The sequence below is a fragment of the Pirellulaceae bacterium genome (assembly GCA_029243025.1).
In the GTDB taxonomy this organism is placed as follows: Bacteria; Planctomycetota; Planctomycetia; order Pirellulales; family Pirellulaceae.
Genome location: JAQWSU010000042.1, coordinates 1 through 115,343, shown reverse-complemented (window position 1 = coordinate 115,343; position 115,343 = coordinate 1). Strand labels below are relative to the sequence as shown.

At 53.5% G+C, this 115,343-nt stretch carries 81 protein-coding genes and 1 tRNA gene (1 of these 82 running past the window's edge); 49 read left to right on the top strand and 33 right to left on the bottom strand.

Translation table 11 applies throughout. From position 1 onward, the window contains the following. Positions 1-632, top strand: partial view of a glycosyltransferase family 4 protein gene (locus P8N76_18465; GenBank protein MDG2383663.1) — the 3' portion only. It extends 484 nt beyond the left edge of the window; only the last 632 of its 1,116 coding nucleotides appear in the window; the start codon falls outside the window, past its left edge; the stop codon is at positions 630-632. A gap of 141 nt (positions 633-773) precedes the next feature. Then, positions 774-1,112, top strand: coding sequence for a hypothetical protein (locus P8N76_18460; protein MDG2383662.1), 339 nt, complete (start codon positions 774-776; stop codon positions 1,110-1,112). 90 nt (positions 1,113-1,202) lie between these two features. On the opposite strand, the gene mgtE is transcribed toward P8N76_18460, so the two are convergent. Both mgtE and P8N76_18450 read right to left on the bottom strand, forming a co-directional pair. After that, complete coding sequence (mgtE, locus tag P8N76_18455) at positions 1,203-2,546, bottom strand: magnesium transporter (protein MDG2383661.1); 1,344 nt, start codon at positions 2,544-2,546, stop codon at positions 1,203-1,205. 203 nt (positions 2,547-2,749) lie between these two features. After that, positions 2,750-4,054, bottom strand: coding sequence for a hypothetical protein (locus P8N76_18450; protein MDG2383660.1), 1,305 nt, complete (start codon positions 4,052-4,054; stop codon positions 2,750-2,752). A 329-nt stretch (positions 4,055-4,383) separates the two neighbouring features. Here P8N76_18450 and rnc point away from each other — a divergent pair, with 329 nt between their 5' ends. Further along, positions 4,384-5,118, top strand: coding sequence for a ribonuclease III (gene rnc / locus P8N76_18445; protein ID MDG2383659.1), 735 nt, complete (start codon positions 4,384-4,386; stop codon positions 5,116-5,118). Between the two features lie 48 nt (positions 5,119-5,166). Further along, entirely contained in the window at positions 5,167-6,174 is a 1,008-nt protein-coding gene (locus tag P8N76_18440) for a hypothetical protein (GenBank protein ID MDG2383658.1), read from the top strand. On the opposite strand, the gene senB is transcribed toward P8N76_18440, so the two are convergent. Both senB and P8N76_18430 read right to left on the bottom strand, forming a co-directional pair. After that, positions 6,171-7,118 (bottom strand): selenoneine biosynthesis selenosugar synthase SenB, encoded by a 948-nt coding sequence (gene senB / locus P8N76_18435; GenBank protein ID MDG2383657.1) that lies wholly within the window; start codon positions 7,116-7,118, stop codon positions 6,171-6,173. The two genes, P8N76_18440 and senB, sit on opposite strands and share 4 nt — an antisense overlap. A gap of 82 nt (positions 7,119-7,200) precedes the next feature. Next, positions 7,201-8,526 carry a Gfo/Idh/MocA family oxidoreductase gene (locus P8N76_18430; protein ID MDG2383656.1) on the bottom strand — a complete coding sequence of 442 codons (1,326 nt, stop codon included), beginning with the start codon at positions 8,524-8,526 and terminating at the stop codon, positions 7,201-7,203. A 420-nt stretch (positions 8,527-8,946) separates the two neighbouring features. Here P8N76_18430 and P8N76_18425 point away from each other — a divergent pair, with 420 nt between their 5' ends. Continuing rightward, positions 8,947-10,359, top strand: coding sequence for a PEP-CTERM sorting domain-containing protein (locus P8N76_18425; protein ID MDG2383655.1), 1,413 nt, complete (start codon positions 8,947-8,949; stop codon positions 10,357-10,359). Positions 10,360-10,443: 84 nt separating this feature from the next. Here P8N76_18425 and P8N76_18420 read toward each other — a convergent pair whose 3' ends face one another. Continuing rightward, entirely contained in the window at positions 10,444-13,566 is a 3,123-nt protein-coding gene (locus P8N76_18420; GenBank protein ID MDG2383654.1) for a c-type cytochrome, read from the bottom strand. Between the two features lie 134 nt (positions 13,567-13,700). Between P8N76_18420 and P8N76_18415 the strand changes: the two genes are divergently transcribed. From P8N76_18415 to P8N76_18390, 6 genes are all read left to right on the top strand, one after another. Beyond that, positions 13,701-14,990: a Gfo/Idh/MocA family oxidoreductase gene (locus P8N76_18415; GenBank protein MDG2383653.1), complete on the top strand. Its 1,290-nt coding sequence runs from the start codon at positions 13,701-13,703 to the stop codon at positions 14,988-14,990. A 23-nt stretch (positions 14,991-15,013) separates the two neighbouring features. Next, positions 15,014-15,790: an arginyltransferase gene (locus tag P8N76_18410; protein ID MDG2383652.1), complete on the top strand. Its 777-nt coding sequence runs from the start codon at positions 15,014-15,016 to the stop codon at positions 15,788-15,790. Positions 15,791-15,808: 18 nt separating this feature from the next. Then, on the top strand, positions 15,809-16,264 hold the full coding sequence (locus P8N76_18405) for an SRPBCC family protein (GenBank protein ID MDG2383651.1): 456 nt from the start codon (positions 15,809-15,811) through the stop codon (positions 16,262-16,264). A 48-nt stretch (positions 16,265-16,312) separates the two neighbouring features. Continuing rightward, a complete protein-coding gene (locus P8N76_18400) occupies positions 16,313-17,005 on the top strand; it encodes a uracil-DNA glycosylase (GenBank protein ID MDG2383650.1) in 693 nt (230 codons plus the stop codon). A 105-nt stretch (positions 17,006-17,110) separates the two neighbouring features. Further along, positions 17,111-19,567 carry a DUF87 domain-containing protein gene (locus P8N76_18395; protein MDG2383649.1) on the top strand — a complete coding sequence of 819 codons (2,457 nt, stop codon included), beginning with the start codon at positions 17,111-17,113 and terminating at the stop codon, positions 19,565-19,567. Positions 19,568-19,917: 350 nt separating this feature from the next. Further along, positions 19,918-21,819 carry a TolC family protein gene (locus P8N76_18390; protein ID MDG2383648.1) on the top strand — a complete coding sequence of 634 codons (1,902 nt, stop codon included), beginning with the start codon at positions 19,918-19,920 and terminating at the stop codon, positions 21,817-21,819. A 26-nt stretch (positions 21,820-21,845) separates the two neighbouring features. Here the strand turns inward: P8N76_18390 and P8N76_18385 are convergent, their stop codons facing one another. From P8N76_18385 to P8N76_18365, 5 genes are all read right to left on the bottom strand, one after another. Then, positions 21,846-22,934, bottom strand: coding sequence for a DUF2817 domain-containing protein (locus P8N76_18385; GenBank protein MDG2383647.1), 1,089 nt, complete (start codon positions 22,932-22,934; stop codon positions 21,846-21,848). Between the two features lie 334 nt (positions 22,935-23,268). Further along, positions 23,269-23,391: a hypothetical protein gene (locus P8N76_18380; protein MDG2383646.1), complete on the bottom strand. Its 123-nt coding sequence runs from the start codon at positions 23,389-23,391 to the stop codon at positions 23,269-23,271. A gap of 489 nt (positions 23,392-23,880) precedes the next feature. Next, entirely contained in the window at positions 23,881-26,034 is a 2,154-nt protein-coding gene (locus P8N76_18375) for a hypothetical protein (protein MDG2383645.1), read from the bottom strand. Next, positions 26,031-27,890 (bottom strand): efflux RND transporter periplasmic adaptor subunit, encoded by a 1,860-nt coding sequence (locus P8N76_18370; GenBank protein MDG2383644.1) that lies wholly within the window; start codon positions 27,888-27,890, stop codon positions 26,031-26,033. Before P8N76_18370 ends, P8N76_18375 begins: the two co-directional genes overlap by 4 nt. A 57-nt stretch (positions 27,891-27,947) precedes the next feature. Continuing rightward, entirely contained in the window at positions 27,948-28,784 is an 837-nt protein-coding gene (locus tag P8N76_18365) for an efflux RND transporter periplasmic adaptor subunit (protein MDG2383643.1), read from the bottom strand. Positions 28,785-29,301: 517 nt separating this feature from the next. Here P8N76_18365 and P8N76_18360 point away from each other — a divergent pair. From P8N76_18360 to P8N76_18350, 3 genes are all read left to right on the top strand, one after another. Continuing rightward, positions 29,302-30,525 (top strand): HD domain-containing protein, encoded by a 1,224-nt coding sequence (locus P8N76_18360; GenBank protein ID MDG2383642.1) that lies wholly within the window; start codon positions 29,302-29,304, stop codon positions 30,523-30,525. 211 nt (positions 30,526-30,736) lie between these two features. Further along, positions 30,737-31,483: a hypothetical protein gene (locus P8N76_18355; GenBank protein MDG2383641.1), complete on the top strand. Its 747-nt coding sequence runs from the start codon at positions 30,737-30,739 to the stop codon at positions 31,481-31,483. A 757-nt stretch (positions 31,484-32,240) separates the two neighbouring features. Further along, on the top strand, positions 32,241-33,077 hold the full coding sequence (locus tag P8N76_18350; protein ID MDG2383640.1) for a BBP7 family outer membrane beta-barrel protein: 837 nt from the start codon (positions 32,241-32,243) through the stop codon (positions 33,075-33,077). Between the two features lie 125 nt (positions 33,078-33,202). Here the strand turns inward: P8N76_18350 and P8N76_18345 are convergent, their stop codons facing one another. Beyond that, the gene (locus P8N76_18345; GenBank protein MDG2383639.1) at positions 33,203-34,093 is read right to left on the bottom strand and encodes an alpha/beta hydrolase; all 891 of its coding nucleotides are present in this window, start codon (positions 34,091-34,093) and stop codon (positions 33,203-33,205) included. 469 nt (positions 34,094-34,562) lie between these two features. Between P8N76_18345 and P8N76_18340 the strand changes: the two genes are divergently transcribed. After that, complete coding sequence (locus P8N76_18340; protein MDG2383638.1) at positions 34,563-35,864, top strand: Gfo/Idh/MocA family oxidoreductase; 1,302 nt, start codon at positions 34,563-34,565, stop codon at positions 35,862-35,864. Positions 35,865-35,927: 63 nt separating this feature from the next. On the opposite strand, the gene P8N76_18335 is transcribed toward P8N76_18340, so the two are convergent. Beyond that, entirely contained in the window at positions 35,928-36,821 is an 894-nt protein-coding gene (locus tag P8N76_18335) for a TIM barrel protein (protein MDG2383637.1), read from the bottom strand. A 254-nt stretch (positions 36,822-37,075) separates the two neighbouring features. Here P8N76_18335 and P8N76_18330 point away from each other — a divergent pair, with 254 nt between their 5' ends. The 4 genes from P8N76_18330 to P8N76_18315 all read left to right on the top strand — a co-directional run bounded on the left by P8N76_18330 (position 37,076) and on the right by P8N76_18315 (position 40,225). Further along, a complete protein-coding gene (locus P8N76_18330; GenBank protein ID MDG2383636.1) occupies positions 37,076-37,945 on the top strand; it encodes a phytanoyl-CoA dioxygenase family protein in 870 nt (289 codons plus the stop codon). A 72-nt stretch (positions 37,946-38,017) separates the two neighbouring features. Next, entirely contained in the window at positions 38,018-39,058 is a 1,041-nt protein-coding gene (locus P8N76_18325) for a DMT family transporter (GenBank protein ID MDG2383635.1), read from the top strand. Positions 39,059-39,067: 9 nt separating this feature from the next. Next, positions 39,068-39,757 carry a transglutaminase-like domain-containing protein gene (locus tag P8N76_18320; protein MDG2383634.1) on the top strand — a complete coding sequence of 230 codons (690 nt, stop codon included), beginning with the start codon at positions 39,068-39,070 and terminating at the stop codon, positions 39,755-39,757. 9 nt (positions 39,758-39,766) lie between these two features. After that, entirely contained in the window at positions 39,767-40,225 is a 459-nt protein-coding gene (locus P8N76_18315; GenBank protein ID MDG2383633.1) for a hypothetical protein, read from the top strand. 45 nt (positions 40,226-40,270) lie between these two features. Here the strand turns inward: P8N76_18315 and P8N76_18310 are convergent, their stop codons facing one another. Beyond that, positions 40,271-41,854: a ThuA domain-containing protein gene (locus P8N76_18310; protein ID MDG2383632.1), complete on the bottom strand. Its 1,584-nt coding sequence runs from the start codon at positions 41,852-41,854 to the stop codon at positions 40,271-40,273. Between the two features lie 204 nt (positions 41,855-42,058). Between P8N76_18310 and P8N76_18305 the strand changes: the two genes are divergently transcribed. The 6 genes from P8N76_18305 (at position 42,059) to P8N76_18280 (ending at position 50,892) form a co-directional block, all read left to right on the top strand. After that, the gene (locus P8N76_18305; protein MDG2383631.1) at positions 42,059-42,760 is read left to right on the top strand and encodes a hypothetical protein; all 702 of its coding nucleotides are present in this window, start codon (positions 42,059-42,061) and stop codon (positions 42,758-42,760) included. 148 nt (positions 42,761-42,908) lie between these two features. Further along, positions 42,909-44,270: an enolase C-terminal domain-like protein gene (locus tag P8N76_18300; GenBank protein MDG2383630.1), complete on the top strand. Its 1,362-nt coding sequence runs from the start codon at positions 42,909-42,911 to the stop codon at positions 44,268-44,270. Between the two features lie 117 nt (positions 44,271-44,387). Next, the gene (locus P8N76_18295; protein ID MDG2383629.1) at positions 44,388-44,999 is read left to right on the top strand and encodes an inorganic pyrophosphatase; all 612 of its coding nucleotides are present in this window, start codon (positions 44,388-44,390) and stop codon (positions 44,997-44,999) included. A 113-nt stretch (positions 45,000-45,112) separates the two neighbouring features. Further along, positions 45,113-45,751, top strand: a complete 639-nt coding sequence (locus P8N76_18290; GenBank protein MDG2383628.1) for a glycine zipper domain-containing protein — start codon at positions 45,113-45,115, stop codon at positions 45,749-45,751. 293 nt (positions 45,752-46,044) lie between these two features. Further along, positions 46,045-49,260, top strand: a complete 3,216-nt coding sequence (locus P8N76_18285) for a c-type cytochrome (protein MDG2383627.1) — start codon at positions 46,045-46,047, stop codon at positions 49,258-49,260. A 15-nt stretch (positions 49,261-49,275) separates the two neighbouring features. Continuing rightward, a complete protein-coding gene (locus P8N76_18280) occupies positions 49,276-50,892 on the top strand; it encodes a PQQ-like beta-propeller repeat protein (protein MDG2383626.1) in 1,617 nt (538 codons plus the stop codon). Positions 50,893-50,894: 2 nt separating this feature from the next. Here the strand turns inward: P8N76_18280 and P8N76_18275 are convergent, their stop codons facing one another. Continuing rightward, positions 50,895-52,082 carry a hypothetical protein gene (locus tag P8N76_18275; GenBank protein MDG2383625.1) on the bottom strand — a complete coding sequence of 396 codons (1,188 nt, stop codon included), beginning with the start codon at positions 52,080-52,082 and terminating at the stop codon, positions 50,895-50,897. Positions 52,083-52,546: 464 nt separating this feature from the next. On the opposite strand from P8N76_18275, the gene P8N76_18270 reads away from it, so the two are divergent. Then, a complete protein-coding gene (locus P8N76_18270) occupies positions 52,547-53,785 on the top strand; it encodes an aminotransferase class I/II-fold pyridoxal phosphate-dependent enzyme (protein MDG2383624.1) in 1,239 nt (412 codons plus the stop codon). Positions 53,786-53,895: 110 nt separating this feature from the next. Continuing rightward, the gene (locus tag P8N76_18265) at positions 53,896-55,044 is read left to right on the top strand and encodes a PLP-dependent aspartate aminotransferase family protein (GenBank protein ID MDG2383623.1); all 1,149 of its coding nucleotides are present in this window, start codon (positions 53,896-53,898) and stop codon (positions 55,042-55,044) included. A 106-nt stretch (positions 55,045-55,150) separates the two neighbouring features. On the opposite strand, the gene P8N76_18260 is transcribed toward P8N76_18265, so the two are convergent. Then, positions 55,151-55,996: a hypothetical protein gene (locus P8N76_18260; GenBank protein ID MDG2383622.1), complete on the bottom strand. Its 846-nt coding sequence runs from the start codon at positions 55,994-55,996 to the stop codon at positions 55,151-55,153. Between the two features lie 412 nt (positions 55,997-56,408). Here P8N76_18260 and P8N76_18255 point away from each other — a divergent pair, with 412 nt between their 5' ends. The 4 genes from P8N76_18255 to P8N76_18240 all read left to right on the top strand — a co-directional run bounded on the left by P8N76_18255 (position 56,409) and on the right by P8N76_18240 (position 62,402). Beyond that, a complete protein-coding gene (locus P8N76_18255) occupies positions 56,409-57,617 on the top strand; it encodes a hypothetical protein (GenBank protein MDG2383621.1) in 1,209 nt (402 codons plus the stop codon). Between the two features lie 449 nt (positions 57,618-58,066). Then, the gene (locus P8N76_18250) at positions 58,067-59,347 is read left to right on the top strand and encodes a PEP-CTERM sorting domain-containing protein (GenBank protein MDG2383620.1); all 1,281 of its coding nucleotides are present in this window, start codon (positions 58,067-58,069) and stop codon (positions 59,345-59,347) included. A gap of 637 nt (positions 59,348-59,984) precedes the next feature. After that, entirely contained in the window at positions 59,985-60,242 is a 258-nt protein-coding gene (locus P8N76_18245; protein MDG2383619.1) for a FeoA family protein, read from the top strand. Positions 60,243-60,245: 3 nt separating this feature from the next. Continuing rightward, positions 60,246-62,402, top strand: a complete 2,157-nt coding sequence (locus tag P8N76_18240; GenBank protein MDG2383618.1) for a ferrous iron transporter B — start codon at positions 60,246-60,248, stop codon at positions 62,400-62,402. A gap of 21 nt (positions 62,403-62,423) precedes the next feature. On the opposite strand, the gene P8N76_18235 is transcribed toward P8N76_18240, so the two are convergent. Both P8N76_18235 and P8N76_18230 read right to left on the bottom strand, forming a co-directional pair. Next, a complete protein-coding gene (locus tag P8N76_18235; protein MDG2383617.1) occupies positions 62,424-63,239 on the bottom strand; it encodes an arginine deiminase-related protein in 816 nt (271 codons plus the stop codon). A 5-nt stretch (positions 63,240-63,244) separates the two neighbouring features. After that, on the bottom strand, positions 63,245-64,492 hold the full coding sequence (locus P8N76_18230) for a TIGR00300 family protein (protein ID MDG2383616.1): 1,248 nt from the start codon (positions 64,490-64,492) through the stop codon (positions 63,245-63,247). A 450-nt stretch (positions 64,493-64,942) separates the two neighbouring features. Here P8N76_18230 and P8N76_18225 point away from each other — a divergent pair, with 450 nt between their 5' ends. Then, entirely contained in the window at positions 64,943-66,508 is a 1,566-nt protein-coding gene (locus P8N76_18225; protein ID MDG2383615.1) for a hypothetical protein, read from the top strand. Here P8N76_18225 and P8N76_18220 read toward each other — a convergent pair. Further along, positions 66,423-66,941: a hypothetical protein gene (locus P8N76_18220; GenBank protein ID MDG2383614.1), complete on the bottom strand. Its 519-nt coding sequence runs from the start codon at positions 66,939-66,941 to the stop codon at positions 66,423-66,425. The genes P8N76_18225 and P8N76_18220 overlap by 86 nt on opposite strands. Before the next feature lie 261 nt (positions 66,942-67,202). On the opposite strand from P8N76_18220, the gene P8N76_18215 reads away from it, so the two are divergent. After that, on the top strand, positions 67,203-67,538 hold the full coding sequence (locus tag P8N76_18215; GenBank protein MDG2383613.1) for a hypothetical protein: 336 nt from the start codon (positions 67,203-67,205) through the stop codon (positions 67,536-67,538). A 214-nt stretch (positions 67,539-67,752) separates the two neighbouring features. Here P8N76_18215 and P8N76_18210 read toward each other — a convergent pair whose 3' ends face one another. Continuing rightward, complete coding sequence (locus tag P8N76_18210; GenBank protein ID MDG2383612.1) at positions 67,753-68,823, bottom strand: metallophosphoesterase; 1,071 nt, start codon at positions 68,821-68,823, stop codon at positions 67,753-67,755. A gap of 361 nt (positions 68,824-69,184) precedes the next feature. Here P8N76_18210 and P8N76_18205 point away from each other — a divergent pair, with 361 nt between their 5' ends. The 5 genes from P8N76_18205 (at position 69,185) to P8N76_18185 (ending at position 77,135) form a co-directional block, all read left to right on the top strand. Next, positions 69,185-70,252 (top strand): DUF2183 domain-containing protein, encoded by a 1,068-nt coding sequence (locus P8N76_18205; protein MDG2383611.1) that lies wholly within the window; start codon positions 69,185-69,187, stop codon positions 70,250-70,252. Between the two features lie 234 nt (positions 70,253-70,486). After that, the gene (gene rpsD, locus P8N76_18200) at positions 70,487-71,095 is read left to right on the top strand and encodes a 30S ribosomal protein S4 (protein ID MDG2383610.1); all 609 of its coding nucleotides are present in this window, start codon (positions 70,487-70,489) and stop codon (positions 71,093-71,095) included. Between the two features lies 1 nt (position 71,096). After that, a complete protein-coding gene (gene lpdA / locus P8N76_18195; GenBank protein MDG2383609.1) occupies positions 71,097-72,527 on the top strand; it encodes a dihydrolipoyl dehydrogenase in 1,431 nt (476 codons plus the stop codon). Between the two features lie 428 nt (positions 72,528-72,955). Then, positions 72,956-75,676, top strand: a complete 2,721-nt coding sequence (gene aceE, locus P8N76_18190) for a pyruvate dehydrogenase (acetyl-transferring), homodimeric type (GenBank protein MDG2383608.1) — start codon at positions 72,956-72,958, stop codon at positions 75,674-75,676. Between the two features lie 67 nt (positions 75,677-75,743). Next, complete coding sequence (locus tag P8N76_18185) at positions 75,744-77,135, top strand: 2-oxo acid dehydrogenase subunit E2 (protein ID MDG2383607.1); 1,392 nt, start codon at positions 75,744-75,746, stop codon at positions 77,133-77,135. 78 nt (positions 77,136-77,213) lie between these two features. Here the strand turns inward: P8N76_18185 and P8N76_18180 are convergent, their stop codons facing one another. Beyond that, positions 77,214-77,903 carry a hypothetical protein gene (locus P8N76_18180; protein MDG2383606.1) on the bottom strand — a complete coding sequence of 230 codons (690 nt, stop codon included), beginning with the start codon at positions 77,901-77,903 and terminating at the stop codon, positions 77,214-77,216. Between the two features lie 379 nt (positions 77,904-78,282). Between P8N76_18180 and P8N76_18175 the strand changes: the two genes are divergently transcribed. Next, positions 78,283-79,602: a hypothetical protein gene (locus P8N76_18175; protein MDG2383605.1), complete on the top strand. Its 1,320-nt coding sequence runs from the start codon at positions 78,283-78,285 to the stop codon at positions 79,600-79,602. Positions 79,603-80,085: 483 nt separating this feature from the next. Here the strand turns inward: P8N76_18175 and P8N76_18170 are convergent, their stop codons facing one another. Both P8N76_18170 and P8N76_18165 read right to left on the bottom strand, forming a co-directional pair. Further along, on the bottom strand, positions 80,086-80,322 hold the full coding sequence (locus tag P8N76_18170) for a DUF2905 domain-containing protein (protein MDG2383604.1): 237 nt from the start codon (positions 80,320-80,322) through the stop codon (positions 80,086-80,088). A 24-nt stretch (positions 80,323-80,346) separates the two neighbouring features. Continuing rightward, positions 80,347-80,937, bottom strand: coding sequence for a Maf family protein (locus P8N76_18165; GenBank protein MDG2383603.1), 591 nt, complete (start codon positions 80,935-80,937; stop codon positions 80,347-80,349). Between the two features lie 75 nt (positions 80,938-81,012). Between P8N76_18165 and P8N76_18160 the strand changes: the two genes are divergently transcribed. Together P8N76_18160 and P8N76_18155 are read left to right on the top strand one after the other, a co-directional pair. Then, positions 81,013-81,702: an RNA pseudouridine synthase gene (locus P8N76_18160; GenBank protein ID MDG2383602.1), complete on the top strand. Its 690-nt coding sequence runs from the start codon at positions 81,013-81,015 to the stop codon at positions 81,700-81,702. A 144-nt stretch (positions 81,703-81,846) separates the two neighbouring features. Beyond that, complete coding sequence (locus P8N76_18155) at positions 81,847-83,247, top strand: serine/threonine-protein kinase (protein MDG2383601.1); 1,401 nt, start codon at positions 81,847-81,849, stop codon at positions 83,245-83,247. 31 nt (positions 83,248-83,278) lie between these two features. On the opposite strand, the gene P8N76_18150 is transcribed toward P8N76_18155, so the two are convergent. The 10 genes from P8N76_18150 to P8N76_18105 form a co-directional block, all read right to left on the bottom strand. Continuing rightward, positions 83,279-84,391, bottom strand: a complete 1,113-nt coding sequence (locus P8N76_18150) for a TVP38/TMEM64 family protein (GenBank protein MDG2383600.1) — start codon at positions 84,389-84,391, stop codon at positions 83,279-83,281. A gap of 125 nt (positions 84,392-84,516) precedes the next feature. Next, on the bottom strand, positions 84,517-85,599 hold the full coding sequence (locus tag P8N76_18145) for a hypothetical protein (GenBank protein MDG2383599.1): 1,083 nt from the start codon (positions 85,597-85,599) through the stop codon (positions 84,517-84,519). Between the two features lie 841 nt (positions 85,600-86,440). Further along, positions 86,441-87,925 (bottom strand): hypothetical protein, encoded by a 1,485-nt coding sequence (locus P8N76_18140; protein MDG2383598.1) that lies wholly within the window; start codon positions 87,923-87,925, stop codon positions 86,441-86,443. Between the two features lie 2 nt (positions 87,926-87,927). After that, entirely contained in the window at positions 87,928-90,276 is a 2,349-nt protein-coding gene (locus P8N76_18135) for an ABC transporter substrate-binding protein (GenBank protein ID MDG2383597.1), read from the bottom strand. 5 nt (positions 90,277-90,281) lie between these two features. Beyond that, on the bottom strand, positions 90,282-93,782 hold the full coding sequence (locus P8N76_18130; GenBank protein MDG2383596.1) for a PQQ-binding-like beta-propeller repeat protein: 3,501 nt from the start codon (positions 93,780-93,782) through the stop codon (positions 90,282-90,284). A 51-nt stretch (positions 93,783-93,833) separates the two neighbouring features. Next, on the bottom strand, positions 93,834-94,466 hold the full coding sequence (locus tag P8N76_18125) for a biopolymer transporter ExbD (protein MDG2383595.1): 633 nt from the start codon (positions 94,464-94,466) through the stop codon (positions 93,834-93,836). Further along, complete coding sequence (locus P8N76_18120) at positions 94,463-94,960, bottom strand: biopolymer transporter ExbD (GenBank protein ID MDG2383594.1); 498 nt, start codon at positions 94,958-94,960, stop codon at positions 94,463-94,465. Before P8N76_18120 ends, P8N76_18125 begins: the two co-directional genes overlap by 4 nt. A gap of 20 nt (positions 94,961-94,980) precedes the next feature. Next, the gene (locus P8N76_18115; GenBank protein MDG2383593.1) at positions 94,981-95,670 is read right to left on the bottom strand and encodes a MotA/TolQ/ExbB proton channel family protein; all 690 of its coding nucleotides are present in this window, start codon (positions 95,668-95,670) and stop codon (positions 94,981-94,983) included. Between the two features lie 45 nt (positions 95,671-95,715). Beyond that, positions 95,716-96,588, bottom strand: a complete 873-nt coding sequence (locus P8N76_18110; protein ID MDG2383592.1) for a hypothetical protein — start codon at positions 96,586-96,588, stop codon at positions 95,716-95,718. 30 nt (positions 96,589-96,618) lie between these two features. Further along, the gene (locus tag P8N76_18105; protein MDG2383591.1) at positions 96,619-98,268 is read right to left on the bottom strand and encodes a terpene cyclase/mutase family protein; all 1,650 of its coding nucleotides are present in this window, start codon (positions 98,266-98,268) and stop codon (positions 96,619-96,621) included. Between the two features lie 265 nt (positions 98,269-98,533). Here P8N76_18105 and P8N76_18100 point away from each other — a divergent pair. Continuing rightward, a tRNA-Phe gene (locus P8N76_18100) sits at positions 98,534-98,606 on the top strand. A 181-nt stretch (positions 98,607-98,787) separates the two neighbouring features. Here the strand turns inward: P8N76_18100 and P8N76_18095 are convergent. Continuing rightward, the gene (locus tag P8N76_18095) at positions 98,788-99,114 is read right to left on the bottom strand and encodes an HU family DNA-binding protein (GenBank protein MDG2383590.1); all 327 of its coding nucleotides are present in this window, start codon (positions 99,112-99,114) and stop codon (positions 98,788-98,790) included. Between the two features lie 425 nt (positions 99,115-99,539). Between P8N76_18095 and P8N76_18090 the strand changes: the two genes are divergently transcribed. From P8N76_18090 to P8N76_18060, 7 genes are all read left to right on the top strand, one after another. Further along, positions 99,540-104,363: a PQQ-binding-like beta-propeller repeat protein gene (locus P8N76_18090; protein MDG2383589.1), complete on the top strand. Its 4,824-nt coding sequence runs from the start codon at positions 99,540-99,542 to the stop codon at positions 104,361-104,363. Between the two features lie 334 nt (positions 104,364-104,697). Further along, positions 104,698-105,738, top strand: a complete 1,041-nt coding sequence (locus P8N76_18085; GenBank protein ID MDG2383588.1) for a MoxR family ATPase — start codon at positions 104,698-104,700, stop codon at positions 105,736-105,738. Continuing rightward, positions 105,707-106,609 carry a DUF58 domain-containing protein gene (locus P8N76_18080; GenBank protein MDG2383587.1) on the top strand — a complete coding sequence of 301 codons (903 nt, stop codon included), beginning with the start codon at positions 105,707-105,709 and terminating at the stop codon, positions 106,607-106,609. The genes P8N76_18085 and P8N76_18080 overlap by 32 nt, the downstream gene beginning before the upstream one ends. 38 nt (positions 106,610-106,647) lie before the next feature. Further along, the gene (locus tag P8N76_18075; GenBank protein MDG2383586.1) at positions 106,648-109,023 is read left to right on the top strand and encodes a BatA domain-containing protein; all 2,376 of its coding nucleotides are present in this window, start codon (positions 106,648-106,650) and stop codon (positions 109,021-109,023) included. Continuing rightward, entirely contained in the window at positions 109,020-111,788 is a 2,769-nt protein-coding gene (locus P8N76_18070; protein ID MDG2383585.1) for a hypothetical protein, read from the top strand. The genes P8N76_18075 and P8N76_18070 overlap by 4 nt, the downstream gene beginning before the upstream one ends. A 16-nt stretch (positions 111,789-111,804) precedes the next feature. Then, positions 111,805-114,045: a hypothetical protein gene (locus P8N76_18065; protein MDG2383584.1), complete on the top strand. Its 2,241-nt coding sequence runs from the start codon at positions 111,805-111,807 to the stop codon at positions 114,043-114,045. A 253-nt stretch (positions 114,046-114,298) separates the two neighbouring features. After that, a partial coding sequence (locus P8N76_18060; GenBank protein MDG2383583.1) for a hypothetical protein occupies positions 114,299-115,343 on the top strand: 1,045 nt, incomplete at its 3' end.

Below are 115,343 nucleotides of genomic sequence, written 5' to 3'. Positions count from 1 at the left end.
TTGATCTGATGAGATTCTATCCTCGCGAGCCCACCGGATTTTTGCACCAAGAATTGGGCTTAGCCGCATCAACCCCACTGATCGGTAGTATCGGACAAATTGGCATGCGGAAAGGAGTTGATCAACTTCTGGCGACAACAGCACAGATAAGTGAGCCGACGCCGCACCTTGTGCTCGTCGGTCAGCGCCACTCGGAAAAAGCGGAAGCAATTGAATATGAGCACCGGCTTCATCAGTCTGCCAACGAACAACTGTCCGGTCGTGTGCATTTTCTCGGACGCCGGGACGATGTCGAACAGTTGCTGCCAGAATTCACCATTCTCGCCCATTTCGCTCGTCAGGAACCCCTCGGACGCGTGCTGCTGGAGGCGGCTGCCAGTGGATGTTGCATTGTGGCAACCGATGTTGGTGGTACATCTGAAATCTTCCCCCCAGCAAGTGGCTCGGCCACCTTGCTCCGCCCGAGCAATCCGATCCATGCTGCTGAAATCCTGCAAGATTTGCTCAACTCCGCTCGAAAGCGAGAAATGATGGGGAAAATGGCGAGGAAAAGAGCGAACGATGTTTTCGGGAAACAACGAGCGGCCACCCATTTGATGCAACATTACCACGCACTCACCACAGAGCTTTAGACCAAATTTCCATGTCGATTTCATCGTCGTTTTCTTAAGCTAAAGTATCACATTGACGGAAGAAAATTCAGCGTGAACCGAGGGATCCGGAAACCACCAAGCATTCGTTCTGATGGCAACTTCACCCCGACTTAGCTAACGATGACTGACTGCCAAACACTCGCTCAAAAAATTGAACAACTCGAGCCCAACGCCGACACAACTCAAATAGCTCGACTCTGCCTCTTGCTATCAAACGCCAGTGATTGCGTCGACGATTTAGCTGATCCCGACACGGTCGCAGCGGCCTGGCGTGAAATGAGCCTGCGGTTACAAGCAGCAACGGACCAACATGCGGCCATGACCGCAGAACTCGAGGAGCTGGCTCAATCAGATCCCAGCAAATTCAGTAACGAACAGATTTGGGTTTTGATCCGAGCCATCAAGGTTCAGAGCCAAATTCTTGAGCTCTATCTGGGCGAACCTGCGCTCGATATTTGATGAGCTAATCAAAAGCTGATTCTAACTTCAGCTCGGGTTGCCCCCAACTCGACGCCACTCTTCTCGGCAAAACTCGTCAAGGCAGAGCAACTAGCTCAAGATCATAATCGCCACGTTGACGTAGATAATGATCCCCACGATATCAACAATTCCGGCAACAAACGGATTGCTCATCAGAGCCGGGTCTTGCCCTAACCTTTGAAAAATCAACGGCAAGGCAGAGCCTACCAGCGTACCGCAAACAACAACCAGCAATAATGTCAGCGGGACCACCAGGACAGCATCGGGGGCGACAGTAAACCCGACAGGAAGAAAAACCATTGCCAGTGCGCCCCCCAGTAGCAAGCCCATCGTGAACTCTCGCGCGATCACCATGAACCAATCTCCCAAACGAACATTCCCATTCGTCAAGGCAGTAATCACGAGAGTTGCCGACTGGTTTCCAGAATTCCCTCCGGATGAAATCACCAGCGGAAGAAACCAAATCAGAAAGCTCCACTTATCGAGCTGGACTTCATAGTTGTGAATCGCCCCGGCCGTCAGCAAAGCGGCAAAAAAAAGCGGTAACAGCCAGATGCCTCGATTCCAAAACAATCTCCAAATGGGCGTCTGCAAATATCCGGCTTCCAGCGGAGCCACACCACCGATGCGTTGAGCATCTTCGGTCGCTTCTTCACGAACCACATCGATCACATCATCATGCGTGATAATACCGAGCATTCGGTGCTGCTCGTCTACCACCGGGATCGCCAACAGGTCATATTGAGCAACCTTTCGAGCCACATCTTCTTGATCATCATAGGCATCAACCGTAATGGGCTCCGTTTCCATGATGTCATGAAGTAAGCGATTCGGAGTCGACAGCGAGGAGATAAGGTCTCTGGCTGAAAGCACGCCCCGTAAATGGTCCGATTCATCCACCACATAGACGTAGTAGATTGTTTCCGCTTCTTTCGCTAACTTCCGCAGCTCATCGAGCGCTTCGCTGACCGTGAGGTTTTCCGACAGTTTGACCAATTCCGTGGTCATCACGGCACCCGCCGTATCCTCGGGATAGGCACTGAGCCGAAGCGTTTCCCGTCGCTCGTCAGCGGGTAGTAGAGCAACGAGTTCATGGGCAAGACTGTCATCCACTTCATTCAGCAGATCGACTCGATCATCGGGCGCCATCATCGTCAGTAACTCAACGATTTGCCCTCGATCCTGCTTTTTGAGAATCCGGATTTGGCGGTCGGGTTCAAAATAGTGAAAGATTTCGGCCCGCGTTTCCGACGATGCATGCTGCAAGACTTGCCAAGCCTCGGTGGCGCTCAGCCCTGACATGAAATCGGCCGTTGCTGCCGGATGAATCGCTTCGCAGAATTCGCTTAAATCGGCCGCATTATGAGAGCTCAGCATCTCACGGAGTTCGGGCAAAAAAAGCGTGTTAATCATGAGTGAAATCCAGTGAAAAAGCGGCGCAACGCGATAAATGCCGTGTCTCGATCCGTCCGATAGGTATCCGCAACTTTAAGATGCGTCACCCAAAGGGAAAAGGCCAGTGCAAAAACGTTTTTGGTTCCGGTGAACGAAAGCCTTCAGCATACTCAGGCGAATCGGTTGTTCGAGCCGAAATTGGACGCAAGACCGACAATCGTCTAACAATCCACCGTTTTACCCGAATGGAGAAGATTTCTCAGCATGCTCGGCTGGGAAGCAAAATGAAGATGGAGACGGCTCCCGATCACGCCACGGCAACCGACCACTTGCAGACGACCATCGCTGTAATCTCTCAACCCTTGATTTGCCAACAGTTGCCAACAAGGATTTTCATATCCCCGTACGATTGTCTCGGCGGGAGCAAGCCAATTGGTACGAGCCATGCGAAACTCAACCGGGGCCGAATCACGGTGACATTGCCGAACAACAGCCGGAAGAAGACCGGCCATCTCGTATCGACCATGCCGACACTTCAACACTCGACAAACGTAGGATAGACCGCCCCCTTCCGCATAAACACGCCCCCCCGCTCTGACGTGCTGGTGCAGCGCCTGTTTCATACAGTGGTTCCGCGACAATCGAGGTGCAAAACGTTCTGGGTGACCACATCCAAATAACACTGTTTCGCACCCTCGCGGTAATTTATCTCCTCGCAGCGGCGAAAAGTCGCAGATTTTGGCGCCTTGCCTCTCCAACGCATCAAGCGTGTCCGGGAAGTAGCAGTTGAAAGCTTCATCGTAAGCGATTGCAACTCCGGAATGAAACCGACCAAACGTCGGAGTGATCGCGAGCTCGTCGGTCCAACTCGGCACCGATTGTCGGGAAAGTTCAGATAATCGATCCCAGCGGAAAGAGCGGGACAGTTGGTCCGCCAGCAGATCGATCAACTCCTTGGGACAGCCCCCCGCGAGGGACCGATTATGCCACTGATGACGTAGGATCTCCGAATCCATCGTCGCCCCCAGAAATTGGAGATCGGAGTGGGATTCCAGATAGGTTTGCCAGCGATAGAGGTCGTCCATCGACCCCACTCCGGTCAAGAATAGGCCACGGGCCTCGGAGGGCAGTTGTGGCAAACGGCAGTGGCCAAGTTGAGACACATCAAGCAGAATTGCCTGGGGCAATTCGAGCCAATTGCAGAGGGCGCCCAGTGTGCCACCACGGTAGTCACGCTGGCTTACATCCGAGTACGGACCGACGACGATCGACAAATCCGCTCCCTGACTGCCATAACTGAAGGCTCGTCGACACGCGTCAGGCGACATCAGCCAGCTGTCCAGATGTCGCTGACCTTTACCCGTTACAATGCGACCCGCATCAACGGCGACAAAACGCGACTGCGACCGGAAGACTTGGGCGTCGACGACTGTTTGACGCAAGACCTGCAACAAAGCGCCCAAGAACGGTTCAATCTCTGTATTCTGCTGAATCGAGCCGATGGCGATCCGGGGAAGCTGAATCATGAACCACAACCCCTGCGTTGATGTTTTTCAACTAAGCGTATCACCACGACAGACGAGCCACCTTGAAATGCGATTTTCTCGTCTCCCACGGCTGACGTGACGTAGCATTGTTGGTCTCGTCCCCATCAAGGTCAAGTTCATCGTCTCACGGAGTCGGATCCAGCCTCCAATTCAGGCTAAGCGTCCGGAACATCTTCGACAGCTCGAATTGACATAGTATTGGTCCCAGACTAGGGTGGGGACTAAATCAGCGTGCGAATTCAATTTTTTGGCGGCCCGCCACCTCCCTCCGCTGCACCCCTCATCCGCTACATCTATCGAGCTAGTTCATGGATTCTGACGCCGAGTTTTCTTCCGACATCTCCGAGCATTTGAAGCTTTGTGAAGAGAGACTCGGCTACACATTTCAGAACAAATCGCTGCTGCATGCAGCCTTAACACATGCCTCCGGCGCGCAACATCGTCTTGCATCGAACGAACGTCTCGAATTCCTGGGCGACGCGATTCTGGGCTATGTGGTCTGCGAAATGTTGTTTCAACAATTTCCCGAGCTACTCGAAGGACAGCTAACACGTATCAAGTCAGTGGTCGTGAGCCGCCAAACTTGTGCCAAATTAAGTCACCGCATGGATCTCGAACCCATGCTGATCGTTGGCAAGGGTATCTCGACCGAACAACCTGTGCCTCGGTCGTTGTTGGCAGACGTCTTTGAGTCGGTGGTGGCAGCGATCTACCTCGATGGCGGCAATGAAGCCTCGCGTTCATTTGTGCGACGTACCATGCAGGAAGAAATTGATCTAGCTGCCTCCGGTGAAACCGATGACAACTACAAGTCGATGTTGCAGCAACTGGTTCAGCGGGACTTTGGTGCAACCCCAACCTATCATCTGATCGACGAACGGGGTCCGGATCACGAAAAAAGATTTTGCGTGGCTGCCCAATTCAACAATCGCACATTTCCTCCAGCCTGGGGCGAAAATAAAAAGGCGGCGGAACAGCGAGCTGCGGGCAATGCACTCGCCAATCTAAACGGAAATCAACCTCCTTTCCTTGCTGACGCTTGACACGTCGGGAAGCAGCACCACAACCAATCTAAAGATTACCCCACAGGCATGCCTGGCTGTCTTGCTTTACTCTCTGGTGCACTCGACAGCCTGCTTGCAATCCGCTTAATGCAGCTCCAAGAGATTGACGTCGAAGCGTTGCACTTTCAAACAATTTACACCAATTGCCATCATGAAGCGGCCCAAGCAGCCCACACACTTGGCATCAAGCTGACGATCATAAAACCGGACGCAGACTACTTCGAGCTAATCGAAAGCCCACGTTTTGGTTATGGCCGCGGTGCCAATCCTTGCCTCGATTGCCGCATCTACATGTTTCGCAAAGCGGCGGAATGCATGCGTCAAAGTGAAGCTGACTTTCTGATTAGCGGCGAAATCATTGGTCAGCGAGCCAAAGACCAAAAGCGACGGGATCTCGAAATCATTTCGTTCCATTCCCAGCTTGACGACCAGCTGCTGCGTCCCTTATCCGCCTTGTGCTTACCACCCACCTTGCCGGAGCGATCCGGACTGGTTGATCGGAATCAACTCTATGGCTTCACCGGTAGCAGTCGAAAAGGGTTAATCGAACTCGCGAGAGAATTGGGCGTCAAACAAATCCCTCAGATCGCCTCCGGATGCGCACTTACCGAACCTGCGTTCGGTCGCAAGGTCTTCGACCTACTTCAATACAACCAGATGAATGCCGTTTGGGATTTCGAATCACTCAAGCATGGTCGCCATTTCCGACTCGATGCCAAGACCAAGATCATCGTCGGGAGAAATGCGTCTGACAATGATGCTTTGCGCTCCCTCCACAAAACAACTCCTCCTATTTCCACGGTACTTATTTCGCCGCAAAATTTTCCGGGCCCCATCGTTTTGGTGTCGGGACAAATATCGCCCAAGGCGGTGGAATGCGCCGGCGCCTTACTGTTACGTTTCAGCCGCATCGGAAAAACCGATCCACAAACGGCTGAAATCGACAACGGGAAATCGAGGCGAGAAATAATCATTCAGGCAAATCCAGCGGTCGATCGAATGAAAACATTGACACAAACTCCCCATACGAATTAGCTCAGTTCGCTAATTAGTTTTCGCCAACTACGCTGCTCGGTCATCGGTGAGTGATTGGGGAGCCGCGCCGTTACCCGTCGTCGCAGTTCATTTCGGAAACTCACGTCCTGCTCAACTTTCCACAACATGGATCGCAATTCAAGTGTATTACCGCAAGCGAATAATCCGGGATAGTCAGCTCCCAACATGCCTCGATTCCCCGAAATGTCGGAGGCAATCACGGGCGTACGATTAACAATGGACTCAGCAATCACACTCGCGCCGCCTTCCATTCTTGAACTCAGAACTAAAGCTCGGCCGCGGGCAATTAACTGCCGGGAACGCCAGTGAGGCACATTCCCCCACCATCGATAACGTGTATTGCGCAGCATTTCTAAGTCGGCGCGCCGCCTCATTTCCGCACTCAGCGCTGCACCAAGATGGGTAATACAAAGCCGCGAATCGATGGGCAGATGCCGCACCGCATAGGCCGCTCGGAACGGATCTTTCACTGGCCGCAAATGCCCCGATATGACCACCTCAAAAGATCGCTTGAGCGGGCGGCGAGGAGACGAAGCAATCGCCGATTGATAAATCACCCGACATTTGGCACGCAGCCTCTCGGGAATCGGCTCGATGCCAGCAGGCTGAAGCAAGATGACATAGTCGGCCAGGTCGATGCTCTTTCGCGCAGCGGGCGATCGCCCCAAGTCACCATACAAATCGGTACCGGTCAACGCGACAATCAGGGGAACAGAATTCAACGCCTGCCGAAATCGACAAATCGTCCCCGCACTCTTCCGAGCATGAAGCGCGATCAAAAGATCGCAGGCTTGCTTTTCATAACTTGACGCGATCGCGACCGAATGGCGTAAACCGCGCAGGATCCGCGCCCATCGCAAAGCCGTAATTTGATTTCCGGTTCGCGAACCGCGAACACCCGGTGTCACAATCAATATTCGCATCAACGAGTCCCTTCGCTGAATTCAACAAGACAACGGTCCCTTCTCGAACGTCGCCTGCATCAAGCCAACGAGCCCTCAGTGGCTAGAGGCTCCAAGGTTCTCGCATCCTCGGCGCAAGCAGTGCATTCGCTTCTTCATCGTCGATGATCACCTCATTGACCGGGTCCCAACGGATGGGACGACCTAGCTTCATCGAGATATTGTTGAGATGGCAGATAGATCCTGTTCGATGCCCAATTTCCGCCGTCGCTAAGGGCTCTTGGCGACTTTTCATACAATCAATAAAGTTACGATGGTGCCCAGGACTGCGACCCAGCTGGATGTCTCGCCTGCCAATTTTAGATTCTAAAATCCGTGGGTCACTGGCCTCCACGAGAGGATCATGAACGTGAATGAAAATCCAGCCCTCGTCCCCTTCGAATTTCACACCACGGGGTCCCTTGGTGGAGCCAATCATTTTCAAACCATCGTCGTAAACATTGACAAAAACATAATCCATGTAGGCATCGAAAATGCCAGATGGATTTTGGGTCCCGTTCGCGATGCACTCCACAGGTCCCGTATCATCCTTGCCGGCACCCAATTGAGCAAGATCAATCACGTGGGCTCCTCGATCAGTCATCTCTCCACCGCCATACGCCAAGATAAATCGCCACCAGAAATGGCAACGCTTTTCGGTGAAGGGCACATCGGGTGTATGACCTAACCACATCTGCCAATCGAGCCCGTCCGGGGCGGGTCCTTCGGGTTGTTCGCCAAGCCACTTTTTGACATTCAGATGGTGAGCATCGGTTGTCGGCAAGTTAATGCGAATGGTATGGAGCTTTCCAATTCGTCCATTGCGAACCAACTCACAGGCGTGACGTCGACTTTCCCCCGATCGTTCGTGACTACCGGTCTGGACAATCCGGTCGTTGAGGGCAGCAGCGCGACAGATCGCGCGTCCCTCCGCAACTGAGTTTGCGAGTGGCTTTTCGCAGTAAACATCCTTCCCGCCGTTCAGAGCCGCAATTGTCGCCAACGCATGCCAGTGATCGGGCGTGGAAACGCAGATCGCATCTAAATCATCACGACTCGCTAACTCACGAAAATCATCTACCGCCAGGCAATCATTGTTTCCATATCGCTTATCAATCTGAGCCTTCGCGGTCTGCAGATGGCCCGAGTCAACGTCACAAACCGCCGCAACTTGGCAGTCGTCGAAACCCAAGAACTGCCCCATGTTATGACGTCCCTTGCCACCCGTACCGATGAACCCCAGAGCAATTCGGTTGCTCGGGGCTACATGGGGGCCCAGCCCCAATGCAGAAGCCGGAACGATCGATGGCATACCGACCGTCGACGCGACCACGGCTGATCTCTTGAGAAAACTTCTTCGGGATGCGCCTAGCGAACGATGCTCAGTCATAACACCTAGTCCTTGTACAAAACTTAAACACGAGTTGTGTCCGTCATTTTAGTTGAAAGAAAACCATCGTTGGAACATCGAACGCCCTAAATCTCGTTTTTTTTCGGCCGATTTTTTTGGCAGTGAACTTGTTCGGGGCCAAATCACTTGGGGGATTCCACCAATCGTTCATCATGACGCCCGCAATCGCAGACAAAGTGGAATGGCTCCCTCCAGCCCAACGAATCACAGAAACGCCGTCATTCTGACTCCACACCGAAACGACTCCAAGTTACCCCCACCCAATTAGTCAGAAACAAGTTGTTTTTTCCTATCGAAAAGTTGGATTTCCCTTGTCATCTCGTTAAACTGGGCACCGGATAGGCAGCTCTGGATGAATCAGTTTGTAAACGCAAACATGGCAGCGAAAGGGACGAAACGATGAAGTGCTTGTTATGGACCACTTTGGTAGCTTCAACTTTGCTGATTAGCGGCAAAACGACCTGGGCCGGATTGGCCTACGGCGACCCAGCAAGCGGATGGAGCTATCAATACAACGGAGATTCGAGGTTGGACGATCCCGGCGAAGCGCTCGATGGCGGATGGACTTTCGGCGGCGGTTCGGACTCATGGGATGGGAGTGACATCGGCGAAGACGCACCTGGCGGTGTCTCCGCGCTAAAGGAAGGCGACACAACTTTTATTCGCATCCAGGACACGGGGGATCCGCGTGACTATGTGGATGAAACAGGAATCGGTGGAGATCCGAGCAATCGCAAAATCTTTTTCGACCGAGACATTGTTGATTTGGATGGGATCGGTGAAGAGTTCCTAGAAGATGGCTTCACTTTTTCATTTCGCGGTCGAATCTCGACTGCCGCCACGGGTCCCATCGACCCCTGGTATCCGGACGGGGGCGGCGCCGATGACGAATGGCCCACTGACGGCCTTGGCGAACACATCATCGAATTCGATTCGACGGCCCACATCAGCCTCTTTCAACCGTTCAACTTGGGATCGGTTGGGTTCGCTTTGACCACAGAGGAAGGCGATGGAGTAGGCCAGAACGGTTTGCTATTGAATGATTTGAGTGAAGACATAGCCTGCAAAGGATGTGGTGACACGGGTGCCGGCGATGAGAATTTCTTGGAGATCGAAAACATTTCAGAATGGCAGGAATTCTGGATCACGATTCAGGGCACACCCGATGGCCCTGGTTCCCATCGAATTAACGTTTACACAAATGGAAGTACAGAAGCGAGTGAATTTGACGTGACAGCCGGCATTCGCAGCGACGGCGGTGGCATGGGGCCACTTTCCATTGGTATCCCAGGAACGTCTCGCGCCAGTGCATGGGATCTCGATTTCATCTCGATTGCCGAAGGCGTCATTGAACCTGTAACCGGCGGACCACGGGGTGACTACAACGGAAATGGTGCCTTAGACGCCGGCGACTTGGATCTCCAAGCTGCCGCCATCAATTCGCAAGATTTGGCTTTTGATGAGAACGCCGACGGTGTTGTCGATACCAATGATCGCGTCCTGTGGGTCAATGAACTAAAAAATACCTGGATGGGTGACGCCGATTTGAATGGCCGTTTCGACAGTGGCGACTTTGTGGTCGTCTTTACTGCAGCGAAATATGAGCAAGATGCCGACGCCACCTGGAACCAGGGCGATTGGGACGGCGATGGCCGTTTCAATTCAGGCGACTTCGTCGCAGCTTTCAACAACGGCGGATACGATGCCGGATTGCGACCTGGCGGACCGAATCCAGCTGCTGCAGCTGTCCCGGAACCGTCCAGCCTGGTACTTCTTGCAACCGGGCTCCTACTCTTCTGGCGACGTCGCTAGAGCATTGACCTCTTGACCATTTCGCTCGGCAGCGGGTTTGAACCGTTGCCGAGTTTTTTTTGCGCCGTACTGCTCACGCCAGCACTATTTTGCGGACTGCAAAAAGGCAAGTAAGTCAGCGAGTTCACCCGGCGTTAACTGCTGATCGAGGCCACTTGGCATCACCGATAACTTTCCCGGCAACGTCTGATCGATTTCATCCCGAGCAATGTACCGCGTTTGCCGCTGCGTATCGATCAGCGTGATCCCGGCTCGACTATCCTCCCGAACAACACCGCTAACCACACGACCATCCAGGGTCGTCACATTCAGGGGCTCGTAACTTCGAACAAAACTGGCACTCGGAAACACAATCGCCTCCAGGAGATCGCGACGGGAACGAATTTTCCCAATGCGTGTCAGATCAGGACCGATTTGACCCCCCAGATAGCCCATGGCATGACATGCGGCACAGGCGGCCTTGGCGGAATGAAAAACGCGTTGCCCACGACGAATATCACCTCCGGGTAACTCCCCCAGTAATTGCTCAAGCCGTTCGCGGTCCGCGGCTAAATCTAGCTGATTCAGCTGCAGCCAATCTTTCAATCGTGCTTGGATGTCCGATCCAAAATCTTTCATGCTCGTCAGAATCACCGAGGAGGGCAGGGCGTCCGAAAACTCAGATTCCGAAAGGGCCACGAGCAAGGCGGTTCCAATCGCGTCGTCGTTATTTTTTTGAAATGCCTGTAGAAGCGATCCCAGCTCCATCGGTCCGACGACCTCCAGGGAGCCGGCCAAATCGAGCAACTGTTGCCGCGAAAGTTTCGCTTGAATCAGCGCCGCGACGGCTAGCCGTCGATTTTCCAGCTCGTCTTCATCTAACGTAAACCGACACAACAGCGTAAATAGTTCGCCTGAAATCCGAATCCGACCAGGCCCCAAAGCGGCAGCAGCTTTCAGTCTTAGCGGATCAGGCCTTGCCCTATCTTCTGCCAACTCGATTAGGGCAGTCTTCAGGATAGACTGCTGCGACGGAGCCTCTCCGAACGCCATCAGGGCCTCGACCGCTTGCCGCGACAAATCCGGATCGTTAACCGCGTCCCGTAAGGGTTCAAGCCAAGTTTTTGGCAGAGTCGATCGAGGTCGCTTGGCAATCGCCCCAAGCAACTGACGTCGCTTGACCACATCAAGCTTCGAATCTGCGAGCAAGTGCCCCACGACACCCTGAACCTCTTTGTTATCAAAAAGTAACGGAACAAGGTCCAACAGCAGACGTCGCACCTCATCGTGCTCGTCGTCCGCTTGAATCTGCGTTTGCAAAACTTCCGCAACTTGCTTTCCCCATTCCGGATGCTGCTCCACAATCCAGCCAGCCACTTGACGCGTTTCCGCATTAAGACTCAGCAGACGGGGAACGATGTCATCGGCTTGCGATTGACTCGGTTGCATCTGATCGAGTGCCGTAGCGGCAGCACGAAACACCTTGGGTCCACGGGCAAAGAGTTGTTCTTGCACGCGTTTCGCCTGATTGATTTCAATCAAGGCATAGGTCAAAGAATGGGTCAAGGCACGCCCTTCGGCTGTTTCCAATGATTTCAAAATCGGATCAATGGCAAGCGGTTGCCTCAATCGTCCGAGTGCCTCGGCCGCCACGCGACGGTTGTGAACCGATTCGTTATTCAGCAGGCGTTCCAAACTCCCTATCGCTAGATGGTCGCGCCAAAGACTCACACCGTGTGCCGCCGCCTGGCGGACGGTGGCATCGTGATCGTCCAGTGCTAACCGCACGATCGCTCGTGCTTCGTCGCCGGACAACTGAATGGCAGTCCATACCAACTGCAGCCGCGCAGCTGCATCCTCATTCGATCGAAGCTCGCTGGCAATCTCTTGGAGAAACAAATCCGGCTGGTTTACGACCCGCGATTGGGCCCGACGCCGGACAACCGGGCGAGAATCGCCCAGCAAGGCAACGACTTCCCCTGGCATTAACCGTTGCCAATCAAGCTGTTCTCCTCGAGCATCGAAATGCGCTGCTTGCCCCGTACGGGTCACCCGATAGATGGCTCCAAGCACATCGGGTTTTTCGAGTTGAGACGTGGGACAACACAGTTTGTACCACCCGCCCGTGTCAACCACGATCAGGCTTCCGTCTGCATCCTCCAGCACGTCCGTCGGATGAAAGTCGAGATCATCGCACTCTAAGAAGTCATGATCAACCGTTTGAAACGTCGCCCCCCGTTTGTGAAGCACATGTCGGGTGACCTTGTGCATGTTGAACGAACAGGCGAATACATTTCCCTTCAGCTTTGCCCCCAGGCCGTTCGACTCAGTAAGGCACAAACCGCAGGGAGCCGCTGCCCCCAGATGAGTCATGACCGGCATCACTTCACCCGTACGAGGGTGTCCGTCGATCACGCTGTGAACCTTCCCGTACACCCCCCCATAGATGGCGTGGATTATTCCATCTCGCAAACCATTGGCCGGATGCTGGAGAAATGTTGTAGTAAACAGACGTTCTCCGCCGGGCGTAAACACGACTTCAACGGGGTTGTCCATTCCGCCCGTCATGACGGCTTCAATCGGGCCACCCTCTGGGCGTCGCCGAAAAACATGGGCGGCTCGCGTCACCCAGGGTGCTTGTCCCGGACGTTCGAAGGACTGTTCGGCAAATGCCCCCTTACACCAATAGATCCATCCATCTCGGCCCAGATAAGGTCCATGCAAATCGTTCGCACAACCGGTCAACGTCTTGCCGTCGTACCATTCGATTCGTTCATCAGCAACGCCATCCCCATCCGTATCGGTCAATTTCCAGATACTCGGCGGCGCTGCAACATAGAGTGACCCTTGGTGAAACAACGTTCCCTCCGGGAACATCATGCGATCGGCGAATACCGTCGACTTGTCGTAAACACCGTCCCGATCGGAATCGGTGAGACGGACGATTCGATGTGGCTTATTTTGCAACTGGTCCTGAACGTTCGCGTTCGATCCGCTCGAATCGGCAACATAAAGATGGCCCTCGAAGTCCAGATCAGCACAAATCGGGCGCAAAACGAGAGGAGGACCGGCCACCTGTCGCAACTCCATTCCAGTCGGAATTTGAAAACGATGCCCCCCCAGCACCACCGATTTCCTTTGCGGAAAGTCGGCCAGAAGCGTTCCATTTAGTAAAAGCAAGCCTAGGGCTACTCGAAACCCCAGTTTCACCGTGTAGCCGATCGACATCGCTTCAAGCCTTTCTTTTAACCGTTGATCCGTTCACCCAATCGTGTCATCATCTTTTTGATAGAATCAGGGCAGAGACATTTTTTGATTAAATCGTCTTATTCTCAATCCAACCCCCTTAGCAGGCGTTCAGTATGTCGGATATCATCGGTCGTCGAAAGTTTTTTCGCAACACGGCTTTGGTAAGCGCTGCGGGAATAGCGCTGCCCCAGACATTGCGAGCTGCTACCGCGGGGGACGGCGACCGGGTGAGCATCGGAATCATGGGGCTCAATCGGGGCTTGGCTTTGGCAAAACGTTTTGGCAAGCGCAAAGATGTCGAAATACGTTATGTCAGTGATGTTGACGAGACAAGATTGCAGAAATGCCTGAAACAACTGGCAGCCCAAGGCCACGACCAGGTCAAGGGCGTGACCGACTTTCGGAAAATCCTGGACGATCCATCTATTGACGCCTTCGTCTGTGCGGCACCGAATCACTGGCATGCGACGGCCACGATCCTTGCTTGCCAAGCAGGAAAACATGTCTACGTGGAAAAACCGTGCAGCCATACTCCCGAAGAAGGGGAGCGGATGATTCAAGCCGCTCGCAAACACCAGCGGGCCGTTCAAGTCGGCACTCAGCGACGCAGTAGTGCGGGTACGATCCGGGCAATTGAACAGCTGCGAAATGGTTTGTTGGGTCGCGTGTATCTTGCTCGATGCTGGTACGACAATGCCCGAGTCTCGATCGGAACCCAATCCGCGACAACAGCTCCCGATACGCTGGACTATGAATTATGGCAAGGTCCCGCCCCTCGACGACCTTTTTTTGAAAATGTCGTGCACTACAACTGGCATTGGCGATGGCATTGGGGAAACGGCGAGCTCGGGAACAATGGAGTTCACACGCTGGATCTTTGCCGATGGGGATTGGCGGCCGACTATCCAATCCGAGTAACCTCCAGTGGAGGTCGTTACGCCTATGACGATGACCAAGAAACTCCCGACACACAAACGGTGTGCTTTGATTTCGTAGACGATCGTTCAATCAGCTGGCAAGGGCTCAGCTGCAACAAACACGGGCAAGGTTTTGTCACCTTCTACGGCACGAACGGCACCCTTGAATTAGAGGCCAACGGCAACTTTCGATTTTTTGACCGAGGAAACCAAGTCAAACTAGCAGTGACCGATTCGAATAGCGGTGACGAAGAACACATCGATAACTTCATTCAAGCAATTCAAAATGACGACCCTCATTCGTTGAATGCGGAAATTGCTGATGGCCACAAGAGCGCGTTGCTATGTCATCTGGGCAACATCGCGCACCGCATCAACCGGTCATTGGACTGCGATGGATCTAACGGCCAAATCAAGAATGACGACCTTGCCGCGAGTCACTGGACTCGTCGCTACGAGCCCGGCTGGGAACCGAAAGTCCTTTAGAATCCTGTTGCCTTCACACCCTCATGCGAAATCCCCACGGCTCATCCACTCCGGCTCCCATCCTTTCAATTGTCTCCCCTAGTGAGCCATGCGCTTATCGACCGACCGCGGAAGCCAGTTACGAAATAAAAGTCATTGCAAAACTCGACAATCAGAGCTACGACGCGATGTTGAGCCGTGGCTGGCGTCGACAGGGGGCCTATTTCTTCCGGCCTGCCTGCAAATCATGCTATCAATGCAGAAGTCTGCGGGTCGATGTCGCGGCGTTCCGAGCGACGAAAAGCCAACGGCGATGCTGGAGACGCAATCGTGAAATCCGTATCGAAGTATCCGCTCCGTCGCCTTGCACGGAAGCGGTCGCTCTCTTCAATGCCTACCATGCCGACATGTCAAAACGTCGCGGTTGGCGAGAAAATCAGGTAGACCTAGAAACGTTTACCACCCATTTCCTCATCGGTAATTTTCCATTCGCACGTGAATTCCGATACTACCAGGGGACTCAACTCGTTGGCGTGGGACTCGTGGACATCACCAAGCAATCCGCATCCAGCATTTACTTTTTTCACGATCCAGCCTGGCGTTCCCAAGGGCCAGGAGTCTTTTCTATGCTGGCCGAAATCGAGCACGCTACGAAACATCAGATCGCTCACCACTATTTGGGATACTGGATTTCAGATTGCCCTTCGATGAGTTACAAGGATCGTTACCATCCCCATCAGATCCTTGAGGCTTATGTCACGGACGAGATCCAGCCGGTCTGGATCCCCCACCAGGCCACCAACCTCCCGCAAAACCGTTAAACACCCGCACCATCAAAAATGGCAAAGTCTTACCAACAGCAGCAAGCGCAACTGATTCCTCGAAACCTCCGCGACACGTTTGCGTTTTTTGCGGATGCGGGTAATCTCGAACAAATCACCCCTCCCACACTTCAATTTCAGATACTTACCCCTTTGCCGATTCGGATGCAAAGCGGCGCGTTGATCGATTACCAACTCAAGTTGCTCGGCATGCCCTTTCATTGGCAAACGGAAATCACCGACTCTTCGCCTCCGCACCATTTCGTCGATCAACAGATTCGAGGATCCTATCAGCAATGGGGCCATCGTCATGACTTCCGTGCAACCGAACAAAGTACTCAAATGGTGGATCACATCGACGATGGCATTGACTGGGGCCCACTAGGAAGCGTCGTCCACCCATGGTTTGCAAAGCGAATCCCAAAGACTATTTCCACCTACCGACGCGCACAAATCGAACGATTGCTATCCTAGGTTTTCTGCGTTTCCCCTTACCTATCGCTCGAAATGGACGAATCCCACATGTCACGGTCGCCATGGAACGCCCTGAACCAACGGATTGTCGATTGCCAAGCTTGCGACCGATTACGTACCCATTGCCAATCGATCGGATTGACCAAGCGCAAAGCTTATCTCGACTGGGACTACTGGGCTGGGCCCGTGCCCAATTTTGGTGACCCCAGTGCTCAACTGCTGATCGTCGGCTTGGCTCCTGGAGCTCACGGCGCCAATCGAACTGGACGGATGTTTACCGGAGATCGTAGTGGCGACTGGTTATACCGGGCATTAGCCCGAGCCGGTTTTTCAAACCAAGCATCTTCAGTAGCGAGAAATGATGGCCTAACCCTGCAAAACTGTGCCATCACAGCCGTATGCCATTGCGCTCCCCCCGATAACAAACCAACTCGGACTGAGATTGAACAGTGCCACCCATTTCTCAATGAGATCGTTGATCTATTGCAACCGGCCGTCTTCCTTGCCCTGGGACAGATTGCCTGGAAGGCGAGCATCGACCATCTGACCCAACGCGGGTGGCTATCGACGACTCGGCCGAAATTTGGCCACGGCGCACAATACATTTTGACAAACGGTAGCTTGTTAATCGGCAGTTACCACCCGAGCCAACAAAACACTTTCACGGGGCGTTTGACCGAACCGATGCTCGACAATGTTTTTCAGACAATCAACCATTGGATTGAGGAAACGTCAGCCTGAGCGAAAGTCACCATGAAATAAACCGAGTCGTATAGCAAACGCCCGTTTTGTTGTAGACTTGGTTTCCCAAATTCACTGAGCCCGCTCATCACGGAGGATCCCATCGTGTCTGCAGATCAGCCCTCATACGAATCCCTCGGTTCTTTCTATTTGGGCAAATCATTCAACCTGGATTCGAACCGACGTGAAGAAGAGCTAGTATTGTATGATTCCAAAGATTTGGTAACGCATGCCGTAATTGTGGGGATGACAGGCAGTGGAAAAACAGGTCTGGGAGTTGGCCTGTTAGAAGAAGCTGCGATCGATCGCATTCCGGCATTGATCATTGATCCCAAAGGAGACCTTTCGAATTTACTTCTCAATTTCCCGGAATTACGCCCAGAAGATTTTTTACCATGGATTCATGCGGACGACGCTCAACGCGAGCAAATGACCGTCGAAGATTACGCAGCAATGCAGGCTTCGCGTTGGCGCGAGGGATTGGCTGATTGGGATCAGACGCCCGAACGGATAAGTCGCCTGGGCGATGCGGTCGAATTCAATGTTTACACACCAGGTAGCGACGCCGGCCTGCCAATTTCCATCCTTTCGTCTTTCGCGGCGCCTCCTCCCTCTGTAGTTGAAAATGCGGATTTGCTGCGGGACCGCGTCACGACGACGGCCAACAGCCTGCTAGGTTTATTAGGCATTAATGCCGACCCGCTCCGTTCTCGCGAACACATTCTGATCACTCGGCTCCTCGATGAGTCATGGCGCAGTGGCAAGGACTTGGATTTAGGCCAACTGATTCAACAAGTTCAGCAACCACCCTTTCAGCAAGTCGGAGTCATGGACTTAGAATCGTTCTTTCCACCGAAAGATCGGTTTGAATTAGCCATGGCATTGAACAATCTATTGGCTGCGCCTAGCTTCGCGGCCTGGCTGAAGGGTCAACCCCTCAATGTCGACCAACTGCTCTACTCGCCATCCGGCAAACCGAGACATTCGATTTTTTCGATCGCGCACTTGTCCGAGTCAGAGCGAATGTTCTTTGTGTCACTGTTGCTCAACGAGACATTAGGCTGGATGCGCAGTCGTTCAGGCACCAATAGCTTACGCGCTTTGCTCTACATCGATGAAATCTTTGGCTACATGCCACCCGTCGCAGAACCTCCCTCTAAGAAACCGCTTCTCACCCTGCTAAAGCAGGCCCGAGCATTCGGACTTGGCGTCGTCCTTTCCACACAAAACCCGGTCGATCTTGATTACAAAGGGCTGTCGAATGCCGGCACTTGGTTCCTAGGCCGCTTACAAACGGAACGAGACAAAGACCGCGTGCTCGACGGACTTGAGGGCGCGACGACCGAATCTGGGGAAGCGTTTGATCGCTCAACCGCTGCGGAAATCCTCTCCAATGTCGGCAAACGCGTATTCTTGATGCACAACGTCCATGACAGTGCGCCCGAAGTGTTCCAGACACGGTGGGCACTTTCGTACTTAGCCGGCCCCATGACTCGCAATCAGATTCGCAGTCTGATGAAATCCAAACAAGAGACCGCTGAAAAGGTCGAGCCTTCTTCCGCCGGAACAACTGACAAAACGCCACCAGATCGCCCTACGAATCCAATCGAGCATGCATCCGGCAGGAGTGCCGCGAGTCCGCACGCTCCCGTCGTCCCGCGCAATGTCGAATCGTTTTTTCTTCCGTCCGACGAACCGAACCATGACACTTTTCATTATTCACCTCAAATTTTGGCCTTCATAAAAGTGCACTTTGTCGATACGCGTCGAGGCCTTGCCGCCGACGACGAGTATCAGTGGTCACTTCAAGTGCCCGTGAATGCAGTTCATCCGGATTGGGATACCGCGAGCGTTCTGCAAATGAATCGCACGGACCTACGACAAGCACCGCTTTCGCCTTGCACTTTTGAACCCTTGCCCAATTTACTCAGCAAATCGAGTACGTTTTCCGAATGCAAAAAGTCGCTTCGCGATTTCTTGTATCGGCAGCAGCGCTATGACCTTTTCAAATGTGCAACTCTCAAAGAATATTCCCGACCAGGCGAATCCGAACGCGACTTCCGTATCCGACTAACCGATCTCGCGCGAGAAGCTCGTGACGGACGGGTCGATAAGTTGCGGCACAAATACGCATCCCGATTACAAACGGCAGAAGACCGAATCAACCGTGCCGAAGAGGCGATCGAACGCGAAGCGAGTCAAGCCAAAGAGGCCAATATGCGATCCATGATCTCACTGGGGAGCAATCTACTCAGCGCGATGCTTGGCAAAAAGAAATTCAGTTCCACCAACATCGGACGCGCATCTCGCACGGCCCAAGGATTCGGTCGCGCTTCCAAACAGGCTGAAGATGTCCGTCGTGCAGAAAGAAAGGCCGAGGAGTATCGCAATCGACTCGCGGATCTAGAAGCAGATTTCCGCGCGGAAGCTGCTGAAATACGTGAACAGATGGATCCGCTCAAGCTGGAACTTGAAACAATCCAGTTAAAACCCCGGAAGTCAGATATCGACATCCGACTCTTCGCAATCGTTTGGATTCCAACCCCCAAGCCAGGAAACTGAAGCCACCGGCCGGCCATATTCGATCCACTCAGACCGTAACTGGCTTTGCCATTCCTCTCGGATCGCGGGCCCATCTGGCTCCATGCGCCACTCCCGATTCATTGCTCTGGTTGGTTCCGGTGCCCCCGTCCTGTTTTCGACAAACGGCGAAGATTATCGATTGGGCAAAGTTGTCGAGTTTCGCCAACTCCAGGATCACTAACGATTACATCGACTCGAGAGTCGAAGCTGTTCCCGCGTCGCAAATTTGGTCGAATCCACCTACGATGGGATCAGCCTACCGCGTCAAACCTTGAGGTTTGGAGATTATTTGCGGCGTCGGCCGCCCTTGCGATCTCGGACGTACTCCTATGCGACGACAACGAAGCCCGCAGATTATGGCAGGTCGCCGGATAGTGCTGATCCGATGCACGCTCGCCTGGATGTCTGTCTGCTTGATCAATGCAAACAGCGGTCCATTGTGGAGTCAGGTCCCAACCCGACAAGCAGCGAATCCACCAGGGAACGAAATGGTGCGGCTGCCTTCTCCATCTCTGCCCGATCAGCATCCGAGTCCTGCTCGATTGCCCAGGCCGAAAGTCGAGCAGAGGCTGACCAACTGGTGGGATACCGCCGTTCGCGAACCGTTTGTCCAAGGTACAACGCCAATTCCTATCAGCCTAGATGAATTGTTGGTAAGTGCTCTTGCATACTCCGCTCAAATCCGCGTAATCCAAGAGGCACCCTTGATTCGGGAAACGGCAATTATCGAAGCCAATGCCGAATTTGACTGGTCGGCTTTTGTCGAATCTCAATTCGTTGACACGAGTAATCCGGTGGGAAACCAACTTGAGACCGGGGGCCCCCTGCGGTTCCGTGAACACGACTTTGCGACCAGCGCCGGTTTAAGGAGAAAAAACACATTGGGCGGCCGATTCGATATCGCACAAGAGATCGGTTACCGTGACAACAACTCCATCTTTTTTACACCGCCAAATCAGGGGAATTCACGGCTCACGATCAGCTACACCCAACCGCTTCTCAAGGGAGCTGGTCGCGTTTACAACACGAGTCTTACCGTGTTGGCCCAGATCGACACTGCGACCGCACAGGACGATTTCTCGAGTCAACTACAATCGCATCTCCTCAAAATCACTCGTGCTTATTGGGAACTGTATTTGCAACGAGCAAATTTGCTCCAAAAACAACGTCTCCGCAATGCGGCCCGTGAGATTCTCACCGAGATGGAACGGCGGCGAACCATTGATGCTCTGCAGAGCCAAATCATGCGTGCACGTGCGGCCGTTGCCAGCCGACGTGCCGAGGTCTATCGCGCCGAAATGGCAATACGAAACTCCGAAAGTCGTATTCGCGCGCTGGTCAACGATCCGGCTCTAGGCAACAGCGTCGATAATGAATTACTGCCCGAGTCGCTACCGCTGAAATACTCCGCTCCCATGGATGTTCAACAGTCGGTTGAAATCGCTTTCCACAATCGCCCCGAGTTGGCCGCGTCGATTAAACAGATACGAGCCGCGGGTGTTCGTTTGAATATGTCACGCAACGAATTACTGCCGCTGCTCAATCTCGTCGTGGACACTTATGTGAGTGGATTACGAGGCAATGCCAACATTGGAGGCTCAATTCTCGACCAGTACAGCCGCGGCGAACCCAGTTATAGCGTGGGACTGCAATACGAAATGCCGATCAACAACCGTCGCGCAAAAGCCCGTTATGATCGACGACGACTAGAGCTTCGCCAGCTAGAGTCACAACTGCAGGTCACCATGGAAGCATTGCGTTTCGAAGTCGAAGCGGCTGTGCGCGAAGTCAGCACATCTTATCGGGAAATGCTGGCAAACTTTCAAGCCGTTTCCGGTGAAGAGGCCGAAGTCCGGTATCTCTACGACCGTTGGAGGCTCCTGCCAGGTAATGATCTATCAGCCAGCGTCCTACTCGAGGATCTCCTTGACGCCCAGGAACGGCTCAACCTGGCCGAATTCGCATTCCTCAATTCCCAATTAGATTACAACACTTCCCACATGGCCTATCAACGAGCGTTGGGTACCATGCTACAAACCGAACAGATCACGATGGAGCGTTATATCAAAAACTGCTTACCCCAGGTTGAACTCCGCCGCAACCTGCCGATCTCATCGGAAGTTTCCGATAAAAACAGGCAACACCCCTCGAACGCATCGTCCTCAGATCGGGGCTCAACCGTTTCGACACACGTCCAATCGCGGACTCCACCGCACAAGCAACGCCGTTAACCCGTTCCGGCGACAAGCCTCACGTCTTACAAGTCAGACAGGCCAGTCTCCGCTTGAGCAACGATTGCCAGGCTCTGCCTTAACACCGTCCGTCGCCAAGCTAATGCTTCCGGGCAAAACAGTTCCTTCAATCGTCGCTGGGCCCGCCCGTATGCGGGCTGATTGCTGTCTAGAAAGTGATAAGCCTGATTCTCGGCGCGCAAACCCTCGATGACTGCCATCGGCCCGTAAGTCCCAAATTCAGCACAGACATAAAGGTAGTTGGGCACGATTTCCCGCGAAACACACCAGGGTCCGATGCCCCCTCGGGTTTTGTAGGCGATACCATTCGAATCACTCTCTTCAAATGTCCCGCTACCAAACCACTCCAACATTCGCTTTTGATCTAAAGGTCGCAAAGGTGGATCCAGTAGCAACTTGTATTGGCCATGGGGTCCCAATCCCGTGTGGAAATCTAAATGCATAACGTTGTCGTTGTCCACCAACCATTCATCTAGGATATCGCCTAACCATTGCTGAATCGAAGCAGCTCTATGCCCTCCAAAAAACAGTCCCCGGGGAAAGTCATACTGCCCACCGGCAACCGCCTGACGTAAAGCAGGCATACCATGCCGGACGATCAACAGCAGTGCCTGGACTCGGAACATATCAAGACGATTTGGCGCGCATTGTGGATTCAGCAACCCATCCAGGGTCGAATAGGAGGCGGGCGAACCTTGATAGGACTCACCTTCCAACAGGAAATTTCGATTGAGATCCACATTCTGCTTGTCGAATCGTCTCAGCCAAGCAAATCCATACGGATTCAGAGCATGAAGCACCACCACATTCACTCGCGGTCTTGCCTTAGTTGCCCAAACACGCAACGCTTCAAGCTGAACCGCAGATCCCAAAAAGCCTTCCACACCATGTAGTCCGGACGAGATCACGAGCGTTTGCCGCGAGCCTTTCACACAATAGCGAGCCACATCAACCGAAAGCGTTTCACCATCAGGTCCCTCTTCCTGCAGTAAATGCTCCTCGAAGATCCAACCGGGCCGAGCGACCGCGCTGCGAAACTTCCGCCGTGCTGTTGCATAGTCGGGTGAAAACGCGTCAAGCTGACCAACCATCATCTCAAACACCCCCGGACGATACGCGTTGTTTTTCTATTGCGAGCCGCCACGCCGGGCGCGGCAAAGCTCGAAACCAAAATCGGCGATCACCGTCCGTTTACCAAACAAGCGGCGGCTCAACCAGGTGCCGGCAACTCGTTCAAGCCCTCCCAAACAGGAGAAGCCTCGGCACAAACATGATGCACACCAGTTCGACCAACTTGTATCTCACCAATCCAGCCTTTGGCAAGTGCGAATCGACCTCCGCTGCTTTCCCAAATCTATTCCGCCCGATTCCGGGTGAATTCAACTTCAAACGTTTTCAGTAAGGACTCTGCGCCCACAAAACGCAAACCTACCCATCGCTTTCAACCCGGCGTTGCGTGTGAGATTCAGCATAAACATCGGAAAACAGGACCAGCGGGTCACCATTGACCGTGGTAGAGCCTTCCTTTTCCGGAACCGCTTGTCGTTTCACGACATCCCTCAACATCTCCGGTCGAAATCATAATCATGGGGAGGAATGCCGTCCGCAAATACCACCGTCGACACTCGTCCAAACTCTTTTCAACGGCCATTCGGTCCACCATCCGGCGTTTGAAACACGATAAAAGCCTAGCAATTAGATCCCCTCGCGCCCGTGGATGGTGCAGGGAATTTGCCCGGTAGATTTAGAGAATCGATCAAACAATCGACCGCATGAATCAGCTCTGTCAACCTTTTGGCATTGCGACCCGTTTCCCCGATCCAGAAAACTTTTTTGCGCAACTTCGCACCAGGAATTCAGTCTTAATCCGAGTGTGTGTGTCAAATGTCGAGACAAACAATCCCCCGTCGCGTCGCCAACCAGGCCATCGGAATGGCTTCGGGCAATCTCCGACTGAGGAAGCAAAGTGTTGGGAGTAATTTCATGGTCAGCGATCGGCCGCGCGCTGCCTATGATTTCAGGTAGCGCAACCGTTGCTCGCTAGCCTTTGTCTTCCAGTCGAGTCCGGATCCATCGACTCACGACACCATAGAAATGGCTTCCAACGGTGTCGCCCACTGTTTCGATCCGCGTTTGAGCTAACTGGCCGGCGTGCAAGGATTCTGCTTCGGAAGTTGGAATCTGCACTCTCACCAAAAAATGGGGTTCCACGAGCTGAAACGGTTCGTCTTCCGTTGTTTGCTCTGCGGAGTGATGCATCACAACTGCCAACGGTCCACCATTCGGTGCCGCCAAGCCCGGATTGGGAAGGCGACGCGTGGCTCGCGGATCCACGCGAGTCAACACTCCGTTGGTGATGGCGGTGGAGCGGCCCTTGATTCGAATGACCGGATGCCGGTCCAACTGCTTCAGAAAAAAAGTAACGTTCTTTTGGGAGACTGACAGTCGAACTTCTTTCTGTTTTTCATCTCCGATGGCAATCAACGGTGCGCCCGTATGCATGTATTGACCCACGAGCGATTGCAAATCGTGTCCGATTACATTTCCGCGGGTAGTAGCGACTATTTCCAACTTACGAACCCGCTGTTCTAATTCGTCTCGTTGCTCGTATAAACTGATCAGCTTGCGTCCTTCAACCTGATAATTCACCACATCAGCATCCCCGCGTAACACACGGCTACGGATCAGAGACTCCTCAATTTCAATTTCGATCTCTGCAAGTTGCAAAGCCCATTCGGAATTCTCGAGCGTCACCAGCAGCTGCCCCGGCTCCACCAGTTCACCCGGGGCGACATGAACCTGCCGCACAAAGCCCGGACTGTCAACCCGATGCATCGTTAAGGGATCGTAGTCAACAATGCCGGGTGCCGACACGCCTCCCGGCCAAGGTAAAGCGAGCGACGATCCAACCAGCAGCATCAAGCCGCCCAAAATCAACGCAAATCGAACAAGATTCGGCTGCTCAGTCGAGGTACCACGAATCAGATAGCGTCCAAGCTTCACGGCGGGAATCACCAACCACAAAGTTGCTGCCGAAACCGCGAGTGCGATTCCAGCGCCTCGAAACATCACCGAAGCAGCGAGCACAATTCCCACACAAAAAAGCCAGCGCCATAACAGAGCCGCAAAAGCATAGGCACGAATCAATATTGCATGAGAGCTTCGTGCTAATGGGTTTTCGATATCGACACCCAGCAAATATCGACGTCCGAAGTATCTTAGGTATTGCTGCCCTTTTGAATACAGATTCTGGATTTCCAACAAGTCCGCGACAATGTAATAACCATCAAATCGCATCAAAAAATTTGCGTTACAAAGCAGCGTAGAAACACTCGCCATCACAATAATGTTTCGGCAGAGCTGCTCAATCAACGGCTGTTCTGTTCGTGCCCAAATTAAGACCGCGATACTGGCAACAAAGAATTCAATGTACATTCCTCCCGCGGCCGTAAAAATCCGTTGCCACTTCGAACGAAATCGCCAAGAGGAAGTAACGTCCACGAACGCAATCGGCGAAAACAGAATCAGTACCAATCCACAACGAGGAACTTGTCCTCCATACTTTTTGCAGATCAGCCCATGATAGAACTCATGAACGGCCTTCAGCATCACCCAAACGACCAACAACCAAAACCAATTCGCTGGGGTCAAAATCGTGGTGAGTGACAAACGAAACCGGTCCCAATGTGTTAGCACCTGCCCTAGAGCCAGCAAACACAATCCCAGCCACACCACAAAAGCAATCGGGCTAATCGTCCAAGCACACCACGGCAAACATCGTTTTAACAAGTGATCCGGATCAAACAAAGGGATACGGAGAAACAAGGGGTTCAAGCTCCCCTGAAAACGGTCAAGGCTCGCTTTCGGAAGCTCATAAATGGGATGTACAACGTTCGCTTCGATGGAAGCTAGTTGATTTTGCGTCAACCATCTGACAAGCATGACCGCTTCTCTGGCTGACAAAGATGCTTGCTGAGCGATCACTTCCCGGAGCAACTGTTTGCCATCGAGCAGTTTAACCAATTCCCATTCTCGAGTGCCGAGTCGATAAAACTTTGCCTTGAGTTGATCTTCGAGTTGATAGTAAGGTTCGTTATTAGAATGCTGTAACGTGCAGCGAACATCTTCACGAAGCCGCACACGCACCAGTGTTGGATCATCGACCAGAGATTTGCGTTTGGCGGACAAATTCACCACCCCATTCTGAAAAAGACGTTTTCCCAGGCTCGGTGAAAAAGCACCCAGGCCAGTGATCGGTTGGCCGCCATAATTTTGGCTCGACCACGCATCCCGGGTCGGAGCATTTCAGTCTCGCCATGGATCGTAACCTCTGCCAAAAACACGTTCGCAGAGTCCTGTTGCACCGATCGTGGCTGAAGACTGGCGATCACCCCTCCAAAGTCGGAATAGGGCAGAGCTTCCAATCGAAAAGCGACTTCTTGTCCTACTTTGACATGAGAGATGTCTTCATCGGGGATGGCGACTTCCAAAACATTCTTCCCCAGGGGACTAACCTCCACCAGCGTCTGGCCGATCCTCAGACGCGAGCCTTCCAATTTCCTCGGATCTCCACTGATTACCATCCCATCCGTAGGACTCTTGACCTCCAAGTGATCCATCCGTTCTTGCAGCAATTGGAGCTTAAGCCGTAAACGGTCCCCTTCAAACTCGGCCATTTGAGTTCCTACTGCATCACCATTCGCCATCGATGTGTCGCGCTGCTTCATCGAACGAACGAGATCCGCCTCCACCGCGGCCCGTTCAAGACGAATTTCACGAGCATCCATTCGTGCAACGGTTTGGCCTTTTTCAACCACGTCCCCTGGCTCAACGAATGCGGCCTCTAACCGACCTTCGTACGGAGCTGCAACGAATCGCCGAGCGACAGGTTGAATCTCAGAACGGCCAATAATTCGGTGGGGAACGGGCATGACAAACAACAACAACATGGCCAGAATGCCAAGTGTGATGATGCCCCGTTTCGAGGCACTCGAGAGGCGATGAAGGCGATTTCTGGCCCCGGCGAAAACGCCAGGCCTGGATCGATTCAACAAATCCACTTCGTGCCCCAATAATCGCTCGATAAGTTCTGCACCTTGCTGATCCTCCCCGGCAATCGGCTCGTCACGCGCGACGACAAAAGCCCCGACCAGATCGCCTTGACCATTTCTGAGCGTGGCGCGATAGATTGAGCGAACATTCAGACTCTTTTCCAATTCTTCTAACGCATGGGTTTTACGCCCCACCGCCTCACCTGCCACAGTTCGATCACCGTTCATCACCAGGACCTCTGCCATGACCGCTTCCAATCGTTTGGTCAGCTCGGAGGACCTGTCAAACTGCAATCCATTCGAGATCGCCAGGAGCTTCACAAGTCCACCTGACCGCCGCAATCCGACAGCAACGCATGAGGCTTGATAGAATTCCTGCACACCATCGGCCAGCTTGCTGACGGCCGAGTCAAATCGTTCAACCTCCCCAGCAGCAACCATTGCCCGACTGAAGCGACTCCATTGACTCTGTTCATGGCCTGACTTCAAAGCGACAAAACGACCCCGCCATTGCCCGGCAAAGGCCGCCACCAATTGTGCCACTTGCACAAGCTCCGTGAGTCGTTGTTGCAGGTCGCCACTACTGTCGATAACCACCAACATGACTTCCTTGATCTGATCTGAACGGAAGACCGGCACCGCTACCGCGATCACTTCTCCTGCCTGTTCAACGCGAGCAATTTGCACCGTTGCCGTTTCCTGTGTCATCACGGCAAGCGAGTAGAGTTGATTCAGCAGAGGCTCGGCAACAACTGCTGGAAATTGGCCAGTTGGATAACTGGACAGCTGGCCCGTTGAATCCGCGTCGAAGTAGAGCACCATGTTCGCGCGCATGAGTTGCAAGGCTAACTGCAGCAACGATTCAATCGCCTCTACCTCGGATGTGGCTGAGCCCAGCACTTCCTCAAGGTGAAGTCCCAACTGGCGCACGTCAAAGGAAGACTCACCCGCTGAGGCAACCCTTCGCTTCGGAATGGTTTTAACCGAGCTTTGGCTCATCCGCGCTCCTTCATCCCTCAATCCACTTGTCGACACTGAGTTGTGCACCGCCAGTGCTTAATTCCCCGTGTACCTTGTTTTCCCACCGTTACGATTAATTTTCATGAAACACCGATCGCCACTTCTAACTTTTCGCTGCGAGTTATCTATCACCATTGAGATAATTCGAGTTCCGCTTTTTGCATCAACCACAGGATAGACCGCCTCCACTCTGGCGATTACCTCTCGTGTCGGTTGGGTCACCCGCAGGGAAATCTGATCGCCGACCTTGATGCCCGCCGACTCCCCTGGTGTCAGCGAAAACTTCGCACGCAACTTCCCCAATTGAACGATCGTCATTAGGTGCGGGTCCGTCGGGGAAAAGAATTCACCCACCTGCTTGGCAACGTCGCTGACAATGCCATTAATTGGACTGCGGATTCTTCGACGTTCAATCTGAGCTTCGATACGTTTGCACTCTAATCGATGTAAAAACAATTCCTCTCGAGCCATCGCCACCCGTGCTTTGGAGATCTGATAATCGGTCTGGGCTCGTTCCAACTCGCGTTCGGTCGCATGACCTCGACCGTAAAGATTGTCAAGCTGGCGAAACTGTTTTTCACGCAGATCTCGTTCAGCCACCGCCGCATCAAGAGCCCCAACGAACCTGGATTTTGCTTGCGAGATCTCCAAGGATGCGGCCAATACACTGCTATCCAATTTCGCTAGAACTTGCCCCGCCTTGACGGGCTCACCGGCGCACACATTCACCTCCGTAAGCACGCCTGCATCGCTCACAGCCAATTCGAGTTCCTGAAAGGGTTCGGTAAAGGCATCCGCCTCGGACTGGCCTTTCCCTTCAACGGAAAAAGCAACAACGAGAAGCAAAGAGGGAAGTACAAAGCGAATCAACATAAGGCCGGCACCTGACAACAGCGACAGAGATCAACGATTCACGCGTTGGAAACAACGACAAAGCACTAAAAAACTTAGGTCATGTAGCCTTTTGACAGCGACTGACCTCAAGGACGGTGCGGATCGTAACGACTGCATCGAAGAAGCCGTCACAGTTCCGCCTCGGCTGAAAAGCAAAGTAAACTAGCCTTAACCTGACAAGTATTGTTCCGCCTTATCCTGAGATAAAACGAGAGGCAAGTCGTCATCCGGGCCCAAGGATTATCGGCAGTTTGCCCGTACACTCTGTCGTTTGAAATAGCATCCCACTCAGATCATGGATCCTGAACTTAATTGACAACCAAACGGCAACCCACTCCCGGAGGCCGCACAATCGACACGTCTGTCGTATCCGTCCGAAATTATTGCTTCCGGCCTAAAGTTTGTCCCGAAAAAATGAATACCATCGAAAGAGGGCAAACGAGCCTCAGCTTCATACAGCCATTCCCCATTTCCCTGATCACTCTCGAGTTTCGAGATGCCTTCTAAGTCCGTAAAAGAATCGGTCGACTATCAAGCCGAGGAATCACGCGAAAGTTCGACCACCGAACTTCCGTTGAAGTCCCTGATATTGCTCGGTTTTGACCACGGGGAAGAGGACCGAATCCTCCAAATCCTCGGCGCTGTAAGATCGGTTGCAACGCTGCGAAAGTTGAGCGAGCCATCCGCTATTGAAATACCGTCCGAGGACGAAACCCCTGATTTACTTATCTTGAATGTGAGACAAGCGAAAGAAACTTCCGAAGAACTTGCTTTCCTTGATGACATCTGCCCGCATGAACTTCCCGTGCTCTTGGTCTTCGACTCGCTCGACACGGACTCGAAACAACAAGCTCTTCGACTGGGATTCAATCACTTCATCGACCGCCCGTTTCATGACATCGACCTCATCGCTCGAGTCCAGGCGATCTCGAACCCTCGCTTGCGATGGAGCAGGACCTTGGCTTCCACGCCATCCGATTCAATTACCCAGGATCAAATCGAACATTTAATGGCATCCCGACAGGATCTATTATTTTGTCTTGCCCGAGCAGGAGAACATTCAAACGCCGAATCGCATCTCCACCTACTCCGAGTTGGTCTATATGTGGGAGCAATCAGTGAACAACTCGGCTTCGATCCGAATCAAGTTCAACTGCTCGAACAAGCCGCCCTCCTGCACGATGTGGGTAAAATCCAAATTCCAGATCTCATTCTCCTGAAGCCGAGCGAACTCACGGAGAAGGAGTATTTACACATGATGCGTCATTGTGAATTCGGAAGGGATATCATTCACTCTGCGATGGATTCAAAATGGCGAACTCTCGGTCATTACCGAACTGTCGCAGCGAATCGAAACTCGCCGGACACAACCCTGTTGAGAATTGCCGCTCAAATAGCTCTCTGTCATCACGAGCGATGGGATGGAACGGGATACCCAAGAGGACTCGCAGGCGAAGCCATTCCTATCGAAGCTCGAATCACCGCGGTAGCCGATGTATTCGATGCTCTGAGTAGCAGTCGACCCTACAAATCTGCTTTCATGCCCGACGCATGTCTCAAAATGATGTTGCAGGAAAAAGGAAAACATTTTGATCCGCGGATCATGAATGCGTTTGTCTCCTGCCGAGATCGACTCTGGTCCATTCGACAACAGGTGGAACGCAGTGAGGGGGAACGCAGTGAGGGGGAACGCCATGCTGCAGCTCGAACATTGAACTAACCACCGAATTCAGACTGTGAACCGACATCAAAATCACTTGTCTGTCAAACCATCTTGATACAACGCTACGAACCGTTGACAAGCAGTGATTCAAGATACGTACACGGTACAACAATGCACGTTTTTAGGATTGCGATCCCAATGTTTGGATTTACTATGGGGTTCGAAGTCGACGTTGATCAATATCCTAAGCCTGTCGGGAACCCTCTCGATGAAATATCGTTTACCACTCGCTGCCATCCTCGCACTCCTGCTCATTAACCTTCCAGCTTGGTCCGCAGTCTCCACTGGTTCACTGGGCGATTGCGACCAGTATACAGACGTCGTTTTCGACAAAATCGGCGTTATCAATCCTCAATACACGGTATCCGGCGCGCCGATCTACGAGAGCGTCACGGTGAGTATGGGAAGCGTGCTCGCAGGACAAACGGTTGGCAGCACAAACAACACACTCAACAACAACATCCCTACGGGGCCCTTACAACTCGCAGCCAATGCACCGAATGTCGAAACACTCTTCGATCTCTCGCTGCCGACCAATATCGTCGTAGGCGGTTCAGTCGAAGGGAAATACTTCACGACTCCATTGGCGATCCTATTCGACAAACCGGTCAGCCATGTTTGTTTTTATCTCGGTGACCTTGATGTTAACACACCCACGGTCATAGAAGCTTACGCGGCCGACGGATCGACAGTCGAACGCATGAACAATCTCTCACCCGGTACGCATCAGTACAGTGTGGGTGAAAACACCGGAGCGAATCTTATCTCCGGAATTTCGATCTACATTCCGGAAGAGTCAGGCGGAATGGACTGGGAAGGATTTGCCGTGAGCGATCTTTCCTTCAGCGTGGGCGTTGTGCCAGAACCGACCACAGTCGCCATCTGGACTCTCCTGGGTATTGTGGCGTTCTCAGCAGCCTACGGATCTTCACGATCCCGCGAAGCCAAGAATTAGACACGCAACCCGCTGAGAATCAATTTGATGGCCCGATGCGGTGCGGACCCCCGCGGACAACAACGCTAGCTGACAGCCGCGCCCCCCCGCTGCGAAACTTTAACGGTTGATTGACTTCATCCGAAATTATCGATTGTTTTGGCGGTAGTGAAAATCATCGCCTTGCGGACCGCGACGGTCGATTCAATTCTACAGATAACACCACTTCCCCAAATCCCACCATACCGGTCGTCGGCCACCCGCGAGCTCTTTTCCTTTTGCTCTTAGCCCCACTCGTCGGGCTTTTGGGTCCGTCAATTCACGTCACGCCCCTGACGGCGCGACCGGCAGACTCTCTCTGACAGGAGCCAAATCCATGAGAAAGTCATCAATCCCACTCATTCTCGGGCTCTTCTGTTGGTTGACCGCAAGCGCCAGTGCACTGGACTTTCACTTACGGTCGATCAACGAAATGACTCAAGGTGACTCGCACCAACGTCCCTGCGGACATCAATCAGGTTGCGAACTCGAACCAAACTGCGGATGCGAATCTGACTGTGGTACCGAAGCTAGTTGTGCCTGTGCCCCGAGTGTAAACGATTGCTGTGCAGGAAACCCGTGCAATCTGAATCTGGAATGCTGTTCGACCCTCGGCTTGTGCGAAGCGCCCGGATGCGGAAGTTGCCTAACCGGCTGTGACAGCTGTTCGTTTTCGTCACCATGCGATCCATGCCTGTGCTGCTGCTCCGGATGGACCGTTTGGGCCGAGTCAATGTTCTTGCGTCGTTCAACCGCAGATTCGTTTACCTTAATGACCGACCAGAACACGGGCCAAGAGATTGTCAATGTCGACAACTTAGAGTTTGATCATCGAGCGGTACCTCGCCTGAATTTAATCTACGAGACTGCCTGTTGTTGGGGCATCGGAATTGGCTTCTTTGGAATTGATTCGTGGAACACATCCAAGCCGGGCGGAAACATTGTTTCTCCAGTTCTCATCGGCCCCGGTATTAATTTCCCCAACACTGCACCGGGCACGATCTTTCGCGCCGACTATGGATCCGAACTCTACAGCTTAGAAGTCAATTTTCGCCGTCGAGTCACCTCATGCGTCACCGTCCTGGCCGGTTTTCGTTGGGTAGAATTTGGCGATGACTTGGCCACCTCTACCATTGCTCCCATTGTCGAACCCATCTATTCGATTGACACCAATAACCACATGTATGGTTTTCAGATTGGCGGAGACGCCCAGCTTGTCACCCTGGGATCGTTTCACATCGACAGTATCATCCGAGCGGGTATTCTCTTTAACTCAGCAGACCAAAACACCTACGCACCGGCTCTGTCGCAAATCGGTCCGAGCGTCGTAGATCGGATCAGCGCGAGCGCAGACCACACTAGCTTTATAGGCGAATTGGGATTGCGTGGTGTCTACGACCTGGGTGCAGGATTCTCTGTCATTGGTGGTTACCAGGTAATGTTTCTGGACGGTATCGCACTCGCCCCCGATCAAATCCCAGTAACCGATCTGATCGCCCCTGGCTCCGCCGTCTTAGACACCGGTGGAACACTTTATTTCCACGGAGCAACGGTCGGCTTGCAAGCGACCTTTTAAGCTGCCAACACACGCCCCGAAAAAGCGATGCTGCCGCAAAGAAAACGTGGGAACAGGCGGTGTTTAAGTCCCCGATTCGTCCCCCCGAACGCCAAGAGTCGTTCGGGGGTTTAAACCGGGTAAGCTTAGTGATTCCCCAGGAAGCCCGCTGCAGACATCCACTCTTCACAACGTTTCGACCAGGTTGACGTTCCGGGAATATCTCGGGCCAGCCCAACGCCATGTCTTCCGTTCGCGTAGACATGGAGTTCAGCAGGCACTTTCGCCTTTCGCAAGGCGGCGTAAAAGGCGGTGCTATTTTCGGCAGGAACGGCTCGATCTGCGTCCGTATGAAACATGAATGTCGGTGGAGTCTTCTCATTCACCTGTTTCTCATTCGAGAATTGTAGAACCAGATCAGCCGCTGGATTTTCACCCAATAGATTCTTCTGAGAACCTCGATGCGTAAAAGGTTCGTCAAAGGCAATCACGGGATAACAAAGCACCATAAAATCGGGCCGACACGACAATCGATCCACTGGATCCTTCGCGTCAGCGTGCCCGGCATCAAAATGCGTCCCAGCCGTCGACGCCAAGTGACCTCCGGCAGAGAACCCAAGCACTCCAATACGATTTGCGTCGACATTCCATCGACCTGCGTTGGTACGAACCTGGCGGATCGCTCGTTGCACATCAAGCATGGGAGCTGGATGTCCGTAACCTTTTCCGCGATGCCGGTAATCGAGCACAAAAGCCGCGACACCCATTCCATTTAGCCATTCGGCAATTTCACGCCCTTCATGCCCCATCGCCAAGCCACCATAGCCTCCACCAGGGCAGACGACGATTCCAGCTCCGTTTGCCTCCGTCTTTGCAGGCAAATAAGCCGACAGTTTTGGCCGATCTTTTTCCGCGGTGCCCAGCGCACCGGGAGCCGAATCCGTCCAAAGCAGCAGGGTTTCCTGAGGCTCATTTGCCCCTGATTGAATTCCACTCATCGAGATAACACAGGCCATCAAAAGATATTTTCTGATCATAAAATCTGCTCGGAAGAGGGGGAAATCAATTTCATTTTCCCGGGGATTCGATTGTTCGAACTGAACGAATCGTATCGCCTAGATTTCAGGACGTCAATTACTTTCAACAACGAATCAGAACGGAAACCACAACCACAACCACAAAATGCGATCCGCTTGATGGCTCCTACCTTTCCAGAGAAGACACGTGTCCTCAACCCGCGGTTGCCGGTTACCGTTGGATAATCCACAACCCAAGCCTTCCACCTTCGCCATAAGCGAATTCGCTTACCAGCCACAAACTCCAGCCACAAACCCCAGCCGACTTTTGTTGACTCCACTCTTATCCACCGGCATGAAACTGTGACGATCTCAACAGAATAACAGGCCACCGTCTCTGCCGGAAAGGGAAACAATGCGAGCAAATAGTTTTCGGGTTAGAATGCGGCCTCAGCCCAAAGAGAGCAAACCTCAAACTCAGGAGAGAAAAATGAAGGGCCAAAGCAATCAAACTCGGCGCAATTTCATGATCGGGTCTGCAACAGCTGCTTCTTTGGCGACGTGGTTGCCGACCACAAGTTTGTCCGCTCGCCCAAACACGGGCCCTAACGATCAGATCGGCTTAGGTGTCATCGGCATTGGCCCGCGTTGCACTTACGATCTCCAAGCGATGCTCGGATTCGATGACATTCGTTGTCTGGCAATCGCCGACGTCCAAGCGAGTCGGCGCGCCGCGGGAAAAAAATTAGTCGACGAGCGTTATAGCAACCAGAATTGCGTCATCTATCGCGATTTCCGCAGCTTATTAGACCGCAATGACATTGATGCGGTTTTGATCGCAACCGGTGATCGTTGGCATGCGGCAGCCTCAATTCTCGCCGCAAAAGCGGGCAAGGATGTTTACAGCGAAAAACCATGTGGGATCACAATCGCGGATTGCCAACAGCTTGCCGACACCATGCATCGTGAGCGACGCGTATTTCAAGCGGGGACCCAACGCCGCAGCGTACCAAACTTCCAGAGCGCAGTTCAGATGGCACAGAGCGGAAAGCTCGGCAAGCTCAAAACCCTACATGCGTCGGTCTACCTACCGACCCTTGGTAATGAATGGCTCCCCGCACAGCCAACCCCCGCGCGCGAAGTTGTCGATTGGAATCTTTGGCTCGGGCCCGCACCTTGGCGACCGTTCAATCAAAACTACGTCAACGGTCGCTGGCGTGGCCAGTGGGACTTCGACTCGGGAGCGAGGCTACTGGATTGGGGAGCCCACACCGTCGATCTCTGCCAGTGGGCGAATCAAGCCGACGAAACGATGCCTCTGGACTATTACCCCTCCGATAAGAATGTCATTTGCCACTATGCAAATGGCGTGAAGTTGAGCATCGACTTTTTGCCGGAACCATTTGGCGATCGATCGCCTGATTACATCACTCGGCTTGGCACCTGTCCGGTGCGGTTCGTCGGCGAAGCGGGTTGGGTGGAGACGGGAGATGCAGGCGAAATCGTGGTTGAGCCTGAGTCTCTGCAAAGCAAGCCGGTCCGACCTGGCAAACGCATCCGTGGTCTGGAGGTTCGTGATCACGCAAGAAACTTCTTCGACTGCATCCGCTCCCGTGAACAAACGGCTGCTAACCCTGACGTGATGCGGCATTCCCACATCACCTGTCACGCGGCTGCGATTGCCTGGATTTTGGGACGAAAACTCACGCTCGACCCTGCCAAAGAAGAGTTCGTGAATGACGACGAAGCGAACCAACTTCGTTCGCGCGGTTCACGCAACTGGATGTCCTAAGGAATCTGTCCCGAGTCCTTCTACGAGCATGGGACGGCGTAGAACCGACGGCTGACCAATTGGTTAGCCGTTGCCATACTGGCGAATGAGAGCCGCCGTTCGATCAATGCCAATCACCGGCTGATCTCCCAAGTATTCGATCGCGACGCAGCCGCGAAACTTCGACTGCTTTATTACCTTCATCATTCGCTCATAATGAATCTTGGTTTCTTGCCCTGCGTCGTTGAACTCCCAAGATTTGGCACATATCGACTTGGTGTGCGGCAGAATCGTCTTCATTCCTTCATAGGGATTCCCGTCAAAATTGCCAAAATCAGCGACCAACCCCACTCGGTCCTCCCCAATTCTTTTAACAAGCTGGACAAGCCAATCGGGGTTACTTGACCAGGCCGCGATGTTTTCGACCAGCACAGAGACTTTTGACGACTTGAGCGCGTCACAAAGGCCACCAACCCCCGCCGCTGCATTTTCGAGCTGCTGTTGGCGATCACCTTCTGTGGAAGCTCGCACTCGCAAGTATTGACAGCCAAGATGTTCCGCGACTTTTGCCCACCGCAGATGCTCTGTGATCGCCATCGCTCGCTGCTTTGCATTTGCCGCGTCCAACGCAGTGCTATCTCCGCACAACACCATTCGATTCGTGACACCTACTTGCTTCGATTGCCTCCGAATCGCTTCTGCCTGCCGGGGCGAATCCAGCAATCCTGAACAGAATTCGGCGGCAAATTCAAGATTAGAAATCTGCAAGCGATTTTTCACAAAGCGAGGGTAACTCAGCAGATCCAGTCGCCCGTCATCAAACAAGTTTTTCAGGGAAAATTGATGCAGACTTAGTGGAAAACGCTGCTTCTGCGACTCACCATTCGCGGCGTTCCCGCAAGAATAGGTGCCAAGTGTTGCCAAGCCGGCCGCGGTTCGATTGATGAACGCACGCCGGGAAGTGAGGTGAGTATTCATGGAAAATCTCCAGCGTTGGGACAGCGAGATCTGCATTCTAGGATGATTCGTTGCCGATACCAGCAGTTTTGGGCGTTGAAATCGATATCTCGGACCGCTCGCCTGAAACGGCATTACATCCCATCTCCGCCTATTGTACGATCCCAAGCCAGCTTGCCGTCTTCCGAAATTTCACTCATTCTATCTACCACATTGACAATCCATCCAAGTGGCACTGACAGTGGTACTGACAGTGGTACTGAGAAGGCAAAAACATGACTCCCGATCTGTCAAAATCACACAAGCCGATTACCGAATTATTTGCCCACTCGGCAGATCCCGGCGAATTCCGTCTGGAGCAGGAACAAATCGAACAATTCGAAGAGCAAGGTTTCTTGGCCGGCGTCCCAATGCTGACTGCCAATCAGGTCGAAGCATTGCGAAGGGAACTTGCTGAATTTCAAAGCGACTCTCATGCGGGGCGAGAGCACTGGTACGAATATAATGCCGACGAATCAACCGACCCGGATACAGTGCTGTTCCACGCACTTGGTGCTTGGCGAATCGGTCCCGGATTCCACGACCTACTCTGGAATCCAGCCTTCACCGTTCCAGCCAGTCAACTGCTACAAGGGGCGGTTCGGTTTTGGCACGATCAACTCTTTTACAAACCGGCTCATCACGGCGGTATCGTTGCCTGGCATCAGGATTACTCTTACTGGACTCGGACCCAACCCATCGCTCACTTGACCTGCTGGATCGCATTAGACGATGCCTCGGTCGACAACGGATGCGTTCAGTACATTCCCGGTAGCCATCGATGGGACCTCTTACCGATTACTGGGTTGGCTGGCGACATGGCCGCCATCAGCGAGGTGCTATCAGCCGATCAATTAGAAAAATTTGAACAGCCCGTAGCTGCCGAAATGAAAGCAGGCGAGTGCGCGTTTCACCATTCGCTCATGGTGCACGGATCGCACGAAAACCGAACAGCACGGCCGCGAAGGGCGGCGGTAATTAACGCAGTTCGTGACGGCGTGTACTCGTCGAGCAACGAATCCCTCCTCGAAGGCGTGCCCATCATCCGAGAGGGCAGTCCGCTGTCAGGTCAATTCTTTCCGCTGCTCTATTCCCCCTCATCTTAATGGCCGTTGAGATGCGCCCCTCCAACCGTGCCCTGCGTGCAGCTGGAATTTCTGAAAGCATAAGCTGCTCCCATGGCTGAACCACAAGAACGGTTAGCACCAAACGGCCCCCATTCACTCCGGCACGAGATAACATTCCTGGCGACGGCCTGCGGTCTGCTGGCGGCAGTCGGCTACACGTCTGCCAACGTGTTCCTACGCTCCTTGACTCACCTCGATCCCAGCTGGGTCACCTGCGTGAAAGCCATACCCACGGTGATTGCGTTCGGCCCCTTGGTGATCCGCAGGCTGATACGTCAAGAGCGTCTTTTCGAATCTTCGGCCGATTTGAGACGAACCGTTCTGGTCGCAATTATCAGTCAGATCACTGGAAACATTTTCTTTCAGTGGTCTCTCGGTGTGGTAGGTTTGGCAATTAGCGTCCCACTGACGCTCGGCGCCTTGATCGCGAGCGGCGCCTTACTGGGCAGATGGTTATTGAACGATGCAATCACGGTTCGCATGGCCATCGCATCCTGTATTTTGATCTTCGCCTTCTGTATTCTCAGCGTGGGTGCTCCCGCCGCAAATGCGGCCATCGCGACCATCGATGCTCAAGCGTCGTTGCCCCCCATCTGGATCACGATGGGCGTGGCCGCCGCATGCATCTCTGGCATTTCTTATACCTTACTGAACATCTCGATCCGATTTTCTTCCAATCGTGGAACCCCTCAATCATCACTTCTTTTCACGGTGGGGGTGGTTGGTGTATTTTTTCTCGGCATCATAACGTTTGCACGTCACGGATTATCGCCGCTCCAAGAAACCAGTTCGGCAGATTGGATGCGATTGTTCGGAGCCGGCATTTGCAATGTAGCCGCTTTTTGGGCACTCACAAAAGCGTTGCACTTGGCATCCGTCGTCTTCGTCAACGCACTGAATGCTTCACAAACCGCGATGGCAGCCGTTGCCGGCGTTATCATATTTAACGAACCCTTAACGGCAGCGATGATCGCTGGAACCGCATTAACGGCCGTTGGCCTATTGTTAATGACGAAAAGCACGTCGTTTCCGAAAAGTCGCCCAGAACCACAACCGGTGAAGCTGGCGAAAAACCGATCAAACAACTCCTGAAACCGTGCCATGACACAAAACCACCCACGTTTCTGCAAACCGGCTGCTTATCAGGCTTTCCAAGAGGCAACGCTGTCGATCCATCAGACGGACTCCTTGATCCAAGCGGCCGTGGCAATTTCGCAGCACCTGATGCTGGATGCCTCACTCCCCGACGTCAAACGGGAAATTGAACAATTATCATCACAAGTGCGAACTCGCATTCCCAACGGCAGTCAAACCGGCGTTTTGGCTCACTTGCATCAAGTACTCTTCGAAGAACAAGCGTTCCAAGGAATTTCAGCGGATTATTACAACCCTCGCAACAGCTGTTTACCTTACGTCATGCAGTCACATCGAGGAATTCCCATCACGCTCGTCCTAATTTATAAAGCTGTCGGGGAGCAACTGGGACTGAACGTCAATGGGCTCAATTGCCCGGGGCACTTTTTAGCGGAGGTCACCATCGCAAACGATCGAATGATCATCGATCCATTTCGACGAGGCCTCATGTTGACGCAAGAGGAGGCGGTCCAATACCTTGAACAGATCGTCAACCAACCCATTGACCCAGCCCAACTAACACAGGTAACCACGCATACTGCTTGGCTCAGGCGAATCTTACGAAACTTACAAAGCATTTTCTCCATGCAAGAAAACTCATCGAATTTACAAGCGATGTGCGAACTGGAACAACTAGTTAGCTTGGATACGGAGTGACTTGATCCGATGGCAACCAACGACATCCTTCGCCAACTTCGCTGTCCAATCTGCAACCAGCGAAAACTTTGCGGCCCCGAGGAGATGCTGCAAATACTCCGCGATGCAGGGATGCTCCGTCGCGAGGCCAAGCCAGATTGGCCCATCATGCTTGAGCTCTTCAGTCATCATTGCCAGAATCTTCGCTGTCGGGATTGCGGTCACAACGAACTTCTGCTGGAAGAAGCTCGCGACGACTTTGACTTCGACGACTCGCGTGCGTGTGAAGTCTGCCGAAAATTGATCCCCCCCGAACGAATCGAGATCTTCCCGAACGCACAACGCTGTGCGACCTGTCAAGACAAGCCGTCTACGCAAGCCGATGACTTCTGCTCACGCTGCGGTGGACTCGTTTCAGTCCGTACCCAGGGAGGTGCAGGAGTATCTCGCTATGTGGCCGTCTGCGCCGATTGTGGACTTCGCCAATAAATCGTAGGCGGGCGAATGGCTTCACCCTATCTTTCCCTCAGAGTGTCAACGCGTGGCAATTGATTCATCCTGATCGGCCGCCCAATAAATGGCATTCGCCAGCAAACGTTGAAACGCAGGGAGTCGGAAGTCCTGCGGATGTCCGAGCGAAGTGTAAAAAACACGAGCCCCACCCATCGGCTCGTTAATCCAGGCCACAGGCTCATGGGGCTCACGACCCTCGACGCGGCCCGTCATGAGGGGCGTGGTCGTATCTGCCAACGGGCTGACTTTATAAAGCCAGGACGCAACCGGCAACTCATCCTGACGCACTCCCTCAAGAATCGGATGTTGGCCGGCCGAGACGACTCGCACGAAGGTTGTGGGATCGGTGATGAGCTTATTGTTGTGATGCCCTTGGTAGTTGCCGCCCAAAACCTCGTGGTCGAATTCAGGCCACACATCCGTGTCATTGCTTTTTGTTTCGAGCCGCGGCGCAAAAGCATGGCTGCTTGTGCGGATGGCCACCAAGGGCTTGCCCGCTTCCACGTGGTCACGCAGGTAAGTTAATTGCTGTTTGGATAACCCTCGACGACGAACACTCAAGAGGACGACGTCTGCATCCGCTACCGTCTCGATACCAGGAAAATGGTTGCCGTTTTCCTGTTCTGCAAACACATATTGCAAACGAAAATCACTCGCCAACATTCGATTGCAGAAGTCAGGGATCGTTCGTTGCGTCTGATATTCGCGTTCGCCAATCACGGCGACGAACGTACCACGTTGATCAGACGGAAATCGAAACTCTTTCCCGCCAATCAATTGATCCGAGGTGGTGGTCGGACACCAATGCCTCTCAATATGCTGAACCACCAAATCGGTGCCCGTGTGATGGTTCACAAAAGGACTCATCCGCGAATTGTACATGGTGTCCGTCATATCTCGCATAAGTACGACATTCATCCCTTGGTAAACCAACTGGCGAATCGAAAATGGGCGTCCCAGAACACACATGTTCGTGTGTACCCCCATCACCAACACATTCTTGATCCCTCGTTTTTGCATCAAGTAGTAGGCTTCACCACTGTCAGTGATGGCATCATCAGGTCCGATCTCTAAGGTTTCGATCTGACGCGTCCAGGGCGATCCGCCTGCACAGGTCGGCTGACAGTCGCAACCGCCGTCCGAATCATCAATTGGCAGGCCAGCCTCACGAGACAGATCCAAACTACACCAGTTTTGCAACGGGATACTGACCGCTACCTGGGGCGCTTGCTTGGCCAGCCTTCGCTGAGGTGAGTCGCGATAGTGATCAAGACAAGAACTGGGACAGTGGATGACGAGCGCTCCCTGCTTGCGAGCTGCCCGTACGACCTTGTTCATTCGCGGCGCCATTTCTGCAACTCGTTTGGTCGCACCCTGACACCAATGCTGATCCCACATGTCGCAGATCACAATCGCTGTTTGCTTCGGATCCCAAGTCGCCGTCTCAAAAACGGAATGATGCTGCGACGCGCCTTGAGCCACCGGCACTTGTCTTCTTGTTTTGAATTCAAGCGAATTAGCCGAACTGGCCGCGGTCGCCCCGACCATACTGACGACAAAAGCCAAAGTCCCCAGAACGCTTATTCTTCCCACGTAAACAACCACGGTGAGCCTCCTTCGCATAACGAATTCTGAACTGCTCTTGCCTCCGACAGCGAGTTCCAATGATAGCAAGCAAAAGCTCAAATTGATACGAAGACTAGCTGCCCAATGTATCTTTCTTCGGGATGCCGGATCGGGTAAGACTTGCTCAAAGAGTGAAGTTGCTATTGGAATGGATCCCGCGACATCTCCAGGATGAGGCTACTCATGTTTGAGAATCGGAAATCTTGGTTGTTTATCCGAGCGGTCGTTCAGCATCTCGCGAAGACTCTCCCGATCTTGATCATGATGAATTGGTACCCGATCCCACCGGCACATGGTCAGGATTTCCAGGCAGGCCCGCGACTTATTCGCACGTACGGAGGCGATCTCTACGTTCGCTTTCCAAATTACGATATTCATTTTCAAGGTGTCGCCAGCAATCAGTATGGCGTGAACCCCTATCGTACACTCGGCGCACCCGTCGTATTTCGCAACAACCAGGGCATGTTTTGGAACGGAGCGGCCGGATTCATCAGCCCGAATTACCCCTGTTATCTCGTGACAAAAAATCGTTATGCATTGTTGTCAGTTGGTTCGCCAGAGACGACTCTGCGGCCCAAACCAAAAACTTATCCGAAGATGGATAGCGTACCGACCACCGGGTCGATTCACCTACCCGACACCCCTTATCGGCCACCTTCCGAAGGGGACGTTGTGCTGAAGATGTCCGAGCGAAAACTGCCGGGGATGCTACGAATGTCGCGGCTGGAAACGAATTCCCCGACCAGCCTGCAGGCGAGCTCCGCCCTCAAGCGTTCGGCCAGTGGCCAAACTCGAGCGAGCTCCACGATCATCGTTCAACCACTCAGCCCCCCTCAAAATGCCCCCCCATCACACAATACGCTTGGCCTATTTCTTCGCAGGTAATTTCTCCACAGGCAGCCGAACCGTGTGTCCTGCTGGCGTTCGCGAAGGCGCGCGATCGAGTTTTCATCCGTCCTCTTGGCTTGCCGCTGCCAAAGTCCAGGATTAGCATATCCGCCTTGAGATTTTCGACAATCGGAGCTGATGACGCATGGGAAAGCCGACAGATCTACGGATCAAAGACGTAAACACCGACACGCAGCGCATCGAATATCGCGCGCCAATGAAGTTCGGTGGACGTGTCGTAACGGACGTTGTCATCTTCAACGTTACAGTTGCGGTGGAAACGAACGATGGCAGGCGGGGGATCGGACGAGGGTCAATGCCAATGGGCAACGTCTGGGGCTGGCCTTCCGATCAAGTCTCCAACGAAAACACCCTGGCTGCGATGGTGGAATTAGCAGAACGAATTGCCGCACACGGCAGCCAAACGGAAATCGTTGGTCACCCGCTCGAAATCACGACTGCTTTGGCAAACGATTATCATCGTTTTGCAGAAGAAACAATCCAACGGCTGGAGCTTTGCGAAGCGATGCCCCGACTTGCGCAGCTGGTCGCCGGCAGCCCCTGGGACGCCGCTCTCTTTGACGCGCAAGGACAGGCACTCGAACAGAACGTTTACAATTTACTTGGCTCCGAATACCTTAACGCCGATCTAGGACACTGGCTCGGTAAGGACTTCGAAGGAGAATATCTCGACCAATACACTCTGCGAGAACCTAAGTCTCAAATGCCGTTGTATCATCTCGTCGGAGCACTCGATCCTCTCACCGATGGGGATCTCCCATCAAGATTAAATGATGGCACTCCGGAAACACTCCCTGAATGGATCCAATCCGACGGCTTGACGCATCTGAAGATCAAACTGAACGGTAACGATCTCGATTGGGATGTGGATCGCGTGCTGTCGGTGGATCGCGTTGCGAGTGAAGCCCAACAAGCTCGAAACTGCGATCGCTGGTTTTATTCATTAGACTTCAACGAAAAGTGCCAAAACGTTGAATACGTGCTCGAATTCCTCCAACGAATCCAAACCCAAGCAATGGGGGCGTTTGACCGCGTTCAATATATTGAACAACCCACGAGCCGCTACTTGAGTCAAGATCCGGAGAATCAGATGGATGAGGCCGCGAAAATCAAACCCGTGGTAATCGATGAATCCTTAGTCGACCTCGAATCGTTACTGCTAAGTCGGGAATTGGGTTACTCCGGTGTTGCCCTCAAGGGCTGCAAAGGACACAGCGAAGCGCTGCTGATGGGCGCAGCGGCTCAGAAGTACCAAATGTTTCTCTGCGTGCAAGATCTAACCTGCCCGGGTGCGTCGTTTCTGCACTCGGCTTCACTTGCGGCGAGAATTCCAACCGTGGCCGCGATTGAAGGCAACGGTCGTCAATACTGCCCTGCGGGCAACGAGGGCTGGCGAAAACGCTATCCCTCGATGTTCGAGATTAACGACGGAACGGTTGGGACCTTCGCTCTTAATCAAACCGGACTGGGTTTTCACTGGGAATGAAATTGGCCGTATGCTTTACTGCCTAACAATCCGCGGCACCTTGTCGAGAAGCTCACCGCTTGCGATAACAGACGGCATGGCATTCCTACGCTGACAAAAACCATTTCGGATCACTTCATGGCCTTTACACAACCTTTCTATCGATGGCGCCCTCATCCCTGGCACGGGCTGGAACCCGGTTCTGCCGCGCCTTCCGTTGTGCGGGCTTACATCGAAATCACGCCTTTCGACCTCGTCAAATACGAAATCGATAAGACCACGGGTTATCTCCGAGTGGATCGCCCTCAACGCGGATCGTCACAACCCCCCACGTTGTATGGATTCGTGCCCCGCACCTGCTGTGCAAATCGTGTCAGTGCACTTTCACCGAACGCCATTCGCGGCGACATGGATCCAATCGACATTTGCGTTTTGAGCGAACGTCCAATCGCTCGCTCGGAAGTCATCGTGAACGCACGGGTTGTCGGAGGATTGCAACTCATCGACAACCAGGAAGCGGATGACAAAATCCTTGCCGTACTCGCCAACGACAATTTCTGGTCGAAGGCTCAGGACGTCAAGGATCTACCCGAAGCTTTAGTCGAACGACTGATCCACTATTTCTCCACCTACAAAATGGTACCCGATGAGGCCTCCCAGACTTCGATCGACAGTGTCTACGGAGCCGAGCACGCCTACAAAGTGATTACGGCATCGATGGAGGACTACGAGGATGAATTCGGAACCTAGCCAGCGGCGACCCATTTACAGCAAACCACCCAGCCTAACTTGACGGAGAAACGCTGGGCGGAGATGCTCTCCGACACGTTTTGCAGCTTTTCTCAAACGGTCGGAGTGAGCAGATGCCAACTCATCAATCGATATCCCTTCGCTCAGTCTGGCAATTCTTCGTCACAACAGCAGCGTTCCTGCCTCTGGTGGCCTGCCAATCGACGAACTTTACGGAGCAAGGCGCGTTGCTGGGCGGACTAACCGGTGCCGGAGTGGGAGCTGCGATTGGCGACTCCCAAGGTAATACGGCGGCCGGCGCGGCCGTCGGCACCGCCTTTGGAGCTCTCACTGGTGCCACCATCGGTAACGGTCTGGACACGGTCGAAGCCAACAACCAAGCCTTGATTGAGCGGAACTTGTCAGCACGGCAAACAAGCCACACGGCCATGAACGATGCGATCACGATGACCCGCGCTGGACTCAGCGACCAAGTCATCATTCAACAGATCAATTCCCAAGGCATTGTTGGAGGCTTATCCACCGCCGACTTAATCGGATTGAAAAACGAGGGAGTCAGCGATTCAGTCATCCGAACAATGCAGGCTGCCTCGACGACGCCCGGCTCGCTTCCGAATCCGAGTCCGCGACGTGTCTATCTTGAAGAGTATTATGCTTACCCGTGCCTGCCACCCTATCGACCACGCTGGCATCATTGGCATGCACCTCATCGCCGCCCCCGTGTCAGCTGGGGAGTATCATTGGGTCATTAAATTGAGCTCCTGGGTAGAGTTTTGCCAGAACAACGTTTCCTCGACAAGCGTTCCTGAACGGCCCTTGTCAGTGGGCAAACGCAAAACGACAATAAGGTGTACCCCAAAAAAGGATCGCAGAAGTTGCCTCGGCATTCGACTTTCGCGATAGAAATATCAAAGCCAAAAGAGATCAGGCTGGGTATGATGAGACAAGTTCCCGCGTTCTTTTCATTGACCCGTTCATTCACTCCTGATCTTTGATCGTGCACTCATTACATCGAAACTTCAATAAAGATCCATTGCATCCTCTCATGGGCGCTCGTTATTTGCTGCTAATCTTTGCTTTTGCTACGGCCTCAATCGCGGGGGAGCCGACCGGCTTGCAGGTGCCGGATGGTTTTGTGGTAAGTCGATATGCCACCGATGAATTAGCTCACGATGTTTACAGCATGACGATCAATGCTAAAGGCCAAGTGGTTGTGTCGGGGCCAGGCTATGTTCGCACTCTGCTTGATCAAAATAACGACGGCGTTGCAGATTCGTTTCGTCAGTTTTCATCGGTGCCAAATCGAGGCGCACACGGCATGGTGTTTGACGGCGCGGATTTGATTTGCACGGGTGACAATTCTTTAATGAGAATTCGCGATCTCGACGGTGACGGAGTCGGTGATGCGTCCCCAAAAATCTGGGCTCGACTCCGAAATCCCGAACATGGTGCAAACGGTCTTATCCAAGGCCCAGACGGTTGGTTCTATTTAATCTGCGGCAATGATGCAGGTATCGATGCTAGCTACGCACAGACTCCGAATTCGCCAATTCACAAGCCGCGCTCGGGTGCACTGCTGAGGTTTTCTCCAGACGGAGCAATCAGTGAAGTCGTCGCTGAAGGATTTCGCAATCCATACGACCTATCCATCAACCGCTTTGGTCACTGCTTCACGGTCGACGCCGATGGTGAACGCGATCATCATCTGCCGTGGTACACCCCCACACGACTCTTCGACATCGCCGAAGGCGAGCACCATGGTTGGGTCAACAATGGCTGGAAACTCAGTTGGTCGCGTCCCGTCAGCTTTTTCGACAATGTGGATCGGGTCGCCGAATTAGGTCGCGGCTCCCCCACCGGTCTCACCGTCTACAGTCACCGTCAATTTCCCGACCATTACCAAAATGGCGTCTTCAGCTGCTGCTGGACGTTGGGAAGAGTCTATTTCATCCCGCTCGAAGTCGTCGGTACCACCTATCGCGGCACACCTGAACTCTTTCTAGCGACAGTTGGGGATGTGGGTTTCGCCCCCGTCGATTTGGCCGTTGGTCCGTCCGGTGATTTGTTCGTTGCCATCGGGGGTCGCGGCACCCAAGGCGGTGTCTTTCGAATTCACAGCCAATCAGAAATGCAGCCGTCAACCGTCACTTCAAAGGTGGCTAGCATTTTGAGCGCCGATCAGCCACTCGCCGCTTGGTCGAGGGCAGAGTGGAAACCCGGCGCCGAACAGTTAGGACCAAGGCCATTTGAATCGGCAGCCGTTGACACGAAATACACCGTCGAACAACGAATTCGCGCAATCGAAATTCTCGTCGAACTCTTCGACGGACTCCCATCAGAAGTTGCTCTCAAATTGCTTGCTTCCTCCAATCCGCCTGAAATCACCGCACGGGCAGCCTGGGCCATCGGGCGTCGCCTCGACGCCGAGGCCAGCGCCAGCGCGTTAACAAGCCTCGCAGAGTCTGATCACCCTCGCATCGTGCGAGCCGCCTTGAATCCCCTCGCAAGTCAAGCAACGAATGATCTTGCGGCACGACAGCCAGTGATTTCCAACAAGTTATTGTCTACTGATCGCCGCGTGCGCAACCTGTGGATTCGCTGGTTAGCAACGAATGTCCGCACACCAAGACTCCTCGACAAACAGATCGCTGCACGCGTTTTAGAAAGAAGAAATGAAGCAACACCCTTCTCGATTTCTGACCTATTGCGTAATAGCTCAATGGAAAATCCTCGGTTGCTCCGTCTTGAACTGCTTCGCCTCCTGCAGTTGCAGCTGGGCGATATTAACGTTTCCGAGAATTCAAAAACCGGCATGGTCGGTTACAGCCGAGCAGCGCAAGAAAAAATTGACGAAACTGATCGAAAGGCGTGCGACCTTTTCCTCTTGCGTTCGTTTCCAACGAACGATCAGTTAATCGACCAGGAAATCGCACGTCTCGCTTCCATGCTTGCGGCGTCGGACCCCCGTTGGCCGTCATTATTGGTCGACCAATGTAACGCCCATACCGAAGTTGAAACCGATATTCACTATTTGATGGCGCTCGCCCACATTTCGGGCGAGCGGTCACCATCGATCACCGAAAAGACATCTGAAATCCTCTTGAATCTTTCACGAAAAATGGCGGCGGGCAAGAAACTTTCGAGTCGCAACTGGCCATTGAGAATTGCGGAGACCTATCAGCGCCTTTGTCAACAGGATTCTCGACTAGCCACCCAATTGATTAATCACGCCAACTTTCGCGACGCCGCACACAGCCTGTTCGTGCTCAATTCTCCTCCAACAATTCGGCAACAAGCTGCCGAAAATTTATTACGGGGGATCGAGGATTTTGACGACGACCAATGGGATCCTGAGCTCATCCGCGTGGTCAGTCTTTTGCCAGATGAGCAATCTTTTCGCATCTTGCGCGAACAGTGGTCCGCCTACCACCTACGTGACTCGATCGTTGAAATTATTTCTCGAGCTCCTCAGGATATCGACCGCGACCGATTTATTGAAGCTTTGCAATCAGCTCGCCCAACAACGGTTGTCCGTGCGGCTATCGCACTCAGGTCGCTTACATCCAACCCCTCGCCTGACGATTTAGCGACTGCGATGAGCAGCTTGCAACGGCATTGTTCGGCGAATCGATACACCGCCGCTCGGAAAGCCTTACGAGCCCTACTTCTCCATTGGACCGATCAACAATTTCAAGTTAACGACCACGGACTCCAAGACGAAAAAGTACTTGAAGTTCATGCGCCCTTCTTTGACTGGTTCAGCGATCACTACCCCCAACAAGCCGCAAAACTACGTGAATATCCTGACCAAGCGATGTGGCAGCAACGTCTCGACGGCTTAAACTGGGCGAGCGGCGATCCATCACGAGGGCAACAGGTATATCAACGGCTGCAATGTGCTGCCTGTCATTCCGGCCAGCGACGGCTGGGCCCCGAACTTCACCCTGTCGCCAAACGTTTTTCGCGAGACGATTTGTTCGCAGCCATTCTCAATCCCAACCAAAATGTCTCTCCCCTTTATCAAACCAAACGCTTTGAAACGCGCGGTGGTCGGGTTTACTCGGGAATGGTTGTTTACGAATCTCCGAACGGCACGCTGCTACAATTGGGGCCTGACGAAGTGGTTCGTATCGCTGATGACGAAGTGATCGCCATCTCCGACAGTCCAACCTCGTTAATGCCGAGCGGACTGTTGCGTGCTACAACAGATCAAGATTTAGTCGACCTCTACTCATTTCTGCAACAAATGACGCCCCGATGAGCGCCATCACTTTTTATGAACACGAAATCTGAAAGCCGCGTTGCAATTCCTTTACGACGTCGAATACCTTTCCTGCCGATCATCCTCTGGTCGCTCGCCGTCGGATTTATCATTTGGACTCAAACGAACGAATTAATGGGGGCGGGAACTCGAGTGGCCTTGGCTGGCGTCTCCATCTTCGTCGCCTCCATCGGCAGCCTGATTTGGTTCACTTTCTGCTCCCGCTACTCACGCACGCTTCGCTATTCGGTATTTGGAATTTGCTTGGCCAGTTCCGTGATCGCCTTTTACTGCTTTCGAATCGAAGAAGTTACCGGAGGCTTAATGCCGCGACTCGCATTCCGTTGGTCACCGGTTCATGATGCCACCATGAACCAAATCAACACACACGACAAGACGGACACGGTCGCCCACCTCGACATCACGACACCGGACGATTTTCCTCAATTCCTCGGTCCTGATCGTAATTTAATAGTCGACGACCCAGGCTTTGATTTCCGCTGGTCCGAGTCGCCACCACCTTCCGTCTGGTCGATACCCATTGGTGCTGGGTGGTCGGCTTTTTCGGCCGTAAATGGGTACGCCATCACCATGGAACAGCGCGGTTCGGAAGAGATAACCGCTTGCTATGACATCGCCAGCGGTGCGCTTGTTTGGGCCAATCCGGTAACAACTCGTCACGCGACTGTGATTGGAGGTGCGGGTCCTCGATCAACACCCACGATTCATCAGGGCCGTGTCTACGCACTCGGTGCCACAGGCATCTTACGATGCTTGCAAGGAGACAATGGATTAGAACTGTGGCGAAAAAATCTACTGGAAGAATCTGGAGTCACTTACGACCAGGCTTCTATCGCCTGGGGTCGTTCAGCGTCTCCCTTAGTAGTCGACAACGCGATTGTCGTCCCGCTTGGTGGCCCATCCGACGGAGCTAAGTCTTCCCTCATCGCTTACGATCTGAAAACGGGCGAGGAAATTTGGCGGGGCGGAAATCGGCAAATTAGTTACGCTTCACCGTCCCTTGTGCAACTTGATGACGAGCGACAGATTTTGATTGTTGTTCAAAACTATGTTTGCGGACATGACCCCGCCAATGGAGAAAAGCTTTGGGAATTCGTTTGGCCCGGTAACTCAACGGCCGATGCAAATAACTCTCAAGCAATTCCGATCGACAAGCAACGCGTATTCATCTCGAAAGGGTATGGGCAGGGAGCGGCGGTATTCGAGGTCCACCGAGAAGACGATGGGAGTTGGTCGGCCGTTGAGAGCTGGAGTCGATCGAACGTAATGAAGACCAAGTACACCAATGTCGTCGTTCACGAAAATCATATCTACGGTCTGGACGACACCTTCCTCGAGTGCATCGACGTGGAATCAGGACGAAAACGCTGGAAAGTACGCTATGACTACGGCCAGATTTTGCTGGTGGGAAAAACACTGCTCGTGCTGGACGAGAATGGCATGCTATTCGCTGTTGAGGCCCGTCCTGATCAACATGTCCAGTTGGGCAAGTTCCAAGCAATTGAGGGTTTAACCTGGAACAACCTCTGCCTTTATGGGCGCTATCTCCTGGTGCGGAACGGACAACAGGCGACCTGTTACGAACTTGGTCTGAAAACAAAGGACGAATGACGTTACGGCAGCCCGATAGCTGGGGACTCAATTTCTAATCCCTCGTCGCCCGATTCAGGTGTCGTAGTCTCCGCGTCTTGCTTCCATTTCGCAATCGCTTTCACTCTCGCCTCTTCGGTCGCAAAGCCGACCGTCGAGTGATTCAACATTCGAGTGGGATGCTCTCCCACAGCCGGCATGCCGTAATCCGCAAATGAGGCCCCCGACAACTGGATCAAAGAGGCGAGGGCAATGTCACGCACCTGCGTGGTGATTCGCACGTTGTTAATACGATGATGCGAGGCAACGACCCCCGAGTCATCGAGCATCGAGTCAATTAACGCGGAATCACTTTTCTGCCCAAGCTTGGCAAGGGTCAGGATCGAATACTGCCGATCGTGGGGTGCTCCGAGCCGATCACGAAGAACCGTCCGTGCCGGCGTCAATCCTTGCTTCAAACCGTATTTAAGTGAAAAATTGAGCCTCTGGACCAGGGTACTGTCGTAAGTCTCTTTTCCGACCATCGCCCCCATGATGGCTCTTAACGATTCACGGTAAGTCCCAGCTCGCATCGCACGATCCAGGTCGGGGTTACTGTACAACAATCGCATCAAGAAGGATTGGTCAGCGATATCCACATCCTCTCGAGCCGAGACAAAGACGAGCGCGGCGATGTTCCCAATCGTCACCGGTCGGCGACCCTGCATCATCTTGACGGTTTGACAACGGTTGGCGAGCAAGGATCCGGCCAGCGTGGGGTCATTCTGGTAGACCGCATCCAGGAAGGCCCACTCTGACTCGAGCATTTGCACGAACAAGGCTTTCGAGTTTGAAGTTTGACCGACCATCGTTTGGAAGTCGGTCCAGCCCGGCAATTCGTCTGCCGTCTCGACCTCCAAACCTGCGATGAACGCATTGATCAATCTCTCGCGTTCTAAATGGCGAATCACCCGCAAGATGGCTCGGGAGCGGAAGCGAATCTCCGGATCCTTACTTTCGATACCCGCTCGAACGGCGTCGATTGCGGCCACCCCTCTTTGAGTCAGTGCCTCCGTCGCAATTTGCCGTTGGCTAAAACGCGCATCCCCCAACTGCTGCACAAGTTGTTCGGGTGTCAACTTCCCCTCACTGGCCACGGCAAGCAAACCGAGAGGACACAGCGTCAAGAGACTGATGAGTGTCATCAAAGACCAGCGCAGAATCGAAGGCATACGAAGTACTCCTAATTGGGATTCGTCGTCTCGCAACACCCAGTTTATGCTGAAATGGCCAGAAACGTCCAGAAAAAGAGTACCTATCAAGCACGTTCCGTCCGTTTCTGTTCAGCTTTGACATCACAATCGGAAACGGCCTTTCCGTGCACTTTATGTGAGTGGCCCAAGCCCGAGAACCCCTAGATTTCAACATAAAATTTTGGTTGAAAGGCGTTAAACTTGTTGTCCCCTTGAGCAAGAACTTGAAACCAAACCGGAGGATGGTTAGAATGTCCGAACCTCAGGGATTTGCGGCCGCTTGCAGCCTGTTCTGCTAAAGAGCCATCGCTGACCAACCAAAGGGTGGGACGCGGTCCAATTTAGTAAGACTGTAAACGCCGCGGCTTTTTGTCCGCGGTTTTTTTTTGCACGCACGCAAACCCGGTAAATCTGTTTCCATTCCTGCGTGTGAAGACCAATCCATGACGACTTCCTCTCCGTCCTCTTCCGCCGATGCCCGAGACAAAGATTTGACACCAAAGAACAAAAACGAGCCGGGTGTCTCCACACAATCAGTCCACTCGGGCGAAGCAAGACAAAAGCCTGGAGATTCGATTACCGATCCGATCTTCTGTGCGTCAACCTTCACATTCCCCGACACCCAGTCAGTCATTGACTACATCGAGCAAGAGCAGCCGCGCGAAGAATACGGACGTTATGGAAATCCGGGTGAACGCGTCGTTGAACGCAAACTGGCAGCACTCGACGGCGGCGAAGATGCCGTCCTTTTTTCGAGTGGCATGTCGGCAATTGTCGGCGTCTTCATGGCTCGATTAAACGCCGGCGATGAAGTAATTTTCTTCAACGAGTGTTATCATCGAAGCCGAGAATTCTGCTCAAAACACCTATCGCGGTTTGGCGTGGTCACGCGGCAAGTCGAAGCCTGCAATTACGAGGCGATGGAGGCTGCGATCAATGACCGAACTCGAATGCTAGTCAGCGAATCGCCCACCAACCCACATTTGAGCGTCGTCGACTTAGAACAGTTTGCAGCTCTGGGACGACAGTACCAAGTCGACACACTAATTGATGCCACACTGGCAACTCCCTTCAATGTGCGTCCCATCGATTACGGCGTCGACTTTGTCCTCCATTCGGCAACAAAATATTTGGGCGGGCATAACGACTTGTTGGCAGGTGTCATTGTCGGCGGGCAAGACAAAATGGCCCCCGTCCGCCACCTGCGCGGCATCATGGGTGGCATCAATTCGCCCCACAACATCTACCTCTTGGAACGAGGCCTGAAGACTTTTGCCTTGCGAGTGGAACGACACAACCAAAATGGCATGGCCGTTGCCAAATTCCTAGAAGCGCACCCTCGGGTCGAACGTGTCTACTATCCGGGTCTCGAGTCACATCCCTACTACAACGTGGCGAAACGCACCATGAAGGGATTTGGTGGGCTCGTCACGTTTCTTGTGAAGGACGCTGACTGGCGGGCCACAGCGAATGTGGTCGACGCTGCCAAGATCCCCCGCATCGCTCCCAGCCTCGGAGGCGTGGAGAGCCTGATCGAGCAACCGCTGGTCATGAGTTATTATCAAGCGACGCCGGAAGAACGTCAGGAATGGGGCATCCATGACAACATGATTCGCATGGCGTGTGGTATCGAAGACCCGGACGATTTGATCGCCGACTTGGCGCAAGCGCTCGATAGTTAAGAGGGGTCGAGCCCGAGGCCACAGCAAGTCGGATTACCCTCCGCAACCTGAGTTCTGACACCCTTCGCCCCAGGCAGGCGCAAGTCTGTATCTGCCGGAGTCTCTAAACGATGAAGTTTCGCACGCGCGCCATCCATGTGGGCAATGAACGAGATCCGGAAACGGGTGCGGTGGTGCCCCCCATTCACGTCGCATCGACCTACGTACAACCGGGTGCGGGCGAATGGGGCAAGTTCGACTACGGCCGGAGCGGCAACCCGACTCGAAATCGGGCTGAGCAAACTCTCGCATCACTGGAATCTGGCGAACACGCATTGCTGTTTGCCTCCGGGATGGCTGCCATCCACGCCGCCACGATCCTCCTCAAACCTGGCGATCACATTGTGGCCGGTACCGACATTTACGGTGGAACCTATCGGCTGCTGCATAAAATCGCTAACCGTTCTGGGATCACCGTCAGCTTGGCAAACTCACAAGACCCTCAAAGCCTGGCGAAGGCATTCACCGATCAAACTCGCCTGTTATGGCTCGAATCTCCGGGAAATCCGTTGATGTCCATCACCGACCTCGAAAGCTGTTGCCAGCTCGCCCACCAACGAGATGCGATGGTGGCGGTCGACAACACTTTCGCCACGCCGGTACTCACACGCCCCCTGGAATTAGGCGTTGACATCGTAATGCACTCCGCCACTAAGTATCTTGGCGGCCATAGCGATCTAATCGGAGGCGCGTTGGTCGTCCGTGAGCAAAAGCTTTTCGATGACCTGTATTACATTCAAAATGCGACCGGCGCCGTCTTGTCACCTTTTGAATCCTTTCTATTGGCCCGCGGCATGAAAACCCTCGCACTTCGAGTCAAAGCACACTGCGAGAGCGCGGCAACCCTCGCCGAATTCCTCCAGGCGGATTCACGAGTAACGCGAGTTCTCTATCCCGGGCTCGAACATCACCCCGGACACCAGATCGCAAAACGCCAAATGCAGGGCGGTTTTGGAGGCATGCTAAGCTTTGAAATCAACGGTGACTTCGCTGCAACCAAATCCTTTGTCGAATCCACACAACTCTTTCAACTCGCCGTTAGTCTCGGCGCAGTGGAATCGCTAATTGAACAACCCGCTTCGATGTCCCACGCGAGTTACGATCCGGCCGATCGCGCCGCCAATGGAATTGTCGACAGCCTAGTTCGGCTCTCAGTGGGCCTGGAAGACGTGGATGACTTGCAGGAAGATATCTGCCAAGCCTTGTCGGCCTGCAGCTGACCGATTAGCGGTGAATTGCACGGTGAGAAACAAAAAAAAACGCCCGAACAAAATAAGTTGCTCAGGCGCTCCAGAGAATGAGTTTCTTGCTACGCGGTTAAATCAATCACTCGCCGCGAAAACGTAAGGCAGGATCGCTGTTGGTTTGCTGGTAACCAACTTGTCGCAACTGAGGTCGCGTCGTTCTCTTGGATGGGGCAGGGCGAACCGTGCGTCTCGAAGCTGCTGAACGCCCCCGTGTACGAGACTTTCCGCTGGCGGTCGGCTGCCGATAGCTGGTTTTCCCCCGTACACGCGGGGGTGACGATTGCTCGTTGGAAACCGGACGCACGGCTCGACGCTTCGTTGCTGGCCCTAACGCTCTGGCAGACGGCATGATTGAACGCATGCTGGAGCGGGCTTTCGCTGCACCCTGAGGCTGGGGATCGTCACCAAAGGGATCGCCTTTCTCGCTATTCATCTCGGCCGGGACCGGTTGCATTTCGCTTTCGACAACCACGCCATCTTCGTAGTGCTCTACGTAACCCTCATCACATTGACAATTGTCGGACCCGCACGTACTACAATGCCCACAGTGAAAAACGCAATGAAACGCGTTGTTCAAACCCGTGTCAACAGCGTGCTTAACACCCAGTACCACTTCGCCCAACAAGGTCGTGCGACAAGAATTCGGGCAGGGCGGAAACAGCTTGTGACGAGGATTGCAATCAAAGCACTGATTCCCCCAAACAAGACCTCCATGACTTCCACGGTGCCCACCGTAATGCGCCCCATAGGAGCGTCCTCCATGGCCACCTGAACATTCATTGCACTCACCGCAACCGTGGCACGCAGGCTCAACGGCCGAGGCATTCAATGACACTCTGCCCAATTTCCTGACTTGAGCATCAGCATCCGTACAAAATCCAAATGCCAACATCAACATCATCGTGACTGATCGACGAGAGATCATTCCTATCGTCTCCTCTTCCCTGAGTAACTACTTGGGTCATTCTCACTGACGTCGCCCATCCGCTCCCCGTTCAGACGACATCGGCGTTAGCGTTTGCCTTCGCTACACCTCATCGAACCGTCGACACTGTTACGAACAGAACTTCCGTTTCGAGTCATACAACCCCATTAACCGGCAGGCTTCCAGCAATCGACAAGCTGATTCCAAACCTCCCATCCTCCCACCATTTCGCGTTCTCCCGCCTCGATCAGCCGCTCCACCTGTAAATCCAGGATATTTGGAAGTTTTGGAGCAATCCAAGCGACTTTTCGGATTATGTCAGGTTTAACGAAAGTTGTGACTTTACGGCTGCCGATATGAATGCTGAGTCACAGACCAATCCAGGAAACACCCCGGCTACGGAATGGAACAAATGTTGTCAGCACATCCGGTTGAACGACTACTGCTAAGCTTCCTCATTTCGCTAGCGTTCAGCATCTCGCCAGCAGCTGCCCAACAGTCAATTGGGACGTCGAAAGAGAGAGGCTACGTTCAGCACAGCTTTGCACCTCGACACGTCAAGATTGCGGCCGAAGCTCGTCGTGTTCACACCCAACGAGCGAAACCCGTTTCCCTGCAAAGCTCGCAGCGTACTCGCGCTGGATTCGTGCGTCCCGCTTCGGGGAGCGTGATTTCAACTCACGAAGAGATGCCATACGCAGACGATGAACTGACCGAATATTCCGACGGCGAAATCGTTGATCTGGGTGAGATGGTCGACGATGGAGGTCCGTCCTGTGAACAATGCCTCAATTCGAGCGGCTGGGGCCCGGAAATTTTGCCCGGGTTATGGGTCGATCATCTGTCCGTCTTTGGTGGGGTCCACGCCGCCAAGAATGAAGGTAACCTCGGTCGTGATGCCAGTTTTGGCTTTCACTACGGCTTGAACTTTGGAACCGCCGCCAAGAACATTATTCTCCCACCATCCGTTGGCTGGCAGATCGGCTTCCAAGGTGCGAATAGCAACTTGAACGGCTCATCCTTTTCGACAGACGAGCGAAGCCAAGCGTTTGTCACCTTCGGACTCTTTCGTCGCGGTGACTACGGACTGCAGGGCGGAATTGTGATGGATTACATGCGAGACGAATGGTACTACGATGCCAGTCTGGCCCAAGCCAGAGGCGAATTGAGCATGGCAATCACCCCGGCCAAAAGTCTTGGCTTCCGCTTTGCCACGTCCGTCACCCAAGACACGGTCCTCGCGGAAACTTTCGGAGGGAGTGAACTGATTACCTGGGGCACAAAAGACCAATACAAATTTTTCTATCGCACCAGACTCATGGCCGGCGGTCGCGGTGAAGCCCAGGTGTTTGCTGGCTTCACGGGTGATTCGGAAGGCCTTATCGGCGGCATCTCGCGTCTGCCACTCCACAACGGATGGGCACTCGAAACGGACTATACCTATGTGATACCGTCAGAATCAAAGCAACACGGGGCAAATGAACACGAAGCCTGGAACGTCCAAATCAATCTGGTTTGGTACCCCGGCTCGCTCGCTTGCGGCAGTTGCTTCCGATACCATCGTCCGATGTTCGATGTGGCCAACAACGGATCGATGATTGTTCGGCGTGAGACAAACTAACGGCAAAAGCTTGCCATGCGAGCCGATTCGCCTCAAATCGCCCCTTCATCCAAGGTTCAGTCCGGGATGACGAGGCGTTTTTGATTGCGCCCGCCTCCCTGTTGCGAAGCCTGATTTCCCAGCTGTTGCCGAAGTGTTCAACTCTCTAAACATTTCCGCACACACAGCCAGCGACTGAATTCCCCCCTGATTCACCAATCAGACTATTTCTATTTATTCCACCAGTTTTACCTTGCCCCCCGAGGCCCTCCTGATAGACTCAGGCGCTGAGTCCGGCTTCGGCAACAGCTGGATCGACGCCTTCAAAATCGACGCTGAGAAACGCTAACGCAATTACCTCTCAAAAACGATGATGCCCGCTTCGGAAAATGAATCTGGAGCGGACACCATCGTTTTTTTTATGGGTTTTCAACTTTTCCTTCAGCAAATGTATTCGAGGGCGACACCCAATGAAGACTTTTCTTTCAGCAGTGCTTGTGGCAACTTTGGCTTGCCTTTCAAGTCCTGCTACCAGTTTCGGTGAGACAATCGCCGATTCGGTAGCCGACTGGTCAACGAGCGGAGCTCAAGGCGAAAACAACTGGACGTACGGACTGTACGACCAAGCAACCGATGACAATGGCGTCTACGACGGCACCGATTTTCAAGCATTTGCTGAGCCGACCTGGGTCTGGAACGGCAGTGCGTGGGATGAGGCGAATTTAGACGGAGACAACGTTCCGTGGACCGTCGTCAACCAGAACGGTGGACATCCGAACGGCGACAACAACGGTGGAGTGCAGTATGCAATTCGTCGATGGGAATCAACAGCCAGCGGTCCGGCGACCATCAATTACAGCATTGCCAAACAGAACGTCAACTGCGGCAATGGTACGACCGCCATCGTCTTCCAGAATGGAGTCGAAATTGGCTCCCAAACCATCGCCGGTGGCGATGGCACGGGCGTCAGTAATTCGATCTCGGCCAACCTTACAGCCGGTGACTACATCGACCTTGCCCTCTCGCCACTCGGCGACGATGCCACTTTCGCGGATGGTTGCGACGGTTCCCTCTTCTCCATGAACGTCAACGTTGCTACTCCCAAGACGATTTCGATCAACTTTGGTGCGAATGAGCCCAATGCAGATGGTTCGGCTGTTACCGGCGCTGCAGGCGTTTTGGGTACCAGTAATTGGAATAATGTTGAGGGTCAAAACGGATCCGCTTCCGACCTAATTGATTCGAACGGCGCCGCCACATCAGCCAGTGTTGAATGGACATCCAACAACACCTGGGCGAGCCAGGGCAAAGGCGAGGATAACAATACTGCCCCCGCAGGTAACGATCGAAACCTCATGACAGGTTACCTGGACACTAATGAGTCCGTTCCGAATTCGGTAACGGTCAACGGTATCGGCATTGAGGGCGAGTATAACGTCTATGTCTACACCAAAGGTGGTGTAATCGGACGTGGTGGTGACTACTCCATCGGAGACCAAGTTCAGTCTCACCTGGATGTGGGCCCCTTCGACGGAGATTACACGTTCGGTTGGGAAGGCGATGTGCTGGTATTTAGCGGCGTTTCGGGTGACAGCTTTACCCTGAATGGCACGCCGGTCGTCGGCAGCCCTCCTCGAGCTCCAATCAATGGAATCGAAATCTCGACAAGTCTCGTTCCTGAGCCTTCGAGTGGCCTCCTGTTGTTGGCAGGTCTCTTGGGCTTGTTGGCCCAAGCTCGACGTCGCAGCTAAACGACTTCCATCATCAACATGCAAAACGGAAGTGCCAATCGGGCGCTTCCGTTTTTTTTTGCAAGCTTGACGCCAAGTGTCGGGAATTATCCCAGGCACCCCAAAAGAAAGTAGCGGAGGGACGCTCGGCACAAATGGCATGCGTCTTGCCGATCCGATAGGCCTGACAAGCGTTCGCTTCCGACAACTGGTGCGCCGAGACCTCAAACGCCAGCTCGCCTCTCGAAACGGCGAACCGGCCGTGACCCCAGTCTTCACCCTTGATCTTCGCTAAACAACCGACTATCTTCACTGCAATCGACATCGTGTCTCAATAAAATTGCGGTTCAATAATGGCTGGGCCACAAAAGGCGTTGGAAAACACCATCAGTGAAAAGGAGTGCCCCGTCGGGGTACGACTGCAGGGCGGAACCGCAGGGCAACCCGCGCCCAGGGTTAGATCCGCACACCTCAATCTCGAGTGGCCCTAAGCTGAGACGGATACGGTTTTCACGATGGACAAGTGTGCACGCCTTGAAGAATCACGCCTTTCGTTAGTGACTCGCTCTGCCACCAACGATGAATGGACTCCTTGGAACGAGACGCCTCGCTCCTGAAATTTGAAGTTACAACCAGAATCAACAATCGAGTTATGGAAATGGCGACCAACGTAATTCCTCCTACGGATGCCGCACCATTGATTGATCAATTTGCAAACAATGAATGCAAAGTTTTCCAGATCAATACAAACGAAGAGGACGCCGTCAGACTGAAGCGAATGGGAATTTGCGTTGGCCGCAGAGTTCGCTTGATTCAAGCCGGAGATCCATTGATCGTCCGCGTTGTAGGCTGCCGTGTAGGCATTTCACGACGACTCGCCGCGAGCATTCTCGTAACACCAGAAGAACGGTGTTGATCGATGAATTCAAGCTCCGCATCGGTTCACCGGCAGGACACCATTTCGAAGCAAACAAAACGAATTGCGTTGGTGGGAAATCCCAATGCGGGCAAAACAACGTTGTTTAACGCTCTCACGGGACTCCGAGCCAAAACGGCCAACTACCCGGGCATCACCGTCGATGTCCGCAGAGGCACGATCAAGATCGGGCAGACCCGAGTGGAATTGATTGACCTTCCTGGCCTTTACAGCTTGGACTCTTTAACCCCGGAAGAAGAAGTGGCCTCTGCCGTTCTATCGGGAACTGCGAGCAACGAACCCCAACCAGACGCGATCCTGCTGGTCGTCGACTCGACAAACATCGAACGCAATCTGTTTCTGGCGAGCGAAGTCCTAGAATTGGCTCATCCAACGGTCGTCGCGCTGAGCCTGCATGACGCGGCAACTTCCGCAGGAATTTCGATCGACATAGACTCTCTTGCTGAGCGTCTGAATTGCCCGGTTGTCCCCGTCAGCTCCCGAACCGGCGAAGGCTTGGACCAGCTTCGGATGCTACTCACTTCTTTGGTTGGCGATCTCAACGATTTAACCATCCAAGATCAAACTTCGTGCACCGAAGGCTGTTCGGGCTGTACCTTTGCTGCCCGCTACGACTGGGCGGAAACAATCGCCACCCAGACGGTTCAGACGCCCGAAACGCACGGACAACTTACCGAGAGAATTGATCGTTGGCTGACACGACCGATCGTGGGCGTCTGCGCTTTTCTGGCAGTAATGCTCAGTGTCTTCTATCTCATTTTTTCTTTGGCCGATGTTCCCATGACATTGATCGAAGAAGGCTTCGGGCAAATCGCCCAACTGATCGACCGAATTCTCCCCACCACGCCGAACGTTAGCCTGCAGAGAAAAGCGATCATCTTTTCCATTGCGGCCGCCATCTTGGGGCTTGCCTTGCGATTATCGCGACGTCGACTGAATTGGCTGACTGGCGGCAGTATCGCCATTGGAGCCGGGCTGGTCTCCTTGCTGTCAACCGAAGATTTCCGCAGTCTGATCATTGACGGGATCGTCGGAGGCGTTGGCGGTGTCTTGGTATTTCTACCGCAGATTTGCATCCTATTTTTCTTCATCGCGTTGCTGGAAGACAGTGGCTACATGGCCCGGGCAGCATTTGTGATGGAGCGAATCATGCGATTCGCTGGATTACCCGGCAAAGCTTTTGTGCCGATGCTTTCAGCCCATGCTTGTGCCATTCCGGGCATAATGGCGGCTCGTGTGATCGACAACTGGCGAGACCGATTAGTTACGATACTCGTCTTGCCATTGCTTACCTGCTCCGCCCGCTTACCGGTTTACGGGATGGTCGCATCGTTACTATTTGCGGAATCAACGGCGAAGGCGGCGGCTGTTTTTCTAGGTGCCTACTTATTAGGTCTCGCGGCCGCCCTTTTGACCGCCTTCTGCTTGAAACAAACAATCCTACGGGGCGAGACCGCACCGCTGGTCTTGGAATTACCTCCCTACCGCCGACCGAGCTTTCGCAACGCTTTAACAACCGTGCTTGATCGATCAATGATTTTTATTCGGCGAGCCGGCACCATCATCCTGCTCATTTCGGTCATTCTTTGGGTCCTAGTGACCTACCCAAAATTACCGACAGCGGTTCCGGCATCGAGTTCAGAAATCAATGAACCGGGGCAGGGGATGACGCGATTTGCCAATCTTTCTTCAGAAGAATCGGAGCAACAGTTAGCTCAACAACAACTGGCATATTCCTGGGCAGGTCGAATCGGACAGGGCGTCGAACCCATTTTCCGACCTCTGGGCTTCGACTGGAAAATCAATGTGGGAGTGGTTAGTTCCTTTGCCGCCCGTGAAGTGATTGTTTCAACGCTGGCGATCATCTACGGCATCGGTGAAGATAACGCCGAAGACGAAGATCGCTTAACGGAAACGCTTCGCGAGCAGAAACATTCAGATGGCACACCCGTTTATTCTCAAGCAACCTGCCTCAGTTTACTGGTCTTTTACGTTTTGGCCATGCAGTGCCTACCCACTCAAGTTGTCACTCGACGCGAAACGGGTTCCTGGTCTTGGGCACTATTTCAGTTCGGCTACATGACGACGCTCGCCTATGTGGCAGCCTTGGCAACCTATCAGATCGCGATTCGCTGTTGAGCAAGAGGCTCGTTCCGTGCTTTATTCCCACGTCGCCGCCTCCTCTCCATCGAGTCGCAAGGTCAGACACTTCGCGCTACCACCAGCTTTGACAAACTCGCTGAGCGGTGTATCGACTGGCGAAAAACCCGTCTGTTTCAGCGAAAGGTGCAAACTGGGGCAGCCAACATTCGTCACGACGGTGTTGCCCACCACCACGGCATTTGCCGCAAAATGGCGCGCTTCCTGCTCCTCAATTTCGATCAAATGATCAATAGACTGACGCAGCACGCGTCGGCCGTAGTCATCGAAGGCAGCCGGGTAGTACATGGCCGTGTCCGGCGAGAGCGGACAAAAGCAGGTATCCAAGTGATAGTAATAAGGGTCAACGAGCTCAAGCGGAATCACTTGCACACCCAACGCTTTTCCGATCGCTTGTTGGGCCAACGCGTCGCTCCGCATGCGGTAACCGGCCCAAAGAGTATCTCCGCAGAACAGCGCATCGCCGGCTCCTTCGAAACAGAACGGTTCGACCATCTCCTGGACTTCGAAACCATTCGTCGCGAACCAACTGGCATCATGAAGTTGCTCCGGCTGCCGCTCAATGGGACGAAACCTAGAAATGAGAGCCATTTTATGGAAGATCAAGGCCGCGTTTGCAGTGAAAACCAAATCCGGTAGTCCGGCAACTGGAGTCATCTCCTGAATCGTAGCCCCGGCCGCCACCAACGTACATTTCAGCTGCTCCCATTGTGAAACGGCCAGATCACGATCGGCACTCCGATCGCAATCCATCCAAGGATTGATTTCGTACTCGATCCCGAAATAGTCCGGTGGACACATGAGAATCTCAGCCATGAATGTCACCTTTCATTCGATTCCAACTGCTTTAGCTCATCAATCAACTGTCGCATGAAGGGAGCAACATCGGTGACCAACCCGATCGTCTGAAAAGAGCCACGATCTTTCAGTTTGATCACGGTGGAGGGGTTAATATCGACACACACGACCGGCACTTCAGCCGCCAACAAATTACCCACCGCAATCGAATGCAAGGTGGTCGCAACCATCAGACAAAAATCCACATCGGTGACCCGCCGACGCATTTCATCCTGTGCAAACACCATGTCCGTCATCACATCCGGCAGTGGCCCATCGTCCCGAATGCTTCCCGCCAGCAAAAAATCCACCCCATGCTTCACGCAGTCGTGCATGATGCCCTGGTTCAGCACTCCCTGTTCAACGGCAGGAACAATGCCTCCGGCAATCCGAATACGATTAATCGCTCGCAGATGATGTTCGTGACCTGCCTCAACAATCGCTCCATCGTTTAATTGAACGCCAAGACTCGTGCCAAACATTGCTTGTTCGATGTCATGAGTCGCCAAAGCATTGCCTGCGAATAGCTTGTTAACATATCCATCGCAGACCAATTGACAGAGAGAGTCACTGCTGCCTGTGTGCACGATCGCCGGCCCGCCAACAAACAGAGACTTGCCACCTCGCCGTCGAACATCGAACAACTGCCGTGCGATTTTCCGAATCGCAACCCCTTTTGGCTTTTCCGTCGAGACTTCGCTATTCATGAATTCAAAGCCGGCCGACTCTGCCGCTCGAATCACCGGAAAAACACGGACGCCCGCATGACCAACGACGATCGAATCCCCGCGACACACCTTCACCATCGGAACACATCTTGCCATCCCCTTTTCACGATCAACCACCAACCCACAATCCATCTCCGGATATTGCACGGCAAACCATTCACCACCAACCCGCACCTCTGTCCGTTGATTCGTGGTGCAATAGAAGCCCTCTGGAAAAGCACCATCGACCTCGGCCATCACCTGCCGACAGTCCGATAAGGATGTTCGCACCGCACCATGATCGGAAATCGTGTCGAGCACTCGTTCTAATGCGTGCTGTGTATCGGCCTGCACTTCGATCAGGGCCTGGCTGGCGTCCTTGCGACGCTGGCCAACGTTCATTTCACGAATCCGAAATTGAGCTCCCGATGCGGTGATCAAGTCGAGAATCTTGGGCAAAATCAGACTATCGATGATGTGACCTTCGACAGCGACATCTTCGACAAAATCACAGGAAGAAATCATGTCAACCTTACTCCTCTACCAAATGGCCGTCGCGAACCGTCGCCGCAAAACAGGGCCGGAAACGGTCAGCGGGGATGCAGTGGATCCACTCAAATGAATCGGTCGCCGCTCGTTCGGCAAGAATACCTAGAACTCGCCAAAATACCGAAGGGCCGTGAGCCGCCGTCGCCCGACCCACCATCGGTGACAAAATCGGCCCAGCAGTCCTGAGAAATCTTACGCAGGAGCCGAAAAGGGGGGAAATCACACGTTCTGACTGAGATTGGCAGTGATTCTTCGTAAATCACTGGCTCCGTTCGACTTCACGCGATGCTATCGGATCAGTATACTGTTGCAAATTGATCCTGGACTTCGATCCGCCATTGGTGTCCTCTTCTTCCACCTCGCGAGGGAGTGACCCGGCGACAGACTCATTCGTCATCGATCACAGCATGGAAACCGTAAGAAAACATGAGCGAATCTGAAAAAGGCAGCCATTGGCAGTTTCTTGCAAATCTCTTGGGCGCCAAGCCAACCGAGAATCAAAGCAAGCCGAAGGAGGAAAGCCCTGCCGAAGCGGTTGAATCGCCCGCTGAACCCGCTTCCCCCGTCGTCGAGCAATCGCCGGCCGCCGAAACCAAGGAAAAAACGAGCGCCAAACCGCCCGCCAAACCCCAGGAATCCGAACCCAGCGGTTCTGAGCAGCAACACTGGGGCAGCGTCGCCGAATCGCTCGGCCTCAGTGCACCGCCGATCGAAGAGTCAGCCACCGAAACTGCGAATGACCGTTCGGAGACCCCAGCTCCCAAAAGCTCGCCCGCTCCCGTGGCCAAGAAAAGGGAGGAGCCGAAAGAGGGTGGGAACGACATTTTGGCCGAAATCCAGCAGACGATCCAAAGTTGGTCAACCAAGACCAAAGCTGAACCACCGACCGAAGACACGGCAACAGAGAGCGAAGCCGAAGCACAAAAACCAGAAAAAACTCGGGAACGAGGACGACGTCGAGAACGTTCTCGACGCCGCGATTCCTCCACAGCGCGAGAGCCTCAAGCGGACACCGCTGAGCAGAGTTCGTCAGCCCGCTCAACGGAAACCAAGTCGGAGCCATCAAAGGATTCTGGCTCAGAAGGTGGTCGCTCAGAAGGTGGTCGCTCAGAACGCTCACGAGGCGGTCGTTCCGAACGCTCCAGGGGAAATCGGTCGGAACGTTCTCAGGGCAACCGCTCCGAACCCTCCCGTGGTGACCGTTCTGGCGAGTCGGACGAAGTCCGGTCGGAAAATGCCGAGGAACGGTCACAATCCGACAGCGAGAACTCAGGCGAATCAGAACAGCCCGCTTCTGGCAGAGGACGAGGCCGCTCTCGTGGCTCCCGAAGAGATCGCTCTCGGACCGAACGCCAGCCGGTCGAGGACGCCCAAACCGAATCCGTCGCACCCGCTGAGGAGCCATCCACCCAATCGGAGGATTCCGAGCGAGAAGGTGGCCGAAGACGAAGGCGTGGCCGGCGTCGAAGACGAGGGAGTTCCGATGAGCCGCGGTCATCCGAGGCAGCAGCCGAATCGGTAGAGTCACCTGAAACGGCGCCAGAAACCGAATCAGAATCAGACGTTGACTTTGGCGATTCAGAAGCAGATACGTCTCAAGAAAAAACCGAATCCTCCCGATCGCGTGGATCTCGCCGACGACCACGCAGACGAGGCGGTCGCGATCGAAATTCCGAACAAAACACCGATCGTGACGAAAAACAGCAACGCGAACCCCGTGGTCGAAGACGTGGCCCTGAACCTCGGGATACAGCTCCGGTAGATAATGATGACGATCTGGATGACGAAGTCGACGAAGTCGACGAAGTCGAAGACGTTGATAACCACGACGATGGCTCGGATACCGATCAACACGGACGTAAAACGCGCCGAAATATTCCGTCGTGGAACGAAGCCATCGAAGACATTATCGCGAAGAATACGGCAAGTCGACAAAAGAGTCGGCGTCCCCGCTCCCGAGGACGACGATCGGGTAGCCGGAACGATCGTTGACGACCGCTTTCTCCGATTTCATTTGACCCTCCACCGACGATTGAATCGTCGGCTGGAGCCGGTTGAATTGCCGAATCAAATCATGCCAAAAATCTTTCTCCCGCAGTTGGAGTCGCTCTACCCGATCTCCTAGCAAGAGCCGTTTCATCTGATTCCGCAGGCTGTGAACCGGCCCGACAAACCGATTGCTGATCCGAATCATGTCAACAATCGCAATCGGCAGTACGATCAACGACCCACCGATGCCCACCAGCGTACTAACGGGCATCCCCAAGATCGTCGTATGAGCGGCTGCCGGCTGCCATACGGCCCAAGAACTGGCAAATAACAGCGTGAAACACATACTCAGCGCCCAGTAAACCGCGACGCGCGCCGTCAGTGCCCCTTGAACGGATTGATCGATCATAATTTGGCGACGGGAGTGACGCTTCATATGGCAGTCTTCTGGTGAAAAGGAGGAAACGGACCAGAAAACAGTACCATGTGGTGAACGTTAATGGCGCCAGATTCCAAATCGCTGCGGGTCTTGTCAACTGTACCGATCATCCGACACGCGGCCCATTCGTATACTTTCAAGCGGTTGTCAGATATCCTGTGCATTGCGCGATACGCTTGTTTTACAACCAAGCAATCCTGTAACCCCTTCTATCGTACCGACCACATTCGGCAACACCTTTTTGAGCGGAACCAATACGTGGCTAGATTACATCAGCAGATTCTCCGTTTGTTCTTGTTACTTTTGATCTTTGGACCAATCACCTTCGGATGCGGCAAAGGAGACTATGAGGCACGTCTTCGACAACGAGCCGCAGAATTGAAGTCTCAGCCGGCCGCAAAAAGCGACGACGAAGATGGCGAAAACGAGGATGCCGACGACAGGCGAAACGAGGACGATGAATACGAGGACGATGAATACGAGGACGATGAATACGAGGACGATGAATACGAGGACGATGAATCCGAGGACGATGAATCCGAGGACGATGAATCGGAGGACGACAATCCTTTCGAAGGAGAAGACGAAAAGTAGCCGCGTTGGCTACTCTAAAAGCTTCGAATGCACCTTTTCCAGCGTATTCACTGGAGCTGCAACGGTCATCACAAGGCTTGGTGAAACACCGCCCCAAGTTTCCCAGCAAACACGCCATGCTCCTCGATCGCTCTACGAGCCAATTGATTGGCGACAGGCGGCCATTTGCCGGCCCGAGTCGTCCGGGCCCGAACTGCTGCAACCAAAAGCCTGACTAGCGAGCTTCGTCTGCCCCAGCTTGACTCGGAATCAAATCGAGAAGCATGAGCTGAGGACGACAAAGAAAACGAAGTCGTGGCGCGTTGCCACGCTCCATTCCAATCCCACGTGAAACGGCCAACATTCCGCCATGGGGTATTTTGGTCAAGCCAGTCGCCCAAGACCGCGGGACTGCCGACATCGTCATGATCGGTCCCAAAAAGGGAATTCGTACTTGACCACCATGCGTGTGTCCGGCAATGAGCAAATCGGCAGACACCTCCCCCAAAGCAAAGTCAGGTGCATGGCCAAGCACAATGTGATAGAGATCACTTCCAGCAACCCGAAGTTGAGTATCGAAGGAATCGGCGACAGAAAGCTGCGTAATCTGACAGTCTGAACTCCTGGTGGCTTGGGTTTTGGCACTGGCAGTTGCTGAAACTCGGGAAAAAATCTCCCGCCACCGGGGATGATCCGTGTTGCCGCCAACCGCAAATACCCCTAACGGTGCGGAAAGATCGATTTCCTCAAAGAAAGATTCGTACTGCTTGGCGAGACCGAACCAACTATCTTGCCCTGCCTGCAAATAGTCACCGGCAAACAGAATCATATCCGGTGATTCCGCCGCCAACTTCTGAAACACGTTTCGCTCATAGGCGCCCAACCGGTCAGTCTGTAGATCAGCGACAACTGCGATTCGAATCGGTGCATCGAGTTTGGGCGACTTGACTTTCTGATGAGTGATCTCCAACCACTGTGGTTCAATCAAAAAAGCATCGACTCCGATTCCGACGACCAGCAAACCGGCACAGCAAGTGAAGCCCGACAAAAATCGATTGCGTGAAAAAAATATCATCGATGCGCCGATCCATACCAGCGGCAAGTGCAAGAAAAGTCCGTAACTGACCAGATTTAGTCCGGCAAAAGATGGGCCCACCATAAAAACAGCCAGAGCCAAGAGAGCCAGCAAGTGACCGGCTAGAGTGCAGAAACAGCCGATCCAGGAACGTTGTTTGGCGATCAGCAGCAGGGCGATGAAGTCCAATCCGATCAGCATAAAGTTGTAAGTCAGAACCGCAAATAACATTGATTTACCTGGTGATTCCCTGTCAAAAAACGAGAAGAAAGCAGCGATTTGGTACGGAGGAGGCCCTGATTGGTTCACAAGTCGAAATCTTAGCGATTTCGTCGCACAATTCGTGCTTTGCGGTGGATTATCGTCCATTTTGGCCAACATCCTGGCCCAAACGCTGCAAACGGTATTCCGATCACGTTTTAGCGTTACCCAACCCCGCAGCAACAGGGCAATAGCACTGGTAAATTGGCGGCGTTCGATGTTGAATACAGGGTAAGCTGACGCCTATGCTTTGGCTGACAAGCCGTTTGATCCCATCGTTTTCGCCCCATCCTGTCGGCGAAAGATGTGATCGTTTTGCGATGAGAAACCGATGACCTCAGCACAACTGGAACAAGCCGATCCGATCCGGTCCGATCTGGACCACACGGATCGTGTCGTTCTTTATCCGACGTTCGGACACCAGTCGGCTGACGGCAAGTCGTGGTACATCGGCGTATCCGGTGTGGTGTTTGAACCGGGCCGTGAAAGTCTGCGAAAACGCATGCTCTTGCGTGTCTTGCAGCGGTTGATGAGCGTGCCGGCGGCGGAACTGCAATCCGAGCTGTTTCAAGATCGGATTTCCTGCTTCCTGGTGGACACGGAGCGGGGTAAACGAGTCGCGGTCCGCATTGGCGACCGAGTCCAGATGCTTCAGCGTCCGTCCAAACGCAATGGTCATTTCCGTGGGTCGCTCCAGATTGCCGCCCACGACCTCGCCTACCTTTCGAATACCAACGAGACACCGACAGGTTGGTTAGATGTAAATGTTGTTAGCGATCACGCCACGGGTAAAGTGGCAGGCCAGACCCAACTGATCGGGCAGACGGGAATCTCGGTGATCTCTGACATCGACGACACGATTAAGATGAGCGACGTGGCCGATCGACGCCGCCTGCTGCGGAACACATTCCTCCACGAGTACGAAGCGGTGGGAGGAATGTCGGAGATTTACCAAGATTGGGCCGTTCGCGGTGCGGCTTTCCACTACGTTTCGTCGAGCCCCTGGCAGCTTTATGCTTCACTGGAAGATTTATTGACTGCATCCGGCTTTCCGGCAGGATCATTCCATTTGAGAAACATCCGCTTACGTGATCCGAGTGTGCTTCGGCTTTTATTTGCACGCAGATCCGGAAAACGGCGCATCATCCACAAGATCGTGAAGATGTTCCCGCATCGGCAATTCTTGCTGGTAGGTGATTCCGGAGAGCGAGATCCGGAGATCTACGGCCATGTGGCCCGTTGCTTTCCCAAGCAAATCCAACGAATCGTGATTCGTCGGGTGGAAGGACGCCAGCTCTCCGATGAGCGGCTCAAGAAAGCGTTTCGAAACTTGCAAAAAACTACTTGGCAGGTTTTTGATCATCCGTCAGAACTGAAAAACCTCGCACTTTCCAGCTAGTTCTAGCGACTCGGCGGGGGACAGGCAGTCGGTTCAGGCGATGTTCGCAGTGGGAATACCCCTTGTGTCCGCTGGGGTTTTCGGCAAAATTAGTGAGTTTACATCAAGGTCCAAGGTGGCCCCGGGGCTGGCGGCAGCGGATTGGTTCGCCCACGCTCCGTTTGAGCACCTGAAAAAAACGGATCGCGACAGTCAAGGTACCACCGATCGGGGATTAGAAGGAGACAATCGTCCATGGCTCGCTACCACGCTGCAAAAGCGAGGGTCAACCGCCGACTAGGATCGATGATATACGAGAGCGCCGGAGCGGTGAGAGCGTCTGAACGACGTGAACATCCGCCCGGAATGCGAACGCGTATTCGACGTCCGTCGAACTACGGCCAGGCTCTGATGGAAAAACAGAAGATCAAGCATTACTACGGCTTGGGTGAACGCCAATTGCGCCGCTATTTTGAGAAAGCGGGACGTCAAAAGGGGAACACGGGCCAGCAGTTACTGATCATCTGCGAACGCCGATTAGACAATATCGTTCGTCGGGCCGGCTTCACGAAGACTCGTCCGCAAGCACGTCAAGGAATCGTGCATGGACACTTCCAAGTGAACGGCGTCAAAGTGACTAGTCCGTCCTATCAACTTCGTCCTGGCGACATCATCACCGTCCGACCGCGAAAAAATCTACAGCCGATCTACCGCAGTCAGATCGAGGAAAGTCAGATCGAATCTGTTGAGTGGCTTGGCGTGGATCGCGAAACGTTGCGAGCCAACGTCCAGGGCCTCCCTGGTCCTAGTGATATTAGCTTGCCCGTCGATGTGAACACTGTCGTCGAATTCCTGTCGCGGTAACATGCAGCAGCACACTCAGCTCGCAGTATTAGGTGGTGGACCTGGTGGCTATGCCGCAGCGTTCATCGCCGCCGATAAAGGCCTCGACGTCACGATCGTCGAACGGGACCAACGACTCGGCGGTACCTGTCTGCTGCGCGGGTGTATCCCCTCGAAGGCTCTACTACACGTTGCACGAGTGATGGGTGAGGTGGAAGAGCTATCTCATGACTGGGGCGTCGATTTCGGCTCGCCCCAAATCAAGCTCGACCGGCTCCGCGCTCGCAAAAACCAAGTCATCGAAACGATGTCGAATGGGCTCAGGCAGCTTGCCAAAAGACGCAATGTTCGCATTGTGAACGCGGCTGGCTCGCTCATTGACTCTAATACCTTGGAACTCAAGGGAGATGACGACTCAATTCCCGAAGGGGGCCGTCTGACGTTCGATCACCTGATTCTCGCCACAGGTTCGACTCCCGCACGACCTGGCTCGCTCGCCATTGAGTCCGATCGTGTGATGGATTCCACGGCAGCGCTCGAACTACGGAGCATTCCAGAATCCTTACTGGTAGTCGGCGGTGGATACATCGGGCTGGAAATGGGAACCGTCTACGCCCATCTCGGCTGCAAAGTTAGCGTTGTAGAACTGACCGACGGCCTGCTACCAGGTGCAGATCGCGACCTCGTCAAACCGTTGCAACGACAACTCAAGACGCTGCTCGACGATCGAATCTACCTCAACACGCGAGTCGGCTCGTTAGGAGAACGGGACGACAAGGTCGAAGTCGCTTTCGAAGGGCCTAACAAATTCGGAACTGAACAGTACGCTCGAGTGCTGGTTTCTGTTGGTCGCCGCCCCAATAGCCGTGACATCGGGCTGGAAAACACCCAAGTAAAAGTCAATTCACGAGGCTTTGTTGAGTGCGATCGGCAACAACAGACAGCGGATCCCAGCATTCTGGCCATCGGCGACTTGGTCGGCGAACCAATGCTCGCTCATAAAGCGTCCCACGAAGCCAAAATTGCCGTGGAAAAACTGCTGGGGGAACCAGCCACTTTCCAACCGGCGGCCATTCCCGCCGTTGTCTTTACCGATCCGGAAATCGCCTGGGCTGGTATCACCGAAGACGAAGCGAAGAAAAACGGGCAAGACTATGTGGTGTCCGTCTACCCCTGGGCCGCTAGCGGTCGTGCTCAAGCACTGGGCCGTTCCGAGGGTCTGACAAAGATCTTGGTAGATCCAGCCACAAATCGTATCATGGGCTGTGGAATTGTGGGGCCAGGTGCCGGAGAGTTGATTGCGGAATCGGTGCTGGCCATGGAGATGGGATGCGAGGTTCGTGATTTAACCGAGTCGATCCACCCGCATCCGACACTCAGCGAAACAATCATGAATGCAGGCGAGGTCTATTTCGGCTCAGCCGTCGAAATCTACAAGCCGCGTCGGCGCTAAGCACGCTTTACGAATCGTCAATCGCAAACGGACTGCTCAGCTGCAGCCGGCCGCAACAAGAAACACAAAGTGTTTCACGCAAATGACTTATATCCATTTTCAAGTTCGACTTTACGCCATTGGCCCAGTCGAAAAAAATGAAGAGATAAGTCTTTGGAGGTCATTACCGCCAACGGGCGGTTCCCCCAACCCATATCTCTGGTAACAAACAACCGGCTTCTGGAAACGCCAGAGCCTTCCGGTTAGTCCGACGAAGCAAGACTAAGGTAGGCTTCCCACTGGCGGGCATCGCTCCGACCAGTTGGCCCGTTCAGTGCTTTCCGCACCCGACGCAACCTCGTCCAGCGGAGGCGGCAGCCGACTCGGAACAGAGCAGACGCAACGACGTCAACTGACGACGTCCATTGACGCACACGTGAAAGGATCCCATGGCAGAAGCAAAAATCATCGGAGACGGAGAACAACCGGTCACCCGTCCCATCCCACCGCCTGTGACTGACGCCGACCCTGCTGAAACCAAGGAATGGCTCGATTCGTTGCAATATATCCTCGATAGCAAAGGTCGCGAACGCGCCCAATACTTGCTTTCGGTGCTTCAGAATCGGGCGGTTCAGGACGGTGTCGAATTACCATTGCAGCTCACGACTCCCTACATCAACTCGATTCCTCAAGATCAGCAGATCGCCTATCCGGGCAACCGAGAGATTGAGCGGCGAATCAAAAGTATTGTGCGTTGGAATGCGATGGCCATGGTCGTACGAGCCAACAAGCGGTTTCCAAGTCTGGGTGGGCATATTTCCACCTACGCGTCCGCCGCAACACTCTACGAAGTCGGTTACAACCACTTCTTTCGAGGACGAGGCGAGTCCGGTTATGACGGCGATCAAATCTATTTCCAAGGTCATGCGTCACCCGGTCCCTACGCACGTGCGTTTCTGGAAAACCGATTATCGGAGGAGAATCTGGACAACTTCCGTCGGGAGTTGCAGCCCACTCAAGGGTTGTCTTCCTACCCCCATCCGTGGCTGATGCCAAATTTCTGGGAATACCCCACCGTCTCGATGGGACTCGCACCGATCATGGCCATCTACCAGGCTCGCTTCAATGAGTATCTGGCAGACCGTGGCATCAAGGATACGTCGAACCAACGCGTCTGGGCCTTCCTGGGAGACGGTGAGTGCGACGAGCCCGAAACGCTGGGAGCGATCACACTGGCGGCGCGCGAAAAACTCGACAACTTGAATTTCGTAATCAACTGTAACCTACAGCGTCTCGATGGGCCTGTTCGTGGCAATGGAAAAATCATTCAAGAACTGGAAGGCATCTTCCGAGGCGCCGGCTGGAACGTCATTAAAGTCATCTGGGGAGATGATTGGGACACGCTCCTCGAAGCCGATCAAACCGGATTATTAATCAAACGGATGGCCGAGGTAGTTGACGGCCAGTATCAAAAGTACACCGTGATGCCCGGCTCGTACATTCGAGAGCACTTCTTCGGAAAATACGCTGAGTTGGCCGAACTCGTCAAAAACTACTCCGACGAGAGACTCGAGCGGATGCGACGGGGCGGTCACGACCCGGAGAAGGTTTTCACCGCTTACAAGGCAGCGACTGAACATGAGGGGCAACCGACTGTCATTCTCGCCAAAACCATCAAAGGCTATGGACTAGGAGAGGCAGGTGAAGGGCGAAACGTCACCCACCAACAAAAAAAGCTAAACGAAGAAGAGCTGAGGGAATTCCGCAGTCGATTTGGCATTCCGATTTCTGACGAAGACATCGCGAACGCTCCGTTCTATCGGCCTCCGGAAGACAGCGTCGAAATGAAGTACTTAAAGGCTCGGCGCAAGGAATTGGGCGGCCCCATCCCGTCGCGACCAACCACTCACCCCACGATGAAGGTGCCAACCCTGGCCGATTACCAACGGACGTTGAAGAAGATCACGAACAGCGAGATTTCTACGACGATGGGATTCGTGCGGCTCCTGAGTGATCTGCTGCGCGACAAGGAAATCGGCAAATGCATCGTACCGATCGTCCCTGATGAGTCACGTACATTCGGCATGGAAGCGCTCTTCCGACAAGTCGGAATCTACGCTCACGCGGGACAGCTCTACGAACCGGTCGATTCCGATCAAATCATGTTCTACAAGGAAGCCAGAGACGGCCAGATCCTCGAAGAAGGGATCACCGAAGCGGGCTCGATGGCTTCATTTAACGCAGCCGGCACGGCCTACAGCCAGCACGGCATCAACATGATCCCGTTCTTTATTTACTACTCCATGTTTGGCTTCCAACGTATCGGAGATCTCATTTGGGCGGCCTCGGATATGCGAGCGAAAGGTTTTATGCTCGGAGCAACTGCGGGCCGAACCACCTTGAATGGAGAGGGCCTGCAACACCAAGACGGACATAGCCTATTAAACGCAATTGCCTTTCCAACCGTCCGCGCCTATGACCCCGCCTTCGCCTATGAAACGGCAGTGATTGTGTTTGACGGCCTGAAGCGAATGTATCAGGATGGAGAAACCGCGATCTATTACATCACGGTTGAAAATGAAAACTACGACATGCCTGCCATGCCGGAGGGAGTTGAGGAAGGCATCATCAAGGGAATGTATCACTTGTCGGCACGAGAAACCGAAAAAGGGGCTCATCGAGTACAACTTTTCGGCAGTGGAGCGATCTTGCGAGCAGCACTCAAGGCACAGGAATTCCTGGCCGAGCGATTTGGAATTGCAAGTGACGTCTGGAGTGTCACCAGTTACACCCAACTGCGACGCGAGGCCCATGAGGTCCGCCGCTGGAATATGCTACACCCAACTGAGAAACCACGAAAATCGTTCCTTGAAAAGACGCTCGATGGTTTCGAAGGACCGGTCATCGCTGCATCGGATTATGTCCGAGCCTTGCCGGAACAGCTGGCGCCCTGGATCCCCGGCGGAATCTTTGCACTGGGAACAGACGGCATGGGACGCAGCGAAACTCGAGAAAATCTTCGACGTCATTTCGAAGTGGATGCACCCTGCATTTCGATTGCAGCCCTGCATCAACTGCAACTGCAAGGAAAGCTGGACGGCGAACTGGTTGCGGAAGCAATTCAAGCAACTGGCGTTGACCCGGACAAAATAGATCCGTTGTACGCCTAGGGGTCGAAAAACCTAAAATTTGGCGAAACACGATGGGCTCGAGCCCAAACACAACATAGGTTTAATCATGGGAATCGAAGTAAAACTGCCCGAATTGGGAGATGGTATTGAGTCTGGCGACATCCTAGATGTGCTGGTTTCAGAGGGTGACACTATCTCCGAAGAACAATCGATTTGCGAAATCGAAACCGACAAAGCGACTGTCGATGTGCCCAGCTCACATGCCGGAAAAGTGGTGAAGATCCACATCAACGCCGGCGACAACGTCGCAATCGGGGCAACACTCATCACGCTGGAAGCCGTCGCGGCAGAAAGCCCGAGCCCGGCCGTCGAACCGTCGGCACCCCCCAGCGAACCCGTCGCACCGCAACCGGTTGCCAGCGAACCCGATACGACGGAACCGCTTGATCCACCACCCGCACCGACGCAGCGGACCCCAGCAGTGGCCCCCAAAGCGCCGCAAGCGGCGCCGCCGACGCCTGCCACACCGTCACCGACGATCACCGACGATCACCAAACTGCCCCCGAACTCGCACCAGCCGGTCCGGCAATACGCCGTTTGGCACGCGAAGTCGGTGTGGATCTCTCGAAAGTTGCTGGAACGGGAGCCAGTGGCCGCATCACGCGTGACGACGTACTCTCAATCGTTCGTCAAGCGTCTACGATCTCACAAGCATCAAAAACCACCGCCCAACCCAGCACGGAATCACCCAGCACGGAATCACCCAGCACGGAACCGACAACCGAAGATGATTGGGGTCCCATTCATGTTGAACGGATGACAAAAATCCGCAAGACGATTGCTCGCAAAATGCATGAGTCTTGGACGAGTGCGCCGCGAGTCACCAACTTCGATGACGCAGACGTCACCGAACTCGAAGCGATTCGACAGGCAAGCAAAGTGGATTATAGTGATCGTGGTATTAAATTGACGTCAATGCCGTTCGTGATCAAGGCCGTCGCCCTGGCATTGAAATCGAATCCGACAATTAACGCGATGATCGACGAAGCCAACGACCAAATCATCTACAAAAAATATGTAAACATCGGCATTGCGGTCGATACGGATCGGGGACTGCTGGTTCCGTCGTTACGCAACGCTGATCACATGGGGATATCCGATGTTGCTCGCGCCTTGGGCACCATTGCGGACAACGCGAGAAACAACAACTTCAAACTCGAGGACCTTCGGGGAAGCACTTTCACGATTAGCAATCTTGGGGCAATCGGGGGCACCTACAGCACACCCATTATCAACGTGCCCGAAGTTGCCATTCTCCTGCTTGGTCGTTCACGAAAACTTCCCGTGGTGGTCAACGATCAGGTCGTCATTCGACTGATGATGCCCCTCAGTTTGTCTTACGACCATCGCTTGGTCGACGGCGCAACGGCGGCCAGATTCTTAAACGATGTCAAAAGCTATTTGGAGCAGCCAAGTCGTTTGCTGATTGCTCCCTAAGGAGCAAATCCTTCCGCCCGACAGAAAAAACGCCCAACGAAAATCGGGCGTTTCTTGATTGCTGATGACGACTAACCGTCACTTTCGAATCTTGAGCATCAGCAACTGCGGTCGTCGCCACAAGGCGGGAACGACACACACCAGAAACGCCATCCCGAGCCAAACGGCGACCGAGGCGGGTTCTGGCACGACGGATTGAGAAAACGTCTGATCAATAAAGGAAACCGTGATCGCGGAAGGATCTCCCGTCGCATCACCAACCAATTGCACGGCGACGTCCAACTCAGACACCGACGAATCAAAGGTTATCTCGTCTGCCGCCTTTGTCGAACCGGGAATTTGATCAAAGATTTCAAGTTCACCTTTTCCACTCATCGTCGAGGTGATTACCACTGATCCCGAGCGAATCGCCGTTGGGTTACCTTGCAAAAGACTACCGGAGATTTGCATCTCCGGATCGAGTGTCGTCACACGATACCCAACATTCATCTGAGAAGCGCCACCCCCAGGATGGTCTATGAAGGCACCAAAGAGACGTATTCCATAATCCCCATAGAAGTCCGTGATCGGGTCAACTCCAACCTCCGAGGCCGGTGGCATATCACCGGTCGACGAAAAGCTGAATTCGTCAAACTTTTTGTCGCCCGAAACGACGGATCCCCCGCTCTCAATCAATTCGGATATCGCGATTGCGGCCTGCGACTGAATTGGACTAGCCAGCAACGCTACGAATAAGAGCAGGTTTGCATATTTCATGAGAAAAGTCATGGAAGCACACTCATCAAGCGTTGGTTTGGGATTCCTGTTTCTACGCCTATCACCCATCCACTATAAGCAGCGACAGAAATGTTTCCCAAGAATTATCCGTTTATTCTGCAAAAGTGCACCCACCTCATAGGATTTGGTTTAGCGATGTAAACAGCTGACAATAAAGCTTGTCGAAATGAATGATCTTTTGTCAAACAATCGGAATATCCGTTCGCGCCACAAATGCCGGCGATACAATCAGAGCTCCCATTCGGCAATCGCATCGTGGCATTCTGGTAGTGCACACTGCAGCCGGTTCGTCACCGTCAGCGATTGCCAATCATGTTCGGTAGGGACGACGACCTACGAGACGACTGGCAGCTTACGGAGTCAAATTCTAATGAAACGCGTAATGATTTTCAGCTGTGTCGTTTCGGCAATGTTCCTTTCATCCGCCGAGGCACAAGTTCGTACGTTGGTGGACATGAATGATGAAAATGCCTGGACTGTCTTTCAAGATCCGGATGCGATCGCTGAATTCAACTTTGACTACAGTATCTACGGAATCCCGAAGCCACCGAGCGGTGGCGACGACACACGCGGAATCCGAATGGCTGCCAATATTGAGTCCGGCGTCGCTTCGGCAATCGCTGCCTCACCGAACGACCTACTCTTGACGGGGCAATATACGGTGGCCGTCGATATCTGGCTCAATTACTACGCAGACATCGCCAAAGTGGGCACGACCGAATTCGGCGGGCTGTTTGTGGGATATGACACCGATACCGACACCGTTTTCAATGGGGCCGGGTTACTCGGGGACACCGATGGAGATTCCGGAACAGACTATCGGCTCTTCAAGGACGCCAATTTACAATTGATTGAAAGTGGCCAGTACGACCTTGAAAGCCTGGATCATACAAATCCCGACCTGGTTGACACGTTCGAGGGAATGGACGTTCCAGCTGAGCAATTAAATGATGACGTTTTTGATCCGCCCAACGAGGATGGATTCGCACCGGATGGCGCACTCGGTTATGGCTGGCACACGTTTGTGGCAGAAGTGGACACCGACGAGGGTACAGCGAACTTTTCGATTGATGGGCTGAGCATCGGAACGATCGATGCCACCATTGGGGAGGAGGTCGTTTTGGAGGGCGGGGTAGCCCTGATGATGGCCGATATTTTCTCATCGGTGGCTCCGGTGCCAGAATTCGCATTTGCCATCTTCGACAATCTTGCCATCGAAACCAAAGGACCGGCCGGTCTTCCAGGTGACTTTAATGGGGATAACGCACTGACAGCTCTGGATATCGACCTGCTTTCGCAGGAGATTCGAGCGGCCGGACAGGACGCCCGTTTTGATCTGAATAAGGATGGAGACATCGATCTAGCAGATTATCAAGTCTGGGTAAAAGATCTAAAACACACCTGGTTTGGCGATGCAAATCTCGACGGTGAATTCACAAGTTCAGACTTCGTGTTCGCCTTTCAAGCCGGTGAATACGAAGATGGCGTCCCCATGAACTCGGGCTGGGGGACTGGCGATTGGAATGGAGACGCTGAATTCGACTCCTCAGATTTCGTGATGGCTTTTCAAGACGGTGGTTTCGAAATTGGGCCACTGCCGGCAACTGCAGCGACCGTTCCGGAACCCTCCACTTGCGGGCTCATCATGGCCGGGATCGCCATGATGATTTTTCACTATCGAAAAAAATAAGTCGCAAGAACGAACTCAACGCTTAGCCGCGGGCAACCCAGCTTAAGCTTCGAGTGCGTGGTAAAACCGATCACGAGCAATGCTACCAACACGAAGCTTGCGACCGCCAACGCGGCCACAAGCTTCCATTTGGACACGGGAGCCACGCCGGTCGCGTTGCCTGTCTTTCCATTCACCGAAAAGTGATAGACCTACCTACGCGTTGTAGCGGTAGATCCACAAAACGGACCGCTAAAGCTACGCTGTCCCACCTCCGTCTCAACCGTACTGCCGCAACTTCGATACTCATCGCTTGCGATCGGTCTTGGTCTGCTTTACTGACGGCAACTGTTTGTTCTGCTCGATGCCGCAGGATGTACAAAACCTATCAGCGTCATCCAACGGCAACCCAATCGCCGCACTTGTCCTGCATAATCGATAACTTATCGTCTTCGACTCGTTTCACCGATTGGACGCTGCGGAGTTGCATCACTTTCAACTCAATCATCGCCAGCGGCTCAGAATCCACATTCCCAATGTCAACAAAGTGCTGACGATCAGGCAAGTAGTGATTGGAAAGTAGAGGCGGGAATTTTCACCTATAATCACCAGATCACCGGGAAGCTTGCCAAACCAAGTCCATTGATTCATTGCCAACCAACAAGCTCCAACCAGAACAATTACAAGTCCCAGCACGATAAGCAACCACCCCGGGTGATTCATCTTGATGCGACCTTTCATTCAGTAAATCCAAGTCAAAAAGTTTTAGTCTTGGGGCTCTTTTTTCATTTGCACCATCATGCGTTCCAACAGTTCCATGGGAAGACCGACCACATTCGATGCGCTACCGTCCAAGAGCGTCAGCCAGTCGGGACCATCTTGGAATCCCAAAGCACCTGCCTTTCCCTGCCAAGCGTCGGTGTCCAGGTAAGCTTCGAGCTGACTTTCGATCAACGGTTCCATCTGTAACTTAGTCACATCTACTTCAATCAAAAATCGATCATCCGGTCGTCGCCAGAGGCAGAGTCCACTGTAGACGTGGTGGACTCGTCCCGACATCAAGGAAAGCATTTTGTAGGCGTGCTTCCGATCGACGGGCTTTCCCATAATCTGCCCCTGGCACTCAGCAACCGTATCGCAACCGATCACCACGGACGGTTCGCGGACCCTTTCGGCAACGTCCATCGCCTTTTGATAGGCCAGACGCCCCACCAACTCGGGTGGCGTTTCACGACTACAGATGCCACATTCCGCATTCTCGTGAGGCAAAATGATCTCGAATTCATAGGCAGCAGCAGATAGCAAATCTCGACGACGCTCTGATTGACTTGCAAGGATTAGCTTCATAGCAGACATTTGGTCCCTGTCGACGAACTGGGTTCGGAGGTATAGTTGCCTGTTCCCGGCTTCCAGACATCCGCGGTAATAAAAATGGAATCAGACGCACTTCGCGTTCTCTACGAAGATAATCACCTGATCGCAATCGACAAGCCCGCGCCGCTGCCAACCATGGGAGTTCCAGCGGATAAAGTCAGCTTGGTTGATCTAACGAAGGCATATTTGAAAAAAAAATACAACAAACCGGGCAATGTCTACCTGGGTGTTGTCAGCCGTCTCGATGCTCCCGTGACGGGAATTGTCCTGTTTGCCAAAACCTCCAAAGCAGCCAGCCGGCTCTGCGACCAATTCCGCGAACGATCCGTCCAGAAAAAGTACTGGGCTTTGATCGAAAAGCCAATTGATCCTCCCCAAGGCGAGCTACAGCACTGGCTCAAGCGCCACGAACGACACCGTAAGGTCCTGATCGCCTCACCGCGAAACCCGGACGCTCAAGAAGCACGACTTTGCTACACCACCGTGGCAAATCTAAAAAGCCGATCATTGCTGGAAATTGAATTGATTACGGGTCGTAAACATCAGATTCGCGTTCAACTGGCAGCCGTTGAACGGCCGATCGTGGGTGACCGAAAATATGGGAGTTCGGCAAAATTTCCCGCCGGAATTGCCCTGCATTCACGGGCCTTGATGCTGGAGCATCCGGTGCAAAAAACCGAATTAGCGTTGCAAGCGCCGCTGCCCAGTTATTGGCCGCGTCAAGTGATCCAGCAAGGCGAACAGTGAAGCGAGGCGTTTCGGGCCAGCAAGGTGAATAAAACTGTTGATCTTCTGAGAAAATGGTACACTGTCGGCAAGACAGGGGTCAGTTCTGTCTCCCTCTGAGCGTTTCCCTGAGCAATCGAAATTCGCACGAAAGTATCAAGTAAGGTGGTCGTTTCGAAACAGTCACCCTTTGTTCGCTCAGCCCTTTTGAGCGGACAAGTCTCTCAAGCACAGGTCGACGACGCGATCAACCGAGTGCGTGAGTCGGGCGGACTGAGTGCGCTACCTGCGGTGGAAGTGGGCGATGAACGTCTGGCCGACGAACTGACCAAGATGGGGATCCTCACTCCCTATCAAGCTGCACAATTGCGGCAGGGCAATACCCGACTCAATCTGGGCCCCTATGTGATCGTCGATTTTTTGGGGCAGGGGGGCATGGGGCAAGTTTTCGTGGCCCTTCATCAAATGATGGAACGAAAGGTGGCCATCAAGGTCTTGCCCCAAAGCAAGTCAACCAACGATTCCATTGCCAACTTCAAACGAGAGATTCAAACCCAAGCCAAACTAGACCATCGAAACTTGGTCCGCGCCTATGATGCGGGACACGATGGAAACGTCTATTTCCTTGTCACCGAATATGTACCCGGAACCGATCTGCGTCGGCTCGTCCGCTCGCGCGGACCGCTGACGATGAAACAAGGAGCTTCGGTCATCACGCAAGCCGCCTTGGGAATCGAATATGCCCATTCGCAAGGATTGATTCACCGGGACGTCAAACCGGGCAACCTCCTGGTCACCCCCGAGGGCGCCGTCAAGGTATCAGACCTCGGTTTAGCCGGATTTCTGGACGAGGGGCAAAACGACCCACGAGCGGGAAAAATTGTGGGGACGGCCGACTATTTGGCGCCCGAGAAAATCACAACACCTCTCGACGTCGCCCCCGTCAGCGACATCTATTCGCTCGGATGCACGCTCTACTATGCAATCACCGGCAAAGTTCCCTTTCCGGGGGGAACGACACGCGACAAAGCGCGTCGACACTGCGAGGAAACACCCTGGCACCCACGCAAATTTAATCCAGATATTAGTGATGAGTTTGTCGATTTAATCGCCGACATGATGGAAAAAGATCCAACGCAACGTTTGGGCACGGCACGAGACGTCGTGCAGCGATTGGAACCATGGGCCGACGCGGTTGCTCCGCTTCCCCACCCCACGATGACCAAGTCGCCCTGGCAACCTCCGCCCGTACCGAGCGGGCGTGAAGAAACGGTCGAAGACTTAAGTGAATTGGCCCGTGATGTGGCAGAGGATAGCCAGGACGGTGGCGGCCCCACCGGCTCGGAAGAGCTAAGCGGAACGTCGCAGAGTACCGATGGCGTATCGGGACAGGATACGCTCGGACCCTCTGACCAATTGGTGGTGCCCATGCCACCCCCGGCCCCCATCCGCGAAAAGAAAACGGATGTGACGGCCAGCATTATCAAAGCGTTGGCGATCGCCATCCCGATCGCTTTCGTCGCCGGTGGCCTCATCACTTTTCTATTTATGGAATTCGTCCAGTAGCCGATTTTTGAGCGGAATCGATTGAACCGCTTCAGGCCGTATCGACCGATACACGTGAGGCGTTCGATTCGTCTTTTCTCGGCCGCCTCACTCGCTGCATCAAACGCTTAGCGACGATGGGAAATAACCCCAACAAGCAAAAGGCGACCAATAAGTTCGGACTCACAAGTCGCCCTGGAGTTTTAATGGATTGCGGAAAGGCACGCACCAACAGCATCCGGTTGATTCGAGTTAATTGTTTCTCCCTGTCCCGATCGCTGCCATCTTTCTCGCGGTCGCTTCCCTCAAAAAGGGCCGCCCAGCCGGGCTGAAGAGCAAAATCCGGTTTTGCAATCGCGGAGTTGAGCACAACCACCAACCGCTCTTGTTGTTGGAGAGTAAGGGGCTTCTGCGCTCGAACCAATTCATCCAACCAACTTAGTTGAGCAGGCGAGAAAGAACGGCGAAGTGGTTGGCCGGCCGGATCGCTGGAAGTTGCCCTCACGCGTTGAATGAACGATTCTGGATCGATCAAATCCGCCGCTCGCAACTGAGATGGATCGGCAAGTTGTTCCAAACGGGGAATCGATGCACCCGCATAAACATAAACACAAGTGCCCGCCAACATGCCAACTTGGCTCACCCACCAAAACGTTCGCGCGCGTAAATTCGTCAAACCCATTACCGCATTAATGACGAAAAACGGAACAGCCGGAATCAGGCGGAGCGTAAACAGATAAAACGCTCCCTCCCGATCCAAAGCCTCATTAAAGGACTTCAAACGATCGCCAAACCGATGCTGAATCGCGTCCCGAAATAAGTACCGACTCAACAGAAAAGCCAGGGTGGCTCCCATCGTAGAAGCGAAACTGACAAGCACCAGCGCAGGAACAAAGCCAAAAAACCAGGCATAGACCAGCGTTAAAACGGTCGCACCCGGAAGCGACAATCCCGTGACGGTCACATAGAGTGCGAAGGCAAGCACATACACGAACCAGGGATAGGCTTGCCGAAATTCTCGCAGTGCCTGCTCCTGTTGCGCGACATAATCGAGCGACAAGCGTTCTCGCAACAAGAACAAAGCTGCCAACATCGCGAGCACCACACCCACGAGTACCAATAACTTGATCGGAATTCGTCCTCGACCTGCTTTTGCTTGCATCATTCTTCCTTATCGCCCAGCTCCGCTGCTGAGTTTACCCGTTTCCAAGCTCTGAGGGGAAACGGCTGCCAACGAAAAGAAGAAGAAGGCGAGAGATTTCTGCGGATCAACCCACTGTGAACCGCAGATCACGAGGGTAGGTCAGGGTCCGGGGTTTCTGTCTCGGGCGGCTTACGGCTCCGCAGCAAAATCTGCACGACCAGCAATCCAATGATGGTGATCGCACGCGCCGTTGGCTCAGGAACCGGCGTCACAGCGACATTTCTGATTTTCGGTCCCAGAATCCCAAAGTCGTCAGCCGTCGCGTCGACGGATGGCTCACCATTTCCCAGTTCCAACTCGACGCCAAAGACCTCCGTGGGTGCCACCGGACCACTGAAATCCGAAAATGCCACAAACACAAACTCTGTTTCGTATCCATTGGTCACCGGCACTGTCGATTGAGCCTCGGAATACTCCTCCTCCTTGTTGCCGAGTAAACGTAGCGTGAACAGGTCGTCGCCGCCAGCCGGGTCGATTCCGATTTGGAGCATCAAACCCGTCTGCTTACCGGCTTCTGTCAAGTCGATGGGAGAAAGAATCCCAACCTCCTCATCGTCGGACACGTATTCATAACTGACTCGAGCTTCACCCGTCACCCCAGCCCCTGTCGAATAGACCATCTTGGCCGCCAATCCAAACGGATTAACCATCACCCGAGTGTTTCCGACTCCCCCCTGCATGCTCACCGTGAACTGCCGCGTACCACTCCAAGGCGAGTCGGGGGGATTGTGAGGGCCAGAAAACGTCACCTCAGGATCCAGGTTGTTTCCATCCAAATCCGGCCCCGAAGCAAAATCGTCAATCAACACATTAGGCTCGGCAGGTCGGATCAGCGACGTCACATTTCCTAGATAAGCGGGTGTGGGCGACTGCTGCACAAAGTAACCCGCATCAGGAAGATCAGGAAAGGCGTACTCTCCCATCGCCCCAGTAATCACAGGTTCACCGATCGGAGTATCGACCTTGGGGTCGAAAACACCATCCCCATCGTCACGATACAACTGCAAAGAAAGTCCAGGGATCGCCTCCCCAGGCTCAATATGGCCATCCATGTTGATGTCGTCATAATAAGTCCCATAGATGCCAGGCGAAAAGGGAGAAGCACAAACGCTGGCCCCCAAACATAAGGAGAAAAGCGTTGCTATTAACCGCCTGACCACACGAATCATTTGCTGCGCCTGTCAATTAATTTGTGAGCTTTGCATCATCGAATCAACCGACGGCCAAGAAGATTCTCTCGACCGCCCGGTCCCGCTAGACCGCCAACGGAATATGACGATTGTAACGATTTTTTCGAACAGGACGATTGTAAGGATTTTTTTTAGAACCGTACGTTTTGCTTTGATCGCCGCCGACTTCGAAAAGATTCACAGCGGTTTTTTCATGATCCACTTCCCAAGCCGGAATCGACTTGTCTTGATAGGGGTCTCTGAAACCTAGCTTGCGACTAAAGCCAAGCGAGAACCAAAGAAGAAAGATCGCTGTTGTGACATTTTCTGGCGAGAATTTGCCGTTTTTCCGCCCCAACGTGAGGCGACTGTTTGGCTGGCTCGGCGGCTCTCTACGAGTTACCCTGACACTCCCCACTTGGGAGCGCAACTCGCGGCCCATATCAGCTCGTAATCGACGCTTCACCCAACCAGCTAATCAATTCACGACTTCTCGCTTCGAATTACGACGGGAGAGCATGGCGGCAGCCGATGAATTAACGCCCCCCCTTCGAGGCATTGAGACCGTACCGTGAACACCCCCAAAAGAACCATAGTGCGTTCAGGCCCTGCCGTTCGGCCCATCGCTTCGACCGATGGCCCTTGAACCGATTAGCAACCTCCGACTTCTAGCATGAGGGATTCAGCGCTTCATGGAAGCCGAGTTTGAATTTCCCGATACGGGGACAGCGTTTCGGGCTAGAGCTTGGATCGGCAGACGGGAGAGCCCGATCATGAACTCACCCGCGAGGCTCAACATCTGATCGATCCTGTTGTTTCGATCCTCGAATGTTGTCTTGCCTCAATTTTGATCATCATCTTCGTCGTTTGCTGCGGGTTCGCCTTTTCGAGCGGCTTCAATTTCGGCCTGCAACTGTTGCACTCGACTCGGATCAAGAAACTTCCCCAACAGGGCTCGCGTATCGGCAAACAGTTTATCGATCTTTTGTTGGACTTGAGAATCGACGGCCGTCAATCCTTGCTTCCGCTGTTGGACGCGGCTGGCAAAATCTTCCTGGGTATCGAGGCCACGTAACTGATCCAATAATTCTTCCGCTTCATCAAACTCACCGCGATCAATCTTGGCACGGATTCGATTACTCAACACCTCCCGACGTGCGACCAGGTCGACCAAGCTCTCTTGGATACCTAGCAAAAAACCTTCGGCTTCCAAGCGGCGATCATCGTTTCGCAACGGCGCGGTGAGCAGCGACTGATAGCCCGGAATGACAGGCAATTTACCCAGCAACTGATTGCCACTCTTGACATATAGCATCCGGATCAGATTTTCCTCGTCCGGAAAGACTTCCAACTCACCGCGCCAGTTGGTTCGTCCCACGAAATCCGAAGTCTTTGAATCCGGTTGCCGAGCAAACACATCATAGCCGGCCAGCGGCTGGTCTTGGTTTCGTCGATCGTGAAGTCTTAGTATGGTCGATTCATGTTCCGGTCGAATCAATAAAGCGAGCTGTTCGACTCGAGAACTACGTCGCGCATTAAAAGGTTGTCGATAGCCGGAAAAAGTTTTGCAGGTCAGTACACCGCCTGTTTGATCCTCAACCAGCAGCACGGTCCACTGGATTGGCTTCGTGCCTCCCGGCTCGACCTTTCCATTACGGTTGGTGCGACGAATGATCGGCTGCAACACGTCGCCTGGTTTGATTTCCGTGGGTGTCTGCCAGTGTCGCACCGAAGATTTGGGACGTTGTAGTGCGCCGGCCTTGACCAGCGCCGTCACCTGATCATCTTTGACACGTTGAATCCGTACCAAAGGCACGAACACATCGCACATCAACGCAAAGGCCTCCTGCGTGATCGTCGACCAGCGATCGGTCTGACGTTGTTGCCAGGGACTCCAAACACGGGTGCGGATATCCAGTTCACAGACGTCCAGTTGATAGCCATTTCCAGCGACTGAGACAGTGAACACAAACAGTTTGTCAAACGCCTCCAATCCGGTTTCGACACCCAGTAAATCGTCTGCTGCAGGCTGCTTGAGCGACAAGAAGGTTTCGCGATAGGCGTCTGGCACGGGCGACGATTCAACTTTCCAGACCGATCTCAGCGCCGCACCTGCTTCGCGTTGGACTGCCGCAGAGAGTTCTGCCACAGCTTTTTGCGGAATCAACGGCTGAGGCTGAATCACGAACCACGTTTGGATCCGGTAGGGCGTCAGCTCCCAAATCGATTGCGCGCGCAACGGAGCCGTCAGACCCGTGAGAACCACCAGGACAACAGCGATTTGCGCGGCAACTTTTCGCAACGACTTGAAACGGGCAGGGCTCATGTTCATTGTTCCGCGCTGAGCCTCCATGCTTCGATGCCCTGATAAGTGCCAATCGGTTGTTCCAACAGTCCGTCGACCAATTTCCGACGTGCCAAACGATCGCCAAGCTGCCAGAGTGGGATCACTGACATGTCGTCGGAACAGACCTGGTGGATCGCACGCAAACGGCTGCCGGCTTCACGCCAACTGTCCACCTGGTCCAGTTGTCGCAACGCCAAATTCAAGTGCGGGCTCGCGCAACGGGCAAACCCATCCGAGGCCAACAAGCGACGAGCATCTACCAAAGGCTCACCCATCACATAATCGACATAGAGAAAGTCCCAATCGTCGTCGTCAGGCCGACTGACGCCAGGTTCCAACACTCGCAATCGACAGGATATCTTCAGGATGCTCAGATCGGCGACGATTTCATTGCAGGCGATTCTGGCGATTTCGTTCGGTGGGTGAACCAAGACGAGCTCGTTGAGTACGGGCTTCTCCTTTTTCGCCTTTGCAGCGGATGCGTCCAGACCGATCTGCGCCAATTGGACGAGTGTTCGAGCATGGCGGGGATCATAAGGCAACGGCTCGATGCGAGCGTCATAGGCATATGCGAGAGGATCATCGTTTCCAATCCCACTTGGAAAGGGGCCGCTGACGAGTTGACACCCGGACAGTTCGAACCCTCCAAGCAGATCCCGATCGAGAATTTTCTGACGATCAATCGCATAGGCAATCGCTCTGCGAAAGATCCGATTTCCCGCATGAGGGCGATCTTGATTGGGAGCCAAGATATGCATGGACGGGATGCGATACGGTTGCACGACGATCGATTTGTCACGACTTAGCTGAGTCACATCAGCGGGAAAAACTCGCGCCACCAGGTCCACTTCCCCCTGACGCAAGGCCTGTACGGCCTGCTGCGGATTATCGAACTGCCGCTCGACAATCTCGCGAGGCTGCAAGGAACCGGCCAGCACGTAGCGTTCGTTCGACAAGAAATTGACCGTTGGGGTATCATGACCAGAATCATTCAACGCATAGGGTTGCCAAGCCTGTCTGAGTGATTCCACTTCTCCGCTGATGTCGGCCGTGTCCAACAATGCCTGTACGCGTAGCACCGGCCGTCGCAACTCGACCTGCAAATCGTCCACGTTCTTTAAATTCAATTCCGCCAACACCATCGACCAAGATGGATCGTAAACGGCTGTCGCCGGATCGGCCATTTGCAGCAACCGACGAGCCACGACCATCCCAATAAAAGAGGCCGTCGAGTCACCCTCCGACATCAACTGAACTGCGAACGAACGTCCGTCGTCGGGTACTTCGGCTTTGCCCACCGGGCAGTTGTATTCGGCGCCGTCGGGCCCCACCGTCACCAATTCAAATAAACGGCGATACTGCAAGCGAGTCGCCCGTCGAGTCGCCCAATTAAACATGGGGCTGACGTCCGAGACAGCGTAGCGTTGGCTCACTGCCACGGAGAGCAACGGATACTTCTCCGAAGTCTCCACAACCATTTGGCGCACACCTGGCGTTTCTGGCCAGATCTGAAATGCCTTCCGACTGCTCATGTAAGCGGAGCGTAGATCACCATCATCCAGCTGCTGTTTAGCTGTCCGCAAAAATTTGGCAGCGACCGCTTGCAACTGTTGTTTCCATTCAGAGATACTCGAGCCAAGTGCGTTACCGTATTGCTCTTCCGCAAGAGTGACAATGCGACGCGCGTCTCGATAGTCTCCTGCTTTCATCCGAAGTGTAAACAGCGATTTACTGACGCGAGTCAGCGCAGTGGTCAATCCGCGTCGACTGGGGTTGCGCTGGTAAATTTCGTTCAGCAGTAGAATCGCTCGATCAAATCGCCGTTCGCGGTACAGCGCCGACGCTTCGGCAAATAGCAATTGGTCAACCGAGGTTTCCAAACCGCGGGTTTTGGGATACTTATTTTGCAGGAAGCCCAGCTGTTCGAAAGCATCGTCAAAGCGTCCCGCCTTGGTGAGCTGGCGGGCTTCCAGGAGCACCCGATCTTCAAACAGCTCAATTTTCTCGACGCCACGCCAAGCCAGATCAAATTCTTCATCTGGATTATTCAACATCCGAATTCGCAGAGTGGCGTTGGGATTGGGATTTGTCGGAATCCGTCGGCCCGGCAAAGCAAGCGGAAATATTTTCAGCACTCGGCCCTGGTTTTGAGCATTCAGGGTCACCACATCAAACGGTTCCTGCTCAAACAGCTTCGCTTCCTGAGCGGCGAGGTGACCCGTAAAAATCGTCATCAGCAGCATCGCGATCAAACGGCGCAACCCGACACGGCAGGTTGCCAGCAACCCTCGCGACTCGCAATTAACCACTAAGGCAAAAACCAATTTCACGCTATTCACTCAGAAGATTGATCACTGGGTAAAGTCACAATGTGGACGGTTCCATCACCACCACAGACGAGCAACCGACTGCCCGAAAATTGCACGGGGCCAGTCCCCAAAGGCTCGCCCACATCAAGCCGGACTATTTCTTTTCCGGTTTGGCCATCGACTCTCCAGATTTGGCCACTCACCGCTGCAAAGACAAAATCGCCATCGATAACCAACGGCTCTCCTGCCAAGGGTCCAAAAGGCAGATCCGTCCGCCATGCCGGTTCGGGGTCACCGGTTAATTTGATCAATTCATTGGCATCCGATGCGACCAAAACGCCGTCTCCCAACCGCGTGGGCCCCCAAGTCACTCGCCCAGTAAGTTTCCACTCTTGCACAGGTGTCAGATCCACCGTTTTGAAACTGGCAACCGCGTCGGCTCGGGCAGCTCGGGTCGCGGCGAATACCGTATCTGCAAGGACCGCGAGTCGTCCAATCATTTTCTTTTCGACTTTCGCTTGCGCGGTAGCCGTGACTTGCGATTTCTGCCCAACCTTCACACTGAGTTGATACATTCGTCCTTCCACATCAGCCATCATCGCCTGCAGACCATCTTCCGTGATCGCGGCAGGCAGCCAATCAACTTTTTGCTCCGCTTGCAGGGGTGGCAAATAGGGGTGCACCAGTGGTTTACCCGTTTTTACATCAAGCAGATAAATCGGACCCGCTGCCGTACTGACCAACAAACCTTCCTCAAACGGAATCGGGAGAACAGCTGGCGTCTCATTCTGCAGTTCAAGCGTGACCACATCGAGCGTTTGGCTGCTCTTGGAGGGATCAAACAGGACCATCTGTTCTGAAGGCGGCGAGCCGAAAAAGGCCACCTGATTGTTGCCAACTCCCACGGACTGATGAAGCGCCGAGATACGATTGTCAATGACTTCACTCGTCGGCTTATCAACAACCCCAGCTCGAATTGCCGCCGCATTGACGGCAAACAGATCGCCATTCCCTGTTACCACATCAATCTCTTGAGCTTTCCTATTCACAAAGGGCTCGCCTGCCGGCGGCACTCCGATATCGGTGTCCCAGATCGTCTCTCCGTCTCGTGAACCACCATCTCGTTCGTCTATCCGAATCGCAGAGACCGTCGCCCCCATTCGGTTCGCTCGCTTACGCACAATGAACAGCACATCCCCGAATCGCTGCAAGGGGGCCAAAAAAGAATCGCCCTTATTGTTAATCCATTTTCGCACCAACTGGCCACGAGACGTTTGCAATTCGTACTTAGATAATTGGCTGTCGCCGACCCATAGCCGTCCATTTCCGAGCAAAGGATAACCGATCGTACCTGGGCGGACCGAACTAGAGACCTTGGCGATTTCCCGAACCGGCTCGGTGGTATTGGCCGGATCCAATTCCAACACGTGAATTTCACCTCGATCGGTTGCGACCAGGACGCGTCGCCCAAAGGGAACGATCGGAACCACAATCTGTCCTTGAAAGCGAAACGGCTTGGCCAACGGCTTGAGCGAACCGGTTTCTGCATCAGGGGTCAAAATGTGAACCAAGCTAAATTCCGGGGCAGGATTTTCAGCAATCACAACCTGTTCTTGGATCACGATGGGCGGAACCTGAATCGCCCCTTCGGCATGCCCCAGGTAATAAACGTTTTCGCAATTCCAATTTTTGGCGTCCATCAGATAGACGCTTGAGTGAGAGCCAATCTGTGCAATCATATTTTGCTCAGCGTCGTAACCCGGTCCCGTCGCCAACCCGGTTTCAAAATTCGCGCCACCGAGCATTTCACCCGTTTCCGGATTCAACTCGACTAACTTGCCGGTCACGTCGTCACCAAAGCCGACAAACAGGCGGCCACCGACCAGCACCGGTGCGGCCAGCTTTCCCACACAAGGCAATCGCCAGACGAGATTTCCGGAATCGGCCTTAAGCCGCAGCAATTCGCTTCGTGCCGAATCGACCACCAGCACATCCGCGCCAACGTTTGAACTGACGGGCAAAGGCGTGTGGGGATTATCCAATCCGACATACCGTCGCCATAAAACGTCCCCCGTGTCAGCCTTGAGTCCGTAAACGGCGCCTTGCACTCGCGCGAAAACAATTCGATTCGTGACTCCCTCGGCCGTTCCACCACGGCGACTTGCCAAGGTGACCTGATATTGCGAGAGCGGCTGGTGGTCCTCGGCAACAACCGTAGGCGCATCGGTAATGACAGCCACCGATTCACGTTCTTTTTCGGTCACATCTCCAATCGCATCGATCAAACGAGTATCGCTTTCAAGACCAGGATACTTGGTCAACAAAGTCTTTCGTAACGCATAAGCTTGGCCAATCTGACCCTGATTGGCAGCTGCCTGAATGTCTGCAATCGTTTGAATCAATTCATTATCCTGATCGATTCGATGCTTGACCGCGGCGAGCTTGTCTTGAATTTGTTCAATACGTTGCTGTTGCCCTTGGCGCACCGAGGTAGGAAGAAAAGCCGCGTTGTTAACATCTTCGAAAGCGGTGTTGGCCAAGTCGAGATACTTTTTCGCGCTCGCCACATCGCCAGCACTCAGTGCTTGCTCGGCAAAGCCGTCCATGATGTCAGGAAGAATCGTCGCGAGCTCCGGACGGGCCTCAGAAAACGCCTCTTCATTTTGGATTTTTGCCAATTCGGTCCGTGATGTCTGCAGGGCATTATCCCAACGTTTGCGGTCGACATCCGCCCAAATCTTAGCTAAGCCGATGCGCACCTTTGCCAGACTGACCTTTGAATGATCGGGGTAATCGGCGAGGAATTTCTCAAACTTGCCAATCGATTGCCCGTAGGACGCCTGCCGGTAGTCATCGTAGGCGAGCGCAAAGGCATCATCTCCCGTACCTCGCGTCAAATAGAACCAGAGTCCCACGGCAGCAAACAGCAACAACAACAGGGCTCCGCCACCGCCTAGAATCAACGGCGAGTCCCATCGATTACTTTGAAACTTGCGACGTGGACCGCCCTTTGCCAGACCCAGCATCGCAGCCACGCCCGATTTCTTCTTTCCAACGGTCACCGTAATCGGCTCGTCGTCACCTCCCTCACCGGACAACAAATCGTCCATCGGAGGCGGATCGGCCGCGCTCGTTTCGTCCAACGTCTCATCGTAGACCTCGGCGTAATCATCCGAATCTCCCACGGTCGCGGGCTCATCATCATCTTCCGGCAAGGGGACCAGGTCGTCATCGCTGGCAACCGGTTCGTCGACCTCGATTAACTCGGGCTCCGGTTCTTCAGGCTCATCAGGACGCAACTCAAGCTCTTCACTCAAATCGATTTCGGCGTGTCGTTGTTCCAGCTGCTTGAGCAGTTGTTTGGCGAGTGCTTCGGTGAGGAGTTGCTTTTTGACTAACAGCGTCGCAAGCGTCTGCGCTGTAATTTCTTTGGACGAACTCTGAATCTGACTACGCAGCTTTTCAATGCTGCGTTCAGAAATCAGCTCCTTCTCCGCTAACAGATCGATCAGTTCCAGTGCGCTCATCTCATTCCATATCCCTGCACTCGGGCGAGTACTCTTAAATCGGCTGTTTGGTTAGGCATCATCGTCGACGGTTCTCAGTTTGACTTCTTCCATGCCGATTTCGGTGCCAGCATCCATGGCCATCACGACTTTTCCGTGCGTGGCTTCTCCATGGGCCACGACGATCAAAGTATTCGGAGGAATTCCCCCTCCATCCCCGTCTTTTGCCTCACGAAGCTTTCGAAGTAATTCTTGCTCACTGGGAGCCTCTTGTTCTTCGTCCCAGTTTGGCGCCGAAACATGAAAGGTGTTGTATTCATCGATCCGAACGGTGATCACACCATCTTCATCTTCAGTCTCGCGATACTGAGAACTGGGTGCATCCTCATCGGGCGTCGGCACCTTAAATGATTTTTGCATGGTAAAGGCGGCGGTGACCATGAAAAAAATCAGCAACAAAAACGTGACATCCACCATCGGTGTCATGTCGAGTTCCGCATCGCGATCATCGTTGGTTTTTCGAAATCCGATGGCCGCTTCGTCTGCGTACAGATCTTGATCGGCACCGCGACGTTGCGATTCAAACGGAACCGTGAGCTCGCTATTGCATTCGGGACACTCGATTGAGCGTTCTTCGTCCGCCGTCGCGGACGCCAATCGGGCTTGGCAAACCGGGCAGAGAAAATGGATCAAACCGTCAGTCATTGCACCTCCAGCACGGCAACAAACAAGTCACCACTGCCGGCCTTCGCAACAGCCGTAGAAACACGAGCCACATCCCTGTGTTTAACCCCTTTTTCAGCCTTGATCAGTACACTACTTTTCCCTTCCGAAATCTGTTCCTCAATGTAATCCACGATGGCGGCTTCCTGAGCGTCGAGATCATTTGCCGGAATCAATCGATCAGCAGCTTTGCCATCGCCTTGATAAACTTCCGCGTGCTCACCTTCGCTTTCCGCCAAGGTGAGGATCACTGAACTCTTAATGGCAACGGCCGTGCCATGCCTCGCCGGCGGCAACTCAACCGGTGTATCTTCATCCAAACGAGCCGCGACCAAAAAGAAAATGAGCAACAGAAAAGTGATATCGATCATCGGCGTAATGTCCATCTCGGCATCATCCAACTTCCGACGCCGAATCACCGGTTGGTCGTCGAGCGGCTCAACTAGATGCTCAACCTTTTGCTCCGTGGCAGCCATCACTTATCTCTCCAAATACCCTAGCTCTTAGAAGCGGCCATGGAATCACGTAATGTATCGAGAACCTGTGCGAGGCCCGAACCGACAAGATCTTCCATTTTACGAATGCGAATGTTGATCGAAGCGGTCACCAAAACCAGCGGAATCGCAATCGCCAAGCCACTCGCCGTGGTGATGAGGGCGACGCTGATATCTGAAGCCAACACGTCAGGACTAACGTTCGCAGCGCCGGCCAACTTCCCAAACGCCCCCATCATACCGACAACGGTTCCAAACAGCCCGACCATCGGTGCACTCTTAATCACCGTATTCACCCAACTAAGCCGTTGTTCGAGATCAGAGAGCACGTCTCGCTGAAAGCGGTCCATCACCAAATGCTTAACTTTTGCATAGCCGAGATCGCGATGATTGATCGCGATTAATGCAAGTTGGGAAACGGCTCGCGGATCACCATCACACACTTCTGCAGCGGTTTTGAAGTCACCTTTCGCCAACGGCGTTTCAACTTCGGCGAGAAATTTGGCCTGATCATCTTCGCTTCGAAACCTTTGCCGAGCGACACGCATCCAAACCATAATGACACAGAACGCGCCCCAAATGGCAATCGCGCCCAACATCATATAAATGAATGTGGCCACATAATCGGTCAATCCACTAATATCCAAAGCGGCAAGTGGAAAGCAACGCGAGTCCAACATAAGTCCAACCATCAGTTCACCGTGTACCCAGTATTTCGAGATGCCCAACGAATCACGCTAAGCGCGATAATCGATCTCGATAACATAGAATTCAAATCCACGACCGGCAGGCCGCACGCCAAAAACTGTTCTTTTTACGTCGCGCAGAGCGCGACTGCCCATCTGCTGCTTTTCAAGCACTGCCAGCTGGTTTTCGATATCCTTCGGATAAAACTGACAAACCACCCGACCGGCCGTCGTCACGCCAGCCTGTTGCAACAAAGTGATATCTTGTTGCTTGAGCCTGCCGCCACGCCAAATGAAATACAAACGCTCATCTTTAGCGTCACCCGCCACCGATCTTTTCTTCAGGCCACCACGATCAAACTGAGCATAGTCCACTCCGGCGCGTCCGCCGCCAAGTGCTCCTAGTTCGATCTTAAAAAATTCCAATTGCTTCGCGTAAGCGTCTAATGTCGTCGATTGAAAGCGGATCTCCCATCGCTGCCAGCGGGGGATAATATCACCACCGCCTCGCTTGCGATTGTCGCCTGCTCCTTTACCGCGAGTTGCCATGACGCCATCCACTGCGTCGAGACTTGCCGCAACCGAGGAGACGGCATCGGTGACCGCCGCCAAGGTTTCGGTAATATCTGGTTCGATTAGGTCGGTCAGCTCCTCAATTCCGGGTTCATTGATGTCTCGCGCCGTGCCCTCGGGGTTCTGCGTTCCAGGCTCCTCCTCGACAAGAAATACTTCCGGCGCCGAAGGCAAATAAAAGACGCGCGTCGTTAACCAGATGATGAATAGCACCACGACCAGTGCACCCACCATGAGTAACAAGGCAACCAACATGCTGGAAACACGATCGTAGGCACTCACCTTGAGTAAATCACCATAGACTGGCGCCCGCGAAGTTTCGGCTTCTGGTTTGGTGCGTTGAGTATTCACGGCGATTTTCTAGGAGTGTCGTTGATGAAACTAATTCATGAACTGCGCATCGGGTCGGATTGTGAGGTACCAGTCTTTCCAGCGATTGATGGCGTCAAGCTTGGCACCGTCACTGGGATTGTCACCTAAGCCAAATCCAGAAATTTTACGACCCATCAAGCGAAGCGAATCCCGTGCCCGGGTCACAATCCGCGTATCCGGATCTCCCAAGGCGTAAATGAAGGCCGGCACATTATCCAGATCGCGGGTTTTGTGCAGAGCTTTGATGGCGGTCAGGCGGACAACATATTCATCCGCGGTCACCAATCGCCGCAAGCGGATCAACTCTCGCTCGCGCTGCTTCGGATCGCTGCTTAACTGGATATCAATTTCCTGGGCAGACAGATCGAGATCATCATTCCCACCCGCCTCCAGAATTGCCAGCAAACTTTCAGCTTGGCCCTGGAACGGCGTTTTCACGATTTGACCATCCTCACCGATCGCAACATCGGCCGTACTTGATGGTAAACCTCGACCGCCTCGCAGCCGACCGTTGTAAGCCTCAGCCTTCTGAATCGACTTCTTGGTTCCACGAGTCAAAAAGAGAACACAGAAACAGGTGTCAACGGTAGGGCCTCCTTCGCCGCTCCAACTACCATTCGCTTTCTGCTTGCTCTTCAAAAACTTTACACCGTCGTTGTACCACTTCGGTTCCGCGGGCTCGTTGCCGGTCGTCAGCTCTTTAAAGCTTTCATAACGCTCGCGAGCGTACATGTAGTAGAAAGTCCAAAACTCGACATTAATTCGGTCTCGCGATGCGAACCATTGATCCCCATCAGCCAAAGCTCGCTTTAAACGGCCGACATCAACTTGATTCGTCAACGGGCCTTCTGTCGGTCGCGTGTCCTCCTTACGAACGACTCGCAAAGCCGATGGAAAGCCGCCATTGCCGCCACGTGTCGCCGTCACCAATCGCAACAAGTCCGCAGAAACATAAGCGCTGCCCAAGCCTGCTGCAGAACACGAATGTGACACCTCATTGGTCTCTGAACTCTGCTGGGGGATTCGTTGAAATCCGCCCGGATCCTCCCCCTGATAACCCCAACCCCCGCTTGGATCTTGTGTGCGAATTAACCAATTACAAACTTTGGTCGCCGCGTTGATCGATACCTCGTAGGCGCCCGATCGGTCCGCCGTCCAAAGACTGAGCACTGCGTATTGAGTCATCGAAGTGTCACCCGTATCAACGTGAGGCCCTTCCAGATAACCCCATCCGCCAAACTGCTTTTGCCAATCAAGCATCATCGTCATCAACGTTTTGATCTCGGCGCGATATTGCTCCGGATCTAACTCGCAAAGAAAAATGATCGCCAACCCCAAGTCATACATGGAGTCCGATCGTTTACTACTTCGCAAATTTGCGACCGCATCACGACAGGCACTAATCGCTTCCTTAATTTTCGGATGGTCCTTCGGTCGATTCCCCTTGATCATCGCCAAACCGACCAAGGACTTGCCACCCAAACGACTGGCATCACCGCTTTTCTCAATAAAGGTGAGCGCTTTATCGAGCATCTTTTGCACTTCACCGCTTTGCGGGGTGTAGGCAGAGGTAGCCGTCGGCCATAGGGTGACCCATGACGAGGCGATTAGAAGCCACGCAAGAATTTGAATCGAATGCATCCTGGGTTGGCGCAGCATCGTCAACCTTTCTGCCGAATCGACGTTCGTACCGTCCGAGCGGATCCCGCCTCACACGCTTACAAAGAAAAATTTGCTCGAAATGAGCCGCGCGAAATGAGAGGCCCTTTTTGCCTGTTCCATTTATTTGAGGTTAATGGCGGAATAGACGAATGTCAAGCAACCGCAAATGTCCGAAACCGTTTGCTCGCCACGGTTTGTCGCCTACAAAGGTCCCAATTGACAGCAACGGCCCCAGTCTCTAACATGCGACCTTTAACGACCCGGTCAGGTAGCTCAGTTGGTAGAGCAGTGGACTGAAAATCCACGTGTCGCCAGTTCAAATCTGGCCCTGACCACCTTTTGAAAACGCCCGTAAGCATCGCTTTACGGGCGTTTTTTTCGTGACAATCAGCCCAAACGGGCTCATCTGCCATTCGCCAACTACGCAAAACAAAAAAACGCCGTGCGCGAAGTGTTTGTTCAGTAAACCGAACAACAGCCCCGCCAACGGCGTTCGACTCAACATGGAAAAGTCAGTTAACCCACCATGTCCTTGAGGTTCTTGAGGGGACGAATTTTAACCACATTGCGGGCTGGCTTGGCCTTGAAGGTGGTCTCTTCGCCTGTGAAAGGATTAATACCCTTTCGTTCTTTTGTCGCCGGCTTGCGTTGAACCACGATCTTGCAAAGGCCAGGAATTGAAAAATTACCCGGACCTCCACGCTTTGCGATGGACTTACGAATTTCTTCGGAAAGTGCATCCATCACCTCGGCGACCTGCTTCTTAGACAGCTCCGTCGCCTCAGCGATATTGTTCATGATCTCGGTCTTGGTCGGCGCTTTCTTTACGGTCGCTTTCGCCATGGAAGTGGCCCTCCTTGTCTGGTCTCTAGAAACTGTATGTACGTCCGTCCGCTCTTGCGGAACGCGATGATTAAATTACGGCACTCCGATTAATGCAACCCACAAATGGCCCATTCACCGGGAAATAACCAACTATTTGAATTTTGGCGGAGCAAGAAACGGGTAAACAATGCCGTTCATCAATTGCTGAGACGGGATAGAATACCAGGGGAACCGGAGCCCAATCCCGAGCGTAGATGTTTTCTAGAAACAGCATTTGAGGGAGCTGGCGAAGAGTCCAAGCTGGTTGCGAACCGAGTTCCCGAATCCCGTAAGATACTCTATAGTAAATACTTAGACATAATTGAGGAGGCAGCCCGTAGCGGCCGCCTTCGCGCTTGGGTCGGAGGCGGAAATCGCCGAGGCAAATGAACGGAGTAGTGAAAATGATGGGACGAATTTCGGCTCTAGCGTGCTTAGTTGTCGCGACGGAACTCTTTTTTCCGACCGTGATCCAAGCTCAGGGATTTAATCGACGTTCCAACACTCCGGAGGTCGCACGGGTGCTGATGTTGGCACCTCGCGAGTACCAGCAGCAGCTGAAATTGGCTACCCGTGCGTTAGAAGAGCAGCAATACAGTGAAGCGATTGAGCATTTAGCGGATCTGTTGCATGCTTCTCCCGAAGCGGACGCAGAACGAACGGAAGATTTCTTTGTTGGCAAAGCATCCGATAACCATCTGAGCTCAAGTCTTCGCGCCCAAGCCCGTCAACTCCTAGGCCAAATGCCACCCGCCGGGCGTGAGCTTTATGAACTGCAATATGGTGCGGAAGCCCGTCGACAACTCAAAGAGGCGTTAAAGGCATCCGATTTGAGTGACCTATCAGATGTTTCGCGGAGATACTTTCACACGCAAGCCGGTTACACCGCGACGATGTTATTGGGACGATTTTACACCGATCTCGGCCGTCCACTGGCCGCCGCCATGTGTTTCTCACGTTTATCGAACGCGGCCGAAGCCCGCAAAAAATACGATCCCGAACTGTCATTACTCCTGGCCCAAAGCTGGCAAATGTCAGGCATGCCAGAGAAGGCAGTGGAAGTCTTGCAGGAAATTCGACAACGCAGCCCGGAAGCCACTTTTTTGATTCGTGGCGAACAAGTTCCGATCTTCACCGAGACGGATGAACCGATCGCGTGGCTCGATCGCGTCTTTGCTTCGCCCGCACAGCCAGGCAATCGACTTGCAAACGAGTGGCATATGCATCGTGGCGTCCCCTCTCGAAACGCTCAGGTCGACGGATCACTTCCCCTGTTACGAACGCGTTGGCGCGTTCAAGTGGCCAACGACCCGGATGATGAAGCGATGATTGCCAGGTTGATGGCGGAACAAAGTGAACGGAATCAAGCCTCCATTCCGACCATCAGTCCACTGATTGTCGACGGGGTGTTGCTGATGAAAACCTCTGAAAACATGATGGCGATCGATTTCGCAACGGGTAAGCGGATCTGGGAGTACCCTTGGTCCGAGCCGATCGAAACCGTGGTTAACGAAGACTCACCGGTGCCGCCAACCAAAGACGCGCGTCTTAAACGTTTGGAAGAAAGACTCTGGCTCGACTCGATTTACGGTCAAATGGCGAGCGATGGCAAAACACTTTTCCTCGTGGATGATCTGGGCTATGCCCAGTCATCGGCTGCAGGTCTGCGTATCCAGATGATGCGAGGCATGCGGATTACCAATCCCAATCAACCCCAGGATTACAATGCTCTGGTTGCACTGGACGTCCGCACGCAAGGCAAATATCGTTGGCGAGTAGGTGGCATCAACGGCGAAGATGAGCCGAAACTTGCGAAAGCTTTTTTCCTGGGAGCTCCGTTAGTGCTCGCGCAGGACTTGTATATCCTCGCAGAAGTTCGCGGCGACGTCAGTCTTTTCGTACTCGATTCGCAGACGGGCAAGGTCCGTTGGTCTCAACAGCTGGCCCATGTCGGCCAGCTCAGCATTTTGAACGATCCGATACGAAGATTGGCCGGGGCCACCCCCTCCTATTCGGACGGGGTGTTGATCTGCCCGACGTCGGCGGGCGCCATCGTGGCAATTGACGTCCCGAACCGATCGCTGCTCTGGGGTTATCAGTACCAACGCAGTTTTGCCAACTCTTCAATCCGAAACGGAATCCGCATCAACCGCACCTTTGCGGGCTCGCGTGCACCCGACCGCGACAAGTGGATCGACTCGACGGCTACCATCTCGGACGGAAAAGTGCTGATTACGCCTCCCGAGGGCGGCGAGTTGCATTGCTTAGACCTTCTGACCGGCAAACCCGCCTGGACCGCCAAACAACGTGATGGCAACCTTTACCTTGCCTGCGTCCATGACGGCAAGGCCGTGTTGGTCGGCAAACGCTCAATTGTCGCAATCAACATGAGCGATGGCACAGAAGCTTGGCAACTGCCTGTTGGGTCGCAACGCGACTCCAGTCGGGTCGCCGCAGTGCCCACCGGTCGTGGCTTTCTCAGCGGCAATTTGTATTACCTTCCCACCAATCTGGAACTGATGCAGATCGACGTCAGCACGGGGACTTTGTTGGAAGCCATTCGCACGGAACGTCCCCTCGGAAATCTACTCAGCTATCGTGATCACATGGTGTCGCTAGGCCCGGATTACGTCACTGCTTACTCACGAGTTGATCGCCTCAAGCTACTTGTCGAAGAGCAGCTTGCCGATAACCCGAACGATCCCTGGAGCATCGAACAGCAAGGTCTATTACTGATAGATGAAGGGCAATCCGAAGAGGCATTGCAGTTCTTACGACAAGCGTTTGAACTTTACTCCCCTGAGGATGATCGACGAGAAGGTGCCAAAACACTCTTGGTGGACACACTGCTCGACGCTTTAAAAACCAACTTCGCTAACAACGGAAAGCTCGCCGAAGAAGTCAACGATTTGATCGATCGTCCTCTGCAACGAGAAAAATACTTACGGCTGATGGGCAAAGGATTACTTGACTCGGGCAAACCGAAAGCCGCCTTCGATGCTTACTTGGAATTGGCGTTTCATCAATCCAACTCACCATCGATGCGGAGCAGCGGCAGCCTGCCGTTGTTAGAAAGCGGCTCTCGGATGCATTTAGTGCGTCGCGATCGGTTTGTGCGTTCGGGAATTCGCGAAAGCTTAAGACAGGCGACGTCCGATCAACAGGCAGAAATGAATGCTGCGATCGAATCCCGTTTGGAAATCGCAATGAACTCAGACAGTCCGGGCCCGTTGGAAAACCTTCTAGCGATCTTCGGTGACCACGAAGATTCACATCGCATTCGGCTCGAATTAGCCAGCCGTTACCTCAAAGCAGGAAAATTCCTGAATAGCGAGTTTGTCGTTGGTCCTCTTTTGAGTTCAAAGCGCCCGGAGATCGCCGCCCCCGCTTGGGCAATCTCAGCAGCCATCTTGAGCGCGGCCGAGCAAGCTTCAGCGGCTGCAGAATGCCTGCAGCATATCCAACAAACTTGGCCCAATCAGATTTGCTACCAAGGCCAAACCGTGGAAGAAATGATTGCCGCCCTCCCCAAGGAAAGCGGGACGGCTTTTGAAATGTCTCGTGGTCCCCGCTGGCCCTACGGACGAGTTGCTGTCGAACCCATCAAGGCGGTAGCGTCGAACTTGACCCGTCGTTTTCAACCTTACGCGAAATTCCGCCCCATCCCGATCTTGGAACAAAGCGGTGCGATTAAGCCACGATTCCAGGTCACGTTTGATACCAACGCAGCCACATCACTCGTCATAAAAGATACACTTGGCCGCGAAAAAACAAGAATCAACCAATTGCGTAATCAAACGCAACGTCTCAATGAAAACACGTTAACTTGCAAAACACTTGGCCATCTCTTGCTACTCAATTTGGGACAAGGCGTGGTGGCGGCCAACACACTCCAAACAGATCTCCCCACGCAAACGCAGATCCTATGGCCCGACAACTACAACGAAATGCTGTCGAGCACCGTCAATCGACGTACAATGCGCAGCAACACGTCGGTTCAAACCAATGCTTGGGGACAAAACGGCACTACCATCTCGGGCCGAAGAATCAACTCCATTGGCCCCGTCAGCTATGACGGAGTCCTTTACCAACAAGGCAGCCGCTTGATCTGCGTCGAACCGTTGAGCGGCGAGACTCTTTGGACACGCCAGGATCTTTCTGCCGACTCGCGAATCTGGGGCGACTCCGAGTTTGTTTTTGTCTCGGCTCGCAACACCGAAGAGGCAACCGTCTTTCGCACCCTGGACGGCGAACAAGTCGGACGCCGATCCGTGCCCGCAGAGAGTAAACGATGGAAGACAGAGGGGCGTCAGATTCTCACCTGGACGGAAGAAACGGTTGCCGGTGAAAAACGATGGAACCTAAAGCTTCTGGATCCCTGGACGCAAGAGAACAGCTGGGAACACTCTTTCACCCCATTCTCCAAGGGATTCGTAACACAAGACAATTACGTCGCCATCGTCGAATCAGAAGGCAAGTCTGGAAAGCTCACCCTGCTCGCCCTCGAAGACGGCAAGGTGCTGATCTCACAACCGCTGAAACCGTTCCTCAAAGGCAAAGCTCCGAGCGAGGTCTACCTCTTACCTTCAGAAGACCAGTGGTTAGTCATCGTCGGTTTCCCACCCGTTGCGGTAAACGGGCTCCAAGTCAACAGTTTTCCGGATGGAGGATCGGCTCCGCTCATCGACGCCCAAATCTACGCATTCGATCGTCAGTCAGGCCAATCGCAATGGGACGTTCCTGCGGTAGTTGAGGGGTTCAGTCTGCCGCTAGACCAACCCCAAGATCTACCCGTCCTGGCCTTTGTACGTCAAGAATTCAAAACGGGCAAAAGAAACAGTCGTAGTCGCCCCCAACTGGCCTTACTCTGCTTGGACAAACGAGATGGTCGCGTCCTGATGGACATCGACAAATTGAACTTCAGTTATGGAGGTTTCAAGATCCAGGGCAACGACGCCGACAAAAGTGTCTCGCTCCAACTCCAAAACGTCCACAATTACCGCCTGCAGTTCAGCCACCAGCCTCAAGCGCCCGAACCGCCTGCTCAAATGGGCTCTGCCGACAACCGTCCCCAAGGCACCGGTTTGTCGAGCGTCGTCGGCGCCGTGATCGGCGCGATTGGAAAACAAGTTCAAAAACAAGGCAAGGAAGCGGAAGAAGGGCTGATCAAAATCATCGAGAACCAGGCAAAGCCGGATCCGCCTCAACCACCGAAACCGGACAAATAAGCTGGCCATTTACGATTGACGAAAAAAACCGGTTTCTCCCGCAGGCACTCCTCCAGCCCAACCGTCCGGTTGACCGAGCTACGCGACCTTTGCCTTGCGCGAGGGGCTGAAGGATGCCGACTCGAACAGATTCGACTAGGCATTTTTTCTTTCGGCGCCTATCTTTACAACAGGTGAGGCACGACAATTTCGGTCTGGCCCCTAAAAGCGGTAAAATCGTTAAAATCAAAATACGAGAGCCAATCATTGGGCAACCAATCATCAGGCTGATGGCCATCGAGCTGGGAGCTGGATAGATCGGATCGGCACGAGGGGAAGGCGAGAAAGGCACTGCATGAACGACTCACAACACGAGGCGATACGCAAGCTCAGTGAAGCTCGGGAAAAAATCATCGGTGAGCTTTCCCAAATCATCGTGGGACAACACGAGGTCATCGACGAACTCCTGATCACCCTCTTCAGTCGTGGCCACTGCCTACTGGAAGGCGTTCCCGGCCTGGCGAAGACGTTGATGATCAGTACGCTCTCCCGAACGCTCAATCTCTCGTTTAGTCGCATCCAATTTACTCCGGACTTAATGCCGGCCGACATCACGGGTACGGAAATCATTGAGGAGAATCGGAGCACGGGCTCACGTGAACGACGGTTCATGGAAGGTCCCTTATTCGCCAACGTGATTCTGGCCGATGAAATCAATCGAACGCCTCCTAAAACACAAGCCGCTTTACTGGAGGCGATGCAAGAACGTCAAGTCACGGTGGGACGCGAACAACGGGGACTGTCGGATCCGTTTTTCGTGCTCGCCACGCAAAATCCGATTGAGCAAGAGGGTACCTATCCGCTCCCCGAGGCTCAACAGGATCGATTCATGTTCAAAGTCTACGTGAAGTATCCGAGTTTTGATGAAGAGTTCGAAATCGCTCGGCGCACAACCACCACTCAACAGGACAGTGTCAAACCCGTTTTGACGGCGGATCACATTATTGAACTCCAACGTATCGTGCGTGAAGTTCCAATCAGTGATCACATCATCCGATACGCACTCTCGCTCGTCCGACAAACTCGTGTCGGATCACCCGGCGTACCCGACTTCGTTGATGAGATGTCATCCTGGGGCGCTGGCCCCCGCGCAGTTCAATTTTTGATTCTTGGCGGCAAAGCTCGAGCATTACTCCAGGGTCGCACTCATGTTTCCACAGAAGACATCCAAGCCCTTGCAAAACCGACGCTTCGACATCGGATCGTCGTGAACTTCGCCGCGGAAAGTGACGGAGTCACGCCGGATGACATCATTGACCGACTTCTTGAAGCTACTCCAACCAAGGAAGATGAGCTGACCAGCGATGCCCGATTCCAAAAGATTTTTGCATCCTGAGGCCGTAAAGCGAATCTCTCGGCTGGAACTGCGGGCGCGGCACATCGTCGAGGGATTTCTTTCCGGCATGCACCGTAGCCCTTATTTCGGGCAGTCGGTGGAATTCCGCCAGCACCGCGAATACGCGGCGGGGGACGACTTGCGCCATGTCGATTGGAAAGTTTGGGCCCGTCAGGACCGACTGTACGTAAAACAATTCGAGGAAGACACCAATCTGCGTTGTACGTTGCTGGTCGACGTGTCGAACAGCATGAACTACGGCAGCGGAGCGATGAACAAGTACGAGTACGCCTGCACCGTCGCCTCAAGCCTCGCCTATCTGGTCTTGAAGCAAAACGATGCCGTCGGCTGTATGTCATTCGACCAATCGCTTCGTCGCACGGTTCCGTACCGTACGCGCCACACTCATTTGCTCTCCGTGGTTGAGGCACTTTCGGTCAGTGAGCCGCAAGACAAGACTGAGATCTACAGTATCTTGCGGGGGGTTGCCGAAAACGCACCGCGACGTGGCATGATGGTTTTAATCTCCGACCTCCTGGCCGATCAAGAATCCACCCTCAAAGGCCTACGTTTGCTACGCCAACGCGGCCACGACGTACTTGTGCTACACGTCATGGACGATGATGAACTTGATTTCCCCTTCAATGGCTCGATGCGTTTCGAAGGACTCGAATCCGATGCGGCGCTTACCTGCAATCCTCGAGCTTTGCGGGAGGGTTATCTGAAATCCTTAAACGAATTCCTCGATTCCACTCGACACGCCTGCGCAAAAAACACGATCGACTACCAATTGGTTCGCACAAGTGATCCGTTGGACGCAGCTTTGGCAACGTTCCTCTGCAACCGTTTAGGAATGCACCATCGCAACTGATTTGATTTCCGTTCCATCCTTTGTTAACTGCGATTCCTATGCAATTTGTACATTCCCCACTGACCTGGGCCTTCTTTTTGGTCCTGGTTCCCCTGGTGATTCATCTCATCAATATGATGCGTCACAAGCGGGTCCAGTGGGCTGCAATGGACTTCCTGCTTCGCAGTTACAAGAAACATCGGCGTTGGGTTTGGTTGAAGCAACTGCTGCTGCTGCTACTCCGCATGCTGGCCATCGCAGTCGTCGTCGCCATGCTCGCTAAGCTGGTTACCAATGACAAATTCTCCGCCTTGTTCGGAAACCAAACGACCCATCATTTTGTGCTACTCGACGACAGTCTTTCGATGTCAGACCGTGCCGCAGGGAGTGAAGCGTTTGATCGAGCTCGACGGGCTATTGCTCAAATCGCAGCACGAGCCGCGAACGAAGGTACGTCTCAAAAAATAACCTTATTGCGTTATTCACGAGCTCGCCAGGGAACAGGCAGCGGCTCAACCTTCAGCGAGGAATCTGACACGGATGCAGCTGCGAAACAATTTGAAGCTCAGTCCGTAACCGTAGCTGACCTCAGTGCTGAACGAGCCACGCCTAGCTTAGAAGCCCAATTAGAGGAAAAGGAACGCTCATTCAACGTCACTCAACTCGCAGTGGGCCCCGCCGAAGCCATTGAGTTAGCCGGCCAACTCATCGCCGAATCGGATGACAACAAGGCGATTCTACACCTCGTGTCCGACTTTCGCTCGACCGACTGGCAGCAACCTGGCGATTTACGTGATGCACTTGGAAAGATTGAAAAGACGGGCGTGGAAATACGTTTCCTGCGATGTGTGAAATCCGATTCTGCCAACCTGGCAATCACCGAACTCACGCCAGCCGAGGGGACCCAAGCAGCTGGCGTGCCGCTCTTCGTCGACGTCAAAGTCACCAACTATTCCGCCACGGCTGCGGAACAAATCCCCATCAAAATTCGTTCGACATTTCATGCGACCTCCGCCGATGGCAAGGAATCAGCGGCAGAAACATCCGATTTACCCGATCTCCTCATCGATCGCATCGAGCCGGGCGCAACGGTTTCGCGTCAATTCCAGGTCTTCTTCCCCACCGCAGGACAACATTCGCTGCAAGCGTCACTTCCCATGGATGCGGTCGAGGCTGACAATCACCGTTGGTGCGTGATCGATCTGGCGATCGGCGACCCTGTCTTGATCGTCGATGGCGATGCCGACCAGCGTTCGCAATACTACCTCGAATCGATGTTTCGCCCCGGAACCAAGACACGAACGGGGATTTTACCCGAGTCGCAGCCGCCGAGCTTCCTGCGGGATGTAGCGCCCGAGGAACTGGAGCGTTTTCAAGCCATCTACCTGATGAATGTCGCCCAACTAGATCAACGCGCGCTGCAAAACCTACAGCAGTACGTCGAGCAGGGCGGTGGTTTGGCGATCTTCATGGGACCAAACTGCAATGCGTCCTTCTACACGAATTGGTACGCGGACGGTACGGGCCTGTTTCCGGCGCCCCTCACGCGAGTGAGGAATCTGGAACCGAACGCAAATCCCAATTTGCCTGACGTTGAATTCGATAATAATCCGATCTTCGACATCTTATTCGGAAAGCGTAATCCGTTCGCTCGATCCATCCGAATCAACCGATTCATGGCGACTCCTGATCTGTGGAAGCCGCCAAGCGATTCGTCGATCGAGGTCATGGCAACACTGCGAAATCGCAAGCCACTGATCCTCCAACGACGCTTTGGTGACGGGCGGGTCGTGGCAGTATTGACGACCCTTGCACCCGATTGGAACAACTGGGCATTGGAACCCAGCTTTATCGTCGTCGCTTTACAGCTTCAGTCGTATCTCTCCGAACAACACTTGACTCACCATCAACGTCTTGTGGGTGCACCACTTCAAATACAATTAGACGCTACTCGTTACCGACCTGAAATCGCTTTTAGTTTACCAGCGACAAACAACGGCCCTAGCTTAGAAGTCGACCTCACTGCGAAGCCATTTGGCGTTACCGAAGATTCGCCACTGCTTTCTGCGACACTCGGCCTCGATCCCCAAACAGGATCGATGAACAACCAAACGAGTGATAGCGGAGTTTATGAAGCTCGACTGCGAACACTTGACGGCGTACCCAATCGCCGACGATACCCAATCAATATTAATACTATTGAGAGTGATCTCTCAATGCCGTCAACGGTCGAATTAGCTGAGTCTCTTAAGCCAGTGAATGTAACGGTAAGCGACGCAGATCAGCTGTTGTTCGAGAACTCTGTGGAAGCTGGACAATCCTGGGGTGAGTTCTTTCTGTGGACGCTCATCGCGATCTTGATCGTAGAACAATTCGTCGCCTATTCCGCCAGTTACCACTCCCCCTCCAGCGTACGAGCAGGAGGGCTTGGATGAACAACGCGTTTTCGACCCTCTGTTTGATGGCAGAATCCCGCACCTTCTACGATGTGTCTCGCCTGCACGCAATGACCCAATGGTGGCATTGGTTGGTGTTGGCAGGCATCTGCTTCGTGATTGCCTCTTATTTGGTGCTCCTGTATCGCAAGGATACGGTCGAATTGCCCAAAGGCACGCGAATCCTATTGATCCTACTGAGACTCACCGCCTTTGTCGGTCTCCTCATCTTTTTCCTGGACATTGAAAAACGGACCGAACGCAAGCAAACCACACCCTCACGTGTCGCGATCATGGTTGACACGAGCCAAAGTATGGGATTGAGTGACGAAGCCACTCAGGGCTCAACATCCCCCGAAAGCCGACTCACCGGCATTGTGAAAGAATTGAGCGATGGCAGCCTGCTGACGGACTTGCAAGCCAAACACGATGTGAGCGTCTATCGCTTCGATCAAACAACCACACCAGAACCAATCGGCCTGTTCCCCAAGACCAAGAGCGAGAGATCAACGACGACCGATTCTTCCGACATGGCGTGGCTCAAATCACGCGACGAAGCCCGAACAATGTACACCCTTGCGGCGGTGATATTGGGCTTCGCACTGATTGCTTTCTTACTAAATTGGCTTGTTGGCAATCGTCTCAAGGGTGCGGAAGGTGAATCCTGGGCTCTCCTGTTTGCAGGGGTCTGCCTCATCGTGGCAATGATCGTGATGGCCGTCACGAACCTCCGGAATCCAGACGTTAGCCTGGCAGTAGCCTTAGGGCAAGAATCGGCGGCCATTCCAAGTCAGCCAGACGAAGAACCAAGCCCGCCTTCCGCGGTAGCTTCCGAATCAATTGACTGGGCCAATCGCTTACGCGCGAGGGGTGCTGAAACTCAATTAGGTGAAACGATTCGTTGGGTCGTTGAAAAAGAACGTGGTGGACCGATGGCCGGCGTTGTCCTCATGACGGACGGTCGCAGTAACGCGGGGCTCGACACGACGATTGCCGCCGAATTGTCGAAGCAAGCCAACATTCCGCTTTACCCGATTGGGGCCGGCTCGGAAAAAACGCCCAAGAGCGCCCGTGTCGTCGACTTGGAGGCTCCCGCGCGAGTTTTTCCCGGCGACAAATTCACGATGACCGGCTACATCCAAGGCAATGGTCTTTCCGGACGCAGTTTAAAAATCGAATTAGCCTCCGTTGATGCCGAATTGCCCAGTGACAAAGAAGTGATTGCCGATGAACAGCGAATCACGCTTGGCCCAGACGGCGAAATCCAATCGATTTCCTTCGAAGTAACTCCCACCGAGGTTGGTCGTCGAAGATGGACACTGAGGCTCGTTCCGCCCCGCGAAGATTTGGATGATACCGACAATCAAAAGTCGGCTAATGTTGAAGTGGTCGACCGAAAGAACCAGGTTCTACTCGTTGCCGGTGGTCCCACGCGTGAGTATCGATTTTTGCGTAACCTCTTGTATCGTGACAGCAACACGAAGCTGCATGTGCTGCTGCAATCCTCGCCTCCGGGAGCTGCGCAAGAAGCAAATGAGGTGCTGCTAAATTTCCCCGAAACGGCCGAAGAGCTGTTCGAGTACGATTGCGTGGTCGCCTTCGATCCGGATTGGCGAAAACTTAGCGACGAACAGATTCAACTGCTTGATCGCTGGGTATCTGAAAAAGCGGGCGGACTCATCGTGGTTTCAGGACCAGTATTCACACCCCAATGGACTCGCTCCCGACAGGGTGCCAATACCGAGAAGATCGACACGATCAAAGCCCTCTATCCCGTTACCTTCTTCAGCCGTAGCTCCGCCAGTACGTTCCTCGGACGCACCAATTCAGATTCTGCTTGGCCGATCAAATTCGCCGAAGAAGGCGAGCGGGCCACTTTCTTGCAATTAGAAGACACCGCGGAAGCGAGCAGCGAAGTCTGGAATGAATTCGAAGGCATTTATGGATTCCAAGCGATCAAATCCTTAAAGCCTGGAGCCAAGGCTTACGCTTACTTCTCCGACCCCGAAGCGGCCATCGATCAGGAGTTGCCGGTCTACATGGCCGGGCAATTTTACGGATCCGGTCGTGTCTTCTATTTAGGCAGCGGAGAAATGTGGAGATTACGTAGTCTCGATGAACGCTTCTTCGAAACGTTTTACACCAAACTGATCCGGCACATTTCGCAAGGGCGCCTAATGCGCGACTCAAGCCGTGGAATTCTGCTCGTCGACAAGGAACGTTGCAGTCTTGGCGACTCAATCACCGTGCGGGCAACGCTTTCCGACGAGCAGTATCGTCCGCTCGACGTCCCAACCGTCGAAGCCTCGTTAGTTCACGAAAGCGGTGCTCGCGAACCACTCGCCCTGCGACAAATCCCCAACGCAGAACGAGCAGGAACTTACACCGGACAGTTTACAACAACGCGAGAAGGCGACTATCGGATTGAACTGCCCGTGCCGGGTGTGGAAGATGAATTGCTCGTTCAAGAGATTCGTGTTCGATTACCCGCTCGCGAGGTTGAGCGCCCCCAACGTAACGATGCACTCCTAGCGGAAATCGCCAAAACAACCGAGGGCGCGTACTTTGTAAATCTGGACACAGCAATGGGACGCACCACAGCGGCTCCATTGACCAATCAAATCTCCGCCAAGGACCAAGAAACCTTTTTACCCGGAACGGCTGACAGACTTTTTGACGAACGCTTAATGAGTTGGTTACTTGTACTAATCGCCGGATCATTGAGCCTCGAATGGTTAATCCGCAGAATCAACAAACTGGCTTGAGCCGCATTACAAAAGAATGACTGACAAACATCCTCCACTACCGCCGTCTGTTGCTGCCTTGCTGGGCAGGTTGCGTCGACGCATTCGCTGGTATGTTTGGCTGGAAGGTCTTACGCTCGCGATTGTATGGCTAAGCCTCGCGTTTTGGATCGGACTTGCAATTGACTATCTGCCCGTCTTGGCCGGCGCTAGCGAAATGCCTCGATCAGCACGTATCGTCCTACTGCTGCTGATTTCCGCGGGCTTAGTCTACATCCTTTACCGTTGGATTCTTCGCCGAGCATTTGTGCGATTCGCCAATCGTAGCTTGGCAATCCTGCTGGAGCGGCAATATCCAGAACTTCATGATGCCTTGATGACCACGGTTGAGCTTTCTGAACATCCAACGGGTGATGAATTGCACCAATCAATGTTCGTCTCAACCGTGACGGAAACTCTTGCACGCACCGAAGGTATTCGCCTTGGCCAGGTGTTCAACCGAGTTCCCTTAGTACGCAACTTCGCTGCAGCCGTAATTGCCACCGTTTCCGTGGTCCTATTCGCAGTCCTCGCCAGCCAAGCCTTCGCCACTTGGACTTCACGCTTACTGCTGATTTCAGATCAAGCTTGGCCACGGCGCGCCCACATTGAGGTGCTCGATTTCACAGACCAACCGCTGAAAGTGGCCGAAGGAACCGACCTAACCGTACGAGTTCGCGCTGATGCGACGCGATCGACACCCCCGCCCGAACTTTGCGTCATCTATTACCAACTTTCGAGCGGCGAGCGTGGACGGGTTAATATGAGTCGCGATGGTGAAGCCCAAGGCGGTTATCAGTATTATCGGTTCGACGGGAAACCCTTCCAAGGCATGCTCGACGACGTCAGTTTTGACGTGGTTGGCTTCGACGCTCGCGTGCGAGACCGAAAAGTTGACGTCGTCAAAAGCCCAAGTGTCACCAAAGTCGATATGGACTGCGTGCTACCCAAATACACTGGACGCTTCGACCGAAAACAACCATGGCGGCCAGGCACTAGCTTGCCCGCGGGCAGCCAAGTTCAACTGACCGTCAGTTCCTCGAAACCCTTAAAACAGGTGGCCATCGATGACCTGAACGAGGGTACATCCCAAGTCCTCGATTTCTCACCTGGCAGCGAAACTACCCAGTTCGACTTCGAACTTCCCAAACTGATGCAACCCGCGGCCCTGCAAATCTCCCTCCTTGATGTCGATGGAATCAGCAGCCAACAACCCTACCGACTAACAATCGCGACCTTGGAAGATCTGGCTCCCCAGGTCGATGTTCTCCTGAAAGGAATTGGCACCGCCATTACGCCGCAAGCTCGAATCCCACTCGCCGGCGAAATTGTTGATGATTATGGTGTCAACCGTTCCTGGTTTGACATCTCATCAAACGAATCCGGATTCGGACAGCAAATCGATTTCTTGCCCACCCAACGGGGCCGCGTCGAGACCGTACTTGACTTAAGGGAACAGGCCAATCGCGATAACGATCCCTGGCGTCTGCAAACAGGAACGAATATTGTTCTATCCATCAAAGCCGATGACTTCTTCGATCTGGCGGAAGCACCCAACACAGGACAAGGAGATGAATACGCACTCGATGTCGTCACACCAGACGAACTTCTTGCAATTCTCGAGGCCCGCGAACTAAACCTAAAACGACGGTTCGAACAGGTCATCGCCGAAATGACCACGACGCGAGATCGCCTGCTGCGACTTCAAGCTGGACTACAACCGGACGCGAAAGATGAAAGTGCCGAACCCGGTGACCAGGAACTCTCCGAAGAACGTGAATGGTCTCTCCGAGTCCTTCAGGTTCAACGCGCCAACCAACAAGGCGACAAATCGAGGCAAGAGGTGAGCGGAGTTGCTGCTTCGTTCGACGGAATACGGGAAGAAATCCTGAACAATCGCGTCGACACCGAAGAGCGGAAAATCCGTCTAAAAAACCAGATCATCACACCGCTGAATCTGATTGCAGACAACCAATTTCCAGCATGGCAGGAAAACTTGGCCAAACTCCAGACTGGACTCGAGGCGAAAGAACCTGACCTCGAAGGCACACGAGAAGTGGTCAAACAGGCAAACAACATCCTGCTCGCCCTCGAAGACGTTCTCGCCAAAATGCTGGAACTGGAAACCTATAACGAACTTGTCGATCTCGTCAGGTCAATCATTCGTGAACAAGAAGAATTATCCAAACAAACAAAAGAAGAAAGGAAGAAAAAAGCGAGATCTTTGCTGGAGGATTAATCCGTGAACTTCACGACGCTTACCCATTGCCACTCGTGGCAATACAGAAAACTTCAACCAGTTTTATCGAACATCGTGATCAAAGTCAGTTAACTGGGAATTGGAAATGGCGTTTTTGACGCGTAACGACCTGAAAACGGGTAAACTATCGATAGTTCCAACAAGCACGACACAGGAATGCCATCACCCAACTCGAGCAACCGTTGACCATGAGACAAGAATCGACTTATTTCACGCCAAAAGGAGAACGCAGATGGTGAAATACAAGCCTGTCACGATGCTTCTCATTGTCGCCGCGACGTGCCTAGCGCCCTCCAACTCGCTTCTATCCCAGGAACCGCCCGCAACTGACACCAAACCTTCGACAGCAAAACTGTCCGATCAGCAAGGTCGCTTGGGTGCTAAGTACCAGCAACTTGAAATGCTGATGCTAAAGATGGCTGAATTCGACGCGAGCAGCAACCCGCGCAGATCTGCACTCCTCAAACAGGCGATTGCACAAAGTAAAGACAAGCACATCCGGGTCCAAATGGATCTGCTCGCCAAACTGATCAAAGACCAAAAACTTTCAAGAGCCGTTAACGAGCAAGACCAAGTCCAAAACGACCTCAAGTCACTCCTCGACCTGCTGCTAAGCGAAAACCGAGCTGACCGCAATCGCGATGAACAAGACCGTATCAAAGGATACATCCAAGAAGTCAATCGTATCTTGCGTCAGCAGCGAAGTGTTCAAGGCAGAACAGAAGGGGGTGATGATCCACTCCGACTTGCTCAAAGTCAGCGCAAAGTAGCTGATCGCACCGCAAAACTAACTGACAAAATTGAGACCAACGAGCGACCCATAGGTGAAGCTGACGAAGGTCAGCAGGAAGAAGGACAGCAGGGAGAAGGTCAGCAGGAAGAAGGACAGCAGGGAGAAGGTCAACAGGGAGAAGGTCAACAGGGAGAAGGTCAACAGGGAGAAGGTCAACAGGGAGAAGGTCAACAGGGAGAAGGTCAGCAGGGAGAAGGTCAGCAGGAAGAAGGTCAGCAGGAAGAAGGTCAGCAGGAAGAAGGTCAGCAGGGAGAAGGTCAGCAGGGAGAAGGTCAACAGGGAGAAGGTCAGCAGGAAGAAGGACAGCAGGGAGAAGGACAGCAGGGAGAAGGACAGCAGGGAGAAGGTCAGCAGGGAGAAGGTCAGCAGGGAGAAGGTCAGCAGGGAGAAGGTCAGCAGGGAGAAGGTCAGCAGGGAGAAGGTCAGCAGGGAGACGGTCAGCAGGGAGAAGGTCAGCAGGGAGAAGGTCAGCAGGGAGAAGGTC

Excerpts from the sequence above, each read along its gene's own strand:
- P8N76_18460 (MDG2383662.1), top strand. The coding sequence starts at position 774 with ATGACTGACTGCCAAACACTCGCTCAAAAAATTGAACAACTCGAGCCC.
- mgtE (MDG2383661.1), bottom strand. The coding sequence starts at position 2,546 with ATGATTAACACGCTTTTTTTGCCCGAACTCCGTGAGATGCTGAGCTCT.
- P8N76_18450 (MDG2383660.1), bottom strand. The coding sequence starts at position 4,054 with ATGATTCAGCTTCCCCGGATCGCCATCGGCTCGATTCAGCAGAATACA.
- rnc (MDG2383659.1), top strand. The coding sequence starts at position 4,384 with ATGGATTCTGACGCCGAGTTTTCTTCCGACATCTCCGAGCATTTGAAG.
- P8N76_18440 (MDG2383658.1), top strand. The coding sequence starts at position 5,167 with ATGCCTGGCTGTCTTGCTTTACTCTCTGGTGCACTCGACAGCCTGCTT.
- senB (MDG2383657.1), bottom strand. The coding sequence starts at position 7,118 with ATGCGAATATTGATTGTGACACCGGGTGTTCGCGGTTCGCGAACCGGA.
- P8N76_18430 (MDG2383656.1), bottom strand. The coding sequence starts at position 8,526 with ATGACTGAGCATCGTTCGCTAGGCGCATCCCGAAGAAGTTTTCTCAAG.
- P8N76_18425 (MDG2383655.1), top strand. The coding sequence starts at position 8,947 with ATGAAGTGCTTGTTATGGACCACTTTGGTAGCTTCAACTTTGCTGATT.
- P8N76_18420 (MDG2383654.1), bottom strand. The coding sequence starts at position 13,566 with ATGTCGATCGGCTACACGGTGAAACTGGGGTTTCGAGTAGCCCTAGGC.
- P8N76_18415 (MDG2383653.1), top strand. The coding sequence starts at position 13,701 with ATGTCGGATATCATCGGTCGTCGAAAGTTTTTTCGCAACACGGCTTTG.
- P8N76_18410 (MDG2383652.1), top strand. The coding sequence starts at position 15,014 with ATGCGAAATCCCCACGGCTCATCCACTCCGGCTCCCATCCTTTCAATT.
- P8N76_18405 (MDG2383651.1), top strand. The coding sequence starts at position 15,809 with ATGGCAAAGTCTTACCAACAGCAGCAAGCGCAACTGATTCCTCGAAAC.
- P8N76_18400 (MDG2383650.1), top strand. The coding sequence starts at position 16,313 with ATGTCACGGTCGCCATGGAACGCCCTGAACCAACGGATTGTCGATTGC.
- P8N76_18390 (MDG2383648.1), top strand. The coding sequence starts at position 19,918 with ATGCGACGACAACGAAGCCCGCAGATTATGGCAGGTCGCCGGATAGTG.
- P8N76_18385 (MDG2383647.1), bottom strand. The coding sequence starts at position 22,934 with ATGATGGTTGGTCAGCTTGACGCGTTTTCACCCGACTATGCAACAGCA.
- P8N76_18370 (MDG2383644.1), bottom strand. The coding sequence starts at position 27,890 with ATGAGCCAAAGCTCGGTTAAAACCATTCCGAAGCGAAGGGTTGCCTCA.
- P8N76_18365 (MDG2383643.1), bottom strand. The coding sequence starts at position 28,784 with ATGTTGATTCGCTTTGTACTTCCCTCTTTGCTTCTCGTTGTTGCTTTT.
- P8N76_18360 (MDG2383642.1), top strand. The coding sequence starts at position 29,302 with ATGCCTTCTAAGTCCGTAAAAGAATCGGTCGACTATCAAGCCGAGGAA.
- P8N76_18355 (MDG2383641.1), top strand. The coding sequence starts at position 30,737 with ATGAAATATCGTTTACCACTCGCTGCCATCCTCGCACTCCTGCTCATT.
- P8N76_18345 (MDG2383639.1), bottom strand. The coding sequence starts at position 34,093 with ATGATCAGAAAATATCTTTTGATGGCCTGTGTTATCTCGATGAGTGGA.
- P8N76_18340 (MDG2383638.1), top strand. The coding sequence starts at position 34,563 with ATGAAGGGCCAAAGCAATCAAACTCGGCGCAATTTCATGATCGGGTCT.
- P8N76_18335 (MDG2383637.1), bottom strand. The coding sequence starts at position 36,821 with ATGAATACTCACCTCACTTCCCGGCGTGCGTTCATCAATCGAACCGCG.
- P8N76_18330 (MDG2383636.1), top strand. The coding sequence starts at position 37,076 with ATGACTCCCGATCTGTCAAAATCACACAAGCCGATTACCGAATTATTT.
- P8N76_18325 (MDG2383635.1), top strand. The coding sequence starts at position 38,018 with ATGGCTGAACCACAAGAACGGTTAGCACCAAACGGCCCCCATTCACTC.
- P8N76_18320 (MDG2383634.1), top strand. The coding sequence starts at position 39,068 with ATGACACAAAACCACCCACGTTTCTGCAAACCGGCTGCTTATCAGGCT.
- P8N76_18315 (MDG2383633.1), top strand. The coding sequence starts at position 39,767 with ATGGCAACCAACGACATCCTTCGCCAACTTCGCTGTCCAATCTGCAAC.
- P8N76_18305 (MDG2383631.1), top strand. The coding sequence starts at position 42,059 with ATGTTTGAGAATCGGAAATCTTGGTTGTTTATCCGAGCGGTCGTTCAG.
- P8N76_18300 (MDG2383630.1), top strand. The coding sequence starts at position 42,909 with ATGGGAAAGCCGACAGATCTACGGATCAAAGACGTAAACACCGACACG.
- P8N76_18295 (MDG2383629.1), top strand. The coding sequence starts at position 44,388 with ATGGCCTTTACACAACCTTTCTATCGATGGCGCCCTCATCCCTGGCAC.
- P8N76_18290 (MDG2383628.1), top strand. The coding sequence starts at position 45,113 with ATGCCAACTCATCAATCGATATCCCTTCGCTCAGTCTGGCAATTCTTC.
- P8N76_18285 (MDG2383627.1), top strand. The coding sequence starts at position 46,045 with ATGGGCGCTCGTTATTTGCTGCTAATCTTTGCTTTTGCTACGGCCTCA.
- P8N76_18280 (MDG2383626.1), top strand. The coding sequence starts at position 49,276 with ATGAACACGAAATCTGAAAGCCGCGTTGCAATTCCTTTACGACGTCGA.
- P8N76_18275 (MDG2383625.1), bottom strand. The coding sequence starts at position 52,082 with ATGCCTTCGATTCTGCGCTGGTCTTTGATGACACTCATCAGTCTCTTG.
- P8N76_18270 (MDG2383624.1), top strand. The coding sequence starts at position 52,547 with ATGACGACTTCCTCTCCGTCCTCTTCCGCCGATGCCCGAGACAAAGAT.
- P8N76_18265 (MDG2383623.1), top strand. The coding sequence starts at position 53,896 with ATGAAGTTTCGCACGCGCGCCATCCATGTGGGCAATGAACGAGATCCG.
- P8N76_18260 (MDG2383622.1), bottom strand. The coding sequence starts at position 55,996 with ATGATCTCTCGTCGATCAGTCACGATGATGTTGATGTTGGCATTTGGA.
- P8N76_18255 (MDG2383621.1), top strand. The coding sequence starts at position 56,409 with ATGTTGTCAGCACATCCGGTTGAACGACTACTGCTAAGCTTCCTCATT.
- P8N76_18250 (MDG2383620.1), top strand. The coding sequence starts at position 58,067 with ATGAAGACTTTTCTTTCAGCAGTGCTTGTGGCAACTTTGGCTTGCCTT.
- P8N76_18245 (MDG2383619.1), top strand. The coding sequence starts at position 59,985 with ATGGCGACCAACGTAATTCCTCCTACGGATGCCGCACCATTGATTGAT.
- P8N76_18240 (MDG2383618.1), top strand. The coding sequence starts at position 60,246 with ATGAATTCAAGCTCCGCATCGGTTCACCGGCAGGACACCATTTCGAAG.
- P8N76_18235 (MDG2383617.1), bottom strand. The coding sequence starts at position 63,239 with ATGGCTGAGATTCTCATGTGTCCACCGGACTATTTCGGGATCGAGTAC.
- P8N76_18230 (MDG2383616.1), bottom strand. The coding sequence starts at position 64,492 with ATGATTTCTTCCTGTGATTTTGTCGAAGATGTCGCTGTCGAAGGTCAC.
- P8N76_18225 (MDG2383615.1), top strand. The coding sequence starts at position 64,943 with ATGAGCGAATCTGAAAAAGGCAGCCATTGGCAGTTTCTTGCAAATCTC.
- P8N76_18220 (MDG2383614.1), bottom strand. The coding sequence starts at position 66,941 with ATGAAGCGTCACTCCCGTCGCCAAATTATGATCGATCAATCCGTTCAA.
- P8N76_18210 (MDG2383612.1), bottom strand. The coding sequence starts at position 68,823 with ATGTTATTTGCGGTTCTGACTTACAACTTTATGCTGATCGGATTGGAC.
- P8N76_18205 (MDG2383611.1), top strand. The coding sequence starts at position 69,185 with ATGACCTCAGCACAACTGGAACAAGCCGATCCGATCCGGTCCGATCTG.
- rpsD (MDG2383610.1), top strand. The coding sequence starts at position 70,487 with ATGGCTCGCTACCACGCTGCAAAAGCGAGGGTCAACCGCCGACTAGGA.
- lpdA (MDG2383609.1), top strand. The coding sequence starts at position 71,097 with ATGCAGCAGCACACTCAGCTCGCAGTATTAGGTGGTGGACCTGGTGGC.
- aceE (MDG2383608.1), top strand. The coding sequence starts at position 72,956 with ATGGCAGAAGCAAAAATCATCGGAGACGGAGAACAACCGGTCACCCGT.
- P8N76_18185 (MDG2383607.1), top strand. The coding sequence starts at position 75,744 with ATGGGAATCGAAGTAAAACTGCCCGAATTGGGAGATGGTATTGAGTCT.
- P8N76_18180 (MDG2383606.1), bottom strand. The coding sequence starts at position 77,903 with ATGACTTTTCTCATGAAATATGCAAACCTGCTCTTATTCGTAGCGTTG.
- P8N76_18175 (MDG2383605.1), top strand. The coding sequence starts at position 78,283 with ATGAAACGCGTAATGATTTTCAGCTGTGTCGTTTCGGCAATGTTCCTT.
- P8N76_18170 (MDG2383604.1), bottom strand. The coding sequence starts at position 80,322 with ATGAAAGGTCGCATCAAGATGAATCACCCGGGGTGGTTGCTTATCGTG.
- P8N76_18165 (MDG2383603.1), bottom strand. The coding sequence starts at position 80,937 with ATGTCTGCTATGAAGCTAATCCTTGCAAGTCAATCAGAGCGTCGTCGA.
- P8N76_18160 (MDG2383602.1), top strand. The coding sequence starts at position 81,013 with ATGGAATCAGACGCACTTCGCGTTCTCTACGAAGATAATCACCTGATC.
- P8N76_18150 (MDG2383600.1), bottom strand. The coding sequence starts at position 84,391 with ATGATGCAAGCAAAAGCAGGTCGAGGACGAATTCCGATCAAGTTATTG.
- P8N76_18145 (MDG2383599.1), bottom strand. The coding sequence starts at position 85,599 with ATGATTCGTGTGGTCAGGCGGTTAATAGCAACGCTTTTCTCCTTATGT.
- P8N76_18140 (MDG2383598.1), bottom strand. The coding sequence starts at position 87,925 with ATGAGCCCTGCCCGTTTCAAGTCGTTGCGAAAAGTTGCCGCGCAAATC.
- P8N76_18130 (MDG2383596.1), bottom strand. The coding sequence starts at position 93,782 with ATGAGCGCACTGGAACTGATCGATCTGTTAGCGGAGAAGGAGCTGATT.
- P8N76_18125 (MDG2383595.1), bottom strand. The coding sequence starts at position 94,466 with ATGACTGACGGTTTGATCCATTTTCTCTGCCCGGTTTGCCAAGCCCGA.
- P8N76_18120 (MDG2383594.1), bottom strand. The coding sequence starts at position 94,960 with ATGGCTGCCACGGAGCAAAAGGTTGAGCATCTAGTTGAGCCGCTCGAC.
- P8N76_18115 (MDG2383593.1), bottom strand. The coding sequence starts at position 95,670 with ATGGTTGGACTTATGTTGGACTCGCGTTGCTTTCCACTTGCCGCTTTG.
- P8N76_18105 (MDG2383591.1), bottom strand. The coding sequence starts at position 98,268 with ATGCTGCGCCAACCCAGGATGCATTCGATTCAAATTCTTGCGTGGCTT.
- P8N76_18095 (MDG2383590.1), bottom strand. The coding sequence starts at position 99,114 with ATGGCGAAAGCGACCGTAAAGAAAGCGCCGACCAAGACCGAGATCATG.
- P8N76_18090 (MDG2383589.1), top strand. The coding sequence starts at position 99,540 with ATGATGGGACGAATTTCGGCTCTAGCGTGCTTAGTTGTCGCGACGGAA.
- P8N76_18085 (MDG2383588.1), top strand. The coding sequence starts at position 104,698 with ATGAACGACTCACAACACGAGGCGATACGCAAGCTCAGTGAAGCTCGG.
- P8N76_18080 (MDG2383587.1), top strand. The coding sequence starts at position 105,707 with ATGCCCGATTCCAAAAGATTTTTGCATCCTGAGGCCGTAAAGCGAATC.
- P8N76_18075 (MDG2383586.1), top strand. The coding sequence starts at position 106,648 with ATGCAATTTGTACATTCCCCACTGACCTGGGCCTTCTTTTTGGTCCTG.
- P8N76_18070 (MDG2383585.1), top strand. The coding sequence starts at position 109,020 with ATGAACAACGCGTTTTCGACCCTCTGTTTGATGGCAGAATCCCGCACC.
- P8N76_18065 (MDG2383584.1), top strand. The coding sequence starts at position 111,805 with ATGACTGACAAACATCCTCCACTACCGCCGTCTGTTGCTGCCTTGCTG.